The sequence below is a fragment of the Ekhidna sp. ABH4_415 genome (genome assembly GCF_056161305.1).
In genome coordinates, this window is sequence record NZ_JBSWYW010000006.1 from 57672 (window position 1) to 173014 (window position 115343).

At 41.8% G+C, this 115343-nt stretch carries 106 protein-coding genes and 2 tRNA genes (2 of these 108 cut by a window edge); 56 read left to right on the plus strand and 52 right to left on the minus strand.

All coding sequences use genetic code 11. From position 1 onward, the window contains the following. The 6 genes from ACXAH9_RS11415 to ACXAH9_RS11440 all read right to left on the minus strand — a co-directional run. A protein-coding gene (locus ACXAH9_RS11415) for a WG repeat-containing protein (protein ID WP_474894994.1) crosses the window boundary here: on the minus strand, window positions 1-70 show its 5' end (the start). 2492 nt of this gene lie to the left of the window's left edge; only the first 70 of its 2562 coding nucleotides appear in the window; its start codon is at window positions 68-70; its stop codon lies off the left edge, out of view. Between the two features lie 243 nt (window positions 71-313). After that, entirely contained in the window at window positions 314-757 is a 444-nt protein-coding gene (locus ACXAH9_RS11420) for a response regulator (protein WP_474894995.1), read from the minus strand. Continuing rightward, window positions 750-2204, minus strand: coding sequence for a sensor histidine kinase (locus tag ACXAH9_RS11425; RefSeq protein WP_474894996.1), 1455 nt, complete (start codon window positions 2202-2204; stop codon window positions 750-752). The genes ACXAH9_RS11420 and ACXAH9_RS11425 overlap by 8 nt, the downstream gene beginning before the upstream one ends. A gap of 116 nt (window positions 2205-2320) precedes the next feature. Continuing rightward, window positions 2321-3463, minus strand: coding sequence for a hypothetical protein (locus ACXAH9_RS11430; RefSeq protein WP_474894997.1), 1143 nt, complete (start codon window positions 3461-3463; stop codon window positions 2321-2323). 5 nt (window positions 3464-3468) lie between these two features. Continuing rightward, complete coding sequence (locus ACXAH9_RS11435) at window positions 3469-4611, minus strand: hypothetical protein (RefSeq protein WP_474894998.1); 1143 nt, start codon at window positions 4609-4611, stop codon at window positions 3469-3471. A 119-nt stretch (window positions 4612-4730) separates the two neighbouring features. Continuing rightward, window positions 4731-5861 carry a DUF2911 domain-containing protein gene (locus ACXAH9_RS11440; protein ID WP_474894999.1) on the minus strand — a complete coding sequence of 377 codons (1131 nt, stop codon included), beginning with the start codon at window positions 5859-5861 and terminating at the stop codon, window positions 4731-4733. A 123-nt stretch (window positions 5862-5984) separates the two neighbouring features. Between ACXAH9_RS11440 and ACXAH9_RS11445 the strand changes: the two genes are divergently transcribed. The 4 genes from ACXAH9_RS11445 (at window position 5985) to ACXAH9_RS11460 (ending at window position 11045) form a co-directional block, all read left to right on the plus strand. Next, window positions 5985-6734: a TMEM175 family protein gene (locus ACXAH9_RS11445; protein ID WP_474895000.1), complete on the plus strand. Its 750-nt coding sequence runs from the start codon at window positions 5985-5987 to the stop codon at window positions 6732-6734. Window positions 6735-6809: 75 nt separating this feature from the next. Then, window positions 6810-8420, plus strand: coding sequence for an amidohydrolase family protein (locus ACXAH9_RS11450; protein ID WP_474895001.1), 1611 nt, complete (start codon window positions 6810-6812; stop codon window positions 8418-8420). A gap of 384 nt (window positions 8421-8804) precedes the next feature. Beyond that, window positions 8805-9803 (plus strand): CBASS cGAMP-activated phospholipase, encoded by a 999-nt coding sequence (locus ACXAH9_RS11455; protein WP_474895002.1) that lies wholly within the window; start codon window positions 8805-8807, stop codon window positions 9801-9803. A 15-nt stretch (window positions 9804-9818) separates the two neighbouring features. Beyond that, window positions 9819-11045: a hypothetical protein gene (locus ACXAH9_RS11460; protein ID WP_474895003.1), complete on the plus strand. Its 1227-nt coding sequence runs from the start codon at window positions 9819-9821 to the stop codon at window positions 11043-11045. On the opposite strand, the gene ACXAH9_RS11465 is transcribed toward ACXAH9_RS11460, so the two are convergent. Beyond that, window positions 11038-11712, minus strand: coding sequence for an LOG family protein (locus tag ACXAH9_RS11465; RefSeq protein ID WP_474895004.1), 675 nt, complete (start codon window positions 11710-11712; stop codon window positions 11038-11040). The genes ACXAH9_RS11460 and ACXAH9_RS11465 overlap by 8 nt on opposite strands. A gap of 121 nt (window positions 11713-11833) precedes the next feature. On the opposite strand from ACXAH9_RS11465, the gene ACXAH9_RS11470 reads away from it, so the two are divergent. The 6 genes from ACXAH9_RS11470 (at window position 11834) to ACXAH9_RS11495 (ending at window position 19346) form a co-directional block, all read left to right on the plus strand. Next, complete coding sequence (locus tag ACXAH9_RS11470) at window positions 11834-12835, plus strand: pirin family protein (protein WP_474895005.1); 1002 nt, start codon at window positions 11834-11836, stop codon at window positions 12833-12835. A 93-nt stretch (window positions 12836-12928) separates the two neighbouring features. Then, on the plus strand, window positions 12929-14134 hold the full coding sequence (gene dinB, locus ACXAH9_RS11475; protein ID WP_474895006.1) for a DNA polymerase IV: 1206 nt from the start codon (window positions 12929-12931) through the stop codon (window positions 14132-14134). Between the two features lie 69 nt (window positions 14135-14203). Next, window positions 14204-14638: an endonuclease domain-containing protein gene (locus ACXAH9_RS11480; RefSeq protein WP_474895007.1), complete on the plus strand. Its 435-nt coding sequence runs from the start codon at window positions 14204-14206 to the stop codon at window positions 14636-14638. Window positions 14639-14818: 180 nt separating this feature from the next. Continuing rightward, complete coding sequence (locus ACXAH9_RS11485; RefSeq protein ID WP_474895008.1) at window positions 14819-17818, plus strand: DNA polymerase III subunit alpha; 3000 nt, start codon at window positions 14819-14821, stop codon at window positions 17816-17818. Window positions 17819-17837: 19 nt separating this feature from the next. Further along, a complete protein-coding gene (locus ACXAH9_RS11490; RefSeq protein WP_474895009.1) occupies window positions 17838-18941 on the plus strand; it encodes a TRAP transporter substrate-binding protein in 1104 nt (367 codons plus the stop codon). A 3-nt stretch (window positions 18942-18944) separates the two neighbouring features. Beyond that, entirely contained in the window at window positions 18945-19346 is a 402-nt protein-coding gene (locus ACXAH9_RS11495; RefSeq protein ID WP_474895010.1) for a nuclear transport factor 2 family protein, read from the plus strand. A gap of 45 nt (window positions 19347-19391) precedes the next feature. Here ACXAH9_RS11495 and ACXAH9_RS11500 read toward each other — a convergent pair whose 3' ends face one another. The 8 genes from ACXAH9_RS11500 to ACXAH9_RS11535 all read right to left on the minus strand — a co-directional run bounded on the left by ACXAH9_RS11500 (window position 19392) and on the right by ACXAH9_RS11535 (window position 34793). Continuing rightward, a complete protein-coding gene (locus ACXAH9_RS11500; RefSeq protein ID WP_474895011.1) occupies window positions 19392-20930 on the minus strand; it encodes a MopE-related protein in 1539 nt (512 codons plus the stop codon). 98 nt (window positions 20931-21028) lie between these two features. Next, complete coding sequence (locus ACXAH9_RS11505) at window positions 21029-25759, minus strand: Ig-like domain-containing protein (RefSeq protein WP_474895012.1); 4731 nt, start codon at window positions 25757-25759, stop codon at window positions 21029-21031. A 134-nt stretch (window positions 25760-25893) separates the two neighbouring features. After that, a complete protein-coding gene (locus ACXAH9_RS11510; RefSeq protein WP_474895013.1) occupies window positions 25894-27288 on the minus strand; it encodes a LuxR C-terminal-related transcriptional regulator in 1395 nt (464 codons plus the stop codon). 25 nt (window positions 27289-27313) lie between these two features. Further along, window positions 27314-30007 (minus strand): ligand-binding sensor domain-containing protein, encoded by a 2694-nt coding sequence (locus tag ACXAH9_RS11515; protein ID WP_474895014.1) that lies wholly within the window; start codon window positions 30005-30007, stop codon window positions 27314-27316. Window positions 30008-30018: 11 nt separating this feature from the next. Next, window positions 30019-31662 (minus strand): LuxR C-terminal-related transcriptional regulator, encoded by a 1644-nt coding sequence (locus ACXAH9_RS11520; protein ID WP_474895015.1) that lies wholly within the window; start codon window positions 31660-31662, stop codon window positions 30019-30021. Continuing rightward, window positions 31659-32963, minus strand: a complete 1305-nt coding sequence (locus tag ACXAH9_RS11525) for a TRAP transporter large permease (RefSeq protein ID WP_474895016.1) — start codon at window positions 32961-32963, stop codon at window positions 31659-31661. Before ACXAH9_RS11525 ends, ACXAH9_RS11520 begins: the two co-directional genes overlap by 4 nt. After that, window positions 32960-34267 carry a hypothetical protein gene (locus tag ACXAH9_RS11530; RefSeq protein ID WP_474895017.1) on the minus strand — a complete coding sequence of 436 codons (1308 nt, stop codon included), beginning with the start codon at window positions 34265-34267 and terminating at the stop codon, window positions 32960-32962. Before ACXAH9_RS11530 ends, ACXAH9_RS11525 begins: the two co-directional genes overlap by 4 nt. Then, window positions 34245-34793, minus strand: a complete 549-nt coding sequence (locus ACXAH9_RS11535) for a TRAP transporter small permease subunit (RefSeq protein ID WP_474895018.1) — start codon at window positions 34791-34793, stop codon at window positions 34245-34247. Before ACXAH9_RS11535 ends, ACXAH9_RS11530 begins: the two co-directional genes overlap by 23 nt. A 1-nt stretch (window position 34794) precedes the next feature. Here ACXAH9_RS11535 and rlmN point away from each other — a divergent pair, with 1 nt between their 5' ends. Together rlmN and ACXAH9_RS11545 are read left to right on the plus strand one after the other, a co-directional pair. Further along, window positions 34795-35835, plus strand: a complete 1041-nt coding sequence (gene rlmN / locus ACXAH9_RS11540; protein WP_474895019.1) for a dual-specificity RNA methyltransferase RlmN — start codon at window positions 34795-34797, stop codon at window positions 35833-35835. A gap of 72 nt (window positions 35836-35907) precedes the next feature. After that, window positions 35908-36750, plus strand: coding sequence for a hypothetical protein (locus ACXAH9_RS11545; RefSeq protein WP_474895020.1), 843 nt, complete (start codon window positions 35908-35910; stop codon window positions 36748-36750). Window positions 36751-36753: 3 nt separating this feature from the next. On the opposite strand, the gene ACXAH9_RS11550 is transcribed toward ACXAH9_RS11545, so the two are convergent. From ACXAH9_RS11550 to ACXAH9_RS11570, 5 genes are read right to left on the minus strand one after another with little or no spacing between them, the layout of a single operon-like run. Beyond that, on the minus strand, window positions 36754-37125 hold the full coding sequence (locus ACXAH9_RS11550; RefSeq protein ID WP_474895021.1) for a hypothetical protein: 372 nt from the start codon (window positions 37123-37125) through the stop codon (window positions 36754-36756). 40 nt (window positions 37126-37165) lie between these two features. Further along, the gene (locus ACXAH9_RS11555) at window positions 37166-38080 is read right to left on the minus strand and encodes a rhomboid family intramembrane serine protease (protein WP_474895022.1); all 915 of its coding nucleotides are present in this window, start codon (window positions 38078-38080) and stop codon (window positions 37166-37168) included. A gap of 3 nt (window positions 38081-38083) precedes the next feature. Beyond that, complete coding sequence (locus ACXAH9_RS11560; protein WP_474895023.1) at window positions 38084-38872, minus strand: rhomboid family intramembrane serine protease; 789 nt, start codon at window positions 38870-38872, stop codon at window positions 38084-38086. Window positions 38873-38879: 7 nt separating this feature from the next. Next, window positions 38880-40703 carry a DNA mismatch repair endonuclease MutL gene (gene mutL, locus ACXAH9_RS11565; RefSeq protein WP_474895024.1) on the minus strand — a complete coding sequence of 608 codons (1824 nt, stop codon included), beginning with the start codon at window positions 40701-40703 and terminating at the stop codon, window positions 38880-38882. After that, complete coding sequence (locus ACXAH9_RS11570) at window positions 40700-41044, minus strand: hypothetical protein (protein WP_474895025.1); 345 nt, start codon at window positions 41042-41044, stop codon at window positions 40700-40702. The genes mutL and ACXAH9_RS11570 overlap by 4 nt, the downstream gene beginning before the upstream one ends. 85 nt (window positions 41045-41129) lie before the next feature. Between ACXAH9_RS11570 and ACXAH9_RS11575 the strand changes: the two genes are divergently transcribed. The 3 genes from ACXAH9_RS11575 to ACXAH9_RS11585 are packed head-to-tail and all read left to right on the plus strand — an operon-like array spanning window position 41130 to window position 45235. Beyond that, window positions 41130-43376: a serine hydrolase domain-containing protein gene (locus ACXAH9_RS11575; protein ID WP_474895026.1), complete on the plus strand. Its 2247-nt coding sequence runs from the start codon at window positions 41130-41132 to the stop codon at window positions 43374-43376. 49 nt (window positions 43377-43425) lie between these two features. After that, window positions 43426-44571 carry an N-acetyl-alpha-D-glucosaminyl L-malate synthase BshA gene (gene bshA / locus ACXAH9_RS11580; protein ID WP_474895027.1) on the plus strand — a complete coding sequence of 382 codons (1146 nt, stop codon included), beginning with the start codon at window positions 43426-43428 and terminating at the stop codon, window positions 44569-44571. Between the two features lie 49 nt (window positions 44572-44620). Further along, a complete protein-coding gene (locus tag ACXAH9_RS11585) occupies window positions 44621-45235 on the plus strand; it encodes a sterol desaturase family protein (RefSeq protein ID WP_474895028.1) in 615 nt (204 codons plus the stop codon). Here ACXAH9_RS11585 and ACXAH9_RS11590 read toward each other — a convergent pair whose 3' ends face one another. Continuing rightward, window positions 45236-45394, minus strand: coding sequence for a hypothetical protein (locus ACXAH9_RS11590; RefSeq protein WP_474895029.1), 159 nt, complete (start codon window positions 45392-45394; stop codon window positions 45236-45238). A 95-nt stretch (window positions 45395-45489) separates the two neighbouring features. Here ACXAH9_RS11590 and ACXAH9_RS11595 point away from each other — a divergent pair, with 95 nt between their 5' ends. The 7 genes from ACXAH9_RS11595 to ACXAH9_RS11625 all read left to right on the plus strand — a co-directional run bounded on the left by ACXAH9_RS11595 (window position 45490) and on the right by ACXAH9_RS11625 (window position 52727). After that, window positions 45490-46587: a vWA domain-containing protein gene (locus ACXAH9_RS11595; protein ID WP_474895030.1), complete on the plus strand. Its 1098-nt coding sequence runs from the start codon at window positions 45490-45492 to the stop codon at window positions 46585-46587. Between the two features lie 27 nt (window positions 46588-46614). Continuing rightward, on the plus strand, window positions 46615-48120 hold the full coding sequence (locus ACXAH9_RS11600) for a P-loop NTPase family protein (protein ID WP_474895031.1): 1506 nt from the start codon (window positions 46615-46617) through the stop codon (window positions 48118-48120). After that, window positions 48113-48760 (plus strand): AlbA family DNA-binding domain-containing protein, encoded by a 648-nt coding sequence (locus tag ACXAH9_RS11605; protein WP_474895032.1) that lies wholly within the window; start codon window positions 48113-48115, stop codon window positions 48758-48760. Before ACXAH9_RS11600 ends, ACXAH9_RS11605 begins: the two co-directional genes overlap by 8 nt. Before the next feature lie 97 nt (window positions 48761-48857). Beyond that, complete coding sequence (locus ACXAH9_RS11610) at window positions 48858-50195, plus strand: PhoH family protein (protein ID WP_474895033.1); 1338 nt, start codon at window positions 48858-48860, stop codon at window positions 50193-50195. Continuing rightward, window positions 50195-50755 carry a carboxymuconolactone decarboxylase family protein gene (locus tag ACXAH9_RS11615; protein WP_474895034.1) on the plus strand — a complete coding sequence of 187 codons (561 nt, stop codon included), beginning with the start codon at window positions 50195-50197 and terminating at the stop codon, window positions 50753-50755. The genes ACXAH9_RS11610 and ACXAH9_RS11615 overlap by 1 nt, the downstream gene beginning before the upstream one ends. Before the next feature lie 53 nt (window positions 50756-50808). Continuing rightward, window positions 50809-51471, plus strand: a complete 663-nt coding sequence (locus tag ACXAH9_RS11620; protein ID WP_474895035.1) for an ABC transporter ATP-binding protein — start codon at window positions 50809-50811, stop codon at window positions 51469-51471. 89 nt (window positions 51472-51560) lie between these two features. Beyond that, the gene (locus ACXAH9_RS11625) at window positions 51561-52727 is read left to right on the plus strand and encodes a mechanosensitive ion channel (protein ID WP_474895036.1); all 1167 of its coding nucleotides are present in this window, start codon (window positions 51561-51563) and stop codon (window positions 52725-52727) included. 50 nt (window positions 52728-52777) lie between these two features. Here ACXAH9_RS11625 and ACXAH9_RS11630 read toward each other — a convergent pair whose 3' ends face one another. Continuing rightward, window positions 52778-52957 carry a hypothetical protein gene (locus ACXAH9_RS11630; protein ID WP_474895037.1) on the minus strand — a complete coding sequence of 60 codons (180 nt, stop codon included), beginning with the start codon at window positions 52955-52957 and terminating at the stop codon, window positions 52778-52780. 152 nt (window positions 52958-53109) lie between these two features. Between ACXAH9_RS11630 and ACXAH9_RS11635 the strand changes: the two genes are divergently transcribed. From ACXAH9_RS11635 to ACXAH9_RS11660, 6 genes are all read left to right on the plus strand, one after another. Further along, entirely contained in the window at window positions 53110-54561 is a 1452-nt protein-coding gene (locus ACXAH9_RS11635; RefSeq protein WP_474895038.1) for a BatD family protein, read from the plus strand. A gap of 4 nt (window positions 54562-54565) precedes the next feature. Then, complete coding sequence (gene aroC / locus ACXAH9_RS11640; protein ID WP_474895039.1) at window positions 54566-55648, plus strand: chorismate synthase; 1083 nt, start codon at window positions 54566-54568, stop codon at window positions 55646-55648. Between the two features lie 41 nt (window positions 55649-55689). After that, window positions 55690-57102 carry a dicarboxylate/amino acid:cation symporter gene (locus ACXAH9_RS11645; RefSeq protein WP_474895040.1) on the plus strand — a complete coding sequence of 471 codons (1413 nt, stop codon included), beginning with the start codon at window positions 55690-55692 and terminating at the stop codon, window positions 57100-57102. 205 nt (window positions 57103-57307) lie between these two features. Continuing rightward, on the plus strand, window positions 57308-57895 hold the full coding sequence (locus ACXAH9_RS11650; RefSeq protein ID WP_474895041.1) for a NifU family protein: 588 nt from the start codon (window positions 57308-57310) through the stop codon (window positions 57893-57895). Window positions 57896-57927: 32 nt separating this feature from the next. Continuing rightward, complete coding sequence (locus ACXAH9_RS11655) at window positions 57928-58344, plus strand: YciI family protein (protein WP_474895042.1); 417 nt, start codon at window positions 57928-57930, stop codon at window positions 58342-58344. A gap of 59 nt (window positions 58345-58403) precedes the next feature. Then, window positions 58404-58673: an acylphosphatase gene (locus ACXAH9_RS11660; RefSeq protein ID WP_474895043.1), complete on the plus strand. Its 270-nt coding sequence runs from the start codon at window positions 58404-58406 to the stop codon at window positions 58671-58673. A gap of 1 nt (window position 58674) precedes the next feature. Here ACXAH9_RS11660 and ACXAH9_RS11665 read toward each other — a convergent pair whose 3' ends face one another. The 9 genes from ACXAH9_RS11665 to ACXAH9_RS11705 form a co-directional block, all read right to left on the minus strand. Next, a complete protein-coding gene (locus ACXAH9_RS11665) occupies window positions 58675-59640 on the minus strand; it encodes an endonuclease/exonuclease/phosphatase family protein (protein WP_474895044.1) in 966 nt (321 codons plus the stop codon). 63 nt (window positions 59641-59703) lie between these two features. Then, window positions 59704-60465, minus strand: a complete 762-nt coding sequence (locus ACXAH9_RS11670) for a hypothetical protein (RefSeq protein WP_474895045.1) — start codon at window positions 60463-60465, stop codon at window positions 59704-59706. A gap of 114 nt (window positions 60466-60579) precedes the next feature. Further along, window positions 60580-63573, minus strand: a complete 2994-nt coding sequence (secDF, locus tag ACXAH9_RS11675; RefSeq protein WP_474895046.1) for a protein translocase subunit SecDF — start codon at window positions 63571-63573, stop codon at window positions 60580-60582. Window positions 63574-63663: 90 nt separating this feature from the next. Further along, complete coding sequence (locus ACXAH9_RS11680; protein ID WP_474895047.1) at window positions 63664-64011, minus strand: hypothetical protein; 348 nt, start codon at window positions 64009-64011, stop codon at window positions 63664-63666. A 24-nt stretch (window positions 64012-64035) separates the two neighbouring features. Then, on the minus strand, window positions 64036-64644 hold the full coding sequence (gene udk / locus ACXAH9_RS11685; protein ID WP_474895048.1) for a uridine kinase: 609 nt from the start codon (window positions 64642-64644) through the stop codon (window positions 64036-64038). Continuing rightward, window positions 64637-65221, minus strand: coding sequence for an RdgB/HAM1 family non-canonical purine NTP pyrophosphatase (gene rdgB / locus ACXAH9_RS11690; protein ID WP_474895049.1), 585 nt, complete (start codon window positions 65219-65221; stop codon window positions 64637-64639). The genes udk and rdgB overlap by 8 nt, the downstream gene beginning before the upstream one ends. Before the next feature lies 1 nt (window position 65222). Further along, entirely contained in the window at window positions 65223-65849 is a 627-nt protein-coding gene (locus ACXAH9_RS11695) for an FKBP-type peptidyl-prolyl cis-trans isomerase (RefSeq protein ID WP_474895050.1), read from the minus strand. Between the two features lie 4 nt (window positions 65850-65853). Beyond that, window positions 65854-66753: an FKBP-type peptidyl-prolyl cis-trans isomerase gene (locus tag ACXAH9_RS11700; RefSeq protein WP_474895051.1), complete on the minus strand. Its 900-nt coding sequence runs from the start codon at window positions 66751-66753 to the stop codon at window positions 65854-65856. Continuing rightward, window positions 66750-67760, minus strand: coding sequence for a DHH family phosphoesterase (locus tag ACXAH9_RS11705; RefSeq protein ID WP_474895052.1), 1011 nt, complete (start codon window positions 67758-67760; stop codon window positions 66750-66752). Before ACXAH9_RS11705 ends, ACXAH9_RS11700 begins: the two co-directional genes overlap by 4 nt. A 132-nt stretch (window positions 67761-67892) precedes the next feature. On the opposite strand from ACXAH9_RS11705, the gene ACXAH9_RS11710 reads away from it, so the two are divergent. Then, window positions 67893-68312, plus strand: a complete 420-nt coding sequence (locus tag ACXAH9_RS11710) for a nucleoside-diphosphate kinase (protein ID WP_474895053.1) — start codon at window positions 67893-67895, stop codon at window positions 68310-68312. A 53-nt stretch (window positions 68313-68365) separates the two neighbouring features. Here ACXAH9_RS11710 and ACXAH9_RS11715 read toward each other — a convergent pair whose 3' ends face one another. After that, complete coding sequence (locus tag ACXAH9_RS11715; protein WP_474895054.1) at window positions 68366-69136, minus strand: segregation and condensation protein A; 771 nt, start codon at window positions 69134-69136, stop codon at window positions 68366-68368. Window positions 69137-69283: 147 nt separating this feature from the next. On the opposite strand from ACXAH9_RS11715, the gene dxs reads away from it, so the two are divergent. From dxs to ACXAH9_RS11730, 3 genes are all read left to right on the plus strand, one after another. After that, the gene (gene dxs, locus ACXAH9_RS11720) at window positions 69284-71200 is read left to right on the plus strand and encodes a 1-deoxy-D-xylulose-5-phosphate synthase (RefSeq protein WP_474895055.1); all 1917 of its coding nucleotides are present in this window, start codon (window positions 69284-69286) and stop codon (window positions 71198-71200) included. A 66-nt stretch (window positions 71201-71266) separates the two neighbouring features. Then, a complete protein-coding gene (locus ACXAH9_RS11725) occupies window positions 71267-72748 on the plus strand; it encodes an MltF family protein (protein ID WP_474895056.1) in 1482 nt (493 codons plus the stop codon). A 91-nt stretch (window positions 72749-72839) separates the two neighbouring features. After that, a complete protein-coding gene (locus ACXAH9_RS11730) occupies window positions 72840-73286 on the plus strand; it encodes a hypothetical protein (protein ID WP_474895057.1) in 447 nt (148 codons plus the stop codon). Here ACXAH9_RS11730 and ACXAH9_RS11735 read toward each other — a convergent pair. The 3 genes from ACXAH9_RS11735 to ACXAH9_RS11745 are packed head-to-tail and all read right to left on the minus strand — an operon-like array spanning window position 73261 to window position 76378. Beyond that, window positions 73261-74592, minus strand: a complete 1332-nt coding sequence (locus ACXAH9_RS11735) for an FAD-dependent oxidoreductase (protein ID WP_474895058.1) — start codon at window positions 74590-74592, stop codon at window positions 73261-73263. The two genes, ACXAH9_RS11730 and ACXAH9_RS11735, sit on opposite strands and share 26 nt — an antisense overlap. Then, window positions 74564-75838 carry a kynureninase gene (gene kynU, locus ACXAH9_RS11740; RefSeq protein WP_474895059.1) on the minus strand — a complete coding sequence of 425 codons (1275 nt, stop codon included), beginning with the start codon at window positions 75836-75838 and terminating at the stop codon, window positions 74564-74566. The genes ACXAH9_RS11735 and kynU overlap by 29 nt, the downstream gene beginning before the upstream one ends. A gap of 9 nt (window positions 75839-75847) precedes the next feature. Continuing rightward, window positions 75848-76378: a 3-hydroxyanthranilate 3,4-dioxygenase gene (locus tag ACXAH9_RS11745; RefSeq protein WP_349563928.1), complete on the minus strand. Its 531-nt coding sequence runs from the start codon at window positions 76376-76378 to the stop codon at window positions 75848-75850. Between the two features lie 41 nt (window positions 76379-76419). Between ACXAH9_RS11745 and ACXAH9_RS11750 the strand changes: the two genes are divergently transcribed. Continuing rightward, the gene (locus tag ACXAH9_RS11750; RefSeq protein WP_474895060.1) at window positions 76420-77196 is read left to right on the plus strand and encodes an SDR family oxidoreductase; all 777 of its coding nucleotides are present in this window, start codon (window positions 76420-76422) and stop codon (window positions 77194-77196) included. Window positions 77197-77198: 2 nt separating this feature from the next. After that, window positions 77199-78626 carry an aldehyde dehydrogenase gene (locus ACXAH9_RS11755; protein ID WP_474895061.1) on the plus strand — a complete coding sequence of 476 codons (1428 nt, stop codon included), beginning with the start codon at window positions 77199-77201 and terminating at the stop codon, window positions 78624-78626. Window positions 78627-78686: 60 nt separating this feature from the next. On the opposite strand, the gene ACXAH9_RS11760 is transcribed toward ACXAH9_RS11755, so the two are convergent. Beyond that, window positions 78687-79421 (minus strand): hypothetical protein, encoded by a 735-nt coding sequence (locus ACXAH9_RS11760; protein ID WP_349563922.1) that lies wholly within the window; start codon window positions 79419-79421, stop codon window positions 78687-78689. 214 nt (window positions 79422-79635) lie between these two features. Between ACXAH9_RS11760 and ACXAH9_RS11765 the strand changes: the two genes are divergently transcribed. Beyond that, window positions 79636-80904 (plus strand): dipeptidase, encoded by a 1269-nt coding sequence (locus ACXAH9_RS11765; protein ID WP_474895062.1) that lies wholly within the window; start codon window positions 79636-79638, stop codon window positions 80902-80904. A 6-nt stretch (window positions 80905-80910) separates the two neighbouring features. On the opposite strand, the gene ACXAH9_RS11770 is transcribed toward ACXAH9_RS11765, so the two are convergent. After that, the gene (locus ACXAH9_RS11770; protein WP_474895063.1) at window positions 80911-81453 is read right to left on the minus strand and encodes a carboxypeptidase-like regulatory domain-containing protein; all 543 of its coding nucleotides are present in this window, start codon (window positions 81451-81453) and stop codon (window positions 80911-80913) included. A 145-nt stretch (window positions 81454-81598) separates the two neighbouring features. Between ACXAH9_RS11770 and ACXAH9_RS11775 the strand changes: the two genes are divergently transcribed. The 6 genes from ACXAH9_RS11775 (at window position 81599) to ACXAH9_RS11800 (ending at window position 87196) form a co-directional block, all read left to right on the plus strand. Further along, on the plus strand, window positions 81599-81982 hold the full coding sequence (locus ACXAH9_RS11775; protein ID WP_349563916.1) for an ArsR/SmtB family transcription factor: 384 nt from the start codon (window positions 81599-81601) through the stop codon (window positions 81980-81982). After that, window positions 81979-82665: a YjjG family noncanonical pyrimidine nucleotidase gene (locus ACXAH9_RS11780; RefSeq protein WP_474895064.1), complete on the plus strand. Its 687-nt coding sequence runs from the start codon at window positions 81979-81981 to the stop codon at window positions 82663-82665. The genes ACXAH9_RS11775 and ACXAH9_RS11780 overlap by 4 nt, the downstream gene beginning before the upstream one ends. Before the next feature lie 84 nt (window positions 82666-82749). After that, a complete protein-coding gene (gene pruA / locus ACXAH9_RS11785; RefSeq protein WP_474895065.1) occupies window positions 82750-84375 on the plus strand; it encodes an L-glutamate gamma-semialdehyde dehydrogenase in 1626 nt (541 codons plus the stop codon). Next, window positions 84375-84791 (plus strand): VOC family protein, encoded by a 417-nt coding sequence (locus ACXAH9_RS11790; RefSeq protein ID WP_474895066.1) that lies wholly within the window; start codon window positions 84375-84377, stop codon window positions 84789-84791. Before pruA ends, ACXAH9_RS11790 begins: the two co-directional genes overlap by 1 nt. A gap of 60 nt (window positions 84792-84851) precedes the next feature. After that, the gene (locus ACXAH9_RS11795) at window positions 84852-85640 is read left to right on the plus strand and encodes a hypothetical protein (RefSeq protein WP_474895067.1); all 789 of its coding nucleotides are present in this window, start codon (window positions 84852-84854) and stop codon (window positions 85638-85640) included. Window positions 85641-85669: 29 nt separating this feature from the next. After that, the gene (locus ACXAH9_RS11800; protein WP_474895068.1) at window positions 85670-87196 is read left to right on the plus strand and encodes a sensor histidine kinase; all 1527 of its coding nucleotides are present in this window, start codon (window positions 85670-85672) and stop codon (window positions 87194-87196) included. On the opposite strand, the gene ACXAH9_RS11805 is transcribed toward ACXAH9_RS11800, so the two are convergent. Together ACXAH9_RS11805 and ACXAH9_RS11810 are read right to left on the minus strand one after the other, a co-directional pair. Further along, complete coding sequence (locus ACXAH9_RS11805; protein ID WP_474895069.1) at window positions 87193-87594, minus strand: response regulator; 402 nt, start codon at window positions 87592-87594, stop codon at window positions 87193-87195. The genes ACXAH9_RS11800 and ACXAH9_RS11805 overlap by 4 nt on opposite strands. 250 nt (window positions 87595-87844) lie before the next feature. Beyond that, window positions 87845-87918, minus strand: a tRNA-Asn gene (locus ACXAH9_RS11810). A gap of 241 nt (window positions 87919-88159) precedes the next feature. On the opposite strand from ACXAH9_RS11810, the gene ACXAH9_RS11815 reads away from it, so the two are divergent. The 3 genes from ACXAH9_RS11815 (at window position 88160) to ACXAH9_RS11825 (ending at window position 91389) form a co-directional block, all read left to right on the plus strand. Next, complete coding sequence (locus tag ACXAH9_RS11815) at window positions 88160-88588, plus strand: Hsp20/alpha crystallin family protein (protein WP_474895070.1); 429 nt, start codon at window positions 88160-88162, stop codon at window positions 88586-88588. A 154-nt stretch (window positions 88589-88742) separates the two neighbouring features. Continuing rightward, window positions 88743-90206: a Do family serine endopeptidase gene (locus tag ACXAH9_RS11820; protein WP_474895071.1), complete on the plus strand. Its 1464-nt coding sequence runs from the start codon at window positions 88743-88745 to the stop codon at window positions 90204-90206. Window positions 90207-90273: 67 nt separating this feature from the next. Next, window positions 90274-91389 (plus strand): NAD(P)/FAD-dependent oxidoreductase, encoded by a 1116-nt coding sequence (locus tag ACXAH9_RS11825; RefSeq protein ID WP_474895072.1) that lies wholly within the window; start codon window positions 90274-90276, stop codon window positions 91387-91389. On the opposite strand, the gene ACXAH9_RS11830 is transcribed toward ACXAH9_RS11825, so the two are convergent. Further along, window positions 91382-92242, minus strand: a complete 861-nt coding sequence (locus tag ACXAH9_RS11830) for a UbiA family prenyltransferase (protein WP_474895073.1) — start codon at window positions 92240-92242, stop codon at window positions 91382-91384. The genes ACXAH9_RS11825 and ACXAH9_RS11830 overlap by 8 nt on opposite strands. 53 nt (window positions 92243-92295) lie before the next feature. Between ACXAH9_RS11830 and ACXAH9_RS11835 the strand changes: the two genes are divergently transcribed. After that, window positions 92296-93390 carry a type III polyketide synthase gene (locus tag ACXAH9_RS11835; RefSeq protein ID WP_474895074.1) on the plus strand — a complete coding sequence of 365 codons (1095 nt, stop codon included), beginning with the start codon at window positions 92296-92298 and terminating at the stop codon, window positions 93388-93390. Then, window positions 93383-94069 (plus strand): methyltransferase domain-containing protein, encoded by a 687-nt coding sequence (locus ACXAH9_RS11840; protein WP_474895075.1) that lies wholly within the window; start codon window positions 93383-93385, stop codon window positions 94067-94069. Before ACXAH9_RS11835 ends, ACXAH9_RS11840 begins: the two co-directional genes overlap by 8 nt. On the opposite strand, the gene ACXAH9_RS11845 is transcribed toward ACXAH9_RS11840, so the two are convergent. Next, the gene (locus ACXAH9_RS11845; protein WP_474895076.1) at window positions 94070-94663 is read right to left on the minus strand and encodes an EF-hand domain-containing protein; all 594 of its coding nucleotides are present in this window, start codon (window positions 94661-94663) and stop codon (window positions 94070-94072) included. Window positions 94664-94746: 83 nt separating this feature from the next. On the opposite strand from ACXAH9_RS11845, the gene amaB reads away from it, so the two are divergent. The 3 genes from amaB to ACXAH9_RS11860 all read left to right on the plus strand — a co-directional run bounded on the left by amaB (window position 94747) and on the right by ACXAH9_RS11860 (window position 98324). Then, window positions 94747-96285 (plus strand): L-piperidine-6-carboxylate dehydrogenase, encoded by a 1539-nt coding sequence (amaB, locus tag ACXAH9_RS11850; RefSeq protein ID WP_474895077.1) that lies wholly within the window; start codon window positions 94747-94749, stop codon window positions 96283-96285. Window positions 96286-96506: 221 nt separating this feature from the next. Further along, window positions 96507-97037: a YceI family protein gene (locus tag ACXAH9_RS11855; protein WP_474895078.1), complete on the plus strand. Its 531-nt coding sequence runs from the start codon at window positions 96507-96509 to the stop codon at window positions 97035-97037. Between the two features lie 24 nt (window positions 97038-97061). Continuing rightward, window positions 97062-98324, plus strand: a complete 1263-nt coding sequence (locus tag ACXAH9_RS11860) for a hypothetical protein (protein WP_474895079.1) — start codon at window positions 97062-97064, stop codon at window positions 98322-98324. A gap of 51 nt (window positions 98325-98375) precedes the next feature. Here the strand turns inward: ACXAH9_RS11860 and ACXAH9_RS11865 are convergent, their stop codons facing one another. From ACXAH9_RS11865 to ACXAH9_RS11885, 5 genes are all read right to left on the minus strand, one after another. Next, the gene (locus ACXAH9_RS11865; protein WP_474895080.1) at window positions 98376-98993 is read right to left on the minus strand and encodes a hypothetical protein; all 618 of its coding nucleotides are present in this window, start codon (window positions 98991-98993) and stop codon (window positions 98376-98378) included. 55 nt (window positions 98994-99048) lie between these two features. Continuing rightward, complete coding sequence (locus ACXAH9_RS11870) at window positions 99049-100728, minus strand: formate--tetrahydrofolate ligase (protein WP_474895081.1); 1680 nt, start codon at window positions 100726-100728, stop codon at window positions 99049-99051. A gap of 100 nt (window positions 100729-100828) precedes the next feature. Then, a complete protein-coding gene (locus tag ACXAH9_RS11875; RefSeq protein WP_474895082.1) occupies window positions 100829-101380 on the minus strand; it encodes a DinB family protein in 552 nt (183 codons plus the stop codon). A 67-nt stretch (window positions 101381-101447) separates the two neighbouring features. Next, window positions 101448-102032 (minus strand): Crp/Fnr family transcriptional regulator, encoded by a 585-nt coding sequence (locus tag ACXAH9_RS11880; RefSeq protein ID WP_474895083.1) that lies wholly within the window; start codon window positions 102030-102032, stop codon window positions 101448-101450. An 11-nt stretch (window positions 102033-102043) separates the two neighbouring features. Further along, window positions 102044-103225, minus strand: a complete 1182-nt coding sequence (locus tag ACXAH9_RS11885) for a S41 family peptidase (protein WP_474895084.1) — start codon at window positions 103223-103225, stop codon at window positions 102044-102046. Between the two features lie 81 nt (window positions 103226-103306). On the opposite strand from ACXAH9_RS11885, the gene ACXAH9_RS11890 reads away from it, so the two are divergent. Then, the gene (locus ACXAH9_RS11890) at window positions 103307-103690 is read left to right on the plus strand and encodes an acyl-CoA thioesterase (RefSeq protein ID WP_474895085.1); all 384 of its coding nucleotides are present in this window, start codon (window positions 103307-103309) and stop codon (window positions 103688-103690) included. Here ACXAH9_RS11890 and ACXAH9_RS11895 read toward each other — a convergent pair. From ACXAH9_RS11895 to ACXAH9_RS11910, 4 genes are all read right to left on the minus strand, one after another. After that, a tRNA-Ala gene (locus ACXAH9_RS11895) sits at window positions 103691-103764 on the minus strand. 25 nt (window positions 103765-103789) lie between these two features. Next, the gene (locus ACXAH9_RS11900) at window positions 103790-104275 is read right to left on the minus strand and encodes a C40 family peptidase (protein ID WP_474895086.1); all 486 of its coding nucleotides are present in this window, start codon (window positions 104273-104275) and stop codon (window positions 103790-103792) included. Next, the gene (locus tag ACXAH9_RS11905; RefSeq protein ID WP_474895087.1) at window positions 104272-104712 is read right to left on the minus strand and encodes a Dps family protein; all 441 of its coding nucleotides are present in this window, start codon (window positions 104710-104712) and stop codon (window positions 104272-104274) included. The genes ACXAH9_RS11900 and ACXAH9_RS11905 overlap by 4 nt, the downstream gene beginning before the upstream one ends. Before the next feature lie 27 nt (window positions 104713-104739). Continuing rightward, window positions 104740-105510, minus strand: a complete 771-nt coding sequence (locus ACXAH9_RS11910; RefSeq protein WP_474895088.1) for a class I SAM-dependent methyltransferase — start codon at window positions 105508-105510, stop codon at window positions 104740-104742. Window positions 105511-105586: 76 nt separating this feature from the next. On the opposite strand from ACXAH9_RS11910, the gene ACXAH9_RS11915 reads away from it, so the two are divergent. Continuing rightward, window positions 105587-106732, plus strand: coding sequence for a GWxTD domain-containing protein (locus ACXAH9_RS11915; RefSeq protein WP_474895089.1), 1146 nt, complete (start codon window positions 105587-105589; stop codon window positions 106730-106732). After that, entirely contained in the window at window positions 106729-107469 is a 741-nt protein-coding gene (gene rlmB, locus ACXAH9_RS11920) for a 23S rRNA (guanosine(2251)-2'-O)-methyltransferase RlmB (protein ID WP_474895090.1), read from the plus strand. The genes ACXAH9_RS11915 and rlmB overlap by 4 nt, the downstream gene beginning before the upstream one ends. Here rlmB and ACXAH9_RS11925 read toward each other — a convergent pair. Then, window positions 107466-108542 (minus strand): mannose-1-phosphate guanylyltransferase, encoded by a 1077-nt coding sequence (locus tag ACXAH9_RS11925; protein WP_474895091.1) that lies wholly within the window; start codon window positions 108540-108542, stop codon window positions 107466-107468. The genes rlmB and ACXAH9_RS11925 overlap by 4 nt on opposite strands. Window positions 108543-108687: 145 nt before the next feature. On the opposite strand from ACXAH9_RS11925, the gene recQ reads away from it, so the two are divergent. The 4 genes from recQ to ACXAH9_RS11945 all read left to right on the plus strand — a co-directional run bounded on the left by recQ (window position 108688) and on the right by ACXAH9_RS11945 (window position 113893). Beyond that, window positions 108688-110877 carry a DNA helicase RecQ gene (gene recQ / locus ACXAH9_RS11930; protein WP_474895092.1) on the plus strand — a complete coding sequence of 730 codons (2190 nt, stop codon included), beginning with the start codon at window positions 108688-108690 and terminating at the stop codon, window positions 110875-110877. A 65-nt stretch (window positions 110878-110942) separates the two neighbouring features. Then, the gene (gene purD / locus ACXAH9_RS11935; RefSeq protein WP_474895093.1) at window positions 110943-112226 is read left to right on the plus strand and encodes a phosphoribosylamine--glycine ligase; all 1284 of its coding nucleotides are present in this window, start codon (window positions 110943-110945) and stop codon (window positions 112224-112226) included. 55 nt (window positions 112227-112281) lie between these two features. After that, entirely contained in the window at window positions 112282-113427 is a 1146-nt protein-coding gene (locus tag ACXAH9_RS11940) for a PSP1 domain-containing protein (protein ID WP_474895094.1), read from the plus strand. Between the two features lies 1 nt (window position 113428). Beyond that, on the plus strand, window positions 113429-113893 hold the full coding sequence (locus tag ACXAH9_RS11945) for a gliding motility lipoprotein GldH (RefSeq protein ID WP_474895095.1): 465 nt from the start codon (window positions 113429-113431) through the stop codon (window positions 113891-113893). 53 nt (window positions 113894-113946) lie between these two features. On the opposite strand, the gene ACXAH9_RS11950 is transcribed toward ACXAH9_RS11945, so the two are convergent. Further along, on the minus strand, window positions 113947-115343 hold the 3' portion of the coding sequence (locus tag ACXAH9_RS11950) for an AAA domain-containing protein (protein ID WP_474895096.1). 2599 nt of this gene lie beyond the right edge of the window; the window shows 1397 of its 3996 coding nt (coding positions 2600-3996); its start codon lies beyond the right edge, outside the window — the gene reads right to left on this strand; the stop codon is at window positions 113947-113949.

Consider the following 115343-nt stretch of genomic DNA (forward strand, 5'->3'; position numbering starts at 1 on the left):
GAATACGATTGACTGTCCCAAATACGATTAGCTGTGGGAAAAGAATAATGCAGAGTAAGGATTTTACCATCTCACGGCAAATTAACGCAACAGAACGAATCTCTGTTGGATGCTGGGGCAACAAACTATCTGAAAAAGAAAATCAGATATTCACTAAGAATAATTCCTGATAATTATTATATTAGCTATCTACATTTACAGGCGAGTAAATTAGGCGGTGATTAGATTCGACAACTCGTCGGATCGAAGTTCGATCCAACCAGCACATTGGGATCGGCTATGGGAGTACGAAGGTGCTCCCTTTTTTTATGCTTCAACTCTGACTTTTTGGGGTTCTATTAATGATGCTCCAATACAGGCCAATTTCTTTAACCATTTTTGTAAAATCTTCAAATTCGATTGGCTTCACTACGTAGCTATTAGCTCCGTATTGGTAGCACTCTTTTAGATCCTTATCATGACTTGAGGAGGTCATTACTACAAAGGGCACGTCTTTTAACTGATCTTTATCCTTAATAGCCTTTAGGACTTCTAACCCGCTTACCTTGGGCATTTTTAAATCCATTAGTACTAATTGAGGTTTGGGAGGGTGGCTGTTTTCAGCATATTTTCCAGTGCTGTTGAAGTAATCAATCGCCTCTTCGCCATCTTTGAGCCAGACAATTTCATTAGAAATGTTTGAGTTTTTTAACGTACGAATCGTAAGCTCTGCATCATCTTCATTGTCCTCCACTAATACTATTCTGATGTCACTCATTTGATGATTTTTTTAGTTTAACATAAAAAGATGCGCCCTTATCCACTTGACCTTCACCCCATATTTCCCCATCCATTTTTTCCACTATCCGCTTACTTAAAGCCAGGCCTATGCCATTGCCTTCAAACTCATGTATGTGATGAAGGCGTTCAAATACCTGAAAAAGCTTTTCAGAAAACTTCATATCAAATCCTGCTCCATTATCCTCAACTTTTGTTACTACATAGTCACCCTCAGGATAGGAGGAGATTTCTACTTTTTGGTTTTCTACCTTGGCGCTATATTTTAGTGCATTTGAAATTAAATTTACAAATACTTGTTTGATTAAAGACGAATCACCCAGAACATGTGGAATGCCTGAAACTTTTATTATTGATTTTTCATCTGGAAATAACTCTTCAATGATTTGCTTGACCAGCATCTCGATGTTCACAGCTTGGCGAACGGGCTCGATCTTGCCTAATCGACTGAATTCAAGCAAGTCATCAATGAGCTGACCCATTTTATCACTGTTCACAATAATCCGATCGATATAATGTGAATTTTTTTCAACGGCATTTTCTCCACTCAAATCTTCCTTCAATATTTTCGAAAAATTATTAATGGCTCTGATTGGTGCCCGCAGATCATGGGCTACAGAGTATGTAAATCCTTCCAGTTCATTGTTAATCGCAATCAACTCATCATTTAGGTTTATGATTCTTTCTTCATTTTTTTTGAACTCGGTAATATTTTGGAAGACGATAATAAATTCATTTTTAGCCGGGGAGGCACAATGGATATCAAACCACATATCCAACGATTCAGAATGCTCGACAAAATTATTTGCCTTGCCTTTTACTGCAACCTCCGAAAACCGCGTCAGCCACTGTGCGTTATCTTCCACCGTTTCCGGAAATACTTCGCTATATCTTTTTCCGATCACCTGGTCTTTCCGCTCTAATCCAAAACCCAGCAGAAATGACTTGTTTACGTTTAGATACACCCAATCTTTAGGTTGGTTGTTTTCACTCATAATGAGCTCGCAATGAGCAAATGATAGGGGTAAGTTATATAGTGCATTTATCTCAATTTCGGATCTGTCCAGCCTGCGTTCCACATATCCGATTTTTCCTATTCCCATGTCCACGAAGAAGGCCATGAACACCAATGATGCTGAAGCCATTATCCGATTGGTTTGAGGGATGTACATTTCAATGCCAACGTCAGGTGACAGTGCATACCCAATCCATGTAAGTAAAAGACATAGCGTTGCAACGATCCATAAGTGTTTTCTTTTCTTTGAATAGTAGCAAAGTGCCACAGGAACGACGTAAGGGATACCGCCTGCAACCCCTAGCGGAAGCTTAATTTCAATGGAATAAATGAAAATAGCTAAGGAAATGCCGATCAGAAGCCAAATATTTGGTTTGATTAGGTGACTCAATGAAACGCCAGCTAGCCGCATTGGTATGATTCGTTACCAGAAATAGGAAGTTGTTGTCATTCTTATCTCTGTTATAATCCATTCTAAATCTATGAATTATTATCCATAATCAAATAGTAAAACCTAGGAGAACCTTTTTAATTCAGTTTAAATTCAAGTTTTAACTCTTCTCTTGAAGGGGTTCGCTCGGTACCCTCCAGGTCAAATGCATAGTGTGGAGTGTTGCCACAGACATCCTCCAGACGCGGATCTATGAGCATTTCCAATGTTTCAGAATCATCCAATTGCCATAGAAGGCGGAATTTTTCCGGGCTGTCGAACTCCACTCGGGATGGTAATATTTGACCGCTTTCACCCCTAATGAAAAGCATACGCTTAGCTAATGGTTGATCCAATGGGTGGTCGGTGACAACATGTAAAACACCAACGTTTTTACGCTCAGCTCTCAGTGCCCAGCTATTGATGTTCATGGCACGCTCCAGGGGATTGGTGGCATTGATGGTTTGAGTGAATGCCGATTTTAAAGGCTCTCCACTGGCTCCTTTCCATTCCTTACTGATTTTGAGTGTATAGCTATTGCCCGCTTTTAATACATCACCTAAAGCCGTATTTGGGCCAACACCTTGCTTCACTCTCCCTGGATGAAGTAGCAGCGTGAGGCGTGTGTGGTTAATGTTCCATAGCCCTTCAGGAATAATTACAAATGGGTCTACCAGTTCATTTCCGTTTTTGTCTACGATCGTGATATAATCATACGGGTTTTGCAGGCTCATGGGCGATGAAAAATATACATAGAATCGAAGCAGGTTTGCCGGAACTTCTTCCAGTCTCGGAATAAAAGAGATGACTTCCGGTTGAGAAGTTTCAGGAGGCTCAAATGAAGCAATATCTGTAAATTCTGCTTCCTCTGTAATATTTTCTTCAAGCAGGGCATTTAGTTTAGGGTACGAGAAAGTGACCAAATACTGAACCTTAGGATCTGGTAAAAATTTGGGTTTAAAAGAGAGGTGATTGTCAGCAATGCTGTAAGTGCCTAAGACGGCCGGGGCGCCCTGACCTGTCTGTACATAAAAGAATGATGACCATTCGCTGAAGCTAAAGTTTTCTTTTTCAATCAACCTTACTATTTCCTCAGGAACCAGTCGTGTAGTTATCTTTCCATAGTCAGGTGTATTAGGTAACGTTTTAGCAGTAAAAAAACTTTGACCAAGTGCAGTGCTTGATTGCAGGAAAAAATAAAGGAGACACAGTGGGCCTCCCTTTTTGATTATTCTTTTCATATTAATCACGGATAAAGCCATTCTTTAGATAGTGAAGTTAATGCAAGCTTTCCGTTTGGTAGCCGCTGAGTTGATAGAATGTACTTAGTGTTGAAATCTGCAAGTTGCTGTACGCCATTACCGGAACGTGGAGTATAATTTACCCCGGCAAGGTATCCTTGCACCTCTTCAGTGATTTCACCTTTAAAATCTGCCACATCCTGCGGGTCAAATAGTAATAAAGGAAGCGCGCTATTAGACATCAGGATATAGTCCTTTCCGTTGTTTTGGTACAGCACCATATCTATCGGGAAGTTGCCCGAACCAAATTCAGCAACTGTCCTTCCCTTTACATGCTCCCCATCTTTTAGCTTACTCGCTTCGATGGTGACAAGGGGCGTACACAGGTATGCGGCCAACAGATGCTTTTGATTATTTATTTCATAAGGGAGAAAAGCCCTGACTGGTGATGCGGTTTCCCATTTTCCATGAGCCCCATGAAAAATTTCAAGTGTGTTGGCTTTCACATCTTTAGTGAATGGGTAACTGGCAGTCCACATGGCAGAACGAAATTCCTCATTGGATAATCCTGCCACATATACCTTATCTCCATCAAATGCAATGTCTGTAATAGCATCACTTCGTAGTGTTGCTCCTTTTTTCCATCTGTGCTCAATGTCTGGTGAAACCGGATTCGGAATCTCGACTTTAGAATAATTGACGTCCTCCAAACTTGCCTCAGACATATCACCAGAGGGAGTGATTTTGATAAGAATAATTGCATCTACCAAATCATTCGGTGTTTCCCATCGGGAGGTCCACTTGGCACGACCTCTTGACACACTCAGGTATACGTTTTGAGAAATGGAATTAACAGCCATATCATGCACCATGATGTTGTCTGCTGTAGTACCTAGCAATCCAGCAAGCTTATCTTCCAGATCGGGGATATTTAGCTGTTCTTCGTTATTGCTCTTTTGATTGTCTCCCAGGTCTACGGCATAGATGGCACCTCCTTTAGAATCGCCGATAAAAAGAATACCATCCTGGTTAAACGCTAGTACCGACATGGAAACAATGTCAGGTGTACCTTTTTTCATTCCCGGGTCAATGGCCATTGAGGTCAAAGCCATTAAACCGATGGTGAGGCTTAAAAATGTTTTTTGCATGATTAAATCATTTAAAGTGAGATAGTTATCAACGGATAAAATGATCGAGTGTTTTTGGATAAAAAAGAAAGCCCATCAACTATAAAGTTGATAGGCCTTCCGGTCATGTTGGTGATGAATCAGTTAATGTCCTCACCTTTTTTGAGTTTTTCAATGTTCTGATCAATGATCGGAGGGTTTAATGTATCCCCTGCCGGTACATTAGCTTTCGCTAATTGCATGTACTTCAATGCCTGCTTGTAATTTCCCAATGAGGAGTAGCCTCTCGCAAGCCCATAATTAGTAGGCCATGAACCATCGTTTGTTTTGTGATTGTATTTAAAGACTTCAAGCGCTTTGTCTTTTTGTCCTGCCGCTATTAATTGACGAGCATACCCATGAATGGCAAAAGCGGTAGCTCCGGGGAGTTTGATTGCCTCATCCATTACAACTTGTGCTTCTTCAGTTTTTCCGGCTGCAATTAACACAGCGCCTTTGGCAGACATGGTGGCCCAGTTTTTCTGACCGAAGAAAGGTGCATTGATGGCTTGGTCAGCCCATGCGATTGCCTGCTCATGCGCTCCCACACTGGATGCATATCTGGCTGCTGCGCTGTAGTTTGTTGCAGTGAATCCGGCCTGATTATTAAGCTCTGCCGTGAGCTGCTTTATGTGTGCACCTACCGGATCTGCAAGCTCGATGTTGATTGGAAGCTTCTTATCACCCCAGATCAAAGCAACGGTTGCTGAGGTAGGCTGTCGGTCAATGAATTCATAGGTGAGCCATTCATGGAAGCCTGCATCTTCAGCTTCTACTTCTACGCTGAGTGCATCATTTTCAGGCTTGTAGAAAAAGCTACCCCAATGATTGTTGTCTTTAGAGAAAATCACGGTCCATGCACCTTCTTCAGCCGGAGCTACGAAGAAACCATATTTTCCTGCAGGAAGATCTTTTCCTTCAATTTTTACATCGTGCGAAAAGGTGAATGTCGTATTTTGATCTGCACCTGCTCGCCATGGTGATGGATTATCTGCGGTGCTCAATCCAAAGCCCAGATTATTGAATCCGTAGGGTACCACACCGCCATAGATGGTTCTGCCTCGGGCTCCAGGACTGCTGTATTCAATAGCTACATAGCCAACACCTCCAATGTGCTGTTTCACAAAGGAACGTTGACTCCCTCCACCAGGAGGAGTGCTCAATTGTGCTAACCCCATAAAGCTGAGAAGCGATAGCATTAGCATACCAAAAAATCTTTTGCTTTTGTTCATAGTGCTTGAGAGTTGGTTTTTCAATAATTGAAAACGCCTGATGATCTGATGGCCTTTTTATTTTCTATCAGGGGATTATTTTGTAGATGAATGGTTATCATTGAGTAGTCAACTAATCGGTTTATGAGGGATTTAAAAGATCAGCTAGTCGGACTAGACCCCAATTTCAGGTATCGGGGACTTAACCAAACACGTATTGAAACATTCAGTGATGCGGTGTTTGCGGTTGCATTCACTTTGGTGGTGTTGTCTTCAGCCGTACCGGAAACTTTCACTGAGCTTAGAGCAGCTATTTATGACATCATTCCTTCTTTTATATGTATTGTATTGATCGTAGTGATCTGGTATCAGCATTATGTATACTTTCTGAGATACGGATTGCAAAACACAAAAACAGTCTCGATCAATACCTTCTTACTATTTCTCTTGCTGATCTATGTGTATCCTTTAAAGTTTTTAGCCCGTTTTCTGGTGGAGCTATATGGTGGTTTAATATTTGGGAGGCCGGATAATTTCATGAACGATTTTGGAGGCCAGATGAATAGCGATAATATGACACTTCTGATGACAGCCTATGGAGCTGGAGCCACGATGATATTCGTTGCAATGACCTGGCTCTACCGCGAGGCATACAAGAAAAGAGAAGAACTGGATCTGAATGAATATGAGACGTTTACCACGAAGGTAAGCCTGTGGCAAAATTTACTAATGAGTGCCATTCCGTTTCTTTCAACCATTATTGCTTTCTTTCATCCGTTTGGTCATGGAGCCATGAATTTCGGAATTGCAGGGTTTACATACATGTTATACCCCCCAGTCATGATCACTTTTGGTTACCGTGTGAAGAAGAAATCTCAAAAACTATTCGGGTAGCTCATTTACCATTTTTCGGGTATTGGCTTTCAGACCTAGAATAGAGAACTTTAATTCTCACCTACTCACTATGCTATGAAAAGAAAATATGCAGACCTGCATTGCCATCCTCATTCGCGTGCTTTTCATTGGATGAGGCATACCAAAAATGAAAAGAATCCAGGTAAATACAACCCGTGGAACGTTGTGCTGAGCAACTTTAAAAAACAGGAAAAGGGAAAACGAGCCTTTAGCTATTCTCAGTGTGACCCGGTGAAGCTTTGGAATGGTGAAACAAAACTGGTTTTTGCCTCCCTCTATCCTTTTGAAAAAGGATTTTATAAAGGCGGGCAAATCGATCAAAACAAACTGATCCGTATTCTGGATGTTTTATCCACCTCCGGATTAGGATTTCTAAATCCTGTTAAATGGTTTCAGGCCATTTTCGCTTTCATTACTGGGGCACCTACCATTCTGAAGATTGCACGTGCATTTCTCCAATCACTTTTGATGCGCATGCCCATCAGGCGAATCAAATTTTTCATATCCAAAGATTACGATTACTATGAAGAGCTCATTCGCGAGCGTGACTTTCTACTCAGCAAGAGTGGAGAAAGAATGCGTAACTGGATTTACATTCCCGGCATCCGAAGACTGTGGAAACGGACAAGCAAGCTGCGAAAGAACTATCCAGAGTCCCTGGATGCGACTGGAAAATATGTGGTATGTGAGGACTACAATCAGGTCAAATCCACATTAGATAACGATGAGATAGCTATGGTGCTAACCATCGAAGGGATGCATGCACTGGGCACAGACACCCATCTGGATAAATTAACCGATCGAATCATGGAATTGAAACTGTGGCCCAAACCGATCTTTTTTGTCACGTTTGCCCATCATTTCAATAACTATCTGGGCGGTCATGCGCATAGCATGCCAGACGCATTGAGGATACTATCAGATCAAACAGATGGGATGAATGAAGGGATGCAACCAGAGGGGGAAGAGGCAGTCAGGCTTCTATTGGGATTAAATGAACAGCTGGATCGTGACCAGGCCTTAGGGCGCAGAATTTTAATTGACCTAAAGCATACCGCCGCAAAGTCACGAAAATGGTTTTATGAAAACATCGTTGCTAAATGCATTTCCAAAGGAGATACCATTCCGGTCATCCTGAGTCATGTAGGCTACAGTGGCTGGGACACCCTGGATCAGACCATCGAATATGCAAGTAGGGAAAATGACTTTGATGAAAAGGATGGATTTTACCCTTGGAACATCAATGCCTGCGGAGAGGATGTGGTCTGGGCAGCTAAAACAGGAGGACTGATTGGGATCTGCTTTGACCAGCGCATCCTGGGTGACAAGAAGGATAAGGTCAACAGTATTGACCTGATCTGGAAGAACCTGAAAGCGATGGTAGATACAATACTAAACACGGATCAACTGTCAGCCGATCAAAAAGCGAAGTGCTGGAGCTACTTTACACTAGGTACTGATTTTGAGGGATACATAGATCCAACACAGGATTATGGTAACTCACTTTTATTTGATGATTTCGAAAAAGACCTGAAGGAAAAGCTAAAGACCTTGCACGAAATTGATGGTGCCAACTATCATCTTCCAAACGAGCAAGCGGTGGAGCAAGCTGCAAGAGGGATTTGCTTTGAAAATGCACATCAATTCCTTAAACATCATTTCTAGCATTCGATGGATGAGCGATTTGGTTCGGTGAATTCCAGTGGTTTTTGATAGATTACCCTTTTTAGGGTATTGATTTTCAGGCACATAGCAAGCGATCTTTGATATATCATTTCTAAACACACATTGCTATGAAAAAGATTACACGAATTGTATTTGTTGCTATTGCTCTCATTTTGGCTTTATTCGGATACAAAAAAGTAAAGGTCAATAAAAGCTAAATCACATTATCATTTGATAATTTTTAGTTAGCGGAATTACGTTTATTTGAAATATCCACTTAAGTTCTTCTAATAGTACCATTATTTCAGCAGAATACCCCTAACTAGGTATTGTTTTTAGTCAACGGGTTGGTGACCTTTATCTACACAACTAACCAACTCACTCATGCCTCCGATAAAGAAAATATTATCTATCGACGGAGGGGGGATACGAGGGATTATTCCAGGGCAAGTCCTGGTGGAGATAGAAAAAGCATTTGGTGTTCAGGTTGCAAGCGAATTTGACCTGGTAGCTGGAACCAGCACAGGTGGGATTTTGGCTTGCGCCTTTCTGCTGCCCGATGCTTCTGAACCGACCAAACCGAAATTCTCAGCCGAGGAGGTCGTGGGCCTCTACTTTGAGCGTGGAGACAAAATCTTCGATGTTCCCTTTTTTCATAAGATCCGATCAGTGGCCGGCATTCTGGATGAAAAGTATCCGGCCAAAGGAATTGAGAATGCCCTAAACGATTATTTTGCTGCAGCCTGGCTGAAAGACTTGCTCAAACCCTGCGTCATTACCACGTACGATATTGAAAACCGAAAGGGTCACTTCTTTGGTCAGCACAAAGCGAAAGGCGATCCGGACTACAACTTTCGTGTGAAAGATGTGGCTCGTGCCACCTCTGCAGCACCTACCTATTTTGAATGCGAGCGTGTGACCTCTGAGGCAGGCAACTCCTTTGCCTTGATTGATGGTGGAGTGTTTGTAAATAATCCTTCGCTTGTGGCATACGCAGAGGGTAGAACCATCTTCAAAGACAATGGCGATGAAGCCACCGCAAAGGACATGAAAATCCTATCCATTGGTACAGGACATAATCGTAAATCCTACAAATATTCCAAAGCGAAAAACTGGGGTATGGCAGAATGGGTGCAGCCCGTGATCGACATTATGATGTCCGGATCTGCGGATGTTGCTCACTACCAGTTGGACAAGATCTATGGCACAATTGACAACCCCAAGCAATACCTCAGAATAGATAATGACCTGGATCCGGACGCCACCGGCATAGACCCGGACATGGACTGTGCTACACAGGAAAACATGGCCAAGCTCAAGGAGTTTGGACAGCAGCTTTTTGAAGAGAATAAAGGGAAGATTGAGGAGTGGTTGGGGATATGAAAAGAAAGTTTTAAGATGAAAAATTGTCCAAAATGTCGAAATAAAATAGAATTAAAAAGTAACTATTGTTCTAGCTGTGGCCATTCATTCAATTTAGATTATGATGAGTTTGAAATGGGCAAAATATATGCTTTAAATTCAATAAAATCTGATTTTTTAAAATGGATAGGTGGAATCTCCATAATATTGACGGTGTTAGGTTTTTTTGGAATTAATGAATTGATAGACTCAAAAGTTACTGAAGTTGTGGAGCAAAAGTTGAATCTTGAACTGAATAGATTAAAAAGTGATATAGATGCGAATAAAGCCTCTTTAACAAACTCTACGATTGAGCTGTATAAGACTTTAGCTCAGACCAAGATCAACTCCGAGGAGTTACAAATGCTAATCAATAAGAATAAGGTTAAATCTCACACGCTTGAAAATTCTGCTAAAGAGTTAGAAATGATTTTGCAATCTTCGTTTTCAGAATCCAATCAGCTTAGACAAATCATTAATGAAAATGAGTCAAAAACTAAGCAACTAGAAGAAAGCTTGGTATCTACTATAAAAACAAAAGAAGCTTTAGATAATGTTCTGTTTTCAGAAAATACATTAACAATTTTCAGTAAGCTTCAATATGATTTTTTTACTATCAAATCGTTTAAAGTAAAAATTGTTGTTAGAGTTTCTAATCTCTATAAAGACTCTCTTTACTTACACCTGTTAAATCCGAGAGTTGACATAGAGAATCCTTCTGACACAACTAACTGGTCAGGATTAGAGCTCTCTTACTTGGATAACTCCGCCACATCAATTTCTGATGAATATTATACTGATTATAATTTGAAGATGGAGTTATTTAGGCCGTTCGAAGAAAAATATATTGGAAGTCAGATGGATTTACTTAATGGTATCAAAGAGATAAAAATTTCTTTCAGAGAACCTATTAATCCTAATGAATTTGAGGGTGAGCAAGAATTTGAAAGCTATAAATCCATGGTTATTGACTTTGTCAATACGCAAATATCATATATTCATGAAATTCGGGCTGAGATATCTCTTAATGATTACCCGATGTGGACTTATTTAATTCCTAATAGTGAACTAGTGTTGGATTCTACTACTGAACTATTTGAACCATTTCAGGGAGACTCAGAAATCATGACTTACTCAAGAAGCATAAATACTGGAGAAGACTTTTCTAATGTTAGAGATAAGTATAAGAATAAGATAGAAATACTATTACCAGATTTTAATTAAGAGCTTTTATAAGTAGTTCAACCAACTTCCCCACATCCTCCTCAACAATCGCCTGGTCATGCAGGGATTGGTACAGAAATCCCTGCTCCTCCATGTGATCAAAGAAGGCAATGAAGTGATCGTAATAGCCATTGGTGTTGAGGAATGCGCATGGTTTGTTGTGATAGCCGATCTGTGCCCAGGTCATCACCTCGGTCATTTCTTCCAATGTGCCTACGCCTCCGGGTAAAGCAATAAACCCATCAGAAAGATCGGCCATCAAAGCTTTGCGTTCGTGCATGTCTTTTACCCGGTACAGTTTAGTTATGCCCGTATGGGCCACTTCCATTTCATAAAGCTTATCCGGGATCACACCGGTGATGGTGCCATTGTTTTCCAGTACGGTCTCAGCTACCACACCCATTAGTCCCACATCTCCACCGCCATACACAATCTCGATTCCTTTTTCCACCAATGCTTCAGTCAGCTCCCGGGCGGCTTGCTCATAGGCCGGGTCATTGCCCATTTTGGATCCACAGAAAATGGCGATACGTTTCATGGAGTAAAAATAGTGATTGGTTATTATAGACCTCAGGCTAAGTGGAACCTGTTTTCGCTCTGTTGTCATTCTGGAAGAATCTCTGGAGATCGAAGCACAGAAGTTCATAGATCCTTTGCAGGATGACATTGAGACGAGCTTAGCCTGAGGTCCATTGCTTAACGGAATGCTGGCTGTAGAGAGTTGTTGATCTTGCTTTTCTGAACCTGATTGGCGTATTACCAGTTAATGATTAAAATATAAAATCGGTATGTCAGCAATCAAACAAATCAAGCCGCTAGGCTTTCCATGGGAGACACAGGATCCCTTTCTTTTTTGTGTGTACCATCGAGATCTTTTTCCAAAAGGAAATGACGAGATGGGTCCTGATCCGGAGCATCTGAAGGGAAGAATGATCGGGCAGGATTTTACCATCAAAGATGGCTGGCGCATGTATCATGGTCAGCGTGTGCCGGGTTTTCCTCAACACCCACACCGGGGCTTTGAGACGATCACTGTGGTGCCGGAAGGATTAGTGGATCACTCAGACTCCATGGGAGCGACCGGACGATTTGGACAGGGAGATGTGCAGTGGATGACCGCCGGGAAAGGCGTGCTGCATTCCGAGATGTTTCCGTTGGTGAATGCTGATAAAGACAATCCACTTTTGCTTTTCCAGATCTGGCTTAATCTGCCACGACGAAGCAAGTTTGTGGAGCCTCATTACAAAACGTTATGGGCAGAAGACATTCCGATTCATAAAACCGATGATGCGGAAGTAACGATTATCGCCGGTGATTTTAATGAAACCAAATCGCTGGACACTACTCCAGATTCCTGGGCAGCTGATCCCGAAAATGGTGTAGCGGTCTGGCTAATTAAGATCAAATCAAATGGTCAACTGGAATTACCGATAGCAGACAAGGAAGTCAATCGATCCATCTATTTCTATAAAGGCGACACACTGGATATAGATGGTCAAACCTTGACTGAGCAGCAGGGAGCTGACCTGCATGCCGATCAAAAAGTGGTACTGAAAAATGGAAGCGAAGAAGCACATTTGCTTTTACTCCAGGGAAAACCGATTGGAGAACCAGTCGTGCAGCAGGGACCGTTTGTGATGAACAGCCAGGAAGAAATCTATGATACTATTCGCGAGTATCAGCGCACTCAGTTTGGCGGCTGGCCCTGGCCAAAAGATGAGTTTGTGCACCCTAGAGACAAAGGTCGCTTCGCACTCCATGCCGATGGAAGGGAAGAGGTAAAAAGCTGATTCCATTTTATCCGATAAAAATCCACCAGAGAAATACTGCCAACAATTACTAATAATTTTAGTATTACTAAAATAAGTAGCTAAATTTACGGTATGGAGCGGTCAATTCTTCACATGGATTTGGACACGTTTTTCGTGTCTGTAGAGCGGTTGAGAGACAGTCGGCTGGAGAAAAAACCCATTCTGATCGGGGGATCCAGCGACCGAGGGGTGGTGGCAGCCTGCAGCTACGAGGCGCGCAAGTTTGGCATCCATTCGGCCATGCCGATGAAGCTGGCCATGCAGCTGTGTCCGGAGGCAATTGTGATCAAAGGAAGTCATGCGGATTACACCAAATTTTCCAATGACGTTACAGAGATCATCAGCGAGCATGTGCCGGTGTTCGAGAAGACCTCCATCGATGAGTTCTATGCGGACCTGTCGGGGATGGATCGGTTTTTTGGATGCTACAAAATGGCCAGTGAGCTTAGGGAAAAGGTGATCAAGGAGACGAGGCTTCCAATTTCGTTTGGTTTATCAATCAACAAGACGGTTTCCAAAGTAGCTACCGGAGAAGCCAAACCAAACAACAAGTTATGGATAGAAACGGGCAGGGAGCGAAATTTTCTAGCTCCTCTTCCTGTCAACAAAATTCCCATGATTGGGGATAAAACCCACCAGACCTTGATTGGTCTGGGAGTGCGGTTGGTACAAACCCTTCAGGAGATGCCGCGTGATTTGCTGGCACAGATCTTTGGCAAAAATGGGATTGCGATGTGGGAGAAAGCAAACGGGATTGATAATTCCCCGGTGATCCCATATTCGGAGCGAAAGTCGATCTCTACTGAGCGCACCTTCGATCAGGATACGACGGATGTGGTGAGGCTTAGGGAAATCATATTGGCTATGACCGAGCACCTGGCGTTTCAGCTTCGATCGGAAAATAAGCTCACCTCATGTGTGGCGGTGAAGATCCGGTATGCCGATTTCAACACCTACACACAGCAGGTCAGAGTGCCATATACATCTGCGGATCATATCCTGATCCCACGGATTTTGGAGCTGTTCGATAAGCTCTACGATCGACGTTTGCGGGTACGGCTGGTAGGTGTGCGGTTTAGCAGCCTGGTGCATGGCAACTATCAAATCAACTTGTTTGAAGACACGGGTGAGATCATCAACCTCTACCAGGCAGTGGATAAGATGCGATTGAAGCATGGAGATCGGTCTGTCGTGCGAGCGAAGACAGTTGGCGTGAAAGCGCTGCGAACGTTCAACCCGTTTAAGGGTGATTTGCGGATTTCGAAGAAAGCAGGCTGAAAATGGACGAAACAGTATCCCCCGCTGGCGGGGGTAGGGGGTGGATTTAATGAACTAATTGAATAAATAATGAAATTATCTAGCCGAAACAACTACGGATACAACAAAGCTTTAAAGCCTAATGCCAAGAGGTTAAGAAAGGAAATGACCAAAGCAGAAGCTTGCCTTTGGAAATATGTTCTTAGAGCAGGAGGTGTCATGGGATTCACTTTCCGACGGCAAAGACCTGTGCTGGATTACATAGCTGATTTTATGTGCAAGGATTTAATGCTCATCATCGAAGTTGATGGAGTTACGCACAGTTATGAAGAGGTTGCTGAGAGAGACCATAAGAAGCAGCAACGATTGGAGCAGGCTGGTTTTAAAGTTCTTCGATTTTCTGATGAAGCAGTTTTAACCCAAGTTAATTGTGTGACTCGAGCGATAGAGGATAAGGTGATGGAAATTATACGTCAGAATGATATTTCCCTACCAAAGCCTAGAAGCAGGAGGTTGAGATCATGATTGTTTTCTCACCAATTAAGATGATTCAAATATGATTTTTGACTTTCAAAAAACTGTCTTTATAAGAGTCCTCCCTCTAGCTCCCTCCAAAGGGAGAGATTTAAGGTGTTTTTTGAAATCCAAAAATCAGGCCATAGTATCCCCCGCTGGCGGGGGTAGGGGGTGGATTAAAGACTAATCATGTACCTCAACACACATTCATATTACAGCTTTAAGTACGGCACGCTCTCCGTGGAGGAACTGCTGGCTCAGGCAAAAGCTTTCGGCATCAATGAGCTGGCATTGACGGATATCAATGTGACTGCCGGATCGCTCAACTTTGTTCGTCTGGCAAAGGAGCAGGAGATCAAGCCTGTCCTCGGAATTGATTTCCGAAATGGCAATGAGCAGAAATTTGTGGGGATTGCAAAAAACAACGAGGGGTTTCGGGAGCTGAATGAATACCTCTCCGAGCATCTTCATGAGGGAAATTATTTCCCGGATCGAGCACCTGAGTTTGAGCATGCATTTGTTATTTATCCGTTTCGATTTGATTTTGACTGGTCACTTAAATCCCATGAATTTTTAGGTGTGCGTCCTCGTGACATGGTCAGGTTCTCCATGACCGGATGGAGTAAAAAGCTGGATAAACTGGTGGTGCTGCAGACTGTTTCTTTCCGTGAGGACAAAGTGAGCTTCAATATGCATCGCCTACTTCGGGCGATGGATCAAAATACGCTGTTGAGTAAACTTTCAAAATCTGATGAAGGACACCCGGATGATGTGATGTATCCGTTGGGAAAGTTGCTGGAATGCTATCGTGATTATCCCGAGATTATCGTAAATACCAAGCGGCTATTTGACCGGTGTGCAATCGATTTTGAGTTTGGAAATTTTGAGCGGCACCAAAACATCAAAACGTATACCGGATCGGATGAGGAGGACTGGGAGCTATTGGTACAGCTTTGTGAGAAGGGACTCCCGTATAGATACGGGGATCACCCGAAACCGGAAATTCATGAACGGCTTAAAAAAGAACTCGATCTGATAAAGACGAAGGGGTTTATTTCCTACTTTCTGGTGAACTGGGACATCCTAAAGTATGCCCGAAGCAAGGGGTATTATTATGTTGGGCGTGGCAGTGGTGCTAACAGTATCGTGGCATACCTGCTTAGAATCACGGATGTAGATCCGGTTGATCTGGATCTTTACTTTGAGCGTTTCATCAACCTGTTTCGCCAGAACCCACCGGACTTTGATATTGACTTTTCGTGGAAGGATCGGGATGATATCACCCGCTACATTTTTGAACGGTTCGGGCAGTCTGAAAAGGGTCTGAAAGTGGCTTTACTTGCTACCTACAGCACCTTTCAGCATCGGGCAGTGATGCGGGAGTTGGGAAAAGTATTTGGTCTGCCTGGCTATGAAATCGAAAAAATCGCTGCGGAGAGTGATCAGTCCAAACTGGATCACATCGGTCGTTTGATTCACCGGTACAGTGAGCGACTGAAGGATTTTCCAAGCCACCTGAGCATCCATGCAGGAGGCATCCTCATTTCGGATAAGCCCATTCATTATTTCACCGCCACCAGCCTTCCACCAAAGGGATATCCGCTCACCCATTTTGATATGATCATTGCAGAAGATGTGGGGCTTTACAAGTTTGACATCCTGAGTCAGCGGGGGTTGGGTAAGATCAAGGATACACTGGAAGTGATTGCTAAAAACTGCCCGGATGTCCCACCGATCGATATCCATGATTTCAAGCGATTCAAAAATGATCCCGTCATCCGGGAGCGATTAATGCAAGCAGATGCTATCGGGTGTTTTTACATTGAGTCTCCTGCCATGCGAATGCTGTTGAAAAAGCTGCAGGTGCAGGAGTACATGGGACTGGTGGCCGCCAGCTCGATCATCCGTCCGGGGGTGGCCAAGTCCGGGATGATGCGGGAGTACATTCTTCGCTATCGCTACCCAGAGCGAAGGAAGGAAGCACATCCGGTGCTGTGGGACATTATGCCCGACACCTACGGGGTGATGGTGTACCAGGAGGATGTGATCAAGGTGGCACACTATTTTGCTAAGCTGACGCTGGGTGAGGCGGATGTATTACGTCGGGGAATGTCCGGGAAGTACCGATCCAGGGATGAATTTCAGAAAGCGCGGGACCGGTATTTTGAAAACTGTAAAGATTTGGGCCACCCGTATGAGCTGGCGGCTGATGTGTGGCGACAGATCGAAAGCTTTGCCGGTTATGCGTTTGCCAAGGGGCACTCAGCATCTTATGCGGTGGAGAGCTACCAGGCACTATTTCTCAAAACTTACTTTCCGTTGGAGTACATGGTGGCGGTGATCAACAATGGAGGAGGCTTTTACCGGGTGGAGTTTTATGTGCATGAGGCACGCATGCAAGGGGCAGAAATTGAGGCGCCCTGTGTGAATCATAGCGAAGGATTGACGGTCATTTTAGGCAAGACCATTTACCTTGGGATGGGCATGGTGAAAGGTCTGAATACGGAGGTGATTGAAAAAATACTGAAGGAACGGGCGGTTAATGGGCAGTACCTGGATCTGGACGATTTCATTGAGCGGGTGGATATTTCGCTGGAGCAAATCAAGCTGCTGGTGAGAGTGGGAGCGTTACGTTTTTGTGGATTGACCAAAAAAGAAATCTTGTGGCAAGTACATTTCATTTTAGGTTCCGGAGTGGATCGGGATAAAAACCAGTTATTTCAGGCACCCATAAAGTCCTGGAAGCTGCCAAACCTAGATGAAGATCCTAGAGAGCATGCCTTTGATGAAATGGATCTGCTGGGCTTCCCGCTGTGCAATCCTTTCGATCTGTTGGAGACGGATGAGCGAGGCATCCTTTCTCGTCAACTGCCTGACTTTCTGGGGAAAAATGTGACGATGCTGGGCTACCTGGTAGCAGTTAAGCATACAGGTACATCGAACGGTAAGCGGATGAATTTCGGAACGTTTGTAGACCGGGAAGGCCGGTTTATTGATACGGTACATTTTCCTCCTTCAGCTGCTGCCTGGCCGTTTCGAGGACAGGGTGTGTATCGTTTACAGGGCAAGGTCGTGGAGGAGTTTGACTTCTTTAGTTTGGAAGTAAGTAAGATGGAAAAGTTACAATATGTGAATATGGAGCAGGAGTTGTTGTCCCAGGGAGTGAATTTTCAATCCATAAGAAAGTAGTACTAACTTTAGCGGCACTATGAAACGTCGCAACTTCCTAACCAAATCTGCTCTGGCTGCAGCAGGTGCTACCACGCTGGCTTCCTGTGTGAAATCCGAAGAAAAAAGCCACGGACCCTATATCAATTTCAACAATACCTATCGGTGGAAGATGACCACCACCTGGCCGCCCAATTTTCCCGTGGTAGGTGAAGGCTGTAAGCTTCTTGCAGAGTGGGTAAAGAAAATGTCTGGGGGCCGAATGGAGATTACCGTATACGGTGGAGGAGAGCTGATCCCGGCACTAGAAGGCTTTGATGCAGTAAGTAATGGGGCCGTGGAAATGAATCATGGAGCCGCCTATTATTGGGCTGGAAAAGTACCGGCCGCACAGTTTTTCGCAGCGGTTCCATTCGGTATGAATGCACAGCAGATGGGTTCATGGATCATTTCCGGCGGAGGTGCAGAGCTCTGGGAGGAGCTTTATGCACCATTCAATATTCAACCGATACTGTGTGGAAATACCGGCGTGCAGATGGCCGGCTGGTTTAAGAATGAGATCAAAACAATTGAAGATTTACAGGGCTTGAAAATGCGGATTCCGGGATTAGGGGCGAAAGTGCTGGAAAAAGCAGGAGGTACCCCGGTACTTGTCTCGGGCGGAGAAATTTATACCAACCTGGAACGAGGTGTTATCGATGCGACGGAATGGATTGGGCCTTTCCATGATTACCTGATGGGATTTTATAATGTGGCCAAGTACTATTACTACCCGGGCTGGCATGAGCCGGGACCGGCATTGGAGATGATGATCAACAAACCCAAGTTTGATGCATTGCCTTCTGATCTGCAGGAAATCATCCGAACTGCGTGCTACCGGACCAACCGATGGATGGGTGCAGAGTTTGATGCGAAGAACGGACAGTACTTGCAGAAAATTATCAACGAAACAGATGTGACCGTCGCGCCGTTTCCTGAGGAGGTTTTAAAAGCTCTCAAGGGTTACACCAAAGAGGCGTTGGCTGAATTATGTGAAAAAGATGCCCCGAGCAAAAAGGTGTATGAGGCGTTTGATAAATTCCGAAAAGATGTGAGCACCTGGATGAATGTGAGTGAGCGTGTATTTTACGAACAAATCATGTAAAAAATGAAAATATCTGTTTTATCAATTTTTGCTTGCTTAAGTACCAATTTTATTTTTTCTCAAACACCTGAGGAGCTTGCCAATGCCCAACTGGAAGCATACAATAATCGTGATATTGATGCCTTTGTCGAGCCATATTCGGATTCGGTGAAAGTTTACAATGATAAAAGAGAGTTGCTTTATCAGGGCAAAGAAACGATGCGGGCGCAGTACGGAAACATGTTTGCCCTAACGCCTGATCTGAATTGCAATTTGCTCAATCGCATTGCGGTGAATAATACCGTGATCGAACACGAAGAAGTTACGTTTGGAGAAGGTAGAAAAATCTACGCGATCGTGATGTATAAGGTAGCTGAAGGCAAAATTCAGGAGGTGCATTTTATAGATCGGGAGGAAGGAAAATAAAAAAGGCAGCCCAGGCTGCCTTTAAAACTTTCAACGAAACCTTTTTTAAGGAATGATGTCTATAAATCCATCACAGTCATCATCAATTCCATTTCCAATAATTTCATTGGCACCTGGGTTAACGAAAAAATTGTTGTCATCACAATCAAATGGAAAGTTAAACCCGTCCCCGTCTACATCTGTGAGATCCATGCCATCACAGTTTTGATCGATTCCATCGTAAGGAATTTCAGGAGCTCCTGGTCGAATAGTAGGATTGGTGTCATCACAGTCAGCTGGAAAAGAAACTCCATCACCATCCACATCTGTAAGGTCAGATCCATCACAGTTTTGATCTATACCGTCATAGGGAATTTCAGGAGCTCCTGGCCTAATGGATGGATTGGTGTCGTCACAATCAGTCGGAAAAGGCACTCCATCACCATCTACATCTGTAAGGTCAGATCCATCACAGTTTTGATCAATCCCATCATAAGGTATTTCTGTAGCTCCGGGATAAATAGATGAATCATTATCATTACAGTCTCCATCTCCGATAGAAACTCCATCACCATCCACATCGTCAACCAAATCTGACCCATCGCAATCCTGATCTACACCGTCGTTAGGTATTTCTGTAGCTCCCGGATAGACAGAAGAGTCATTATCATCACAATCTCCGTCTGATATTGAGAATCCATCTCCATCAGCATCTTCTACCAAGTCAAACCCATCACAATCCTGATCTAATCCATCATTGGCAATTTCTGCAGCGCCGGGATAAATAGAAGGATCCGTATCATCACAGTCTCCATCCCCAACTGTGAAACCATCCCCATCCACATCAAGGTTTGTATTTCCAATATTGATCACCTCATCATTCGTTGAATCATCCAGCGTGATATTGATAGTAGCACGACCATTTTGGAATATTGCATCTACTACAATTGTATAGTGTGTTTTTGGCTGGGGATCAGGTATAGAACCAGTGAATTCCAGTTCATTCACATCGCCATCCACTTCAACGTAGGTGAGCTGTGCAGTAATGCTTAGGGGATCGACAGCAAAATACCCTGCACGTGTCTCAGACTCGTTAAATATGAGTTGGTCACCTGTGCTGTTGGATACGGTTGTTTGGTATGCCTGAAAGTCGGACGTGATATTTTCTGAGTATTCAACAGAAACTTTCACATTGGCTAACTCACATACCAAAGAGACAGAGCTCGTTTCGCCTAAAAGAACCGTAAACGCTTCCTCTCCATAGTAATATGGATTTTCAAATTCGGCTGCAGCCTCATTATTGGAGTGAGCTACCACTGTATAGTTGCCGATTGGCAATTCAATCTCTGGCGGGACAACTGAGTAAGTTTCATATGACTCGATCAGTACGGCGCTCTCATCGTATATTTCAACGATAAAATCTTCTACAGGAACAATCGCGTTTGCTCTTCCTTTTGTCTCAATTATGGAAATAGATTTTTCGAGCGAAAGGGAAAGAATTCCAAACTCATCTTCTACTTCAGGTGGATCTTCCTGACAAGAGACAAAAACCAGAAGACATGACAAGCACGCAGATAGCGTGACTATTGAAATTAATTTTTTCATGGTGATTAAGTGATTAGTGTGATGCAATATATTGAAAATCAATAAAAAAGGCCGACTCCTGGAGCCGGCCATCGCAATAGCCATTAGCTAATGCTGCCTTAGTTTGCCTTTATGATGCGTTTTATCGTTGTGGTCTTACCCCTACTAATCCGCAGGAAGTACGTTCCTGATCTCAGGCTTCTAACATCCATTTGGACAATCCTTCCTTTTGACGATTGAATCGATCGTCCATTCAAATCGTTCAAATGAACCATTGTGTCTTCACTGGATTCGATAAAGACGAAATCGGTAGTGGGATTTGGATAAACCTTTACGGTCAGTTCATCTTCAAACCCAAGCGGAGCTTCGGTTATAGTGAAGGTGAATTCATCAGATACAGACCCTCCGTTCCCGTCAGCTGCGGTCACTGTGATCGTTGCAGTCCCAATGCCAACCTCAGTGATTGTTAGTGTAGTTTCAGAAATCGCAACAGTTGCTACAGAAGAGTTACTGCTCGTAGCATTGTAGGTCAGTACATCACCGTCTTGATCAGCGAAAACATTGGTTAAGTTTACTATTGTAGATTCAAAGCCTTCCTCTAAGCTTTCATCAGCAATAGGATTAGCTACACTAGGAGCATTATTGGGAGCTTCAGTAATGGTAAAAGTAAATTCGTCAGTAACGGATCCGCCAAACCCATCAGATGCTGTTACAGTGATTGCACTAGTTCCTACTCCAACTTCCGTTATTTGGATGTTATTATTGGCTGCAACCGCTACTGTCACTACATCAGTATCACTGCTTTCAACGGAGATGTTTAAGGCATGACCATCTGCATCTGCAAAGGCACCTGCGTAGCTTACCTGTACCGATCCAAATCCTTCCTCTTCGGATAAATCCTGAAATGCGGTCTCAAGCGTAGGAGCGGTATTTTCACCTACAATCACAGAGATATTCCACTCTTGTGCAGATCCATCCTCTGCCGTTACAGTATAAACCACTGTATTAGTAAAATCCTGTGCTCCTGTTGGAGAATACGTTGCGCCCTTAGACACTGTGATTACAGGAGTAAGAGCTGTAACATCTGTTCCAATCTCAACCTCTGTACCTACGGTATGATTGATAGGGTCAATTACAGCATCGCTGGTTTGCTCCTCAAGTGAGAATGTTAGTATATCATTTTGAGGGCATAATTCATACACTTCGACGGTGATGAATGAACAGGTGGTTGAGCTTGAACATGCTCCTTCTCCCCGTACATAGTAGGTAGTTGTTGCAGAAGGACTAACATCAATAGATGAACCAGATCCAATAGGTGTACCTCCACAACTTTCCGAATACCATTCCCATGTCAAAGCGTCGTTCAACTCGGCATCTCCTATCGAAAGGGTAACAGTAGTGCCATCACAGGTTTGATTTTCACTAGCCTCAATCGTTGGTAGATCTGGATTATTACATAGACCAAAGATGTAAGCCGCTCCGGAGTTGGTCATGGGGTTTGCTCCATCAGAATCCAGATTTGCATAGATATCTGATGCTATGATATCGTCACCATCTAATGATATATAATTGCCAAAATCGGAGTTGTTGTCGTAAAAAGCGGGAGTAATTATATCGCTTTGAATCCACTCATTACCTGATTTAGAGAATATGTAGACCCCACTTCCATCAGCAGTTGGATCAACGTAGTAAGCACCAACGGCAATGTTATTACCACTAATTGATACACTTCTTCCAAATTCTCCATCCTCAATAAGTACATCTGCAGTCAGCTTTCCTGTCTCACTCCAAATTCCAGCTTCTGATCTTTCAAAAACATAAACTTGTCCAGCCCAGGACACCCCTTCAACATACTTTTCATTATTACCAATAATGAGCGTTTCCCCATCTATATCAATGTTGTAACCGAGGTACTCATACTCTAGTCGATCACTAGCGACTAGTTTAGCTACCTCTGTCCACTCTCCGCTTTCATTTTCTTCATACATGTAGACAGCACCGGTTTGTTCAAGCAACGTTAGACCATCTTCTGCAAGGCTATTTGCTTCGGGTGCACCAATTGCAATGTATCCATTTGTAATAGCCACGCTTTCACCATAATAGGACCCATAAGTAGTTCGATCACTTGCAACAATCTTTTGTACTTCCTCCCAAACTCCAGAGGCGTTTCTTTTGAAAATGTAGGCGGCTCCAGCGTCACTGTGGTAGTTTTCTCCATTTTCGTCGTATGCGTCATATAGAGCCGAGGCAACAAGATAGTCACCGGCCAGGTCCACATCATATCCAAATTCGATTCCATCATCATTCGATCCAGAAGGAGTCAATTCTTGCCTGTATTCCCATGTGCCAGATTCATTTTTTTCGTACATCAAAATGATCCCATCACTAAATCCGGTACTTGTACCTTCTTCATATGGCATGGCAATGGCAGCATAATCACCATCAATCGCTAATATCTTTCCAAAATTGTCATAGCTGGATCTATTAGATGGTCTTACAAGTTTTTGTGTCTGGCTCCAACTACCCACTTCATCTTTTTCGAAAACAAAAGCGGCACCTGCATCTCTTACCCAATTCTCCTCGTTTTCATCGTAATCATGAGCGTGAGCGCCAACAAATGCATAGCCATTGGAAATAGCAATATCCTCTCCAAAATAGGAGTAGCTATACCGGGCATCAGGAGTGATTTTGTATTCAGAGCTTGCAGCACTTCCCTGCGGGCCGTCATTTACTTCTTTGATATTTATGATAAAAGATTGATCTAATGAAGCGCCACCATTATCAGTCGTTCTGATAAGCACAGAGTAGGATGAACCATCTAAAAAGTCAAAACTGGTTGCTGTTACAAGCTTATCATCCACAATATCAAAGAGTGCATTACCTTCATCACCTGTCCCTGAAACCAGTGTGTATACATGATCATCTACCACATCAATATCCTGAGTCGATAACATGCCCACTACTGTTCCGATTGGAGCTCCTTCAACCACCATATCATTATCAAGGTAAATAGCAGTTGGTGCTTCATCAGGAAGATCATTGATGGTAATCGTGAATACTTTTTCAAATGTTCCTCCGTATGAAACATTGTCATCAGTCATTACTCGTATAGAGTAGCTGTTTTTGGATTCATAATCCAAAGAAGTATTTAATTCGAGAGCATTTCCATTGATTAAAAAAGCACTATTATCAATGTCTCCCGCTCCAGCAACGAGGCTGTAAGTATGTGAATCTGCATCAACATCTTCTGTAGAGAACGTTCCCGCAACTGTTCCTATGCTACTATTCTCATCAATATCAGTTGAAGAGAGCAATATGTCCGTGGGAGTATCATTTTGATGTACGATGGTAGCGGTCCAAACCTCCGTGGTAGTGCCATCCTCAGCAGTGACAGTGTAGTCCTGGGGGGTGGTGAAGTCTCTAGCGATACCATTTGGGTCAATGGATGCACCTACATATACACCAATTGAAGGGTTGAGAGAAGTCAGGTCTGTTCCATTGGTCACTTCAAGCAAGACAGTAGAGTTGGTATTAATAATAACTGCATCTTCATATTTGTTTGCATGAGTAAAAACCGTAATGTCCGCGATACGATTAGATGCTTCAAATGCCCCTTTGCTTGGAACCTGGCTATTTCTCAGGTTTCCATTGTGGTCCGTAGTGATTGTCGTATTAGCAATGGCACGGAATTCTGGATTAGTCTCAGAGGATGCAGATAAAGTGAGATCGCCAATTGAAGGATTGACAAAAGATGGCTCTGAAAATGTTAGCGAAGGGGAATAAGCCGATGCTTCTTGGATTGTTGTATAGCTATTGATGTATCTCGTTTCACTTATTCCATCGTCGTAAATGTACACATTGTTGTAGCCCAGACTGACCAATGATTTGTCTGCATTAATTGCCTGCTTGCTAGAGGCAGAGCTACCAGAGCTGTTTATACTTATAATGTTGTTTAGAACCTTCCCTCCTGCAGTTGTGGAACTTAGGCTAATTGCGGAGATGTATGCATCATTTGATGTGCTTCCTCCACGGACAGAAATAGAATTATGGATGATTTCATTATTGCCATCATAGCTAGCAGAAATTCCATTGAATCGATTTTCATATGCCGTAAATTCATGGCTTAAGGAATTGTTGTAAGCTTTAAGTCCGGTGTTTACGAAAATACATGTAATGAGTCCTACCTGGTTGGTTCTATTTAAACCATAGAATTTGTTGTTCTCCACTACAATATTATTTGGAAAACCGGATTGAGGACCTGAGGTGGTGTAAGAGTACACTGCATAAACGTGATCATTTAAATCAATAGGCGACTCTGCAAAGAATTCACAATCCGAAATGGTAATATCGTCCCAATATTGTGCGCCTGAAACAGCTCCTGCATTCGAACCATAGATGCCGTATCGGCCTTGAATATTAATTTTTAAATTTTTGAAAGTGGAATTACGGACATGGGTATACATTCTGATCTCTCCATTGATTTGAACGACTTTATCTCCAGTAATTGGATTAGAGCCATCAAAAATGATATTATCAGACCCGTTTATGCGGAAGTCGTGGTTGATTTGGAGGTCTGTGACATCTGAAGCTGGCCTGATCGTCGTAAAATAGGTTAGACTGCCAGCTACATAACCAAGCGTAGCAAGATCGGTAGTGGCATAGTCAGATTGGAGTTCTAGTATAACATCTCCATTAATTCCACCAGCAGATTGCAGTCCTGAGAATGCAGCTGTTAATGTTTCATAATCAGCTCCTGGTCCTATGGTGAAGGTTCCGGATACCTGTGCCTTCACTGATAATAATCCTATCAGTAAAGCACCGATAGTTGTTAAGTTTTTAATTTTTGTCATGGCATTGCGATTTAGTTTGAATCCAAACTTCCCGCTATCCATTTAAAAATCACCTGACCTTATGGGCTAGTTTTGTCCTACCCTGGCGGGTAGTTTTTTTTAAATCATTGAATAGGAGCTATAATGACTATTTTTTATGATGGTCCAACAATCAAATGCAAGGCTTCTTTGCGGTTGTTAACACCTAGTTTGTCGTAAATATTTTTGAGATGATACTTTACTGTGTTCACAGAAACAAAAACCTCTTCAGCGATTTCCTTATTGGTTTTGTCAGAAACAGTAAGATTTAATATTTCAAATTCCCTTTCCGTTAAGGGTTGGTGAAGCTTTTGGTTGAGCTCATCCAAACTGAGCTTTATCGCATTGCTGTCACCCAGCAAAGAGTTGATTTTTAGTCTAAGGTTTTCGATTTCTTCACCCAATAATTTTTGCTTTAAACTGGCTTTTTGTCTGAGGTAAAATATGATGAAGCCACCCACAATGACAATTACCACAAGGACACCAATCAATAGGTATTTTTCGAGACGCTGCTGTGCCAGCTGCAGTGTGGCTATTGCCAGCTCCTGCTCTTTCTTCTCCGTTTGATATTTGGTTTCGAGTTCAGCAATCTGCCTGGATTTTTCGCTGGTAAAAATCTCTGCTTCCAACTCATTTTTGTTTTCAAGGTACTGCAGGGCTGATTGGTAATCTCCCTGCTCCACAGCTATCTGACTCAGAAGATCATAGGTATACACTTCATCCTGTGCAAACCTGTAGTCCTTTGCAATATTGAGTGCTTCAAGTGCCATCGCTTTTGCTTCCTCATTTCGTCCCATAAACATAAGGTTCTCTGCTTTGCTTTGAAGTGTGTTTTGAATACCGGAGTTCATTTTGATATCCCTGAATACGATCAACGCCTCATCGTAGAGTTCGTTAGCTTTTGCGTATTGTTCCAGGTAGAGTGAATAAGTAGTGCCGGAATTAAGTAGCGTGTTGGCGTATCCTTCCTGCTCTCCAATGGCGAGAAATAGCGATGCTGCTTGATCATAATAATCAAGTTCTTTTTGAATGTTCTCGGCATAACCAGCCATCATACCTAGGTTGTTTAGTGCATGACCCCAGCGTAGCGTATCTCCAAACTGTCGGGATAGTGCTTCTACTTGCTGAAAGTACTCGATCGCTTTTTGATCCTCTTCCTGCATTAGGTGGTCAATACCAATATTGTTAAAAGCATCAATGAGCGTGAGGGTGTCTTGGTATCTCTCAGCAATTTCAATGGCTTTAAATGCGTTTGTTGTTGATTTTTCGTAATCTGCGAGATAGCTGTAGCTAGTGGATAATGCCACATATACCTGTCCTTTCAGTTTTTCATTAAACGAACCACTTAGCTTAAGCGCTCTATTGCACAAGATCAGCGCTGTGTCTGGTTTTGTTTCAGCATACTCTTTGGCCAGCTTCGTAAGAGTGATCAAATAGGTGGAATCCGAAACTTTCTGGGCCTGAAGTTCTCTTTCCAGGCTTTCTATGGTAGTCTGAGCTGCTACATTCAAGCAAAATAAGGTGAGAGTAAAACACTTAAGGCGTTTTAACAACATAGTCTAAGGCTTCTTTGCGATTATTCACTCCTAATTTACCATAGGTGTTGCGCAAATGGAATTTTACAGTACTTGTAGAGATAAATAATTCTTTTCCAATCTCACTGTTTGTCTTGCCATCAAGACTATGTTTAAGCACCTCAAACTCCCGCTCGCTGAGGGGAGTGTTTAGCTTATCATTGACCTCTTCGATGGTAAGGGAAATTTCAGGAGGAGTGGCATTTAATTCATTTAGTCTTTTCTGTAGCGCATCTAATCTAAGCTCCTGGGCCTCCATATCTGCACGTTGCTGTAAAACACGTACTCTGATTTTATACAATGTGAAAATGAATCCTACGATTAGCAGGATACACCCAGTGTAAAACCACCAGCTCTCCCAATACGGGGTAGCAACTATAATCGATACGGACTTTATTTTACCCCAGCCCCCTTCACGTGTTTTCGCTTTCACTTTAAACGTATAGGTGCCACCGTCCAGATTCGTGTATATTGCAAATCTTCGATCCTTTGTATAAACCCAATCCTGATCCTGACCGCTCAATTGATAAGCATAGGTGAGCTTGGTTTGAGCATTATAGTTTGGAGAGGTGAATGCAAACGAAAAATTATTTTCCCAATATTCCAGGCTGATTTCTTCGGTGAAGTCAATGTGCGTTTCCATCGGAAAATCATGATTGGCGACCTGAAAATCTGTAAGATAGACCTCTGGAAGCTCTTCACTTTGACGTTTTAGTTGGTTGGTCAGAACGTAGTATCCTCCATAAGTACCATAAAAAATTTCACCATTAATTTCTTTTAAGTATCCACTTGAGGCCAGACCATCAGATTGGTCATAATTGAAGAAAATCATGGAGGAGGTGTTGATCTTGCTAACTCCTTTTTGAGTCGTGATCCACATATAATCATCACCATCAAATTCAATATCTATGATTATGTTTCCAGGGAGATCCGAATTCAATACATTGTAAATGGTTTCCTGCTCTCCTTCCAATTTAACCAGTCCCCTTGTAGTTCCCAGCCATATTACACCATCTCTATCCATGGCAATGGAGTGTATGTGTTTCTCGTTTTTGCTTTCAATGATTTCCAGTTTGTGTTTTCGGACTGTGTTTTCTTCATCATTATAAATGCTAATGCCGCGGTTGCTGCATATCCATAGCTCACCATTGGGGTGAACCATCATGTCCTGTTGCCACTCATCCAAGTCGCCAAGCATTTCAATTCTGGAAACTTCATGAGTCTCGAGATTAAATTTCCATGTGCCTCCAAAACGAGTGAGAATAATGGCCATTTTATCGGTCCAGATTTCCAAGGCACCAATATCCAGTTCATTATTTTTTAGTGCTTTGATTTCTAACCGCTTAAACTGCTTAGTTTTCTTATTGAACAGTAGAAACTCATTTTTGGAATTTACAATGTAGATTCCATCATTTACCTCGAGTAAGGCTCTGATACCAATGATATTCTCGTCCATTGGAATGGTATTTACCTCACCAGTTATCTTATCTATTTCCAGCAGCTTATAGAGCTTCAACCCGGTCATATAAATCTTATCATACTTTCCTGATATGTAGGTAATGGTGCCTAATTCAGGATCTGAAAATTCAATTGGGTTGAAATCAAAAAGCGGATCATCAAAATTCGAGTAAGCAACACCATGTTTATTGCCAACCCACAACTGACCCGAGGGATTGTACACAGTATAAGTAAAGCCCGGAAAGGGTGTTTGCTGATGGTTAATATCAGCGTTTATAAACTGCAGCTTGTTATTTTCAATACTGTAAACAGCAAGTCCTTGTTTTCTGGCAGCTATCCAATATTCATTTCCTGATTTCCTGGTAAGACCGAAAATTCTAAGCTGATTTTTCGGATCTGAATAAACACCCTTCCATTTGTTTTCTGATATACTGTAAATATCAATTCCAGCATGGAATAACCCGGCAATCAACCGATCTCTGTCTATTTGTTCAAGAGCAAACAGGCCATGCCGATTGATGCTTGTTAGTGGGTGTTCAATGACCGAAAATATTTCCTTTTCGATATCGAATTTGATAAGTCCACTGGTTGTACCCAGCCATAAGGTATTCGGGCGGTATCGGTCCAGGAGCATTCCTCGTATGGCCTTTACACCCGGGATTTGAATAGATTTAAATGGGTCATAGTTGATAGATTTTCTAGTGTGTTTATTGAACTTACTGAGGCCACCACCATTATCAAATGCCACCCAAATGATGCCGTCTGTGCCTTCAACCAGTTTTCTCACCCGATCGCCGGCAATAGTTGTAGGATCATCCGGGTTGTGTTTAAAGGAAGTGAATTGTTCGGTCTGAGGATTAAATCTGTTTAATCCTCCGCCATTGGTCCCCACCCAGATGATTCCATCTGCATCCTGAATGAGGCTGTTGATATTATCATCAGAGATATCATAGCCCATGTCCTGGGTATACGGCTTTACTTCATATCCATCATATCTGCAAAGGCCTGAAGTTGTTCCGATCCACATAAAACCCCTGTTATCCTTCAGGAAGCAGTAGGCATTATTGCCAGGAAGGCCATCGGCCTGAGTGAGTCTGGTAAATGTCTGAGATAGAGTGGAAAGGGGTATGAATAGAACGAGCGTGATCAGAACTAGCTTCCTGATATAAAAGTATCTGAATGAATAATTGAACTTCACAGAGTCAGGATTTAGGAACTCTTTACTACATAATCCAACGCTTCCTTACGGTTGTTTACTCCAAGCTTACTGTAAGTATTTCGCAAATGAAATTTTACCGTACTGGTGGATATAAATAATTCATCGGATATCTCCTGATTAGATTTTCCTTCCAAACTTAATCGCAGCACTTCAAACTCTCTCTCTGAAAGCGGTGTGTGAATCTTGTCATTCAATTCTTCAACAGCATCTGTTGTTAATTTTTGAGGTGTTACGTTGAGATCTATCAGTCGTTTTTCCAGGGCTTCAATCTGGAGCTCCTGAGCCTCACGCTGGGCGTGCAATTTTTTATGGCGCTGATTAAAGTAAACTGCTAAAATCAGGATTGTCATTAATGCACCTATCCCAATAGCTATTTGTGCATTTCTGATTTTAGCTAGCGTGGCAGATTGCAAGTCATTCAAGAGAGAAAGCCGCTCTATTTCAGCTTCTTTTTGAGCAGTTTGATATTCCTGATCCAGCATCAAAATCGCTTGTTGTTTTTGCCTTTGAAGCAAGGTATCATTCAACGCCTGATACATCTTCAAGTCATTATTGGCTAACTGAAAAAGTTTTTGTTGCTCATAAATACTGGATCTTTTCATCAATGTGGCCATCGAATGTTCGATTAGCCCAAGCTCCTCAGATATTTTTAATGATGCATCCAGTACAGATTTGGCTTTGTCATAATTGTACAAGCCCAGATAAGCGTCGGCAAGCACTTCAGCAGCGTCGACTTGATTGCTGCTGGGTGCTGAACCAAAATACTTATAAGCCATTGAGGCTAAATCCAGGGCCTTAAGGTAAGCGCCTTTTGCAGCGTATATTTTGGATTTAATGATCCACAGTTTGGCAAGACTCAAACTATCATTTAGTGAGGAGGCTTCATTGGTAGCCCAATCAGTATAGAATAAAGCACTATCCAGCTCATTGGCCATCAGGAATGCCTGGCTGAGCTTCGAGGCTCGACTAATATGGATGGTATGGTCACCTGCAATTGTTTTTTTTACTTTCAACCCCTTCTTATAATAAGCAATTGCTTTAGCTGCATCATTCATACTCAAATGAAGCGAACCTAGATTAACCAGGTCATAAGCTAATGCGACAGAATCTTCTAAAGCAAAGTCTATCTCATATGCTATTTGAAAGTATTCGAATGATTGATCATAATCCCCTAGGCTGCTGTATATCGTCCCCAGACTTGATGCTTGATTTGCGATTTCTATTGAGTCTTTCTCATTCACTGTAAAATCAAATGCATACTTGTAATAGGGAATTGCAGCCACGTACTGTCCTAAATACCGGTAACAAAATCCAGCGTGACTATAGCATTCCATTTTGTTGTACGGATGTAGTGGAAAGGAACCTTCTTCACTTAATTGAATAGCCTTCAGGTAGTGTGTAAGCGAAGATTCAATGTCATTAAGAAAATAATAAGCATCTGCCTTGATTTGATTAACCCGGGCAAAGTTTTTAGTATGACTGTTCTTAATTAGTGAATCTGCAGCGTTTATTACTTCAGCATATTGTTCATCGGCATACAAACGCTCAAGCCATGCCACACGCTCATCGTATTCTTGACTAAAGCCCAGAAGGAAAGAAGAAAAAATGAGGGTCAATAAACTAAGGCGTCTCACCCCACCAATTTAACCAACCCAGGGAAAATTATTAGTATAGTTAAAAATATTAATTGAATAATCACAAACGGAATGATCCCCTGATAGATGTGCTTCGTTTTTACTTCGGGAGGAGCTACCCCCTTCAAGTAGAAAAGTGCAAAACCAAAAGGAGGTGTTAGGAAAGAGGTTTGAAGGTTGACTGCCAGCAAGATTCCAATCCAGATCAAGTCCACTCCAAGGGTTACAAAGATGGGAGCTACCACCGGCACGAAGATGAAAACGATCTCAATGAAGTCGATGAAGAAGCCCGAAATGAAGACTATGATCATGACAATGATCAGGAATGACGTGGCGTCCAGGTTGGCACTCTCAATAATGTTAAGCAGAAACTTGTCACCTTCAAGCCCCCTGAAAACCAATGAAAAGGCGGTCGCACCCACCAGGATCATGAACACCATGGACGTCAGCATGGTGGTTTCTTTCATTACACCCTTCAGCATTTTCAGATTAAATTTTTTGCTGATTATGGCCAAAACCATCGCGCCGAAGGCGCCCACTCCAGCGGCTTCCGTAGGTGAGGCCACTCCGGCGAAAATGGAACCCAGCACAATGAGGATTAGGATGAATGGAAACAGAAAGGACTTGACCACCTCGGCAGAGAATCCTTCAGATTTAAACGCCTGGACCTGCTCTTTTGATACCTTGGGAACCCGACCAGGAAAGACCTGACCATAGATGATGATGTATAGGAGATAGACAACCACCAGACAAATGCCTGGCACTACCGCAGCTAAAAACAAATCTCCAACGGATACATTGAGTACGCTACCCAGAAGAACAAGAACCACGGAAGGAGGGATGATTTGTCCCAAAGTCCCTGAGGAGGCAATGACTCCCGTGCTGATTCGTGGACCATAACCATTTTTCAGCATGGTAGGTAGGCTGATCAACCCCATGGTTACTACGGTTGCACCTACGATCCCAGTGGATGCTGCAAGCATGGCGCCTACTACTACTACCGCTATAGCCAAACCACCACGGATCTGGCCAAAGAGCATACTCATGGTGTAAAGTAGTCGCTCTGCGATACCGGACTTTTCCAACATCATGCCCATAAAAATAAAGAGTGGTACAGCCAGTAACACAAAATTTTGCATGGTGCCATATACCCGCAGGGAAAGGAGGTAGAAAAAGTCCATGTCAAAGACAATTAGTCCCACAATTACAGACAATCCGCCCAGAGTAAAAGCAACCGGATAGCCTACTAATATTAAAAGAAATATGGCTCCAAAGAGTATCAGTGGGAGGTACTCCATCATGGCTTATCGTAGATAAAATAGATGTTACTGATGGTTTGCAATGAGTAATTATCTTTCTCTACCACCTTTTTTTGCACGTCCTTCATGGCGGTAGTATCAATTCCGATCTTTAAAAAATGAGCGCCTTTTTCAAAGTCACTGATGTCTACAAATGAGGTGAAGCCAAACTCAGAGGTGATAGGATGTTGGGTCTTAAACCAATTAATGTTTTTGATAGGTGTATCGTCAATGTTGACCGACAGCCTTTTATTGAAATAGATACTGATCGAGTCTGAGGACAGCTCATCCCATTTGGTTTTGTTTAGTGTTTTTCCTTCCAATACGTATACGCCACCAAAAGCACTGATGTCTTTAAGAAATATTTTCAACGTGTTGTCTTGAATAATGTCTGACTGAATAGTGGTTACCAGATAACTATCTGGGTTTCGGGTATTTTCATAGTTAGCACTATTATAATCACCCGATGCGCCGTTGATATAGTAACGATCTCTTTCATTGTCTTTGATCGTGCCTTTTATCCAAACAAACCCTGCGACAACTCCAAGCACTATAAATGGTATCAGGTACGATTTCCAACCTCGTGTGTTTGAAATAAGCACCAGTAGTGATCTTCTGTAAAGGAATGAAAGAGTAACGATGCGAAAGAAGAATGCAACATAATAAAACCAGTCAGCAGACCAGTTTTTTCTCCTGAAGTATCCATTAGTTAAGAAGTCAATAAATACGAGCAAGGTGAGCAGAAAATAAAACAGAATGAATATGCCCACCACACCAGCGAAATAGGTGTTTTTATTCATAAATGGGCTGAGCCACTCAATAAAGTAGATGAACGAGAAAATGAAAGAAGCAAATCCGATTAGCGTTCCAAAAAATATAAATGAGATACCATAAATAATGGATGAGAGCTCTTCTAACCTCAATACCATTTTTACCAGGGAGCCTGACTTGCTCAGTTCTTTATTAAACTTTCCTTTAAACTTTAAAGAGGTGGTGTCAATCCCCTTTGGAAAAACATAGCTAAGGCCTACGGATGCCACCCAAACCCCTCTCACCAGGATATGCAGGATGTAGCCAAAACTTAAAAGCCGAACAGCAGTTTCAACCATCCTAAAGAGCTTATGAAGCTCACTTCCACGCTCAAATGATTTCAACGCCCATTGGTTTAGAAAATCAGGAATTTGAAAAAGGGCGTAGAGCACCAACGCAGATATCAGCAATTCAGCTTCCCAGCTATTTAATTGGATGGTTTTTAGCCAGCGAGGAGTTTTTTCTTCCAGCGGCTTATTGGTTTGTTTTTCTTCCATGGGAGATTGTAGCAATGGATTTAGTGATTAGTGAAACTCCTTGCAGCCCTAATAAGAAAAAACCTGCCGGAATGGTCGATTTGATAATCCACCGTGCAGGCAATCCACCAGGTTGGGGGCTTGTTTCGTTTAATAAGAATGAACTTTTAACAAAGGAGAGTGACTCCCAAAAGGCGACCGCACAAAATGGCAGAAGCAGTAATGCTGTTCCAATCAGGTTTACCCACGCCTGAGATTTTTCAGAAAATCGATGATAAAATACATCCACTCGTACGTGCTTGTCTTCCTGTAGCGTAAAGGCAGCACCCAATAGAAAAATTGCCGCAAACAAATGCCACTCCAATTCGAACGATGCAGCAGACGTCATGCTAAAGGTATAACGAAGAATCACGTCTACCACAATTACCAACACCAGAAGAGTGGTGAGCCATGAAACGGCTTTTCCTATCGCTTTATTTAGGTTGTCAATGAGGGTCACTTCAACGAAAATAGTAAAAGAACCGAAACCTTCTTCATACCTTTGCAATATGAAGGATATCCGGAAAGAGTCGTTGGAAAGTTTAACCACCTGGTTTGAGGAGAGCGGAGAAAAGAAATTCCGAGCAAAACAGGTGTGGGAGTGGTTGTGGACAAAATCTGCCAGGAGCTTTGATGAGATGTCCAATCTTTCTAAAGACCTCAGAGATCGGTTAAAGAAAGAATTTGTCATCAACCACATCACGATTGACAATTCACAGCTCTCCAACGATGGCACCATTAAGTCGGCCTTCAGACTTCATGATAAGCACTTAATTGAGGGCGTGCTAATTCCAGCTGATGACCGGATGACGGCCTGTGTGTCTTCACAGGTTGGGTGCTCACTAAGCTGTAAATTTTGCGCGACCGGATACATGAAGCGAGAGCGAAATTTGGATGGTGGAGAAATTTACGACCAGGTAGTGGCCATCCGCGATCAGGCGGAAGAGCATTATCAGAAGCCACTGTCCAATATTGTGTTTATGGGCATGGGTGAACCACTTTTGAATTATAAGGGGATGATGGAAGGCATTGACCGGATCACAGCGGAAGACGGACTGAATATGTCTCCGAAACGAATCACGGTTTCTACAGCTGGGATTGCCAAGATGATCACGAAACTGGCAGATGATGAAGTCAAATTCAACCTGGCCCTTTCCCTGCATGCAGCGGATGACAAGAAGCGTGATTCCATCATGCCGATCAATGAGACAAACACATTGGAAGCATTGCTTAAGGCTTTGAATTACTTCTACGAAAAGACAGGTAACCGAATTACATTCGAGTACATACTGTTTTATGACTTTAATGACTCAATAGAGGATGCTGACAAGCTTTTGAAATATGCCCGTAAAGTGCCGGGTGTTCGAGTGAATATTATTGAGTATAACCCTATATCAGAAGCCTCATTCACCAAAGCTGATCCGGAAACCATTGATCGCTTCGCTAATCATTTGATCAAAGGAGGTATTCACACCAGCGTCCGCAGAAGCAGAGGGAAGGACATTGATGCAGCCTGCGGTCAACTGGCCAATAAGTCGAAAGTAGCATGACACATGTCTAGTATTAAAATTTTCATCGTCTCATTTTTATCTATATTTAGCTCACCTTTTTAACCGAGTGAGATGAAATTTTTTAGTTGCCTACTTGCCATATTATTGGCAACACCTGGTTCCATACAATTTTTCCATAAACAAAAAGTCATTGCAACCATTACGGATAATCGATTGATAGAGGCCTCCGGACTGGAGGAATCACACCTGAATCATGGATATTTCTGGACGCACAATGATAGCGGTGGTGATCCCGCCCTTTACCTGGTAGACCAGTCAGGAGCAATCAAGATGGAGGTAATGTTGGAAGGAATTGAGAATAGAGACTGGGAAGAGATTATCACGGTAAAGGAAGGAGATAGCTCATACATTTATGTAGCTGAGATAGGTGATAATAAGGCTGTTCATGATTATGTAAGTCTTATCAAGCTAAATGAGCCTAAGCTTGGAAACGAAAGGATATGTGTCAACAAAGAGGAGTTGACAATCATGAAATTCCAGTTTAAGGAAGGCGCTAGAGATTCTGAAGCAGTATTTTTTGATTATGCATCGGATGAATTTGTACTGATCACTAAAAGAGAAAAGAACCCACTCATTTACTCATTTAAGTTCGAAGAATCGAGTAAGCCGTTGACAATAGAGGCAAAAGGAACACTTCCAGCAGCGATGTATACAGCCGCTGATATGAATGAGAATGGAGAAATTCTATTAAAACATTATGCAGCTATCTACTATTGGGAAGCATCAGATATACCTGCTGTGGATCGAATATTGAAATGGGCTCCTGTTTCTATTGAATACTCACCAGAACCTCAAGGTGAGGCAATTTGCTGGTATCAGGGCGATTTTTATACGATTAGCGAGAAAAATACAGGAAAGCCGCAGGAGATGCTGTTTTTCCAGCGGTTGAAATAAAACTCAGCTTTCAATTGATTGGCAGTTGCCTGAAACACAAGTCATTTCAGGAGCGGTGACTACTGAACAATCTGATCCCAGATTATTCATTTCGTTATACTTAGCATTCAGCTCATTGTATTCCTCTATAAGTGCATCCAGCCTGGTTTGGTCTGTTGCATCAGAGTGTACAATGAATCGAGTAGGCCCACCACAAGGCTTAACACCAATAGGAGTGGCTAAACATTGATTGGAAGCCTCACATGAGGTATGAATGAGATTTTCTATTTCAGCATCGATGCTGCTCATCTGTTTAAGCAGGTCACCTGACGTTGGTGCGTCTTCCTTGCAGCTCAATACCAGCAACAAAGGGAAAACCAATAAGTATTTGCTCATAGCTTTGAATTTATATACCTAACAGCTAGCAAATCTCGTGCTACTTCTTACTCGCATTGAAAAGCTTCTGCTTTTCGTCCTTGGTCAGACTTTCATATCCGGATTCGGAGATCTTATCCAGGATGGCATCAATTTCTGATTGTGGCGTTTGGTCGGCCCCTTTTGAAGTGCCAGATTTCTTTTTAGACCCTGATGGTCTCCGGTTTCCTGACCGATGGGTTACCTTGATTTTGGGTTGAGGTTTGAACAGGCTTTTTACAAAGTGGATAAAGTTGATCACCCATCCACCCATATCTGAGCCTTTGTTGAGCTGAGAAATATACAGCCACCCTACCAATGCACCACCCAGATGTGCAATCTCTCCTCCGGCATTCGCACCGGTCGTTCCAATGAAAGACATGAACACATAAAAGATGGCGATGTACTTGATTTTCACTGGTCCGATGAAAATCAAAAAGAACGTATAGTTGGGCATAAAAACCGCAGCTCCAACCACAATGGCATATACTCCAGCGGAGGCCCCTAGCATCATCGAGTCAGTCACGCGATCAGCGTAGAAAGGGAGAAAGTTGTAAATGAAAATGTAAAGCAACCCCCCGGCGAGCCCGCCGAGTACATACAATGAAATCACTCGCTTGCTATTCAAAAACTCCTGGATGATTCGTCCAAACCAGAAGAGGAAAAGCATATTGAAAAGGATATGGAAGAAATCGAAGTGTGTAAAGAAATATGTCACCAGGCTCCAAGGCTGCAGTAGCAAGCTACCCACATCTGCAGGAAGCTGCAGCTTTCTGAATACCCAAAAGAATGTGTCTGTTGCACCGCTTAAGTCAAAGAAAACTTTGAAAACACGGGCCGCTACAAACACAATCAGGTTGATCAGAATGATCTGAACTACTGCATTGTTCGGTTTGCTCCAGGCGTTGCTAAATTCCTCTTTAATTCCTCCGTTCATCGTCTAATAAAATCTTCGGGTGTCGTTTTTCCAGAGTTTCAACAAAATAAATGCAATTAGCATTCCACTCAAATGAGCTAGGTGAGCCACATTGTCTCCGGGCATCCGATTGAACTCAGCGTATAGCTCATACATCCCATAGAAAAACACCAGATATTTGGCCTTTATGGGGATCGGTGGGAAGAGCAAAAAGAGCTCAGTATTGGGGAAAAGGAAAGCAAACGCAAACAATATCCCGAATACGGCACCTGAAGCACCCACCATGGTTCCCCGTGTGATCACACCTGTGTAAATACTTTTTACAGCCGCTACTGTCTCCGATTCATAGGCTGGATTTTCATAGTAGAGGTCCAGCAACTCACCACCTCTTGCAACATTGATGAATGATTTATTCTCGATGATAAATTTCTCAAATGCCTCAGGACTTGGATTTTCAATATAAGCCTCAGCAGAATTTTTTAATGGTAGTTTTTCAACTGCATCGGCTACCCCATACAGCACCCCTGCACCAATACCACAGACCAGGTAAAAGATCAAAAAACGTTTAGATCCCCACACCATCTCGAGCATCGGAGCAAATACCAAAACAGCGATCATGTTTCCAAACAAGTGCCACATGCCACCATGGAGCCACATGTAAGTGAGAAACTGGTAAGGGGCAAACTCAGATGAATAGATCACTCGCAATCCAAACCACTCATTCAATGGGAGGTTTAGGAAGGAGGATAGTAGCAGGATTGCTACGTTGATGATCAAAATATTTTTTGCGACAGGAGTAAGTCTTCTAAACACGTTCTATTTAGCTTCTTTTAAACCATTCATTTATTTGCTCTAAGCTAACCAAAACATACGTGGGATTTCCATCCGGTGTATAATTTGGCTGCTCACAAGCGAAGAGTCTGTCCATCAGGTGATCCATCTCTTCTTCTTTCAATTTGTTGCATCGATTACCTGCTGTCCGCTTGGCCAATGCTCTTGCCAGGCTTTCATTTTTCGGCAGGTTCAGCTTTTCAGCATTGAACTTGTACTGCTCTATCAGACCTTCAAACACTTCTTTCTCGTTGCAGGGTGCCAGCTCTGAAGGGATCCCCTGAATCACAACAATGCTTTCACCCATCTGTTCAAATTCAAAACCAAGCTGATTAATTTCGTTTTTGAGCTCCATGGTCAGTGCGAAATCCGATGGATTTAAATTCACCTGCTGTGGAAACATGCACGACTGTGAGGTACCTGATCCACTTTTCATCGATTTCTGGTACTGCTCGAAAAGAATTCGCTCCAAAGCAGAAACCTTGTCCAGCACCACCATTCCACTCTTCACCTGCCGAAGCAAATAACGTCCGTGAAGGTGATAAGTTGGCTTTTTTTCTTCCTGCTCCGCAGGTTGATTCATGGAACTACTGAAAGTGGTCTGCACCACGCGCTCTTTCTCCGCTTCTTCAATGGTGGCAATTTCCTCCTGGGAAGCAGAGGCATAGAGCTCATTGAGTTTGTTCAGCCTTTCCTGATTGCTTTCCAGTGATTTGAAGGAGCCATAGTCACGATCCTTTTTATTAGAAACCGCCTGATTTTCCCGTTGAATATTTAGATGCTCAAAGCTGACATCTGCTGAAAAATCCAGGGATGGTGTGACATTGAAAGAGGCCAAAGCCTGACGAACGGCTGAGTTTATTACACCGTACAACATCCGATCGTCATCAAATTTCACCTCGGTTTTTGTAGGGTGCACATTGATGTCCACATGCACAGGGTCAATTTCAATGAACAATACATAGAAAGGAAAGTAATCTTCTTTTAGTAATCCTTCGTAGGCTCGTGTCACCGCATGATTCAAATAGGCATTTTTGATGAAGCGGTTGTTGATAAAAAAGAATTGCTCACCCCTGGTTTTCTTGGCATTTTCCGGCTTTCCAACATATCCGGTCACTCTTACCAAATCTGTCTCCTCACTGCACGGTACCAGCTGTTGCTGATAGTTTTTACCGAAAAGTTGAACGATGCGCTTGCTTAGCTTGCCGGCATCCAGCTTATACGTTTCCAGGTCGTTTTGTACCATGGTAAAGGCAATCTCCGGATTAGCCAGTGCCACTCTTTGAAATTCATCATTTATGTGACGAAGCTCCACCGGGTTTGATTTCAGGAAATTCCTACGAGCAGGGACGTTGTAAAACAGATTTTTTACACAAATGGACGTTCCCTGATTGTAAGCGATAGGTTCCTGGCTTTTCACCTCAGATGACTCAATAATGAGCTGTGTACCTAGTTCGTCATCCGTTTGACGTGTTTTTAATTCTACCTGCGCCACCGCTGCAATGGAGGCCATTGCTTCTCCACGAAAACCCAATGTCTTGATTTTGAAAAGGTCGTCTGAAGTGCGGATTTTGGAAGTAGCATGTCGCTCAAAACTCATGCGAGCATCTGTGCCGCTCATTCCACATCCATTGTCCACTACCTGGATAAGTGATTTTCCAGCATCTTTGACGATGAGTTTGATAGATGTAGCCCCTGCATCCACACTATTTTCCAGCATTTCTTTCACAACAGAAGCAGGACGTTGCACAACCTCACCAGCGGCTATCTGGTTGGCAATGCTATCGGGCAATAAGTGAATTACATCACTCATTTACGTTTCCTTAAAGTTTTCAATCTGTAGAGCAGATAAATCGGTACAGCAACCCACAGCAAGTAATAGAAGACTTCATTTCCAAACTGGAGCCAGCCCAAAACCATGACTCCAAGTAGCGCCGCAATCCCCAATTGAAGCATGGATGTGAAGGGTGCTGATTTCGTTTTCCTTTTGAAGTTGATTTTGGAAGCACGATAATCACTGGTTTCTTTTCCTTCCATTTCTTCCTTAATTCGCTCAGTACGTTCCTTTATTTCTTCTTTCACCGGATCGTAATACCTGGGTTGTATTCGAAATTGTTGGTGTTTTGGTAGACGAAAAAGGGATGGAAATCGCATTGGGTATAATTATTGGTCGAATGTTCGTGTTAATGAACACGACTTGTTTGAAAAATTGTTCAAATTTAATGTCATATTACCGTTTATGAGAGGTTATCTCTTAATAGTATTTGTCTTTATTGGCACATCTGCCTTTGCGTCTGATAATGAGGTGAAAGAGGAGGTGTGGATAGACGGTGATTCCTTTTATAAATCCATCCGACACACAAAAAAATCTACCATCTATTTTAAAGAGTGGTCTGGATACGTTGACCAGTTTTTGAAAGATGAGAGTTACTACGTTGCATTACAGTTGGATGATCAATTTGATCCACTACCAAAAGATGCGATCGAACTTCCTTCATTGGCTACCATAGCTGCTATCGGCGATGATGAGTTAAAAAAAGACTATTTCCGGTTTCTGGAAAGATTTGGGAGAACGCATGGTGTAAACCACATGGTGCTACCGGACACCAGCGAATATTCAGGAATTGAAAGGGAGGTAATCAAGCAAGCAAACGTGCAATCCCCCTTTTATTTTCTTCATAGATCATCGCTATCAAGGAGTATCCCTGACTCCAGAAAAGAGTTTGAAGATGAGGCTATATCCAAACCTACCATTTGGCTTGCGGATCAGGGGATGAACACGAGTAAGCTGAATCGGTGGAGCAATAAGTTGGAGAATGGTCATCGAGCTTCTTTTTATGAGCAGCTTAGAGAGGCAAAGCAAACATCCTTTTTCCCGGCCTATGAACTACCTCAGTCACTAAAAAGAGATGTTTTCATGGCCAGCACAGTGGCAGTCGATTCCAAAAGTACCTTTCCTCTACGGGCTGAAACAATCACATACCTGGGGCTGGATATCCAATTAAAGAATCGTTTAAAGCAGTATGTAAAGTTGCTTGATTACAGAATGCCAGGAGTTCCGTGTTTGGTTGACTTAAGAAATCATGAGGGACAGATTGAGGAGGATGACATCATTCTTCAGGTAGGCATGAAAAGGCCCAATCACGCCTCTTTGACATTACCGGAAGTATCAGTAGCTGAGCAGGATGTCCTTATCGCAAAGATGCTGTTTGGTGCACATGAAATTGTCGGGAGAAGTTTGCACCCCTTCACTCGAAGGATAGAAAACCCTCGGTTTATTGGCTATTCCGATCTGGAGCACGCTGGCCTGGATCGCAATCATTTTCAGTGGGTTGATTCGATTGCTGCTGAAGCGATTCAAAAGTTTGCTACTCCCGGGATGCAATTGGCGGTAGTTAAAGATGGTGACATTGTTTTTGAGAGGGCTTATGGACACTATACCTACGACAGCCTGAGAGAGGTCTCAACCGAGACGGTTTATGATATTGCTTCAGTCACCAAAGTGGCTGGTACACTCCCTGCCATCGCTTTACTCATTGATCAGGGGAAAATCAGTCTGGATGATTCGGTGAGCACGCATCTTTCCATATTTGAAAAGTCTAATAAATCCAGTGTTACAATACGCCAATTGCTGGCTCATAACGCTGGCCTGCGATCCTACGTGCCATTTTGGAGCATGATGATGGATGGCGATCGTTTGGATGCCTTTTACTATAAAACGGCGGAAGATGAAGCAAAAGACATCAGAACCTATGGATTGGAACCACACCCAGGTATGTTGGATTCCCTGAAAAGTTTCATTGTAAAATCTAAACTGATAAAGGATCCCAAAGCATACAATTACAGCGACCTGGGGTTTATGATCCTTCATTTGATAATTGAGGAAATTTCAGGACAACCATTCGATGTGTTTTTAAATGAAAATTTTTATCAGCCAATGGGGTTGAGAAGCACTACCTTCAACCCGATTAGAAACGGTATTTCACCCAAAAACATCGCACCAACGGAATACGATCAGCGATACCGAAACTATCAGGTGTGGGGTGAGGTTCATGATCGGAATGCACTGGTTTTTGGTGGAGTGGCAGGGCACGCCGGACTGTTTTCTACTGCGGGCGATTTGTCCAGAATGATGTCCATGTTTCTCAATGGAGGCTTCTATGGCGGTCGTCAGTACATTTCTACGGAGACGTTAGACTTACTTAATATTAGATATTTCGAAAATAATCGAAGGGGCCTTGGCTGGGACAAAAAGGATGGTGAAAAGGACTCAGCTTCATCGCTGGCCAGTGACGAAAGTTTTGGCCATACAGGCTTTACCGGCACCATGGTATGGGCAGATCCTAAACACAAGCTTATCTATGTTTTCCTATCAAATCGTATTTATCCTGATGCAGATAACTGGAGACTTGGCACGTTGAATACACGCACACACATTCACGATGTAATTTATCAATCACTCGAAAGTTCAAAATTGCGAAACTAAAAGTTTACTATCTCGGTTTAAATCCCTTGAAGAAAAAGCCTAACAAAAAATGAAGGTAGGAATAGTATGTTATCCAACGTATGGTGGTAGTGGAGTAGTGGCCACAGAGCTAGGTAAAGCGTTAGCCAAGGAAGGTCACGAAATACACTTCATCACCTATTCTCAGCCTACCCGGCTAGACTTTTTCAATCCCAACCTATACTATCATGAGGTAAGTGTTAAGTCTTACCCGCTTTTTCAATACGCCCCGTATGAGCTGGCTCTGGCAAGTAAAATGGTAGATGTGGTTTTGAATGAGAAGCTTGATCTGCTTCATGTGCACTATGCCGTACCCCACGCATCTGCTGCCTACATGGCACAGCAAATACTTAAAACAAAAGGTTATGAAATACCTTTTATAACCACCCTTCACGGAACGGATATTACAATCGTAGGAAAAGATGCTACAAACGAGCCAGTCGTGACATTTTCAATCAACGAATCAGATGGGGTGACAGCTGTATCGGAAGATTTGAAAAATGATACGCTAGAGCACTTTGATATTTCTGTGCCTATAGAGGTCATTCCAAACTTCATTGATCTGGAAAGATTCAAAAAACAACCAAAAGATCATTTTAAGAAAGCCATTTGTCCTAATGGGGAGAAGTTGGTGGTGCACACCTCCAATTTCAGAAAAGTGAAAAGGGTGGATGATGTGCTGAAAGTATTTTGTGAGCTTAGAAAAGTAGTTCCATCAAAACTACTTCTTATCGGCGATGGACCGGAACGGAAAAAGATGGAGGATACGGCAAGGGAAATATGTTCAGAGGATATCCGATTCCTTGGCAAGCTGGAGGCAGTGGAGGAGGTTCTCTCAGTCAGTGATCTTTTCTTAATGACTTCAGAGAAAGAGAGCTTTGGCTTGGCTGCCTTGGAAGCCATGGCGTGCGAAGTGCCGGTGATCTCCTCAAATGCAGGAGGACTGCCCGAATTGAATAAAGAAGGGGTTTCGGGTTACGTTTGTGATGTTGGTGATATAGATACGATGGTCAAGCGAGCCATTCATATTTTGGACAATAAAAATCTGGATACTTTCAAGCGAGGAGCCCTGAATCGAGCCATGGAATTTGATATTAAAAATATTTTACCAAAATACGAGGCTTATTATCACGCCGTTTTAGAGAAACATCAAAAGTCTTTATCAGAGAGTTTGTGAAAAATTAGGGTTTCTTTTCCCTAATTTTGCCCTTGAAGAAAACGAAGCAATGGAATTAAAGAATAAACCACACGCAAAAGGAACGAAGGCACTTTTTAAGAATAAATTTCTTGAAAAGCTAACTCGAACGCACATCGCTATTCCTTTGGTTGTGTTCTCGATCATTTCAACAGGTCTCATGATCTACGGATTTCAGGAGTCTTATCTCACTGGAATGAGCGCAGTGCTTTTATTTGTTGGAGGCTTTATGTCTTTCACTTTGGTAGAGTACCTGATGCATAGATTTGTTTTTCACCTGACACCCACAACAGAGAAAAGAGAAAAATTCGCTTATACTGTTCATGGTGTGCATCATGATTACCCGAAAGATAAAGACAGACTGGCTATGCCGATCCCATTAAGTCTGGCATTAGCTACGGGCTTTTTCTTTTTGTTTGAGCTCTTCATGGGAGTAAATGTCTACGGCTTTTTGCCGGGTTTCCTGATCGGGTATGCTGCCTACCTATGGGTGCACTATATGGTACATGCATTTCAGCCACCTAAAAATTTCTGGAAAGTGCTCTGGGTACATCATGGCATTCACCATTACAAAGATCCGGGAAATGCCTTTGGTGTGTCCTCACCGTTCTGGGACCTGGTTTTCAGAACTATGCCGAAGAAATAATTACTTTTCCTTCTTCTTTTTCTTAGCAGCTTTTTTGGCAGCCTTGGCTTTACGCTTTTCAGGGGAGGCAGGCTCAAGTGTGGCTCTAAACAAAAAATCCCTCGTTCCCCAAAACAAATTGGAGACTAATGAAGCGAATATGGGTCTTCTGCCAGGCATAATAAGGTGATTCTATAACGTTAATTTAACGCAAAAAATTCTCATTTCATCATCTGATGAAATCATTCTTGGGGGATTTTAGTTAAGTTAATGCTATGATCGGATACCGATTTACTGAATTCATTCCCGAAAAAAATCCTGAGCAAAATACGTTCGATAATTTGCTTAATATTTTTCTGCAACTACTTGTAATCACCTCCGGTGATGTAAACGAGGCTCTAAGCTGGCTTACCAACCTGGATCGCGAACATGGTATCTCAAATGCAGAGTACGGTATTGGTGATTTTATAGATGATCTAAGAAATAAAGGATATATCGATGATCGTAACGAGAAAGGAGAATTCAGGATCACCGCCAAGAGCGAACAGGAAATTCGAAAAAGTGCACTAGAGGAAATCTTCGGAAAACTGAAAAAATCAGGAAAGGGAAATCATCGCACGGATCATACTGGCATTGGGGATGAGATCACTTCAGATTATCGGGAGTTTCAGTTTGGCGACTCGCTTGAGCAAATAGAGATGACAGAAAGTTTGCGAAACGCCCAAATCAATCACGGGCTAAATGATCTGACGCTCACAGAAAATGATCTGGAGATTCGTGAGCGTGAGTACAAAACGCAAACATCCACCGTGCTAATGATTGATATTAGCCACTCGATGATTTTATATGGGGAAGATCGAATTACCCCAGCCAAGAAAGTGGCAATGGCGTTGGCAGAATTGATCAAAAGGAAGTACCCGAAGGATACTTTGGATGTGATTGTTTTTGGTAATGATGCCTGGCAGATTGAAGTAAAAGATCTGCCATATTTAAATGTGGGCCCATATCACACCAATACTGTAGCAGGCTTGGAGTTGGCTATGGATTTATTGAGGAGAAGAAAAAACAAAAACAAGCAAATCTTCATGATTACGGACGGAAAGCCCACCTGCCTGAAAGAAGGAATCAAATACTATAAAAATAGCTTTGGGCTTGACCCGAAGATCTTAAATAAAACCTTGAATCTCGCTGCACAGTGCCGAAGAATCAATATACCTATCACTACCTTTATGATTGCCTCGGATCCATACTTGCAAGAGTTTGTCAGGGAGTTTACCGAAGTGAACAATGGAAATGCATACTACAGTAGTTTGCAGGGGCTGGGCAATCTCATTTTTGAAGACTACAGAAGGAACAGAAGAAAAAACCTTTAGGCTTTACCACCTTAATTTATACCATTAATGAACTATAGAGACTTATCTACGGATCAGAAGCTGAAGATTTCCACACTGGGAGAATTGAAAGATTCAGGGTATGAGCCCATATCGATCAAAGAGGAATTGAGAACGAACCTGATCAAAGCAAAAAAACAGAATAAGAATGTTTTTGAGGGAATCTGGGGCTATGAAGATACGGTAATCCCGGATGTGGAGCGAGCGATTCTTTCCCGTCATAATATCAATTTTCTTGGATTACGAGGACAGGCAAAAACACGAATGGCTCGAATGATGACAGGCTTGTTGGATGAGTACATTCCTGTAGTGGAAGGAGCCCCCTTGAATGATGATCCTTTAAATCCCATCTCAAAGTTTGCCAAGGATAAAGTCGCGGAGTTAGGTGATAAAACACCTGTTGGGTGGATGCACCGAAATGAACGTTATACCGAAAAGTTGGCGACTCCCGATGTGACCATTGCGGATTTGATTGGTGATGTGGACCCTATTAAAGCAGCAAGTTTGAAGTTACCCTATTCGGATGAACGGGTAATTCATTTTGGACTGGTTCCAAGATCGCATCGTGGAATTTTTGTGATCAATGAATTACCAGATCTTCAGGCGAGAATTCAGGTTGCGCTTTTTAATATTCTGCAGGAAGGCGATATTCAGATCAGAGGGTTCAAACTGCGAATGCCATTGGATATCCAATTTGTGTTCACGGCCAATCCTGAGGATTATACAAACAGAGGCTCGATTGTTACTCCATTGAAAGACCGTATCGATAGCCAGATTATCACCCACTACCCTTCATCCATCGATATTGGGAAGAAGATCACCCATCAGGAGGCTATGCTTTCTGATGAACAGGAGGCAACCATCGAGGTATATGACTTGGCAAAAGACCTGATTGAGCAAATAGCTATGGAAGCCAGAGATAGTGAGTATGTGGATGCGAAGAGTGGGGTTTCGGCTCGTCTTACCATCTCAGCGTATGAAAACCTGGTAAGTGCCTGTGAGCGACGCATGCTGACGAGTGGTGAGGAAAAAACGAGTGTTCGCGTCACAGATTTCATTGGAGTAATTCCAGCAATAACAGGTAAGGTGGAGCTGGTTTATGAGGGTGAGCAGGAAGGACCGGGTATTGTAGCCAACAACCTGGTAGGGAAAGCCATCCGTTCGCAATTCATCAGCTATTTTCCGGATCCGGAAAAAGAAAGAAAGAAAGAGAAAGGTAACCCTTATGAGCCCATCAAAGAATGGTTTGAAAAAGGGAATATGGTTGACCTGATTTTCAATGCGAAAGAGAAAGAATATCAGAAAGAGCTAAAAAACATTACGGGTTTGGAGAAGCTGGTTGAGAAATATCAGAAAACTTCCCACGAAGGGTTTAAGTACTTTTTGATGGAATTTGCGTTATTTGGATTAGCAGAGTATAGTATGCTCAGCAAGCATCAACTGGAGCAAGGAATGCAGTTCAAAGATTTATTTACCAGCATGTTCAACATGCCTGAGATGGGGGACGATGAATGAGCAAGTCAAAGAGGCACTTAAATTAATTCGTGGAGGAGAAGGGCAGTTTGTAGAGTTCAAGAAAAAGGCCAATCATCCTGAAAAAATCATTCGCGAGGTGGTAGCGTTTGCCAATAGCACCGGTGGCCACCTTTTTATTGGTGTAGATGATAATGGCACCCTGGCTGGCCTTAAATATCCCGAAGACGAAGAGTACGTTTTAACAAAAGCGATCAACGAATTGTGCCGTCCTGCCATTCTGTTTTCAGTAGAAGTTTTGCAGGTCAGGGAAGATGTTGAAATTCTTCATTACCGCATTCCAGAGAGCGTGCACAAGCCACATTTTGCTTTTTTGGAGAAAAAGCATCGCTATGGCAAAGCATTTGTGCGTTCGGATGACCAATCGATCCAGGCCAGTTATGAGGTAAGGCAAATATTGAAAAGAAGTAAGCGGGCTCACCAGCCCATAGAATTTGAAGAAAAGACACGGCAATTATTCAAATATTTCGAAAATCATCCCGGAATCACGCTTGCAGAATACACCCAGTTAAGTGGCCTTAATAAGAAGCTTGCTTCTAATAAGTTAATTCATCTGGCTTTATCCGGTGCTTTAAAAATAGAGCCGAAGAATGGCGGAGACATCTTCATGCCTGCCGAATAATTTTTCGTCAAATTCCTTTCGTTTCACTTCTTTTTTTCAGGCGAAACTCCAATATTACAGATGATCCTTTTCGGAGAAATGATAAACCCACCGACGCATGGCTAAAAGCACCAAGCAGAAGAAAATATTTGTATTAGACACTTCAGTAATTCTTTATTCACACGACTCCATTTTGAACTTCGCAGAGCATGATGTGGGCATTCCCATCACGGTTTTGGAGGAGCTGGATCAGTTTAAAAAAGGGAATGACACGAAAAACTTTGAAGCTCGTGAGTTCATTCGTTTGTTGGATCGTCTGGCCAAAGATCACAGCTTACAGGACTGGATTCCACTGAATGGAAAAACCAAAGGGTGCTTCAAGGTGATAATGGACTCTGACAGCACACTGGATGCTACACAGATTTTCAATGACGGCAAGAATGATCACCGGATTCTAAACGCAGCTCTGACGATCAAAGAGCAGGAACCAAAGCGAAAAGTCACTTTGGTTTCGAAAGACATCAACCTTCGTCTAAAAGCAAAATCTTTACAGCTTCCGGCCGAAGATTATGAAACGGGTAAAATCAAGAATGTCAATACCCTTACAACAGGCAAGACAGAGCTTGATGACATCAATTCTGAGCACATCGATGAGCTCTTTAAAAACAACGTGATTGACAGGAAGAAGGCTTTGAAGCGCAAAAAATTTCCAGCAAATAATTATTTCATTCTCAAGAGTGAGAAGAATTCTGTGCTTGGGTATTATAATCCAATCGAAGATACGATCGAGAAAGTGGACAAGCAGACGGTTTACGGTATTAAGCCAAAGAACGCAGAGCAAACCTTTGCGATGCATGCTATGCTGAATCCGGAGATTAAGCTGGTGAGTATAAATGGAGTGGCAGGTACAGGAAAGACACTTTTGGCTCTTGCTTCCGCACTGGAACAACGGCGAAATTTCAAACAGATATACCTGGCACGACCGATTGTTCCTTTGAGTAATAAAGACATTGGCTATCTGCCCGGCGACATTAAATCCAAGTTGAATCCGTACATGGAGCCGCTATGGGACAACCTGAAGTATATCCAACATCAGTTTAAGGAAAATGACAAAGAGTTTACCCGAATTACCGACATGGTAAATCAGGAAAAACTGATGATCACACCCTTAGCTTACATTCGTGGAAGGAGTTTGTCCAATATTTTCTTCATTGTGGATGAAGCGCAAAATCTGACCCCACATGAAATAAAGACAATTATTACCAGGGCAGGTGAGAATACGAAGATCATTTTTACGGGCGATATCTATCAGATCGATACGCCATACCTTGATTCACAGTCGAATGGTCTTTCATACCTCATCGACCGAATCAAGGATCACCCGATGTTTGCACACATCACTCTTGAGAAGGGAGAAAGATCAGAACTTGCCAACCTGGCTAATGAGCTATTGTAATGCCTTATATTGAAGTAATTCAACCGGAAGAAGCAGAAGGAAAGCTTAAGGAGATTTACGACGGGCTGGTAAAAAGCCGAGGGAAAATTGCTGAGGTACACAAAATTCAATCGCTCAACCCTGAGTCGATTATGAATCACATGGATCTTTATATGACGATCATGTTTGGGAAGTCTCCACTAAAAAGGGTGCATCGGGAGATGATGGCGGTGATTGTTTCTATTTCCAATCAATGTGAGTATTGCCAAATACATCACCTGGAGGCAGTGAAGAACTTTTGGAGAGATGAGGAAAAGCTAGCTGCCTTTCAGGAAAATTTCGAAAGTGTCCCTTTGGATGAAAAAGAAAGGGCCCTTTGTAGGTACGCTAAAGAATTAACTGAAAACCCAGAGAAATCTAAAGATGCCGGATTGATTAACCCTCTGAAAAATAAAGGGTTGACCGACAGAGAAGTATTAGACGCAACATTAGTCATTTCCTATTTTAATTTCGTGAATAGAATTGTTTTAGCATTAGGTGTTGACCTGGAAGAAAATCCAGGTGGCTATAAGTATGAATAGGCATCTAAATTCATCGGATTTCGTTAGGTTTAGCTGGTCAAAAATTCTAGTAAATGATAAAACTACAAGACGTTAGCAAATTCATTGAGTCCAAATATCAGCGGACATTCATTCTGAAAGGAATTGATCTGGAGATAAATGAAGGTGAATTTGTGAGTATAATGGGGCCATCCGGTTCCGGTAAATCAACCCTTCTGAATATTGTAGGCATGCTGGACAAGCCATCCGAAGGTGAATATTATTTCATGGATGAACCCGTACACAAGCTACGAGAGAAACGAATTTCGAGAATTCATAAGGAGCATATCGGATTTATTTTCCAGGCCTATCACCTGATCGATGAACTAACAGTTTACGAAAACATTGAGACACCCCTGATTTACCGAGGGATCAAAGGAAAAGAGCGGGCTAGCATGATTGCAGAGATGCTTGATCGTTTCAACATGGTAGCTAAAAAGGATCTGTTTCCAGAGCAGTTATCGGGAGGCCAGCAGCAACTTGTCGGGGTAGTAAGAGCGATCATTGGTAAACCAAAACTACTTCTGGCTGATGAGCCAACGGGCAACCTACATTCATCTCAAGGTGAAGAGGTAATGAATATACTAAAACAGCTCCATGATGATGGAATGACCATTATTCAGGTAACTCATAACGAAAAGTTTGCCGAGTACGGTTCACGCATTATCCAACTGGAGGATGGTCGAATAGTTGACTAGCTCATCTTTTAGGTTAGATGGGTTACTAAAATCCTTATATTTGGATTAAGAGAAGATTATTTTTAACAAAACCTATCTAACCTATGAATATGCCCGAATATTTAGAAACCCTAGTGAACTCCGTCAATGATTCTTTGCCGGGTGTGCTTGGTGCTGTTATAGTCTTTATCGTTGGCTGGCTTTTAGCCTTGCTGGTGAGAAGGATTGTACATGGCCTAATGAAAAAAACAGAATGGGATGAGCGCCTATTGGGGAATACCATTGTAGACACCAATAAATTCATTGCCAACTTTGTATACTACATCCTGATGTTCATCATCTTGTTGGTGGTGCTCGAAATACTTGGCGTGAGCTACATTCTGGATCCAATCAAAGGGATGTACCATGGCTTTATTGAGTTCATTCCAAAAATCATTGTCAGTATCATCACATTCTTCGTTGGGTATATCGTTGCTAAGTTCCTTTCGAACATTGTGAAAATGGCAGGTAGTGTCATCGATAGGCTGGCCAACAAGATCGGATTCAAAGAGACAGACAAGCTGGTTTATTTCATTCAGCAGGTCATTTTCATTATCGTACTGATCCCATTCATCATTCAGGGATTGAATGCATTAGAGCTCGATGCGATTACGACACCTGCTAATAATGTCCTTCACGAAATGCTGGACTCTGTCCCGAATATCATCGGAGCAATCCTCATCATTTCCATTTTTGTAGTTGGGGGAAGGTTCATCACTTCTTTTGTGAAAGATCTCTTGGCGAATGTTGGTTTGGATAATCTGATTGAAAGGTTGCAGCTAAAGTCAGTCCTGGGGGATCAAAAACTCTCAGGTATTGTAGCTAATATCATCTTCTTTTTCATGGTATTCTTTGGTGTGATATCAGGTGTAGAAATGCTTGGGCTTGATCGTTTGGCAGAGGTATTACATACCATTCTGAATCTTTCCGGCAATGTGCTATTTGGGTTGATCATACTTGTCATGGGTAACTTCTTAGGCTCCATCATTTACAAATCAATGAACAACTCAGGGGAGAACGCATTTGTGGCGGGAATTGCCAGGGTAGCGATCATTGGATTGTTTTTGGCTATCGCATTGCGAACAATGGGTATTGCCAATAGCATCGTTGAGTTAGCTTTCGGTCTGACGCTAGGGGCGATTGCAGTAGCCGTGGCGCTTTCTTATGGTCTTGGAGGACGTGAGGCTGCAGGCAAGCACATGGAAGAAATTCTCAAGCGCTTTAGAGGAAAAAAATAATATTTCAACTAAAAGAAAAGCCCCTCGATAGAATCATCGAGGGGCTTTTTTTATGTGAAGCAAGCTACTAATATCGGTTGATACTGCCTGCCAAACTTGCGATAGCACCAGTCTTTGAGCATCACTACTTCCTCCGGAACTAACGCCTTAATGGCCTTTTTTAGCTCCTTTTCAAATAGCCGCTTATCAAAGCTAACTTTCGATAAAATAGTTTTAAAGTACTCTAACATGTGAATAATTGTTAATGATCAAACCCCTTCCGTAAATTTGGCGTTTTGGGTTTGGTGAATGTTTAACTTTAACATTTCGTTTGAGTAAATAAATCAGCAGTCGAGTTCTCATCAGTTGAGAACTTTGCGTATCGCTTTGAACAACAATACACATGAGATTAACGAACAAGTTCTTGATTGGTTGTGCAATAATCTTAGTATTTGCCACTAATCTTTTTTCTCAAGATGTGTCCATTAAGATAGGCAATAATGAGATAGGAATCAATCAGTATTTCACGATTACCATTCAGGTAGAGAATGACAGATTAAAACAATACAGTGACTTCCCTGAAATAGAAGGTTTTATAAAAAGAGGTACCTCATCTTCCACCACTACCAATTATGTGAACGGGAGGATGTCCTCTACTCAGGCACTCACTCAAAACTATCAGGCCACAGAAAAAGGAACCTTTTTACTGGAGCCATTTTTCATGACCATCAATGGTAAAGAAGTGAAGTCAGAGGGCATGCAAATTGTAGTTGGAGATGCGGTCCAAAGACAAGCACGACAAAGTCCTTTTAGTAGAGATCCATTCGAAGAGTTTTTTGGAAACAGATCTGCACCTGAAGAATTTGTAGATATAGAGGCAGATGCCTTTGTAGCATTAACAGTGGATAAGGATGAGGTTTATGTGGGAGAGGGCTTTACAGCAACATTGGCATTTTATGTGGCAGAGGCAAACAGGGCAGAAATGCGATTCTATGACCTGGCGAATCAAATCACTGAGATTGTGAAGACCGTCAAACCACCGAATTGCTGGGAGGAAAACTTTAGCATCGATCAGATTTCGGGAGAGCCGGTAAGTATCAACAGCAGAAACTATACACGTTATAAAATTTATCAGACAGCCTATTATCCTTTGACATTGCAGGATATCGAGTTTCCATCCATTGGGCTTAAAATGATCAAGTACAAGGTGGCTAAGAATCCTTCTTTCTTTGGAAGAAACAGGCAGGAAGATTATGAAACCTTTTACTCAAAACCGAAAACTGTAAAGGTCGTTGACCTACCACCACATCCACTCAAGGAACAAGTAGCTGTTGGTAATTATACCCTGGAAGAAAACATAAGCACTAATGAGCTGGCTACAGGCCAGAGCTTTAATTACCAATTTGATATTGTTGGGGAAGGGAATATCAGTTCCATAGAGGCCCCAGCACCTCAGGAAAATGATGTTTTTGATTTTTATGCGCCCAATGTAACTCAGCGTGTCAATCGTGCAGGAGGCAAAGTGCGAGGAGTGAAAAGCTATGATTTCTATGCGATCCCCAATGAACCTGGAGATTATAAACTTGCAGATTATTTTTCATGGGTGTTCTTCAACCCAAGCACAGATTCGTATGACACACTCACATCAAATTATTCGATTCGAGTGACAGGTGAGAGCAGAAAAAATCTTTCCATCGCATCAAATGACCCGGGTGATTTTTATGATGAGATTTCAAATGCAGATAATACGCTCTCATCCATCGATGGTAATAGTTGGGTTACCATCATAGTTAATATCTTTATCGCGATAATCTTAGGCTTTACCGCTTACCTGCTGTTCAGAAAAACAGCATAATTGCATGGGAAATACACTTGGAAACATTTTTAAGATTACCTCATTTGGGGAGTCACATGGGGCAGGAGTTGGTGTGGTCATTGATGGCTGCCCTGCAGGTATTGATCTGGATGTGAACTATATCCAATCTGAACTGGATCGAAGAAAACCCGGTCAATCACGGATCACGACCCAGCGAAAAGAAGCAGATGGGTTTGAATTTTTTTCCGGGGTTTTTGAAGGCAAATCCACAGGATCACCAATCACAATCCTGATCAAAAATCAGGATCAGAAAAGCAAGGATTACGATCATATCAAGGATATCTACAGACCTTCTCATGCTGATTTCACCTATCAGGAGAAGTATGGAATTCGTGATTACAGAGGCGGGGGAAGAAGTTCTGCACGTATTACTGCAGGATGGGTGGCAGCAGGAGCCATTGCCAAACTGGTGATTGATCAATTGGGTATAAAATGCCAGGCCTATGTATCCCAGGTAGGAGATTTGAAGCTGGAAAAGGATTATCAGGATTTGGATTTATCTAACACAGACTCCAACGATGTAAGATGTCCGGATGATCAGGTGGCAAAGCAAATGTTTGAGCTGATTGACTCAGTGAGAAAAGATCAGGACACTATTGGCGGAGTAGTGACAGGGGTTGTGTCTAATGTTCCTGTAGGTCTGGGAGAACCACTTTTTGACAAGCTGAATGCTGCATTGGGCCATGCCATGCTTTCGATTAATGCGGTTAAAGGTTTTGAGCTTGGAAGTGGTTTTGAAGGAGTGAAGATGAGAGGCTCTGCCCACAATGACATCATAGAAAATAAGGGTAACAAAGCACAAACAAAGACAAACCATTCAGGAGGTATTCAGGGTGGGATCACCAATGGAGAAGACATCTACTTTAATGTGGCTTTTAAACCTGTAGCTACCATCATGCAAGATCAGGATTCCATAGATAAAGAAGGAAAAGAGGCGACAGTTAAAGGAAAAGGCCGACATGACCCATGTGTGGTGCCCAGGGCTGTACCAATTGTAGAAGCTATGTCTGCTCTGGTAATGGCTGATTTCTGTTTATTGGCACAAACCAATAAATTGCGAGGCTAAGTCTAAGAGAAAACATTTAATTCAACAGCGATTCAACATATATGAAAAATTTACCTCTTCATGTAAAAATCATCATTGGCCTGGTGGCCGGAGTAGTGTATGCATTTGTCTCCAGTGCCCTGGGTTGGAATGAGTTTACCATCAACTGGATCGATCCCTTTGGCACTATTTTCATTCGTTTGTTGAAGTTCATAGCCGTACCGTTGGTATTGTTTTCCATCATCAGTGGCATCAGTGGACTAAGTGATATATCAAAGCTTGGTCGGATGGGAGCCAAAACAATGGGCTTTTATCTTCTTACTACTGTTATAGCCGTGGGCTTAGGACTGCTTTTAGTAAACACGGTGAAGCCAGGCACACACCTGGATGACGAACAGCGAGTAAAGAATCGTATTTCTTATGAGTTATGGGCAGAGTCTGAGGGAGTGGAAATGAAAGACCGAAAAGATTTTCTGACAAACCCGAAGTATGCGGATTATGTAGAGGAAGTTTCAGGGCAGCCACAGGACTTGAGTGAAAAAGTAGCAGAAGTAAAAAGCAGTGCTGAATCAAGTAAAGAAGCACCACCGCTTCAGTTTTTGGTGGATATTGTACCGGAAAACCTGGTGTTTGCCATTTCCAATAATCGCCTGATGCTGCAGGTCATTTTCTTTGCCATTTTCTTCGGCATCTCCATAGCAATGATTCCAAGAGAGAAAGCACAGCCAGTCATTGATTTTATCAATAGCGTTAATGATGTGTTTTTGAAGATGGTGGAAGTGGTGATGAAAGCTGCACCATATTTTGTTTTTGCCCTATTGGCAGGCGTGATTGCAAAAATGGCTAATACACCGGCAGAAGTGCTTGAGATTTTCAAAGGACTTGGATCCTACACATTGACCCTTTTCTTCGGACTGGCATTCATGATATTCGTTTTTTATCCGGCCATTGTAGTGCTTTTTGTTAAGAAGATGTCCTACAAAGAATTTTTCAGAAGGATAAGCCCTGCTCAGTTGATGGCCTTTTCTACCAGCTCAAGTGCAGCAACCCTTCCTGTTACTATGGAATGCGTTGAAGATAATCTGGGTGTTTCCAGAAACGTTTCCAGTTTCGTGCTGCCTATTGGAGCAACAGTAAATATGGACGGAACAAGCTTGCTACAGTCGGTCGCAGTAGTATTTATGGCACAGTTGCATATGGTAGACTTAAATCTCGGTCAGCAGCTGACCATTGTATTGACTGCAACTTTGGCCTCCATCGGAGCTGCAGCAGTGCCAAGCGCTGGATTAGTAATGATGATCATTGTATTACAATCGGTTGGCTTAAACCCTGCCTGGATTGCGATCATCTTCCCCGTAGACCGTATTCTGGATATGTGCCGTACGGTAGTGAATGTAACCGGAGATGCGACAGTCGCCACCCTGGTAGCCGGTTCCGAAAATGAGCTTAATCCCAGAGACCTAGGCGAGCATTAAAAAGGAAACATACACAGAGAGACCTAGAGCTAACATGATGATTGTTGCTACGATAGATGCTTGAATTTTTTTAGTTACCATGACTTTTGTGATTTAGGATGAAAAAATAGGATTATAGAAGTATGGTAACTATATAACGTTCTTCCCTCAGCTTCTTTCGAACTTTTCTACGAACTTTGCGATTGTAACGCTAAACGCTAAAACTATGCAGATGACTGAGGAACCAAGAGTGGTGAATATATACACGGAATCAAACCCCAACCCTAATTCATTGAAGTTCGTGGTGAACTTTATGTTGATGCCGGAAGGCATTAGTAGGGACTTTCCATCTTTAGAGAGCACCAAAGAAGCTCCTTTGGCAAAAGCTCTTTTTGAAGCGTTTGATTTTGTGACTGGAGTATTTTACATGAGCAACTTCATCACAGTAACGAAGAAGGAAGAAACGGAGTGGTTTGAAGTCAAATCAAAGGTTCAGCAGTTCATCAAAGATTTTCTGATGGAAGGAAAGGAAATCCTGACTGAAGAGATCAAAGATAATATTGATGAAGAGCTTACCGGAGATGATGCAGAAGCCAAAATCAAGGGAGTGTTGGAAGAATACATTAAACCCGCTGTTGAGATGGATGGAGGAGCCATAAAGCTTGCATCTTATAAGGATGGAATCGTCACAGTGACACTTCAGGGTTCGTGCAGTGGATGCCCTTCTTCTACCATCACACTTAAGAATGGTATAGAAAACCTGCTAAAGCGCATGGTGCCAGAAGTGAAAGAAGTGGTTGCAGAAGAGGTCTGATTTTCTGATCTTAGGAGAAAACTCAATTCTCCATGAAATATATCTTTTTTTTATCATTAGCTGTCTTTTTGCTATCCGCATGTGAAAAGTCAACTGAATCTAATGGTGGGGCTGCTGTTGATATGACTGAATATGACTCACTGTTAGCAATGGAGACGGGTGCTGATGCATATGGCATGCGCAGATATGTGATGGCACTTCTTAAAGCCGGCCCGAATAGAGAACAAGATTCTACCGAGTCAGCTGAGCTTCAACAAGCCCATTTAGACTATATCAATCGAATGGCAGAGGATGGCAAGCTGGTTGTTGCCGGTCCTTTCTTTGATGATTGGGAGGTCAAGGGCATCTTCATTTTTGCAGTTGAAACAGTGGAGGAGGCTGAGGAGCTAACTAAGACTGACCCAGCTATTCAGGCCGGAAGGCTAGAGATGGAACTACACCCGTGGTAAGGAAGTGCTGCGCTAATGAAAATGGGAGAGATGCATGTAAAATTAGCAAAGGAGTCTATATGATTGCGATTCGTATCAAAGTCACAGGGAGAGTGCAAGGAGTATTTTTTCGAGCTTCCACCAAAGAAAAGGCTGATGGGCTGGGCATCAGAGGTTGGGTTAAGAATGAGCCGGATGGTTCAGTTCTGATAGAGGCTGAGGGAAATGAAGACAAATTGAATGAATTCAAGCAATGGTGCACCATTGGGCCATCTGCGGCAGTGGTAGAAGGAACAACTGTAGAAGAAATACCCGTTAGTAAACACGCCGATTTTGAAATAGCTTACTAGATCATTTTTCGTCCAGTACAAATGAAATAGGAAGGTGGTCGCTAAATCCATCAAAGTCTGGCTTCTCCTGACCAAACCTTACAGGCGTGTCATACCTTCCAGAGACCATTCCATCAAAGATTTCGAGTTTCACCTTTTTCTCGTCTAGGCTAAACTTACCCGACTTTTTGGCGATCCCTTTCGAAACCATAAACTGATCGATCATCATTGGGACTCCACCGTAAACGTAGCTGGCTTTCCGCTGGCCGAGCAAAGGCCACATCATATTATATAGATATGGATTTCTTCCATATACCACTTTATCCCTATCCATCACACTGAGAGCATAGTCTGTCAATGAGCGATTATAAGGATCATCATTAAAGTCACCCATCACAACTATTGCAGCATCATCTCCTTTTATTTCCTGGATACGCTCAATAAAGTAACTCAGAGTTTCTCCTGTAATAATCCGGTATGGTTCAGATTCATATTGCCCTGCAGATCTGGATGGCCAGTGGTTTCCGATGAGAACAATTTCATTACCCGAACTTTTATTCACTATGGTAGCCTGAACAATTTCCCTGGTTGGATACCTTTTTACAACTGTATGGTGGAAAAATTCATCAGTATTGAAGTCGAATTTATCCTTGTCATATATGAAGGCCACATCAATGCCCCGTTTGTCACCCATGTCATGATGGATCAACCCATAATTACGATTGGTGTTCAGCGCATCAAGAAGGAGCTGTAGCACATGGGCGTTTTCCACCTCGCACACCCCCATGATATCGGGACCGGTACTTGCATTCATCTGAGAGATCACCCAGGCTAGCTTTTCGATTTTTTTTGCCAAAACATCAGAAGTCCAGTTTTTTAAGTCAGCCTTAATCTTTCTGGCTAGGTCATCAGGTCTTCGAGAAGTGGGGGCATCTTTTACATCAAATAGATTTTCAAGATTCCACCAGGAAATGTAATGAGAGGTCATAGCGAATTCTTTTTATAAAATTCGCTAATAACCCTTTGATAGGCAATACCCAGAAAGGGGTAATTATTTACTAAAATTCCTTATGTCTGATTCGGTAAGATTGTCAGCATCCAGGATATCAGGGTCGGTCCCAATTTCTATGGCATTGGCTTTCCAGCTAAAGCTGGATGGTTCGATAGATTTGAGAGGCAGCCCACTGGAGAGGAGCATATAGGCAACAATTTGAATGTCTTCAACTGCCACATTCGCTCCGTAATACATCACATTACTTCCGAGTCCTTCTGTCTCAGTTGCTTCTTTTTCATGTATGTAATATCCCAATTCTTTGAGAGAATAAACTTTATCACCATCCTGATCGTGACGATAATACCTGATCACTACATCTTCACGTAGCTGACCAGGTGGTAGATTGGCAATTTTAGGAGCCAGGTAAATATTTTTCAATTCATCTAAGCCACTGTATGATCGAGTAGTAGTGGTTTCATTTGCAAAATCACTCTCAGAATCAGAAGGTTGCGAGTCGAAGGAACTGTCACCCTGATCAAAACCTGCTTGTTCAGTAGCCTCATCTGCTTGTTCTATTGTCCCGAAATCACTCTCTAATGAGTCGCCTTCTGTCCGACCCAAAACAGGTGGAGCGGTTTCCTTACCTTCCTGTGATGAATTAAATGCAGCGTCTTTTTTAGCTGGCTTGAAGATATCTTTTGAGAAACTTGCCTTTTTATTTTTTGTGTATTGCTCCGCATCGAAAGCTGTAATCTGCAAGAGTTTGATTACACCGATGAAAACAAGAGCAACAATGGCATATACTGGATATTTACCCATTAGTTTTTTAGTGATTTGGTAGCCTGAATTTAACTAAAATACTTATTGGGCACAAAAAAGCCCTCATCTGCATGTTGAGCAAATAAGGGCTTTGATTATCATGCTAATCGAGTCTTAAGTTTTTGCCTCTTTCTTGTTAAGGTCAATCACTATTGGCGTAGCAATGAAAATGGATGAGTACGTACCAACGATGATTCCCACAAGTAAAGCGAATGAAAATCCTTGGAGTACTGCTCCCCCGAACAAGAATAGAACAATTACAACAATCAATGTTGTGATCGAGGTAATGAACGTTCTACTCACCGTGTTATTCAGTGATTCATTGAAAACAGGGATTAGCTCAGATCCGGATTTGATACCCATGTTCTCTCTGATTCGGTCGAATACAACCACCGTATCGTTGATGGAGTATCCAATTATTGTAAGAACCGCGGCAACAAAGACCTGATCAGCTTCAAATGATATTCCAGCAAGATTTGCGATCGCAAAAGCGGAAAGCACGAAAAGTGTATCATGGAACAAAGCAATGATCGCTCCGAGTCCAAACTGCCACTTTCTGAATCGGAATACGATGTAAATGAAAATACAGATTAGTGCAATGATTCCTGACTTATAAGATGAATTCTTAATGTCATCGGCAATGGTTGGACTCACTTTGGATGAACTGGAAATGGTGAAATTACCTTCCGCAAGCTGTGCACCGTCTTCTATATAGGTAAGTCCAGTTGTTTCAGCCAACCCATTGATTAGCTCTTCCCTTACCTGCAAATCTGCCTCATCACTCTCATCATCAATTTTATATGATGTCGTGACTTTCAGGATGTTATTCGCACCGAAAGTTTTCACTTCCGTACCAGCATTCTCAAAGTAGTTGCCAAGGGAAGTTTTGATTTCAGTAGGGCTCTTTGGCTCATCAAACGTGATTACATAAGATCGTCCTCCCTTGAAATCCACACCAAGTGTGATTCCTTTCACAACCATTGCTACAATACCGATACCGATGAATATGCTACTGAAAGTATATGCGAACTTACGCTTACTTAAGAAGTTGATATTCAGGTTAGACAATGCATTTTTCGAGAAGGCGTTAGCAAAAGAAATTTTTGCGCTATCTCCCTTTTTAGAGAATGCTTCCACAATCACCCTCGTGATGAATACTGCACTGAAGAATGAGCAAACGATACCAATCATAAGGGTAATTGCAAATCCTTTCACTGGCCCTTGTCCTAACGTAAATAGAATGAATCCCACAATTAGTGTGGTAACATTCGCATCAAAAATGGACCAATATGCTTTCGAATAACCAGATGAGATGGCGGCTTTCAAGCCTGCACCGTTTCTCAGCTCCTCTTTGATTCTTTCAAAGATCAGTACGTTCGCATCGATTGCCATACCGATGGTTAACACGATACCTGCGATACCAGGTAATGTCAAAGATGTGCCAAACTGGGCAAGAATACCCATGATAAAGAATACATTAAAGAAAAGCGCCAGGTTGGCAATCAGTCCACCTTTTGCATAGTACACAACCATGAATACAATCACGATAATCAAACCAACCAGGATCGAATTTAACCCTTGGCTTTGAGCGACTTTACCCAATGTAGGGCCAACTACTACATCTTCTACGATAGTTGTTGGAGCTGGAAGTGAACCTGCCTTCAGGATGTTTGCAAGATCTTTTGCTTCTTCAATCGTTTGGAATCCTCCGGAAATAGATGAGCTTCCGTTTGGTATTTCACCTCTTACGGTTGGTGCAGAGAATACATAGTTGTCAAGTACAATGGCTATTTGCTGACCGATGTTTTCTCTGGTCATTTTCGCCCATGTGCGAGATCCGCTGGCATTCATCTGCATAGTCACTTCCGGTTCAGCACGCTCATTAAGAGAAGCGGTTGCATTTGAGATGGTCTCTCCCGTCAAGGAAGCTTTCCCGTTTCTATTTGTTTTAATCGGGTATAGTTCCAGCAATTCAGGACCAGTCAGGTCATCTCCTCTGTCTTTAGGTTTTACATCCCATAAAAACTTCATGGTTGCAGGGATGATCGCTTGCACATCCTCACGCTCTAAAATACGATTGACCTGAGCCGTATCTTTTACATTATATATTAATCCTCCATATTGTGTATTTACAAGCAAATCAAACAGTGGTGACTGCCTGGTATTGATCAAAGAGTCAAGTGCCTCGTTCTTGGTTGAATCTCCTTCTGCAGTTGCAAGGGAATCAGCCTCACTGCCGTCACCCAAAAGAGCGGTTATATCATCCTTTATTTTTTGATCTTCCTCTGTTTCTTCAGATACAGACGAAGGGTTGTTCTTCATTTCCTGAACGATCAGGGAGTTAATAGAAGTAAGCACCTGCGCAACCTCCTGCTGCTGGTATACTTCCCAAAATTCTAGCTTAGCTACACCTTGTAAAAGTTTTCTTACTCGTTGAGGGTTGTCTACTCCTGGTAGCTCAATCTGGATTCTTCCGGTTCCCTGCAGTCGCTGAATGTTTGGTTGTGAAGTTCCGAAACGGTCAATTCTTGTTCTAAGGATATTGAATGACCGGTCAATCGCACTTTCAACTTCCGTGTCAATGATCTCAAGAATTTCAGCATCTGTACTTTGGAGGCTGATTCTGCCTCTGTTTGCAGCAGTGGCAAAGATTTGAGAAAGCTCCTTACCCGGTGCTCTTTCTTTGAATTCACTGTAAAATTCATCTACAAAGTTGAGTTGAGTGCCTTTGATGTTTTGCTTTGCCTGATCCAGTGCCGCAATGAAATCAGGATCAGTGCTGTTTCCACTTAGACCCTTAATGATATCTATTGGAGATACCTCTAGTGTCACGTGCATCCCTCCCTGAAGGTCTAGTCCGAGGTTTAGCTCAGTTTCTTTTACTTCTTTGTACGTATAGTCTATTCCAAAAAGGTTGTAGACAGGCTCATTCCAGATGGAATCAAGATAACGTTGCTTTTCGGAAACATCTATGCTACCATCATCATTCGCGGTGACAGATGTTGCCTCCTTTTGAATGTTTTGAGAAACATAGGTAAATGATAGATAATAGATACAGAGCAATGAGATCAGTATCGTTAGGAAAACAATAAATCCTTTGTTTTTCATGATAATTTATAGGTTTGATCTGTAATGTTTACAGTCGTTTGGTTTATTAAAAAGTTGTTTTAAAAATTGATCGCCTGAAGTAGGGTTTACTCAGGGTGCATTAGGAGAAATGATTCTCCTGAATAGTATCTTCAATGCCTTCTGTGCAGAAGGGATTATACGTTCTATTGCTGGTGATTCGCCTTCATCTCCATCCTGAAAGAAAACTTCATTCAGAAGATATGATTGATAGTCGAGATTGATTTGTAATGAGGAAGTAGGAACAAGCGCTGTTTTCGAAAACTGCTGCGTCTCTTTCTTTTCATTATCTGCGTCACTTTGCTCTTGCTTATCGAAATTATGCTCCTGCACATAGATTGATTGTGTTAACACAAAAAGTGCAAGCACCAGACCAAATCCAGTTTGGAGAAATTTTTTCGATATGAAACGATTTTTCATCAAAGTGGGGCAAATGTAGTAAAATCACTGATTAAGAAAAGCAGTTATTACTTTAAGTGCATTTTCGAAGTGTTCATGATTGGGTATGATCAAATCTGCATAATGCTTTGAAGGCTCAATATACTTTCTGTATGCAGGGGTTACGTGGTGCTCATACCGATAAAGTACGTCATCTAAATCATACCCTCTTTCTTTAGCGTCACGAATAATCCTTCGTTTCATCATCAGGTAATCAGGCGCTTCGATGTAAAGCTTGAGATCGAGTAATTCACGTACTTTCTCCTGATGAAACACAAAAATTCCTTCAACAAGAATTATTGGACTGCTTTCAACCTTAATTTTTCGTGGGTTCGGATTGTCACGGTCATTGTTGTATGTGTACTCCGTTAGTTCAATCGATTCTCCGCTTATTAATTTTTTTAGGTCTTCAGCAAATTTGTCTAAATCTATGGACTGAGGGGTGTCAAAATTCTCAATGCCGGACTTATCCTTGGGCTGCTTTCCTTTCTCTATGTAATAATTATCCATTGAGTGAAGAGCAGCTTTTGGAACCTGCTGCATTAGCTCATTCATAAAGAGCGTCTTCCCAGATCCGCTACCACCAGTGATGCCTACAACGATCGGTTTACTCATGACTCTTATGAAGATATTCTAAAAATTTTTGTACTGCCTTTGCACGATGCGAAATACGATTTTTCACATCAGAAGAGAGCTGGGCGAATGTTTCGTCAAATCCCTTTGGTTGAAAAATAGGATCATAGCCAAATCCATTATTGCCCCTTTTTTCTTTAATTATTTGCCCTTCTACCTTTCCGGTGAATTCATGGTTTTTACCTGTCTCATCAATGTATGAAATCACTGTGCGAAACTCAGCTGACCGATCTTTTTTTTCAGATAGATTTTTTAGGAGTAGATCCATGTTTTTTTGATCATCTCGTTCCTCACCAGCATACCTGGCCGAGTATACTCCTGGCTCACCATTTAAAGTGTGAACGATCAGGCCACTGTCATCTGCAAAAACAGGGATTTTATGTTTTTTATAGACATAGGATGACTTAATAGCAGCATTTTCCTCCAATGTCGAACCTGTCTCGGAGATATCCTCCGTTATTCCTAACTCATCCAGCCCTATAAGGAAAATACCATCAGGCATGATCTCGCTCATTTCCTTTACCTTGTTTATGTTATGCGAGGCAAAGCAAATCCGCATCCTATTGTTTGGTTAATTCTATTGGCATCAATTCAAATGCGATTGGGGTATTTGGAGCTATCAATGCTCCTGACCCATTCGAACCATAAGCAAGCGCCGAAGGAATCGCTATGATAGCTTTTCCTCCAACATTCATTTTATTAAAAGTTGTAGAGACTCCATCTGTAAAACCACTTATGAATTGGCCTTGTATTGTCCAGCCAGATGCCGAGTACGTTATTTTCAAAGGATCATAGGATTCATCTTCTGAGAAAGTTGCAAGGAAAATTTCGTGAATATCCTTGTCTTCCAAACCGACACTATCTTCCAGAAAATGAGTTCTAATGCTATCACCAATCGACTTTACTGATGTATCGAAAATGGTATCGCTGAGGAGCATCCCGGTGTAATCAAAGGTTACAAAATCACTCTCATCAATGGAAGCGCCTTCACCTTCTTCAATAACGAAGTACCTAACACCTGATGAGGTGGTTAGATAATTTTGGTATCCTTTTTCATTCATGTACTCAGCAATTGCAATACTATCCTTTTCAAGTTGAATATCAGGATCAATTTGTACAACTACATTACCATCTCCACATGCATGCAGAATGAACCCAACAACAATTGCTAAAAATCCTTTTTTCATTTTTTTATTCAGCTACTTCTACCAACTCTACGTCAAATACTAAAATGGAGTTCGGCTTAATAAGTGGACCAGAACCCCTACTGCCATAACCAAGCGTACTAGGGATGTAAATAGTTGCTTTTGATCCTTCATTTAAGAGCATGATTCCCTCGTCCCAACCAGCGATAACTCTGCGCTGTGCAATAGGAAATGAAAGGGGAGTGTAACCACCAGGTCTGTTTTCATTATAAATATTTTGTTCTTTCGCTACTGATTCAATGCTGGTATCAAAATACGTTCCATCAAGAAGTCTGCCCGCATAGTTAACTTTCACGCTCTGTCCGCTATCAGGCTTAGGACCGTTTCCTTCTTCTGTAATAACGTATCTCAAGCCGCTTTCAGTTTGTTGCGCGTCGATATCATTCTCAGCCAGGTAATTATCCAAAATTTCATTGTCGATAACGATCTGCTTAGCTGCTGCTTCCTCTGCTCTTTTGGCCACCATTTCATAATATCCTTCTTCTGTTAGCTGATCAACATATGCAATCTGAAACTGGATTTTGCTATCTGCAGCTATCGAATCCGGTCGAGGAGCTCTGAAAGTTTTCTCAAAAAGTTCAGAAGCTGTTAGTGCGAATTCCACACTATCGCCAGTTGTGAGCTGGGTCAACACATTAAAAAGCTCACCCTGATCCATCTGATTGTTTGGGTCGATCTTGAGTGGCATAGGCTCGTCAGTGTCCATCATCAACTCCCCTTCTTCAGTGGTGTATTTGATTCTAAACATCGATACAAGGCTATCAACAGGCGCCTCACCGTTTCCTTTTTTTAAATAGGTAACCGTAGTTCCAGCTTCGGTTTGAAATGTATTGGACCCACATGCTGTGAATACCAATGCGATAATGATGTATCCTAATTTTTTCATTTGATTCTTGTTTTTAAAATATCTTTTCCGATTAATTCTTTGAATTTCTTTTCTGTTTCTTCTAGGGATAATTCTGACATCCCCCCGGAAGCATTTTTATGTCCACCGCCACTGAAGTATTCTTCCGCGAATTTATTCACTGCAAAGTCCCCTATGCTCCTGAACGAGAGTTTTATTTCATTATCTCTTTCTATGATAATAGCAGCAACCACTATGCCTTTAATGGACAGGGCATAATTGACTAGTCCCTCAGTGTCCCCCTGTTTTAGTCGAAAGTCCTTGAAATCTTCCTCTCCGATAACAAAATAGGCCACTCTGTACGACTCATCTACTTTTAATTTTTCTGCCAACGCATGCCCTAGGAATCTCAATCTGTCTAATGAATTCGTATCATAGATCAATCGACTCACTTTATTTACATCAGCACCTAAGTCAATTAGGTCTGCTACCATTCGATGCACTTTTGATGTCGTGGATGGGTGCTTAAAAGACCCGGTATCGGTCATGATGCCGGCATAGAGACACTCAGCAATGTTTTTATCAATAACCTCACGTCCACTAAAGTCAACAATGAGATCATAAATTAATTCCGCTGTAGCTGCTGATTTATCATTCCAGAAATTGAAATCAGGGACGATTTCAGGATTTAAATGATGATCTACTAGTGCCACTTTAGCAGATACGCTTTCAGCAGCCTCTTTCATGTTTTTTATCCTGCCAAAACCTGAATAGTCGAGACAGAAAAGTAGATCGGCTTCTGAAAGAAGCTTATCTGCAGCCTCCTGCGATTTTTCATAATTAATGACTAAAGGATTCCCTGGCATCCACTCCAAAAAATCAGGATAGCTGTTAGGGACAATGGTATTTACCTCGTGCCCCAGCCTGACAAGGAAGTGGTGTAGACCCAAAGAAGACCCTAATGCATCCGCATCTGGGTTTGCATGAGTGGTTATGACGATCTTTTTTGGGGATTGTAAGAAGTCCTTTAGCGCCTGTGTGTCCTTCATAAAAAATGCCCGAATCGGGCAAAAGTGAACGGCAAAATTAGTAACATTTATAAAACCTAATAATGCTGAGCAAACTCTTTATGATTCCCTTATTTTTGCGGCGATTTTAAGAAGCGTAAACAAAAACGAATAATGGCAGGAAAAAAGACATTTACCATGATCAAGCCGGATGCTTATGCAGCAGGCAACTCAGGTGCAATCATTAAGATAATTGAAGAAGCAGGATTTAGAATAGAGGCTGCTAAGCTGACGAAGCTTTCCGAAGAGCGTGCAGGTCAGTTTTATGAAGTGCATAAAGAGCGACCTTTCTACAATGACCTGGTTGCCTACATGTCATCAGGACCGATCATCGCGATGGTATTGGAGAAGGAGAATGCTGTAGAAGACTTCAGAAAGCTAATTGGAGCAACCAACCCGGAAGAAGCAGCAGAGGGAACAATTAGAAAGCTGTTTGCTAAATCTATAGAAGCAAATGCTATCCACGGATCTGATTCTGATGAAAATGCAGCGATTGAGGCTGGTTTCTTCTTTTCAACAACTGAGAGATTCTAATCAATCGAAACGATTTGAAAAGTTTGAAAGCCTGTGAATGTTCGCAGGCTTTTTTATTTGGCTTCAGCTATTTTGGACTCATCTCTCCGCTCTATCCAAAAATTATTAAATCCTTCTCCGAGTGATATGACGATTTGTTTTAGCTGCAGAAGCTCTAAAATGGATAGGAAATTAAAAATAACCAGAATTTTATCCGGTTTTTCCTGAATCATATCAGCAAAAGAAAGCTTCTTTCCATACACCAGTCTTTCCATCAGCTTGGCCTTCTGCTTTTCTATCGTATATGGATATTGCACTACCTGATGAACAGGCTTTTTTTGCTCAAATTCATATCGCTTCATCACTTTTTGAAAAACCTTCATCATCTTGTACAGGTCAAGATCCTGTAGTTCAGCCTCAACATTGATGGTTTCCGAAAGGTGTCTGATTTCTTTTTTAAGGTTCCCTCTCTTTTCCCTGTCTAATCGATCGGCCTCCATTTTTGAAAGGGTAGAAACCACAGATTTGTATTTTTTGTATTCCAGGAGATGCTTTACCAACTCCTCTCTCGGATCAATTTCATTCCCTTCTTCATCAACTACAGGACGCGGTAGTAGCATTTTTGCTTTAATGCGCATCAAAGTAGCTGCAACCAGAATGAATTCACTGGCGATCTCTACATTCATTTTTTCCAGATGCTCCAGATAGTCCAGAAAATCATCTGTGATTTTGGAAATGGGAATATCATAGATATCCAGCTCATCTCTTTCAATGAAAAAGAGTAATAGATCGAAGGGACCTTCGAAAAGTGGAAGTTTTATTTCAAATTTTTGATCTGTAGTCACGAGCCAAAATTACCGACAATATGGAATTTTACTTCTATTAATTTACCTTTCAGTCTAATGCTTACTTTTGCAGACTGTCTTTTTTATAAGGCTGCCTTTCCAAACAATCATACAGTAAAGAGCGTTTGGAAGAAATATTGATAGAACATGGAGATCAAACCAGGACCACTTTTAGCTAAAATTGACTCACCTGAAGACTTGAAAAAACTAGACGTGAGGCAACTCACACAGGTGTGTCATGAACTTCGTGATTTCATAATCGACAATGTTTCAGTTTATGGAGGGCATTTTGGCGCGAGTCTGGGGGTAGCGGAGCTCACGGTGGCTTTACATTACGTTTTCAATACTCCAAAAGATCAGCTGGTTTGGGACGTAGGGCACCAGGCGTATGGTCATAAGATCTTAACTGGCCGTAAAGAATCTTTTCACACCAATAGAAAATACAAGGGGATTTCCGGGTTCCCTAAAAGAAGCGAAAGTGAATATGATACATTCGGAGTAGGTCACTCATCTACTTCCATTTCTGCTGCTTTGGGTATGGCAGAAGCATCCAGGTTGAAAGAGGAAAAGGACAAGCAGCATATTGCCGTTATAGGAGACGGAGCAATGACCGGGGGAATGGCTTTCGAGGCAATGAACCATGCTGGAGTTAGCAATTCCAATTTGCTGATCGTACTCAATGACAACTGCATGTCCATCGACCCGAATGTTGGTGCTCTAAAGGATTATCTAACTGATATCACCACAAGCCAGACATACAATAAATTTCGCGACGAGGTTTGGAAATTGCTGGGTAAAATCAGCAAGTTCGGGCCTAATGCACAGGAGATAGCAGCCAAGGTTGAAAGTTCAATGAAGAGTTTGTTGCTAAAGCAGAGCAACCTTTTTGAGTCGTTGAATCTACGGTATTTCGGTCCGATTGATGGGCATGATGTGAATCACCTGGTTGACGTGATGGAGGATCTGAAAAAAATTCCCGGGCCTAAAATTTTACATTGCCTTACTGTAAAAGGAAAAGGCTATGAGCTGGCAGAGAAAGATCAAACCCTATGGCATGCACCCGGCACCTTCGATAAGATCACAGGTGCTATCAATAAGAAAAAACACGACACCCCTCAGCCACCCAAATTTCAAGATGTATTTGGTCACACCTTGGTGGAGCTGGCTGAAAAGAATAAAAAAATTGTTGGGATCACTCCTGCTATGCCATCTGGATCTTCAATGAAGATAATGATGGAAGCATTTCCAGATCGGTCATACGATGTTGGAATTGCTGAGCAGCATGCTGTCACGTTCTCAGCAGGGCTGGCGACCCAAGGGATGGTTCCTTTCTGTAATATCTACAGTACGTTCATGCAGCGTGCTTATGATCAGGTTATTCATGATGTCTGCATTCAGAATCTACCTGTCGTTTTCTGTATGGATAGAGCAGGTGTGGCAGGAGCCGACGGGCCTACCCATCATGGAGCTTATGATATCGCGTACATGAGGTGCATCCCTAATATGGTGGTTTCAGCACCTATGAATGAATCAGAGCTTAGGAATTTGATGTTTACGGCTAGTGAGCACAAAGGTCCATTTTCTATTCGATATCCAAGAGGTACAGGCGTAATGCCGGAATGGAGAACCCCACTTGAGAAAGTGGAAATTGGCAAGGGGAGAAGATTGGTACAGGGAGAAGATTTAGCAATTCTTTCCATTGGTCAGGTTGGTAATTATGCGTTGGATGCAGCTGATGAGCTAAGAAAGGAAGGTTTGAATCCTTCCGTATATGATATGCGATTCGTCAAGCCATTGGACGAAGAAATGCTCCATGAAATTTTCAAAAATCACAATTACATTATCACGGTAGAAGACGGATGTTTAATTGGAGGTTTCGGATCTGCAGTGTTGGAATTTGCTGCAGACAATGATTACAATGCTTCCGTTAAACGACTGGGTATTCCTGACCGAATAGTTGAACACGGTGATCAACCACAACTGCATCGTGAGTGTGAGTATGATGCGGAGGCCATTAAAAAAACAGCTTTTCAATTCGTCGCGAATAAGGAGTCGGTAGTCTAAATTAGAACGCACCCATTTTTTGTCAGCTATCTTATTACAGATATTTTGCGTATTTTAAGAAATGATATGCGTTTTCATTTCAAGACCACCGTACTGACTTTCGCCGCTATTTTGTCTGTTGCGTCCTGCAAGCAGTCAACATCCAGCCAGGCTAATAATGACTATCCCGAGCGTGAGGAGTTCATCGTGGATTTGGATTTGCCAAAGATCAAAGAACGTGGTTACATTACTGCGATCATGGACAACAGTTCTACGGGCTTGTTTGTCTACAAGGGCAAAACGATGGGCTATGAATATGAATTGCTGAAATTGTTTTGTGAGGACCAGGGACTGCAACTACGAATTAATATCACCCAGAATATTGGCGAGGGGTTTAATAAGTTGAATACCGGAGAGGGGGACATCCTAGCTTATAATCTAACAGTAACAAAAGAGCGAAAGAAACGCATTGCCTTCACCCATTATCACAATCTTCAACGGCAAGTTTTAATTCAGCGGAAGCCTGAAAATTGGCGACAGATGAAACTTCATGAAATAGAGAAAGAACTCATAAGAAATCCTGTAGAGTTGATCGGCAAAGAGGTAGTTGTACGAACACATTCATCCTATTATGATCGTATGGTAAATCTCTCTGAAGAAATCGGAGGGGATATTTTAATTGTACCCGGGGATACAAATGTGGAGACGGAACAACTGATAAAGCAAGTTGCCGAGGGAAAAATAGATTATACCGTGGCAGAAGAGGACATTGCGTTGGTAAATTCCACTTATTACCCCAACTTAGACATCAAAACACCGGTGAGTTTTTCCACGCAGATTGCTTGGGGAGTTCGTAAAAATGCGGATCAGTTGTTGACTGCTTTGAACGACTGGATTTTGAGAATGCGGAAGACCACTGATTATTACGTTATTTATGACAAATATTTCAGAAGCTCAAAATCCGCTTTAAGAAGGTCCAGGAGTAAATATTCATCAATTAATGACGAGGGTGCCATTTCCCCTTACGATAGTTTAATTCAGAATGCTGCTGCAAAATTAGGCTGGGACTGGTTGTTGCTGGCAGCTCAGGTGTTTAGAGAATCCAAATTTGAGCAAAATGCAGAGTCTTGGGCTGGAGCGGTTGGCTTAATGCAGGTAATGCCAAGGACAGGGAGGGAATATGGTGTTACTGACCTTCATGATCCGGAACAAAATATTTACGCTGGTATGCAACATTTACAATGGCTTCAGCGACAATGGGAAAGAAAAATTGAGGATGAAAATGAAAGACTGAAATTTGTACTCGCCTCTTATAATGTTGGCCTTGGACACTTACAAGATGCTGTTCGACTAACGGAAAAGTATGGAGGAAATACTCAAAGCTGGCAGGATGTGAGTCAGTTCCTTTTGAAAAAATCCAGATCGAAATATTTTAATGATCCAGTAGTAGAATATGGCTATTGCCGTGGGTCAGAGCCTGTCGAATATGTCGATCGAATTTTAGACATTTATCAGAATTATAAAGAAATCTTGCAGCAAGAAAGCCAACTTCAGGCGATTGCACAGTAGCAAGTAGCCGTCATCTGAAAAAATCATTTTATACTTATACTGCGTATCTGTCGAAACAAGCTATCTTTAAGACGTAATAACTCACCCCGTCATGAAAAATCAGCACGAGACATTACTTGAGGAATATCATAAAGTAAGAAAGTCCGAGCTCAGTATTGATCAGTTCACCTACATTTTAAAAATTTACCCATCACTACTTGTATGTATGAGTGATGGAAAGTTAGATAAAGAGGAATGGGATGGTGTCTTGAACATCTCTAAAGGACTTGCACTTCTTTATCTCGATCAGATGCCAAATACAAACGCAGAAAAAGTAGAAAGTCTTTTCAGAACCGAGTTTCGATATCTACTTGAGAACATTGATAAGTGGGAAAAGAAGTTTCTTAATACGTTAAAAAGCTACCTGGAAGAGCATCCGGACGAGCGTGAATTTGTCTATGAGGCGATGTATTTGTTTGCGAATGCAGCTGACGGTATTTCTGCCGATGAACAACGTGCCATCGACTCGTTGACTAGTCGACTTTCTTTAGAGTATTAAAGCGGGCAATTACTTCACTGAAGTCGATCTCCTCGCTCTGATTCAAAAATTCATCCATGACCTTTTTCTGGATTTTACCCAGTCTCAATGCCTCTGAATATGGTAAATCAGAGAACGTAACCATACTATAGAGGGGAATCCATTCCTGGGGATATTGCTCCTGAATTTGCGCTTCAAGCTTTTTTCTTCTCAGAAAATCAGGATCACCTACATGATCCCTCATTTCAATAAAATTATGAAGGGCAAGCTCTGAAATCGCATCAGCATCTTTTTTTCTGGCTGAAGAATAGTGTGGGAGTATCTTCTCCCAGTCCCAATTCATTGCTTCAGCCATCTCAACGAAGAGCCTAACATCCTCAAAGCCGGAGTTCATACCCTGACCATAAAAAGGAACAATCGCATGAGCTGCATCACCCAGAAGGATTGTGTTGTTTTTATGCCACGGTTCGCATTTGGTAGTGACTAAAGAAGAGGTGGGGTTGGTAAAAAATTGATCAGCTAAATCTGGAATTAAATCCTTTGCATCCCTAAAGTATTTGTCAAAGAAAGCATTGACTTCTTCTTTAGTACTCAACTCCGCAAATGAGGGACTTCCTTCAAAAGGAAAGAAGAGGGTGCACGTGAAGGTCCCATCATTATTAGGAAGAGCAATGAGCATAAAATTCCCCCTGGGCCAGATATGGAGGTAATTTTCCTCCATCTGAAATTTCCCATCTACAGGCTCTATACACAGCTCCTTATATCCATGTTCGATGTAGTGTTGAGAGAAATTGAACCGATCTGTGAATTGTAATTTTTTTCGGATAGCAGAAAATGCTCCATCTGTCCCAACAATCAAGTCCGACTGAACAGACTTACCATTCTGAAAATGAAGCACACTACTTTCAAAATCTACATCTGTGCATTTATGATCAAAATGAACTTCCACCCCAGCTTTTTCTGCATTTTCGATCAATAGCTCATTTAGCTGAGCTCGAGAAACAGAGTTGATAAATTGACCCTCTTTCCCGTAAGGTTGAAAAGTAAGTTCGCCAGCTTCATCATGCATCATCCGCCCCTTCATAGGGATCAAATACGGCTCGATGGTGTCGTAGACCCCCGCCTTTTTTAGTGGAAGAATCCCTCTCCGACTCAAAGCAAGGTTGATTGAGCGACCTTCAGCCACTTCTGATTTTCGTGGATCTTTTCGCTTTTCGAAGACCTGAACATTAAACCCTTTTTGCTTTAAGATTACTGCTAACAGTGAGCCCACCAGTCCGGCCCCTACAATGCTGATTTTATCCTTCATTAGAAATAGCTTCTTCAAGAATTTTGACAAAGTTCACTGTATCAGTGAATGAATTGTAAAGCGGCACTGGAGCCACGCGAATGACGTTAGGCTCTCGCCAGTCCAGAATTACCCCTCGTTCAATCAGATACTCAAACACACTTTTCCCGTGATTGGTTAGATATATCGAAAGCTGAGCTCCACGTTCTTCCTGATTGGAAGGAGTTAGAATCTTTATTTGATTGTTGAGCACTTCAGAATTTAAAATCAATTCCTCCATAAAGTCCGTCAACCTCAGGCTTTTGGCTCTCAGATTTTCCATGCCTGCCTCTTCAAATACCGAAAGGGATGCAAGGTGAGATGCGTGAGAAAGGATATTTACATTACTCAGCTGCCATCCATCCACAGTAGGAATTGGATTGATCTGATTAGCCATTTTAAACCGAGCTTCTGCATCGTGCCCCCACCAGCCGGACAAACGCGGCATTTCTGTATTCCTTCCATGCTTTTCGTGAATAAACAAACCCCCAACACCACCGGGTCCGGAATTCAAATACTTATAGGTACACCATACTGCAAAGTCAGCTTGATCTTTGTGGAGGCTTAGCAGCACATTTCCTGCAGCATGAGCAAGGTCAAATCCTGCGAATGCACCCACTTTATGAGCAACCTCTGTGATTTTTTTGATGTTAAAGAGCTGACCAGTGTAATATTGAATGCCGGGAAACATGACCAATGCCAACTCATCACCAAGTTCTTCAATGGTCTTAATGATTTCTTCAGTGCTTAAATAATCGGATCCATCCGAGGGCTCAAGCTCTATAAGATTTACCTCAGGGTCATATCCACTTACCTTAATCCGGGAATGAACAGCATAAAAATCGGATGGAAAAGCTCCTTTTTCAATTAAGATTTTTGATCGCTTTCCATGGGGTTGGTAAAAGGAAGCTAGCGCGAGGTGGAGATTTGTGGTCAGGTTATTCATGGCCACTATCTCATGTTCATGGGCACCTACAATTTTTGAGAGGTATGGCTTAGCGTTTTGATGATAGCTCACCCACGGTTTATCCCCCGTAAAATGTCCTTCTACACCCCATTTTTGCCACTTTTGAAGCTCTTCATTCACAATTTCAGAAGTTCTTTTTGGCTGCAGGCCTAAGGAATTTCCACACAGATAGATACAGTCTTTTCCATCTTTTTGTGGAAAATGAAACTCTGATCGAAATTTGGCTAGCTGATCCTGCTCGTCTAGTTGCCTGGCTTTTTGTAATGCTTCTTCCTTCAAAACGTCCTCTTAGTCAGTAAATCGTGGATCCGTTTCCATGATTTCACCGCAATTATCGCAAGTTCTTAACTCTTCAGAATTGAAAAACTCTCGAAATCTTGGAAGAAAGTCTTTTTCAATATTCGTGAGATGGAAATAAGTATCATGCAGCTTGTTGTTGCAATTGTCGCAGTACCAAAGCAACCCATCCTGATGTGTTGGCTCCCTTTTTCGCTCGATTACAAGCCCGACCGTATTAGCAGGCCTGGCTGGAGAATGGGGCACTTTTGCTGGATGTAGATACATTTCACCTTCTTTTATCGGAATTTTCACAGCCTTTCCATCTTCTTGAATGGTTACCTCAATATCACCTTCCAGCTGATAGAACAATTCTTCTGTTTCATTATAGTGATAGTCTTTACGGGCGTTAGGACCACCCACAATCATCACAATGTAGTCACCAGCGTCAGCATAGAGGTTTTTATTGCCTACCGGAGGCTTAAGCAGGTCACGATTATCTTCAATCCACTTTTGAAGGTTAAAGGGTCTTTTTATCGCCATGTCAGAGATGTTTATTTTTGAAGAAAAGTTAGAAAAAATTTATGGATTTAGACCTGAAAGGAAGAAGAGCTTTGGTTTGTGGTAGCTCCCAGGGAATGGGACTGGCAATAGCAAAGGAGCTGAGTGAGATGGGAGCGAACGTGACATTGTTCGCTCGAAATGAGAATTCTCTTAAGCATGCGGTGAATCAGCTGGCACCCGGTGACCATGATTACCTGGTTGCTGATTTCGACGATTTGGAAGCGGTCAAAAATGCAATCGATGTGGGGTTGGCAAAAGCGCCTTATCAAATCCTAATAAATAATTCCGGCGGTCCAGCACCGGGACCATTGGCAGATGCCAGTCTTTCTGACTTTGATGTTGCAATGAAAAGACACCTTCATGTGAGTCACACTTTAGTTCAGAAACTACTGGAAGGCATGAAAGAAGCAGGATACGGGCGAATTGTCAATATTATCTCAACCTCGGTGAAAGTGCCAATAGCCGGCCTGGGTGTCAGCAATACTGTTAGGGGTGCCATGGCATCCTGGGCGAAAACGTTGGCCAATGAGTTAGGTGGGTATGGAATCACCGTGAATAATATTTTACCCGGATTTATCAACACGGCTCGTATTGAAAGTCTGGTAGCAGGAAAGTCTAAAAAACTTGGTAAATCTGAAGAGGAAGTAGAAGAGGATATGAAAAAAACGATTCCTGCCGGTCGCTTCGGTGAACCTGAAGAAATCGCAGCATATGCTGGCTTACTCTGTAGCAATAGCGGAGCTTATATCAATGGAACTAGTTTACGAATAGATGGTGGCCGCACAGGCTCAATTTGATCATGCAAAAAATCCAAAATTTCATCAATGGCGAATACGTAGACCCATCTAAAGGTCAATATATAGACAATGTAGAGCCAGGTACAGGAAAAGTATTTGCTCAAATTCCAAACTCAACTCAGGAAGATTTAGATCAGGCTGTAGAAGCTGCTAAGGAAGCGTTTCCCGTTTGGAGCACCATGTCAGTGGATAAGCGTAGTAAGATTATGCACAAACTCGCTGATCTCATTGAAAAAAATCTGGATGACTATGCGCTGATGGAAAGCCGCGACAATGGAAAACCATTGTGGCTTGCCAAAGCTGTAGATATTCCCCGAGCGAGCACCAACTTTCGCTTTTATGCGTCTGCAATAGTCAATTTTTCTTCTGAGGCACAGGTCTCAGAAGGTTTCATGGTAAACTATACCCGAAGAGCACCAATAGGCATTGTGGGATGTATTTCACCCTGGAATCTACCACTTTACCTCTTTTCATGGAAAATAGCCCCGGCCCTTGCCATGGGCAACTGTGTGATTGCCAAGCCTTCAGAGCTCACTCCAATGACGGCCTTTTTGCTTGGGAAACTTGCTAATGAAGCCGGAATGCCACCGGGTGTTTTAAATATTCTCCATGGCGAAGGAAAAGGGATAGGACAGGCAATCGTAGAACATGAGGCCACAAAAGCCATTTCCTTTACCGGAGGAACAACTACTGGTAAGATTGTAGGAGCTACTGCGGCTCAGCAGTTCAAGAAAGTTTCGTTAGAGTTGGGAGGGAAAAACCCGAATATCATTTTTGCCGATTGTGATTTGGATGAGGCAGTCAAGACGAGCGTAAAAAGTTCATTTACAAATCAGGGGGAAATCTGTCTGTGTGGCTCACGGATTTTGATTGAAGAATCGATTTATGATGAATTTAAAATACGATTTCTGGAGGAATGTCAAAAACTAGTTGTAGGTGACCCAATGGATGCTAAATCCATAATGGGAGCGCTTGTATCGTCTGATCATCTTGATAAAGTTGACTCGTACGTCAAGCTTGCTCAGGAAGAAGGAGGAACCATCCTGCACGGAGGTAAGCGAATTGACAAAGAAGGTTTTTACTATGAACCGACGGTCATTGAAGGCCTGGATGCAAATTGCCGAACAAATCAGGAAGAAATTTTTGGCCCGGTTGTAACATTGAATCCATTCAAGACAGAAAAGGATGCGATAAACATTGCTAATTCTACCCGATACGGACTATCATGCACCATCTGGACTACTGACTTGAAGCGGGCTCACCGTGTTTCACATGCGGTGCAATCCGGGATCATATGGGTTAATTGCTGGCTCGTTCGTGATCTTCGAACTCCATTTGGGGGAATGAAAGATTCCGGAATAGGAAGAGAGGGAGGTAATGATGCCCTTCGATTTTTCTCAGAACCTCAGAATGTATGTATTAAACTCTAAGAATAAAAAAACCCCTGGTTTATCACCAGGGGCATATTCTCTATTCGGTTATTGAATATCTTATGCAGTCTCGCCAGCTTTAAGCTTAGCGATTTTGAAAGATTTTCTTTCCTTGTGTCCACAGTACCCACAAGCATAATATTTCATTAGCTCGCCTTCTTCGGTTTCTGAAGCAGTTTGGATTACTTCTTCCCTTTCCACTTTCAATGTCTGGTAGTTACAGTTGTTGCACTGTAGCGCATGCAGTCTACCATTGTATTTTTCAATTTTTGTAAACCCTGATTCCTCATCAATCCACACATCATAATCAACAGAGAATGCATCTTCCTCTGCCTGCATACCTTCATCCAGGTATACATCTTCCTCTTCCTCACTCAAAAGCTTCATTTTTCTGCCATCAGGAGAAGTTCTCGGTGTATATCTCAGTTTCTTCAGACGCTTCTCAATGAAAAACGGATAGTAGAACTTCAATACGTTTTGAATAATCACTCCAAGGATTACTGCAAACATTGAGCTCATAAAGAGCCTTACAAAGAACCACAACCAGGTAGACTCTGTAAACATCGTGTTGAAATAAAGCGTGCCTCCGATGATGATAAGCAAAGCTCCATTCCACAACATGTTTATTTCATGCATGTTTATGTAATCGTACCTTGTTTTGTAATCGCCTGTAGCTAGAAGCTTAAGGTAATGTCCCAACAAAATCAACACTCCAACTCCAGCCACAGCCATGGCCAGATATCCTCCGTAAGTGTTCCAATTAGTCAGTAGTTCAGGTGAAATAGGGTCAGTCATAGCGTCTGTTTATTAAATAGGAAAATCCTTCCTATACAAAAATGTTACATTTTTTTAAAAACCAACGAATCAAATTAAAATAAGAAGTACTTAATTCCGTCAAATTTTCCTGTAAAATATCAAAAAAATGTAATACCGGCAATCATATTTTGTCCAAGGATTGTTGTTATTGCATTTGGTATTTTTGTCGAAATCAAAAAATTTCAAACACAATATGGATTTTTCACTAAGAAAATTAAGCTCATTATTTCTTCTTTCTGCTTTAATAATCGGCTGTACAGTGGCTGAGAAGGAAAAAGTACACTATACTGCCATGTCAGATGAAGAGCTGGATACAGTAGCTGATTCTTTGGCTCACGCATACATTATCGTTGATGGTCATGTGGATTTACCTTATCGAATGAATGTCAAAGGATTCATGATTACTAAAACGGTAGAAGATGTTTCTGTGGAAACGACCGGAAACTTCGACTACCCCAAAGCAAAAAGAGGAGGACTAGATGCCCCGTTCATGTCAATTTATGTTCCATCACGATACCAGGAGACAGGCGGAGCTAAGGCTTTCGCAGATTCACTAATTGATATGGTTTCTCGCCTTCCGGAGACTTTTCCATCAAAATTCGCTTTAGCTGATTCTCCTTCTGATATAGAGGTTGCTTTTGAACAAGGCTTGATTGCACTACCAATGGGGATGGAAAATGGCGCGCCAATCGAAGATGATATCAACAATGTAAAATATTTCTATGATCGGGGAATCAGATATATTACCCTGACTCACTCAAAAGACAATCAAATCTGTGATTCGTCTTATGATACCACCTACACATGGAATGGGGTTAGTCCATTTGGCGAGCAGGTAATTGCTGAAATGAACAAATGGGGAATTATGGTGGACATTTCACATGTGACCGACAGTGCGGCATTTGATGCGTTACGTTTAACAAAAGCACCGGTGATTGCTTCTCACTCTTCGTGCAGAAAATTTACTCCGGGATGGGAAAGAAATATGCCTGATACACTTATCAAGGCAATGGCTGAAAATGGCGGTGTGATTCATATCAATTTTGGCTCCAGCTTTCTCTCTAAGGAGTCGCAAGACAAATTTGAAAAAATGAGGGAAGATCTCACTAACTACAGAGCAGAGAATAATCTATCCCCAGAAGATTCGATCTATAAAGCATATGCTAAGCAATACGCGCTTGATAACGATGTTTATGAAGATGTACAGAAAGTAGCTGATCATATCGACCATGTGGTGAGCCTGGTTGGTGTGGATTATGTTGGATTAGGATCTGATTACGACGGAGTAGGTGATAGCCTTCCTAAAGGACTGAAGGATGTTTCTACCTATCCAAACCTGATCAAAGAACTACTTAAGAGAGGATATTCTCCTGAGGATATTGAAAAGATTTGCTACAAAAATACTTTCCGTGTTTGGGAAAGCGTGCAGGAAGTAGCTCAAGGACTACAATCGAACAACTAGATAATACTAATTCTTTCGCTTGAGTGAATTGATAAAATTTGCCCAGGCGAAAGGATTTAACAATTGATTCTGCGGCGGTGAATAGCGGTTGATATACGCCTGGCGCTGCATTTGCATATAGTATTGATGATTGGCATTTGGTGAGGCGGGGATGTCAAGGTATGCCTCTGACATGTATTGTGCATTCAGCCATTGATAAATATTTGCATATTCCTTTTGATCCGGAAGCTCCATGGTAATTAGGGCCTCCTTAAACATGCTTTCAGTCGGGTAGGGACGGATCTCCACCTCTTCCAAAAATTTAATATCATCCTGTAATGCAATAATTACACGCAAGCTGGACTCCTTGTCATGCTTTGGTACAATGAAGTAAGCCCTTTTAAATCCAACGGCACTAAAAATTACGCTATCGCCTTCAAGTACTGGCAAAGAGAAAAACCCATAAGGGTTGGTAGTCGTGCCTCTTCCAGATTTTGGAATGTATACGTGCGTGCCGGGTACTACTGATGTACTGTCAGCTCCGAAAACCACACCAGTAAATTGGATCACTTTTTTACTTTGATCTTGTGCTGACGTTTCCGATAGTGAAAAAACAAAAAATATGAATATCAGTATATATCTCAAATCAAGTTCCTTTGTCTAATAAAAGAGTTTTAGCCAATAAAAGTTTAACTTCGGTAAAAGTAGTGAAAAAATGAGGCTCAAGAATTTCAATTTGACTTTTGGCACCCAGATTTTCAAGTCGTTTTCCGATGAGTCTCGCACGCGCATCCTACACTTACTTTATAGGCAGGAAGAGCTTTGTATCTCCGACCTGGAAGCTATTTTAGATTTTACACAAACCAAAACCTCTCGTCATATAACGTACTTAAAAAACGCTGGTTTGGTCACATTCCGAAAATATGATCAATGGGTTTTTTACAGTATAAAGGAGGAGGGTTATGATATGGTCAGTCAGATATTTGAGTTTCTAAGCAAAGACCCCATCTTGCGGAAAGATCTGGAAGTTTACAAAACAATGAATGCAAACCTGGCGTTAGCCAAAAATAAGATAGAGGCGAAAAAATATAATCGGTGAAGGGAATCAGACACATTTTCTTCGATCTGGACCACACATTATGGGATTATGATCGAAGCGCTCAGGAAACATTATTGGAAATATTCGTGAATCTGGAATTGGCCAAGTCCGGGATCACCGAAAAGAAATTTGTCAACACATTCTATGAAGTCAATGACAAACTCTGGATGAAGTACAATGATGGTCTGGTAGATCGTGAATACATTAAAAATGAGCGATTTAATGAAGTTTTTCTTACCTCTGGCATTGATATGGCTAAATCCAAGATGGCCTCAGCCTATTTTTTGAGCAACTGTTCACTGAAGCCATATCTCATGACTGATGCAATTACAGCGCTTAACTACCTTGATAAAAGGTACGAGCTTCATATTATCACTAATGGATTTTTGGATGCTCAAAACCGCAAGCTGAGCAGTTCCGGCATTGCGAAATATTTCAACGTAATGGTTACTTCTGAGTGTGCCAATTCACGCAAGCCCAGCCCGGAGATTTTCGAATATTCCCTCAGTGAGGCCGGAGCAAGTAAGGATGATAGCATCATGATCGGAGACAATCCACGAACCGATATCCATGGTGCAAAATCATTTGGAATGAAGACCATTTTTTATAATCCCTCAGGCAGAAAGAAATCATTGGCAGATTTCACCATCCAATCACATATGGAGCTACTAAAACTGTTGTAGTATACAGGGTCAGCGTGCGCATTTCGCTATCACTTTTGAACTATTCGCCTTACTTTTGCGCTCCATTCATAAACAACAACAGAGATGCCAAAAGGAAATTTTTTCGTACCAGACCCAATTAATGAACCTGTATTGAGCTATGCGCCTGGCACAGCCGAGAGAGAAGAGCTGCTAGCGAAGTACAAAGAGATGTACAGCCAAAAGATCGATGCACCTATGTACATCGGTGATAAAGAGGTTCATACTGATACCAAAATTCCTATGACCTGCCCGCACGACCATCAACATGTGCTGGGGCATTTTTCGGAGGGTGATTCAAAACATGTGACTGAGGCAATAAACGCCGCGCTAGCTGCAAAGGAGCAGTGGGAGAACATGAGTTGGGAAAACCGCGCGAGCATCTTCTTAAAGGCAGCAGACTTACTAGCTGGCCCTTACCGCGCTAAGATCAATGCTGCGACTATGTTGGGGCAAGGAAAAAATGTACATCAGGCAGAGATAGATGCTGCATGTGAGTTTATTGACTTTTTGCGTTTCAATGCATCTTTTATGCAGGAGCTGTATATGGAGCAGCCGATCTCATCCGATGGTGTTTGGAATAGAATGGAATATCGTCCGCTAGAGGGATTTATTTTTGCTATCACTCCTTTCAATTTCACTGCTATCTCTGGCAACTTACCTGCAGCTCCGGCGATGTTAGGAAACACAGTAGTTTGGAAGCCTAGCTACACCCAGGTGTATTCCGCACAGGTAATTATGGAAGTATTCAAAAAAGCCGGTTTACCTAATGGCGTAATTAATCTTATATATGTAGATGGACCTGTGGCAGGTGATGTGGTTTTCAATCACCCTGATTTTGCTGGACTTCACTTTACCGGAAGTACCGGTGTTTTCAAGACACTTTGGAAAACGATAGGAGCAAATCTGGATACATATAGGACCTATCCTCGAATTGTAGGGGAGACAGGAGGAAAAGATTTTGTTGTGGCTCATAAATCAGCAGATGCTACAGAAGTAGCCACCGGGCTGGTTAGAGGAGCGTTCGAATTCCAGGGTCAGAAATGTAGTGCAGCATCTAGGGCATACATCCCATCAAACCTTTGGCCAGATGTTAAAAAGTTCATGATTGAGGACCTCAAGTCCATTAAAATGGGAACACCTGAAGACCCTTCCAATTTTGTGAATGCGGTGATCGATGAGCGCGCATTTAAGAAAATCACTGGCTATATCGACGAGGCAAAATCTGCTAAGGACGTTGAATTGATCGCAGGAGGAAATTACGACGGATCAAAGGGTTGGTTTGTAGAGCCGACCGTTTTTGAAGCGAAAGATCCAAAATACAAGACCATGTGTGAGGAGATTTTCGGCCCGGTACTTACCATACATGTGTATGAAGAGAACAAGTTTGAAGAAATTCTAGACGTAGTGGATGGTACTTCACCATATGCATTAACGGGTGCTATTTTCAGTAAAGACCGTTATGCAGTCGATTTGGCCACTTACAAACTAAGAAATGCTGCTGGAAACTTCTATATCAACGATAAGCCAACAGGTGCCGTAGTAGGTCAGCAGCCATTTGGTGGAGCCAGAGGTTCTGGAACAAACGATAAGGCCGGAGCAATGATGAATCTGATGAGATGGGTGAGTGCGCGAACCATCAAGGAAACATTCGTATCTCCGACTGACTACAGATATCCATTCCTGGGCTAATGGGGTTACGACCTTTCCATCTCGCTGTACCTGTAAAGGATCTGGACGAAACCCGGTCATTTTATCGAGATATAATGGGCTTTGAGGAAGGTCGGTCATCCGATCGCTGGGTTGATTTTAATTTCTTCGGCCACCAGTTTGTCATTCATATGGTGGATAAAAAGGAAGAGCTTGAAGTCAACCCCGTGGATGGTCATGCAGTACCAGTCCCTCATTTCGGAGTGGTGCTTGACTGGAACGACTGGGAGTCACTCTCAACACGCTTAAAGAAAGCCAATACCAAGTTTATTATTGAGCCTTACATTCGGTTTGAAGGAGAGGTTGGTGAGCAGGCCACCATGTTTTTCATGGATCCATCTGGAAATGCGCTGGAGTTCAAGGCGTTCAAAAACGATTCACAAATTTTTGCTAAATAAGAATGTAAATTCTTTTTTTAACGAATTCTTCCCTACATTCAAGGCCTATTTTTCCGCAGTATGGGCACTTCTAAAGAGCAGAGTTTGGAGTCGATCATGAGGCTCTCTAAGTCAGAGTTGTTACAGGGAGGTAAGTTCAAGGACTTTCTGAGCGAACTTATACCCATTGCATGCCACTCTTTAAGTGCATATAAGACCTCTTTTTGGCTTTACCGTTCAGAAAAAGATGAATTTGAATGCATCCAGAGTTTTGATCAGGAGATAAACAATTCCTCAACGGATAAAGCCCCTGTTGCTTCCGAGTTTCCCTCCTTTTATAAAAAATTGAAAAATGAGCTATTTATTCATGTAAGCAGTGCTGATGACTCAGAAGAATTGGAGGATTTTGTTGTGGATTATTTGCTGAAAAAAAGATTGAGATCGTGGACAGGCATTCAGGTTTGGAATGACAGCCGGCTTTTTGGCATTCTCGCTGTGGAGTGGAAAGCCAACAAAGATTTCGTAGGGCAGGATCAGCTGGTAATGTTGGCATCAGCTTCAATGATCAGCCAGTGCTATGATGCCTTGCTGAGACTGAAAGAAGACTTTCTTCATAGAAATGAGGTAAATACGCTCAAAATAGAGGAAAAAGAAAAGGAAAAGCTGGCGAAAAAACTTTCTGATCACGCATTTTACACTTCACACAGCATTCGTCATCCATTGTCCACCATCCTTGCACTGATTGATTTGATTAAACTAAACTGGGAAAGCCGTGAGACGTACGAAGAACTTTTACAGCAACTGAAAATAGAAACCATGAACCTGGATGATGCGATTCGTGTGATGACCGCAAAAATTGAATTAGATTAGTTGCTTTATCTGCACCAAGTATATTTTAAATGACCAGACCACCTAACCGAGTAAAAGAAGTAATTCTTCGCCGAAGTTCTTTCATCATTTTTTTGATTTTGATTTTGGGAGCATTTGGGTTGCTGAGGATAGTCACTACGCACAAAGACATAGATGATGTGGCTAACATCGATCTCCCAATAATAGAGTTGCTTACTGAAATTGAGACCAATCAACTTGAACAGGCAATAAATTTTGAGCGTGCTATTCGATATGCTGAAGAGCTGGATAAAGGAAGTGACGCTGCTTTGCAAGGCTTTGCAATCGCTGACAGCACATTCAGATACCTGGCGCAATTAGTAGATATTTTATTGCTGGACGCTGAACATGAAGTTTCAGAGGCGCTCAAACGAACCAATCAGGAGGCGCAAAGAATTAAGCTTAAAGGGCTTTTGCTCTCAATAAAGAAGCTGGAAAGTGATCATACAAGCTATGAAAATCACGCCCTTGAGGTCATGGATCTTTTGGAAGAAGGAAGACTTGAAGAGGCTGTTTTTGCGTCTGAAAGAGTTGAGGGAGAAGAAGATCAATTCAATAAGCAGGTTGAAGGGGTATTGATGAGACACGAAATGTTCACAGAAGCACTTGTAAAGATTGTTGAGCAGGAGGAAGTGCTGTCTATGAAGTGGATTGTGACTCTGACACTTTTGTTTATCATTCTTTCTCTATTAGCTGTGTATACATTTAGCTATAAAATCTGGAGACCGCTTGAAGATATCAGAACAGGGGCGGAACGTATAGGAGGAGGCAACCTGGATGCCAGAATTAAGCTTAGTTCCAATAGTATCACTAGCGATATTGTTGATTCATTTAATGAGATGGCCGATAAGCTGCAGTATTCTCAAAAAGAAATTGATCAGTTCGTTCATTTTTCATATAGTACAGCCGATGATTTGAAAGCACCGATCACAAACCTAGGCTCACTTTTAGATATGCTTGGGAAGGATAATATGAACGCTTCCAACTTCAAAGCAATATTGAATAATGCGCGTAAAACAAATCGACAGTTGGAGAAAACGGTTGATTCACTCGTGGAAGTAAACAAGGTACGTGAGGAGCTTGGTAAAGAACCCGAAGAATTAGATATCGATGAAGTGTTAAAAGAAGTGGTGGCAAGCTCAGTGGCGAAAATTAAAAGCGCAAACGCCACCATAAAAAAAGATTTCTCAGAATGCCCGATGATGAGTTATCCCAAATTTCAGCTAAAAGTCATTTTTAAGCATCTGCTTTTGAATGCTCTTTCTTATCGGGATCCGGAGAAACCACTTCAGATCAGGATCAAATCAAAAAAAGTGAATGGGCATACCACCATTATCTTTAAAGACAATGGACTGGGGTTTGATTCCATTAAATTCAAGGAAGAGATTTTTAGACCCTATATCCGACTACACTCACACGTAGATGGTGCTGGATTAGGACTCTACATTATAAAAATGATTATAGACTACCACAGAGGAGGGATAAGAGTTGAGAGCGAACTTAGAAAAGGTGCGACATTTGCATTAAGGTTAGACTAGTTCGTTTGCAAATAACTTTCATAGATAGTCTGAAGTAGCTCAGGAGAGAGGGGCTTGGATATGAAGGCGGTGATCTGCTTTGACGAGGAGGCTCTTTCTTCATCTTTGGCTGAAATTGAAGAAGTCAACATGACCACCTTGGTGGAGCCATTCATTCCTAACTTTTCGTATTCTTCCATAAAATCCCAACCATCTTTATCTGGCATATTTAGATCCAGAAAGATTACATCAGGCCGATCATCCGAATCTTTGGCTTTGCTTAAAAAGTCAATCGCATGTGTCACATTATTAATGGATTCGACCTCATCAGCAAACTTGGCATGTTTGATAATTACTGAATTTATTGAGTTGACGATATCATCATCATCTACCAGTAAGACTTTTCTGAATTTTTCCAAGGTTAGTGATGGTTTGCATTAAAATTATAAAAGGCGAAAGGATTTGCAGCGTTGACGCATACTTTTTTATAGAAAATTCGATTGAATAATGATTACAGCTAATAAATGAGAGACAATCGATGTACTCACGTTTTGCTCTCCCTCTTGGGCTCGATCGGAGTGGCGTTCCACCCAAGGACCCTTCATTGGTTAGATTAATAGTGTTGTTTGTCTGTAAACGAAAAAAGCCCGGCGATTTGCCAGGCTTTTGCTCTCCCTCTTGGGCTCGAACCAAGGACCCTCTGATTAACAGTCAGATGCTCTAACCAGCTGAGCTAAGGGAGAAGATTTCCTAAAAAGGAGTGCAAATGTAAGCATCCATTAAACAATTCTCAATGGCACCTGTCAAAAAAATTTTCATTCACGAAATTTTTATAAAACAAGACATAATGGCATTATAATTCGTTTACAAAATACAAAACCAGACATAATGACATTAAAATGAATGCATTTTGGTGTTGGTATGGATTTCGATCATGTGTCAAGCGAAAATATTGGAATTGTAAAACTTAAAAACTTAAGAAAAATGGGACTTATAAAGTACAACACAAACGATTACAGACCGACAAGCTTTAGAAGCTTCGTAGACAGGTTTTTTAATGATGAATTTGTTGGGGGATCAATGCCAACATTTTCACCGAAAGTGGATATAGCTGAAACAGACAATGAATACGAAATTCAGCTCCATGTTCCAGGTATGAAAAAAAGTGATTTCAACATCGACTTAAACGACGATCAAATCACTATTAGTGGCGAACGAAAGTTTGAGAATGAGAAGAAGGAGAAAAACTTCCATAGTGTAGAGAGCTACTATGGAACATTCAGCAGGACCTTCTATCTGCCAGATGTAGTAAACAGAGATAAGGTCGATGCTTCTTATCAGGATGGAATCTTAATGATTACCCTTCCGAAGGATGAGAAGAAAGTAACCAAGAAGCAAATAGCAGTTAAGTAAGTGTTTTGAGTAGGTGATTGGGGTGTCCCGCTAAGGCGGGATGCCCTTTTTTATTTGTTAAGAATGGTTAAGGTTGGGTGGTATTCAACAGCTAAACCAAAACCAATTGGTCACTTTTGCGGTATAAGAGTTATCATAAAAAGGATTTAACGATATGAGCAAGAGAAGTTTAATTTTAGCGATGGCCTTTTCCTCCCTTTTTGGAGGTATAGTAGCCGTCGTGGGTTATTCTTATTTAAACCCTAAAGAACAGATTATTCAGCAAACAGCTGCTGTTAATCCGGTGAGCCTGACCAACTACGTATTCGACTCTGCAGATTTTGTGGTCCCAGAAGGACTGAATTTTGTCTTTGCTGCGAAAAACGCCACTCCATCAGTGGTTCATATAAGGACGTCCTATCGTGACGGGATGCGAGCAAACAGTCCGTTCAATGAATTTTTCAAAGACTATTTTGGTGAGAGATACGAAAGACACGGAGGCCCGGCCAGAGGAGCAGGTTCCGGCGTGGTGATCTCATCAGATGGATATATAGTAACGAACAATCACGTTATTGAAAATGCCGATGAAATAGAGGTGGTGCTTAACGATAACAGAAGCTACCAGGCCAAAGTAGTTGGGGTTGACGAAAATACGGACTTGGCCGTATTGAGTATTGATGAAGAAAATCTGGCTGCTATCAACTACGGCGATTCGGAAAAAATAAATATTGGTGAGTGGGTGCTTGCCATTGGGAACCCCTATGAGTTTAGGTCTACAGTTACAGCAGGTATAGTAAGTGCTAAAGGAAGAAACATTAATATCCTAAATGGCAGTTACAGGATTGAATCATTTATCCAAACAGATGCAGCTGTGAACCCTGGAAATAGCGGTGGAGCACTGGTAAATTTGAATGGTGAACTGGTGGGAATTAATACCGCCATTGCTTCTCCTTCGGGAGCTTTTGCAGGCTACTCGTTTGCAGTGCCAGTATCATTGGTAAAAAAGGTGACGAGTGACTTGATTGAATATGGAGCTGTACAGCGAGCGCTATTGGGTATCCAGATTGGGAATGTTGATGCGCGATTGGCTGAAGAGTATGATCTTGATGTGCTGAGGGGTGTTTATGTAAGTGGAGTTGTGAATGGTGGTGCTGCTGATAAAGCAGGAATTGAAGACGGTGATGTGATCATCGCTCTGGATGAGAAGCCAGTTAACAATGTAGCACAGCTTCAAGAACAAGTTGCTATTAAACATCCAGGTGATGAGGTGAATGTTACCTTCATGCGTGATGGCAAGAAACGAATGGTAAAAGCTAAGCTACGAAATGAAGAAGGCACTATGGACATTGTGGAGTTGGCGTCAGATTTTAGAATCGAAGGGGCAACATTCGTCGATGTTTCTGATGAATTGAAAGATCGATTAGATATTGATGGTGGTGTGCAGATAAAAGAGCTTGGAGAAGGTAAATGGCGAGATGTTAGGATGAAAGAAGGCTTTATCATCACGGGAATTGATAATGAAGACATCCGCAATATCCGAGATCTGGAAAATTACTTTAAGCGTCCAAGGAGGGATGGTATTCTGATTGAGGGTGTTTATCCGGACGGTAGCAAAGCACATTATGGTTTAGGACTGTAAATAGCAAAAATTCATATTTTAAGGCTCGCTTTACTGCGAGCCTTTTTTTATTTGATATTTTCGATCAGTGAAAGATGTAATCATCATTGGGGGAGGACTGGCTGGTCTTACAAATGCTATTTTGCTAAATCGTGCAGGTTTGTCTGTACAGTTGTTTGAAGAGAAGAAATATCCCTTCCATCGTGTGTGCGGTGAATACATCTCCAATGAAGTAATTCCATTTCTTAAACAACACGATTTATTTCCGGAAGAACTGAAACCTTCCACCATTTCTCAGTTTCATCTGTCGTCAGTATCAGGGAAAAGCCTGAAAATGTCCCTTGATCTAGGTGGGTTTGGGGTAAGCCGATATGCATTTGATCAATGGTTGCTAAAGAAAGCTACTGCGGAAGGAGTTCAATTTGTGAATGATCGAATCACGAATGTGAAGTTCAATAACGACGACTTTGTACTAACAGACAAAAAAGAAAACCATCATGAATCAAAAGTTGTGATTGGCGCTTTTGGTAAAAGAAGCCTGATCGATAAAGAACTGCAACGAGATTTTTTGAAACGCCGCTCTCCATATATCGGCGTAAAGTATCATTTAAGAACCGATGAAGTCAGCAATCAAGCCATTGAGCTTCATAATTTCAAAAACGGATATTGCGGGATCAGTCGGATAGAAAATGGGGTTTTCAATATGTGCTACCTCTCCCATAGATCGAATCTGAAAGCATCGGGATCAGTGCAGGAAATGGAAGAACAAATACTCATGAAAAACCCTCATTTAAAGCGCATCATTTCCAATAGTGAAGTGCTTTTTGAGCGGCCTGAAGTCATCAATGAAATTACGTTTGAGAAGAAAGAACCCGTTCATAATCATGTACTGATGTCAGGAGATTCAGCTGGTATGATCACACCTCTTTGTGGCAATGGAATGGCCATGGCCATTCATTCGGCTAAAATACTAAGCGAGATACTCGTGGAGAGTTTCAGGAGAGGCTTTGATCGAATGGAAATTGAAAAAGATTACATCAATGAGTGGAATGGGATTTTTGCCAGACGATTATGGGCCGGAAGAAAAATTCAGAAGCTTTTTGGCTCACCCATTATTTCAGAAGCAGCTGTTTCATTAGGAAAATGGATACCCCCCTTTTCATCCTATCTTATGAAACAAACCCATGGAGAGCCCTTTAACTGATGGCCAGATAGATAAAAAAGCCATTGAGCATGAGTGATGAGATAAAGTTGAGTCGCATGGTCGATTCAAAATCAGCTGCATTTCTATCCTTTCTGACTCTTAAATACCAGAGGGAGAAATATAGTAAAACCGGTCCCATTGCAGCTAAGAAGATGAGTCCGTCCATTATGGAAAATTCCTTACTAAAAAAGTAGAAGAAGCCAGTACTAGATATCAAAAAAGAAATGGAGGTAAAGTGGAAAGTACCCAAAATACCCAGCTCTTGGCTGATAGTGATATCGCCGCGCTTCGCATCCTCTCTATGTTGATAAATCTGTGTCATGGGGTAGGAGCCCAATAGTAATAGGGTACTAAGCACTGCAGGAAATTGAATTTGCCATTTTAGTGTGTCAATAATAGAAAGATCGTTAATGGCAATGTAACTCAGCAAGAAAGTAAAATACCCCTGAAAAATACCAGCCGCCAACCAACCTGTGATAGGGAATTTCTTTAGTCGGATAGTAGGATGACTGTAGGCCTTGGATATCAAGCCATAAATCAGAATCATCACCGTAAACTCCAGGGAAATAAACCAGCCAATGATAAGTCCGATCAAATCCAGAATGATTGAAACATAGTAAAGTTCTTTACTGACAGTTGGAGGATTTTTCAAACCACCAATACTCTCCTCATCTTTGTCGAAATAGGAATTATACCCATTGCTGGCCGGGTAAATCAAAAAATGCAGTACAAAAAATGATAACAAAGCATTTTGTGTGTTAATGCTTTCAGAAACTGCCAATGCCAGCAAATAGACTGGTAAAAGGAAGAGGGAGAATGGGATACGTAGATGTAAAAGCGTAGATTTTTTCAAGTGGAATTAATCTTCTCGGCCAAAGTTTGGTTAATATTAATGAACTACTCGCAATGCCCACATATATAAACACGATAGAAACTGCGCTACCCGCAAATTTGGCTGATCAAAATCAGATTGCTGATTTCATGGTGGATCACCTGGGACTGGATGAAAGGGAAGAAAAAAAATTGCGTGTTTTGTATCGCGCAAGTGGGATTAAACAACGCTACTCAGTCTTACGGGATTTTGCTGAAAACCTGAATGGACAAAGCTTTTTCAAAGAAGATGCCTTCCCTTCTGCTAAGCCTCGTATGCTAATCTATCAAAAACATGCGATAAATCTGGCAAAGCAAGCCAGTGAAAAGGCCATTGGCGTCAGTGACATTGAAAAAGATCAGATCACCCACCTGATTGCTGTGAGTTGTACTGGGATGTATGCACCAGGGCTGGATATTGAATTAATCGAGCATTTGGGATTGTCGACATCCACACAGCGAACTTCAATCAATTTTATGGGATGTTATGCCGCATTTAATGCAATGAAAGTGGCTAACAATATCATCTCGTCAAACCCGGATGCTAAAGTGTTGATCGTCTGCGTAGAGCTTTGCAGCATTCATCTGCAAGAAAAAAAGGACGATGAAAACCTGTTAGCCAATGCCATATTTGGCGATGGAGCTGCAGCGATGATTTTAACGTCAAGTTCTTCGTCGAAATCATTAGAAATGAGGAATTTCTTTAGTGATCTGGCTCTTGATGCACGTGATGAAATGGGGTGGTATATTGGTGATCATGGATTTGAAATGCACCTCAGCAGCAAAGTACCGGATGTAATCAAAGACGGAATTGGCGAGCTGACTAACCGCTTACTGGAGAAGATTCAGCTTGAGGTCGCTGATATTGATTTCTTTGCAATCCATCCCGGAGGGAAGCGCATTTTAGATGTTATTGAAGCCAAACTTAGTATCTCCAAGGAGCAAAATGCAGCTGCACGGGAAATTTTAAGAACACACGGAAATATGTCCTCACCAACGGTTCTTTTTGTCATCAAAAAAATACTTGAAGGAATGACTCCCGATGATAACCAGAAGCACCTCTTAAGTTTTGCCTTTGGTCCGGGATTGACGATGGAGAGTGCTGTGCTAAAAACACATATTGATGCTTAAGCACCGGTCGGATGAGGTAGAGATCATGGATGATCTTTCCATTTCCGGAGAGGTGGTTAATCAAACGTTGAGAGAACTAAACACAATCAACAGAAGATTGGGTGGTAATCAAATAAGTGTTTCCGCCTTTAAAAAACTGACAAAGGGAAAGAAGAAAGTATCCCTTGCTGACTTGGGCTGTGGAGGTGGAGATATCATGGTGCAAATGGCTAAGTGGACTAGAAAGGAAGAAATTGACGCTACTTATGTTGGGATAGATGCTAATAAAAACATTGTCGAGTATGCCACAGCACATACGAATGCATACCCTGAAATAACCTATCAAACCATCAATATCTTTAGCGATGAGTTTAAATCTCAATCATTCGATATCATTCATTGCTGTTTATTTGTTCATCATTTCACAAGTCAGCAGTTAGCAAGCTTATTTCTACAGTTTAGGAAACAAGCGAAGGTTGGAGTGATCATTAATGACCTGCACAGGCATCCACTTGCATATTGGAGTATCACATTACTCACATCTTTATTTTCAAAATCTCTGATGGTGAGAAATGATGCAGCTATTTCTGTGGCTCGTGGATTTAAGAAACGAGAGTTGAAAGAGATATTAGAGCAAGCAGGAATTACGGAGTATTCCTTGAGTTGGAAATGGGCCTTTCGATGGAAGCTGGTTTTTTGATTATCGCCATTCACCGAAGATCAGGTTGCCTTTCGCCTCAGCGTCACCGGACTTAAAGAAATTGTTGAGCCCCTCGACCATCTCATCAGCAGAAATAAATTTATCATCGTTGGTGTCCAGTTCTTCAAAGCCCTGGATGGCCATTTTTTGTGGGATGTTGTAAATAGTGAGCATATTGGCATATTCCTCCTGTGAAATCAGCTTATCCTTATTCATATCGAAAAGGTCAAAAATATGCCTTGATGTCCGCTGGATGTAGTGATCCAAAATGCCCTCATCTTCGGATTCTATCTGGTCTCTGAAAAAAGCGATCCAATCCCAAAGTGTAAGACTGAGCTCAGGATTGTGTAAGTCTGTCAGTAGTTGCACAAATAAACGGTGTGATCTGAGTAAAATCATCCGGGCACTTCGTGACTCTTCACTCAGACCCAATTGCGTAACAATCTTTTTCCCAACGTTTACAAAATCGTTTGGCTGAAGCTGCCCATTCCGATCGATATCTAACACATTAAAAAGGTGATGAACCTTTCTTTTTTGTGTCTCAGAAAACACGAACCGGGGGCTATTAGGTGTTGTGGTGGTAGCACTCCCCATTTTATCCTTTACAATTTACAAAAATATTTCCACCCTTCAGCTCATTTCTTAGCTTTGCGATCCAATTTTAACAACAACACAACATGTCCCAGGATATTCAGAGTATTTTAAAAAAGCTCCAGGTAGAAACAGATAACAAAGGAGCAGCCATTGGAAATAAGTGGCTGAGCACTTCCGGTAAAAAGCTGGCCTCTTACTCTCCGGTAGACGGAAAAGTGATTGCCAATGTTGATCTGGCAGATGAAAAAGCATACGATCAGGTCATCACAGAAGCACAGGAAGCATTCAAAGATTGGCGTCTACTTCCCGCCCCGCAACGAGGAGAAATCGTGCGTCAGCTTGGCAATGAGCTTCGTGAGTACAAGCAGGAGCTTGGATCCTTAGTTTCGTACGAAATGGGTAAATCCCTTCAGGAGGGACTTGGAGAAGTTCAGGAAATGATTGATATCTGTGACTTTGCCGTGGGGCTATCCAGACAGCTATACGGACTGACCATGCACTCTGAGCGACCTTCTCATCGAATGTATGAACAGTGGCATCCGCTAGGAGTTGTAGGCATCATTTCTGCCTTCAATTTCCCTGTGGCAGTGTGGTCCTGGAATGCGGCGATTGCCTGGGTGTGCGGAGATGTATGCGTATGGAAGCCATCTGAGAAGGCTCCTATCTCAGCTATTGCTTGCCAGAAAATTGCGCAAAGAGTATTTGAAAAGAACAACATTCACCCAGGCGTATGTGGCCTGGTGATTGGAGATGCCGAGATTGGTAAAAAGCTTGCGGCAGATGCAAGAGTGCCTTTGATTTCTGCTACAGGTTCTACCCGAATGGGTAAGGCAGTAGGTGAGGTGGTAGGAGCCCGATTGGGTAAACACATCCTTGAGCTAGGAGGAAACAACGCCATCATTATCTCAGAGCATGCAGATCTGAATCTGGTTATACCGGGAGCCGTATTTGGCGCTGTAGGTACGGCGGGACAAAGATGTACTTCTACCCGAAGACTAATCATTCATGAAAGTGTATACGAAGAGGTAAAGGAGAAACTAAAAAACGCTTATGCTCAATTGAGAATTGGAGATCCATTGGATGAAAACAACCATGTAGGACCGTTGATTGATACCGATGCTGTGAAGATGTACCAATCAGCGATTGAGAAAGTGAAAGCTGAAGGTGGCAAAACAGTAATCGATGGAGAAGTGCTTTCAGGGCCTGGATATGAGTCTGGCTGCTATGTGAAGCCAGCTATTTTTGAAGTGAAGAATGATTTTGAGATTGTTTGCAACGAAACATTCGCACCGATCCTTTATTTGATCAAGTATTCCACAATCGAGGAGGCAATTGAAATGCAAAACGCAGTGCCTCAGGGATTGTCTTCGGCTATTATGACTACCAATATCAGAGAGTCTGAGCTCTTCCTTTCACACGCAGGATCTGATTGTGGCATAGCCAATGTAAATATTGGAACGTCCGGAGCAGAAATTGGTGGAGCGTTCGGTGGAGAAAAAGAGACTGGAGGAGGACGAGAGTCCGGATCGGATGCATGGAAAGCATACATGAGACGTCAAACAAACACAATCAACTACTCTACCGAGTTGCCGTTGGCTCAGGGCATTAAGTTTGAATTATAGAGAAAACAAAAACACGTTTTAATAATTGAAAGGTCTGCATTTTGCAGACCTTTTTTTATTAGTCTTATTTGATCCCCGTCGCAGAACTGATTTTTATCACTTTTCTGCTCAAAATATGTCACGTTAAGGGTTGCGAAAGGTCATAAGTATCTGTGAGATTGGTCATAATTGCCCCCCTTTTCTGCTTCTAATTTAGCACCAGAAATCATTACTGAGTAGTTATGAAATACTTATTTATACTGGTTGCTATTGCGGGATTTTTCAGTTTTGGGCAAATTAATCTGAATGCTGAAAAAAGTTCAATGATTATAGCTGGCACATCTTCCTTACATGACTGGAAAATGTCTGTGGAGGATTTTGATGTAACCGGATTGATCAATGATAATGAAGTCCAAAACCTCAAGGTGACTGTGGTTGCCAAATCAATGAGAAGTGGGAAATCTATCATGGATGGCAAGGCCTATGAAGCTGTAAAAGCAGATGACTATCCAACTATTTTATTCTCTGCCAAAACATTGAACATTCAAGGTGACAAGGTTACCGGAAATGGAACGCTTGAGATCGGCGGAGAGTCACGTGCTATTGATTTTGATGCTAAAATTCTAAGGAATCAAGATTCTGAGATGCAATTGACAGGATTGGTTGCACTGAAGATGACAGACTTTAATATCTCACCTCCCACAGCCATGTTCGGCACGCTGAAAACAGGAGATGAAATCACAATAAACTATGACATTTTAATAACTAAATAATTTATCTATTAAACAACCTGAATTATGAAAAAATCAATTTTTAAACTAATACTGGCAGGTGTGATGCTATTTGGAACAATAGCTGTTTATGCTCAGTTGCCTTCTATCCAATACTATAGGTATAATGATAAGAGGGGCTTGAATGTCTTCGAGACAAGTAAGGAAGACACAGTAAAATTCGAAGGAATGAAACTCCGAGTAGGTGGTGATTTTGCCATGCATTTTCAAGGCTTGTCACAAAGTAACGATTTAGTAGGGGACACGCTGGTAGAGTTGGCAAATAACTTCTCTCTTCCTACTGCGAACTTAAACTTTGATGTGCAATTTGCAGATGGTGTGCGTATGCACTTGAGAACGTATCTGTCTTCCAGGCACCATCCGGAAGCGTGGGTTAAAGGAGGCTACCTCCAAATGGATAATCTTGACTTCATCAGTGAGGGATTTCTGGGAGGTTTTATGGAAATGGCTACAATTAAAGTGGGGATGGATGAGATCAATTATGGCGATGCTCACTTTAGAAGATCAGATAATGCACGTGCGATATACAATCCATTTGTAGGCAATTACATCATGGATGCTTTTACAACAGAGCCTCATCTGGAAGTAACCGTTCAAAATAATGGAATTATAGGTGTGATTGGTATGTCTAATGGAAGGCTAAACCAAAGTCCTGTAGCAGGTGACGATGGACGAGTGATTTATGGAAAGCTAGGCTATGACAAGCAAATGAACGATGACCTCCGTTTACGTTTGACAGGCTCTTTTTATAGTAGTTCTGAAAAGAGCACACGAGATTATTTATACAACGGAGACAGGGCTGGAGCCAGGTATTATAGCATTTTAGAAGGAGAAAATGACTCTAGAGTGAGTGACTTTTTGCCTCGATTCAATCCGAGATTTGCGTATCAAACGGCCTTCCAGATCAACCCATTTGTTAAGTATAGCGGTGTAGAGCTATTTGGAATTTGGGAAATTACTGACAATGGTGATAGTGATGTTGGAGGTAGTTTTAAACAAGTGGCAGGTGAGTTGATCTATCGATTTGGATCTACTGAGCAACTATGGATAGGCGGCCGTTATAACGTAGTACGAGGTAAGACTTCAGATGTAACAAACATGCAAAAAATCACTAGAACTAACCTTGGGTTCGGTTGGTACATGACAAGAAACATTGCGCTTAAAACAGAATATGTGACAAGTAAATACGATGAAGAAGGCTGGGACGGAACTAAGTACCAGGGAGCAGAATTCAACGGGATTAATATAGAAGCTACTATAGGGTTCTAGGATTAATGGATCTATTGTGGATGATAGCCGCTCTTTTTAGGGCGGCTTTTTTTATAATGAAGAAACTCGCATACTGATTTCAAATGCAATGGAGATATCATTTGTTACTTTAATCATTCCAAACATCCTCGTAGGTGGTTCAATATAAAAATCAGTCATTAACAAGTCTTTGTCTCCTATCAGCGTCATATGAGCGGATGAATGATTGATCACTTTTCCTCCTTCAATATTGATTTTTTTTCTCACACCAGCCAGCAACACCTCAACTTCAGCATCCACATCCAGTTCTTCGAAAGCATCATTGTGAGGGTGAAGGGTAATGGATTTTAACTCCAGGTATAAGTATGGTTCTTCTTCAGCCTTTAAGAGTTCCTGAAAGTCACTATTCATTGCGGAAATACCGCATTGAAATTGATCCACCCGATATTTCAAAATAAGACCTTCGAATTCCAGGGTTTTGTTTAGCCAGATATTTTTTACAACAATGGAATCATTGAGGGCTGGTTGATCCATGCTGCAGTTAAACTTGTTGATATTGGTCTGACCGTGAATGGTAATTGAACTGGCCGTAATAGAAACCTGATGATAATTGGCAGAGCCATTTTGAGCAGCCACCATAAGCGACGCTAAGATCAATGTAGCTACTGTGAACCCTTTACTAGAAATCATATATAATGTTATACAATACTAAAGCATTAGGCAATCATCTTGCCAAAAGGGGAGCTTAGAACAATCCTGAAATGTTTCCTTTCTCATCGATATCGATATTTTCAGCTGCAGGAATAGCGGGTAGTCCCGGCATCCTCAACATTTTACCTGTTATTGGGATGATGAAGCCGGCGCCAGCCGCAATTTCAACTTCTCTTACATTCAAAGTGAAATTGGTGGGTCGTCCGTATGAAGTAGCATCATCGGAGAATGAGTTTTGTGTTTTGGCCATACATATAGGAAAGTGGGAGAACCCTAATGTTTCGGCGCGTTTGAGTATGGCATTTGCGCTAGCAGAATAGGAAATTTTGTTTGCCCCGTATATTCGTTCAGCGATAGATTTAATTTTATCCTTGAAAGAGTCCTCTAAGGAATATGTGGGTTTAAAAGCTTCGTTACATGATTCTGCAGCATCAACTACCTTTTCCGCCAATGGCTCCATACCAGCACCACCATTCGCCCATCCATCGGATAGTGCTACCTCTACCGCATGTGCTTTACACCTGTCCACGATTCGTTTCACTTCGCCATCGGTATCTGATGTAAATTTATTGATAGCTACCACCACAGGCACCCCGAAAGATTTGATGTTTTCTATGTGCTTCTCCAAGTTTACAAGTCCCTCTTCTACGGCTTCCACATTGGGATTTTGCAGATTCTCCTTTTTTACACCACCATGATATTTTAGCGCTCTTACAGTGGCTACAAGCACCACAGTCTTAGGGCTGATTCCTCCCGCTCTACATTTGATATTAAAAAACTTCTCTGCCCCCAGGTCAGCACCAAATCCTGCTTCTGTCACAACATACTCGGATAAAGACAAGCCCATTTTTGTTCCAATAAGTGTATTGGTCCCCTGGGCGATATTAGCAAAAGGACCACCATGAATGATAGCAGGGTTTCCCTCTAATGTCTGCACAAGATTAGGTTTGATTGCATCTTTAAGTAAAGCTGCCATTGCACCATGTGCATGCAGATCTTTGGCAAAAATGGCCTCTCCATTAAAGGTATCACCTACATAAATATTACCCATGCGTTCTTTTAGGTCAGAAAAATCTTTTGCCAGGCATAAAATCGCCATGATTTCAGAAGCAGCAGTAATATTGAATCCGGACTCCTGAAGGAAGCCTCCTTGTTTGCCTCCAAGGCCTGTTATAATATGTCTTAATGAACGATCGTTCATATCCATAGCCCATCGCCATTTCACTGTTCGAGGGTCTATCCCCAGGTTTCTTGTACGTCCATAGATATTGTTATTAATCAGGGCGGATAGCAGATTATTTGCTTTTTCAATAGCAGCAAAGTCCCCGTTAAAATGGAGGTTGATGTCTTCCATTGGGATGAGTTGAGAGTATCCGCCTCCTGTGGCCCCACCCTTGATCCCAAAAACGGGTCCCAAAGAAGGTTCACGCAAAACTGCAATTGCGCTTTTTCCAATACGATTTAAACCGTCACATAGGCCCACAGAAACAGTTGTTTTACCCTCTCCTGCTGGAGTAGGAGTAATTGCCGTGACAAGGATCATTTTATTTTTCTTGACCTGGTCTTCCTGAATATACGAGAGAGGAATTTTTGCCTTATAGCGACCGTATTGTTCAACCTCACCATTGGTTAGATTCAGCTTTTTGGCAATTTCTGCTATTGGTCTGAGGGTGGCAGCCTGTGCGATCTTCAGATCAGGACTTTCTGTAGTCATTTTGGATCATTTGATGTTTTGCGTCAGCAAAATAGGACATCAAACTTATAAAGGACATGATGATCGTCATTATGAAGACTGTTAATCGTCCGCTTCATTTTCACTCAATTGCCTCTGCAATTTGGATCATATGGCGTTCTTCATGCACCAACAGAAACTCAAAACACTCTGGAATAAAGAATTTCACTTTTTCACCTAAAGCTGTTGGGATCTTTACATTTTTTAGATTTTTGGTTCTGGCATCTTTGATCAAATCATTGAATATTTCTTTGTTTTGAAGGTAGGTTTCAATGATGCCATGTAATTGTTTCGGGCCAATAGCCGGACGAAAGAAATCAAATGTTTTCATTTTAAATCGACGCTTTTTTCTCTTTGGCTTATTTGTATAAATGGATAACCTGCCTAATAAAGTGCGTCTCATCTGCGGGGTTTCATTTGGCGAAAGATCATCTGCAGCGTCTATTGCTTTTCGAAAATTATCAAGATATACATCGTATACTTTATTTAAGTGTTCTATGACCTCAAGTGCAGACCATTTTTTTTCATTTTCTTTTTTCGTAAGAATGCCTTCATCCAGGTTAGCAATATCTCCCTTGATGTAGTTTTTGATACGATTAGAATCCTGCAGCATTTTTTCGTAGTTGGCTTCCATCTCTCTAATTGTTTTTGACGATTCAAAGCTGCGGCTTTTGGGAAACAAAAAAATTGATATGGATCAATTAATCCCGTAAAGCCCTCAATCGACTAAATGTTTCTGGAGTCATATTCAGATAGCTAGCCAAGTATTTTTGGGGAATGTCAAGTAGTTCGGTCGGGCACCTTTTTACAAATGCATCAAATCGCTTTTTTGCTGAATAAGTAGAAAGCTCAACTTCCCGGGAGATGCGACCCAAAAGAATGTCTTCCATAAAATGAGCACGCCAGCGGTAAAACTCAGGAAAGCGATTAAAAAGTTCATCAAAGTCTGGTTTGGTAATCCCAATCACCTTAGAGGGTGTAAGTGCCTCCAGAAAAAAGTTGGAAGGCTTTTGCCGGATAAATGAATCAAATGCTCCTGATGGCGAGCCTCTAAATGAAAACCCGAAAATTACTTTTTCACCTTTTTCATTTAGTAAGTAAATGGCCTGTACACCGGAAAGCACAAAATAGAAATAGCGCGCATACCCGCCACTTTCTACGATCATTTCCCTGGCAGCATATTCCTTAAGCTTGAATTTTTGAAATAGAAACTCGTTTGCTTCATCGCTGAGAGTGATGTATTTACTAAAAATAGATTGCAAGAGGTGTGCACTGCCAGCGCTCATGTAATGACCAATTAGTTTAACAATTTCAATGCAGTACTCAGATGCAAATCATTTCTCATCCGATTGCTTATATCAAGCTTTATAACATCGTTGTAGTTTGCCTGTGTCTGGTCAATAAAGTAATCGGGGAGTATTCCATTACTTTGCCATGAGACACCTTTAGGACTGTACATGGCGTTTGTGATAAACTTCAAACGATAGTCATTGCTCAAAGTGAAGGTGGTTTCTATCACACCTTTTCCGTAGGTCTTTTTCCCAACCAATACTGCACGGGAATGATCACGCAAGGCGCTGGCTATTATTTCTGCTGCAGAAGCTGTTTGTTCATTGATGAGTACTACAATGTTTATGTCATGGAATTGGTCAATCTCAGCAACATAATTAGTAATACCATTTGATCGTGCCTGGGTTCTAAGCACTATGTCATTTTTCTTCATGAAGAGTTTGGCGATGTTTACACCTTCGTTTAATACCCCTCCGCTATTGTTTCTAAGGTCAAGGATTATATTATTAATCCCTAAAGATTGAAATTCCGATAGTGTCACCTTCAAATCTTGCGACATTCCTAAGGTTATTTTTCTCAATTCTATAAGTGCAGCTTCCTTATTAGGAATTTTAGTTACAATCAGGTTGTTCACCTTTAGGGTGTCCCGTGTTAGTGAGACATCAAATACTTTGATATCCCGAACAATCTTTAGGGTAGAAACCTGGTTCAACTCTCCGTCAATGAGTTGATTCACTTCATCGATGCTTTTCCCTTTCAGGGGTTCATCATCTATGCGTAATACTCGATCATTTACACGTAATTTTTTTTCTGCTTCTGACCCTTTAGTTAAGTCTGTCACAGTGAGGCTGCCATCATTGGAATTGAAAGTGCTGTTAAACCCCAATGAAACTTTCACACCCTTCAGTGAGTTAAGGATTTTTTCATATTCTTCATCGGTCCAAAGCTTGGCTAACTCGGGTGATTCGGGAGGTGAAATGTGTCTCAATATTCCCTCAACAGCAGCCCAATTGAGGTCGTCAATAGTAAGCCCATCAAAATAGTAGTTCTCTAAAATGAGTTGCTGGACTTCTTCTAGCGTTGCTTTTGAGTTGGCAGGCTTATCATAGGAGACATCAAATAGTGGCTTTTGCTGGGCTTGTATTGATAGCCCGGAAGCAAAGAAAAAGAGAAATAAAAGTCTTTTCATTTTAGTCTGAGTGAGTATCAAAATTAATAATATAAGTACGGGAGGGTACTAGATTTTTTCACCGGAGTTAGTTTTGTATACATGCTGGATTTTACAAAGCAAATCACCGTCACCAAAGATCATCTTGATTTCAATGACCATGTGAATAACCTGGTGTACATGCAGTGGGCTCTTGATATCTCACGTGAGCACTGGCTTTCAGAAATCAGTAAGGAGATCAATGAAAAATATTTCTGGATGGTTCGCTCTCATCATGTAGAGTATAAAAAGCAGGCATTCCTTGGGGATGAAGTCACCGTAAAGACATATGTAGAGGGTTACAGAGGGCCCTTTTCAGATCGTATTGTGAAAGTCTTTAAAGGAGATGATCTGCTAGTAATGGTGAAGTCCAACTGGTGTTTGATTGAGCGGGAGACTCAGAAGTTGAAAAGAGTACCTGAGGAGATTCAGGCACTCTTTCAATAGTGGAGCTAGCCGGTCTCGAACCGGCGACCTCTACACTGCCAGTGTAGCGCTCTAGCCAACTGAGCTATAGCCCCAAGAGTGAGCGAAAATAAATAAATCCTATTTAATCACCCTCCTAAAATTCTTTACGTTCTTTTTGTAATACTCACTGAGCAAGTTCGATTCAATAACCCCATGAGAGGAGGAGGCATGCACAAATAAGATTTTCTCTTTTCCCACATACGTAATCATGCCGCTATGGTACCACTTGCTTCCTTTCTTTTTGAATTTGAAATAAACCAGATCACCCTCCCGGATACCGTTCCAACCTCGCTTATTCCCTGTTTTTGATTGTTCTTTTGCGGTTCTTGGCAATGAAACGCCAATAGTTTGGTATGAGTTGTAAATCAGCCCGGAACAATCAATACCTGATAGAGACATGCCACCCCACTTATAAGGAGTGCCAATGTATGATCGCCCGGTTTGAATAACAGACTCAATTTTTCTCAGTTTCTTCTTGTTCTGAGCAGGGGCAGAAATAAAAATACCTGCTATCAAAAAAGCTGACAGCAGGTATTGGAAATATTTAATTTGATTTATTCTCACTTACCTAACCACGAATTGAACATCCATTGGGTTTTCTCTTGTGCGTTCACAAGACCAATCATCATATCTTCCGTCTCATTGTCCTCTGCCTCAACGGCCAGTTCCTTCACTTTATTTTCCTGAGCAACTAATGTTGTAAGATTGCTCACAATCATTTTTACCAGTGCTTCATCACTCGACTCGTCTTTTACAGACTGAATATTGGATTTCTCAAGGTAAGTTTCCAAAGCATGATCAGGTCTTCCACCAATAGTCAAAATACGCTCTGCTATCTCATCAATATTTTCTAAAGCTTCGGTGTATAGCTCTTCAAACTTGGCGTGTAATTCAAAGAATCTGGGACCCTTGATGTTCCAATGTGCACCTCGTGTATTTTGATAATACACATGAAAGTCTGACAATAATTGGTTGAGTTCGTTTATTAATTTATCGTTCATTTTCAGAATAAAATTTTGATTCCACTTCTATTTAGTTATTAAACAGAATAAATCAAGGTTTTGTTCGTTCTGATCTCGTAGGTTGAAATCCTCTACAGTGATGGATTTTACTAGTTCATCACCCGTCTTTTTTAGCTTGTTTCGGTTCATTCGGTTGAGGATGTCATAGGGTATTCGTAACAAACCTGAAGGAAGCCTGTGTTGCAAATCGAAGATATCAAAACGCATGAGACGCTGTATAGATACACGATTCCTCTCATGGTACTCCATCACTTTATCATTACCTGCAATACCCTTCATTTCTACCTTCTCAAAATACTTTTTACACAGTGCTGCTAGTTCATCCCCGGTATACTCTCTTTCATGCCATGGATTTCTTGAAAGTGTCATTTTGATATTGGGAGTAGTGATCAAAGCTCGTCCTCCGGGTTTAAGCACACGGTGAATTTCCTTGATAAAGCCTTCGTCATCTTTCACGTGCTCAATCACCTGAAAGGTTATGATGGTATCAAAGGAATTGTCTTCAAAAGGGAAAGGTGGAAATACACCACTTAGGAATTTATAATCAGGAAACTTTTGTTCCAGATTGTCAATGACGGATTTGATTTTATCTATACCAATGTAGGAATCTGCCAGCGGGGCTAGTAATTCTACCCCACGGCCTTCACCACAGCCCAGTTCCAGCAAATCTCCTTTGATATAGGGTTTGGCCTGATGGTAGGCAGATAATAGTCGCTGATGAATGACATTGTCTGAAGGAATTTTATCCGAGGCGATCTCAGTGGTATATACACTCATTAGAATACGGGTCAGTATATGATTTTTTAATTAAAGAGCACAAAGAAAATCAATTATATGGCTAATTTGGATACCTATGAGAAAGCATGTCCTAATATTCAGCTTAATTGCCTTTTTGGTTGGATTCTCAGCTAGTGCAATCAATTTCTCTCGTGTCAATGTTGCCTGGCAGTATGATGTGAATTTCAACGTAAAAATGGCACATCGTGTGGTGAGTGACGAACGTGAACTGGTTGTATTTTTACGAATTTCAGCGGATTCCATTAACTCCTGGCAATACGAATATTTGATCCAAGATGGATATGAGTCAGAGACCCACCGCTCCATTCAGTCAATTGCCACAGACACCCTATTGGATGTAGCCTCTCAGGTACTGTTGAAAATTCGTCTTCCAAAACCTGACGAAAATCTTTTGGTTATTAAGTTTTCAAAGCCAGAGCAATTTTACTATTACGACATCCCTTTAAGAATTGGTTCACTTTCATTTCCATCTATTTATCCTGTGGATGATCGGGGGCTACCTATACTGGAAAAATACGTCAACCGATCAGGACATAAGTGGATGGGGAATGATACGATACTTATCATGCAATACGCAGAAAATTTTCCTCCGGCCGATCCACCAATGGCCGATATGAAGCCTCTAGCACCTCAGGTGGATATGGATACTGCATTTATGGTCTCCAATTCTCCCATTTTTGAGGAAAATTATTTTTACACGGTTCGAAAGGACTCATTGGCAACTGTAGGTGTAACCATGCTCAGAGTGCCACCATACTATCCAGAGTATCGGCAGCTCCGAGAGCTGATTGAGTCCATGCTCTACTTGACAAGTGAACAGGAAAAAAAGGCGATGCTTAGATCTAAAAATCCCAAACAGTCTTTTGACTCATTCTGGATGAACACGTTTTCCACGAAAAGTAGAGCCAGGAATGCCATTAGGAAATATTACAACTGGATTGAAAACGCGAATAAACTTTTCACAGATTTTAAACCAGGCTGGAAGACAGACAGAGGTATGATGTATACCGTTTTTGGTAAACCAGATGAGGTTTATCGAACAGGAAGCTTAGAAGAATGGTACTATGATGATGGTTCAGCCTTTGAGTTCACGATAATCTCGACTTTTTTTGCGCCCAAAACTTATTCACTGCGAAGGGATATTGAATTTGAAGAGCAGTGGTACAATCAAATAGCGACGATACGTCGTGGCATTAAATGAATAAAAAATCGGACATTATTTACGGGATACGAACAGTTATTGAAGCTGTAAAATCTGGCCAGCACCTGGAACGGGTGTTTATCCAGAAAAACCTGAAAAGTGATCTTTACAAGGAGTTGATGACTGAGCTTCATCAAACACCTACACCCATCTCCAAAGTGCCGGTTGAGCGGATCAACAAGTTCACCAAGAAAAATCATCAGGGGGTGGTAGCATTGATATCGCCTGTGCAGTATCATACCCTTGAGCATCTGGTTCCACAGCTCTATGAGGAGGGTAAGAATCCATTGTTTTTAGTTCTTGATGAAATCACTGACGTAAGAAATTTTGGTGCGATTGCTCGTACAGCCGAATGCCTTGGAGTTCATGGGCTTGTGATTCCTTCTCGCGGAGGCGCGCAGGTTAATGAGGATGCTGTGAAAACTTCCGCTGGAGCGTTTAATTATTTACCCGTATGCAGAGAAAAAAACCTACTCGATGCGGTGAGGTACTTGCATGAGTCCGGCATCAACTTAATTGCCTGCTCTGAAAAAACGGACAAAACCCTGGATCAAATGAACTTTACCCTGCCAACGGCCATCATTATGGGTTCAGAAGATCGAGGCATTTCAACTGAGCTAATTAATCTAGCCAATGAAGTAGCTAAAGTGCCAATGTCAGGTTCTATCGAGTCCCTTAATGTAGGGGTTGCAGCGGGCATGGCGCTTTACGAAGTACAGCGACAAAGAAACGGCTAAACAAACTTATCCCCTTTCTCTGCTTTTACATCGGTGATGAAATCTCTGAAAATAGAGGAGTCTTCCTTTTTACAAACAAGCAAGACATCATCAAAATCAGCGATAAGCATACCTTCACATCCCTGGATGACGGTCACTTTGCCCTTCTTGGATTTGATGTAATTGTCTTTCGAGTCATAGGTCATCACGGATCCATCGATCACATTTTCATTTTCATCTTTGTCCTTGATCTCATGAAGGGCATTCCACGAACCTAAGTCGGACCAGCCAAATTCACCAGGAACGACATAGACGTTACTTGACTTTTCCATGATTGCATAATCAATCGAAATATTCTTACACTGGCTATACGCTTTCTTTATGAAGGCACGTTCATTTTCGGTGAAATACTCATTGAGTCCGTCAGCGAATAAGCTGGCAATTTCCTCTTCATGCATTTCAAATGCTTTGACTATTGAATCAATGGACCAGACAAAAATCCCGGAATTCCACAAAAAGTCTCCGCTTTCTAAAAATTTAGTAGCCAGGTCAGCCTTTGGTTTTTCAGTAAATGTCTTCACTTTTTTAACAGGTACACCAGGGTCGCTTAAGTACTGAATGTAACCATAACCTGTTTCCGGTCTGTTGGGCCGAATGCCAATGGTTATCAATTTTTCATCGCTAGCTGCACTTTCTACAGAAGTGGAAATGACATTCTGAAATTCTTTTTCCTTGAATATTGCGTGATCCGAAGGGCTAACAACAAGAACGGCATTCGGATCTTTTTTCATGATCTTGTAAGCCGCATATGCGATGCAGGGGGCCGTATTTCGTTTCTCAGTTTCTAATAGAATCTGATGTTCCTCAAGTTCTGGAAGCTGATCATGGATCAGCTGATCATATTTTTCATTAGAAACAACCCAGATTTTATCCTCAGTGGTGATTTCTTTAAATCGGTCAAAGGTCATTTGAAGTAGTGATCTTCCTGTACCCAAAACATCCAAAAATTGCTTTGGTCTTGCGTCTCTGCTGTAGGGCCAAAAGCGGGTTCCACTTCCGCCAGCCATAATCACTACATAAATATTTGTACTCATAAGATTTTGGTAAGAAATTCGCGTTAGTATTAACCTTGGCAAATATAGCTTATCATCTTGCGTTTGAAATAGACGCACTCACCCAATCACGATTTGTTTGCAATCAAGGTTTTGATTAACTTTTTACTTTACATCAACTGTAGAAATGGAGACAACTGCCGAAGTGAGTCTTAAGGAAAGCCTCAAGCGTGTTTTTGGTTACGACAAGTTTAGGGGTAAGCAAGAGGATATCATTCATAATATTCTCGAGAGGCAAAATACGTTTGTGATAATGCCTACTGGAGCTGGGAAGTCTTTATGCTACCAACTGCCTGCTATCGTTCAGGATGGGACCGCCATCGTTATCTCTCCCCTAATCGCGTTAATGAAAAATCAGGTGGATCAAATGAACGCTGTAGGAGTTCATGCTCGGTTCTTGAATTCGACCCTCACTAAATCAGAAAGCAATCGAGTAAAAAAGGATACCATCTCAGGAATAGTGAAGCTCCTATATGTAGCTCCGGAATCATTGACTAAAGAGGAGAACGTACAATTCTTGAAGCAGGCCAAGATTTCATTTGTTGCCATTGATGAGGCTCACTGCATTTCGGAATGGGGACACGACTTTCGTCCTGAATACAGGCGTATTAAAGATATTATAGGGCAGCTCGGTGACATTCCAATGATTGCCCTTACTGCTACTGCAACCCCGAAGGTGCAGTTGGATATTCAAAAAAATCTATCGATGGATGGGGCTCAGCTTTTTAAGTCTTCATTTAATCGAACAAACCTTTATTACGAGGTTAGACCAAAGCAAAATGCAAAAAAGCAATTAATTAAGTTCATTAAAGAACATAAAGGAGAAAGTGGCATCATCTACTGCTTGAGTAGAAAGAAGGTGGAAGAAATTGCCGAGTTCCTCCGTGTTAATGATATCAATGCCGCTCCCTACCATGCTGGGATGGAATCTAAAGAACGGATGAAAAATCAGGATGGGTTTCTCAATGAAGATATAGATGTCATTGTTGCTACTATTGCATTCGGAATGGGAATAGATAAACCGGATGTGCGCTTTGTCGTTCATTATGATGCACCCAAATCGATCGAAGGATATTATCAGGAAACGGGAAGAGCAGGCAGAGATGGCATTAATAGCAACTGCCTGATGTTTTATTCCTATAATGACATTCTGAAGCTTGAAAAATTCAATAAGGACAAAGCTGTAACAGAGCGGGAGAACGCACGATTCCTTCTGGAAGAAATGGCATCCTATGCCGACTCAGCCATATGTAGAAGAAAGCAGCTCCTTCATTATTTTGGAGAGGAGTTTGAAAAAGACAATTGCGGGCAGTGTGACAACTGTGTCCATCCAAAAGAACAATTTGAAGGAAAGGAAATTATCGAATTGGTGATTCAGGCCGTGAAGCAAACCAATGAACGATTTGACATCAATCACCTGGCGGCATTGCTGGTAGGTAAATCCACACAGCATGTAAAAAGCTATGATCATGATAAGTTGGATGTGTTTGGTAAAGGAAAAGACACCAATGACGATGAAAATTTTTGGCGCTCTGTGATCAGACAAACGTTGCTACATGAATTCCTGAAAAAGGACATAGAAAATCCAGCAGTATTTAAAGTATCCAAAAAAGGGACAAAGTTCCTGGAAAGCCCATACTCTCATAAGCTGACCAAAGATCATGACTACACTACAGAGGCTGATTCAGAAGAAGAATCCGATAGGGCCCCCGTTAATGTAAGCGCCTACGACAAGACCCTTTTCGGCATGCTGAAAAAGCTGAGAAAAGATATTGCTCACCAGGAAGACATCCCTCCATATGTAATCTTTAGTGATCCATCTATGGAAGAGATGTGTACGGTATATCCTACTACCATGGATGATCTGAAGCAGATCGTGGGTGTGGGAGAGAGCAAGGCGAAGAAATTTGGTGAGCCCTTCTTACAGATGATTGATGAATATGTAGAAGAGAATGATATTGTCACCGCCTCTGATGTATTAGTTAAAACATCAGGTACCAAATCGAAAAACAAAATTTACATCATTCAGCACATCGACCAGAAGATGGATTTTGAAGAGATAGCAGAAGCACGAGGGATGAAATATGAAGAGGTGATCGCGGAGGTAGAGAATATTTGCTATTCTGGCACCAAGCTGAATATCGATTATTACATCGATCAATTGCTCGATGATGACCGACAGGATGATATTTATGATTATTTCCTGAATGCAGAAACGGATGACATTGAAGTGGCCATGGAGGAGTTGGGGGAGTATTATTCAGAAGACGAGGTGCGTTTGATGCGGATAAAGTTCATGAGCGAGTATGCTCATTAACACCTTCACTTTGAAAAAAGAAGGAATACGGTGAACTTAGCCACCTATTTGCAAAATCATACTCAATGAATATTCTAATTCTTGGTTCCGGTGGTAGGGAACATGCGCTAGCCTGGAAAGTAAAACAAAGCCCCAAATGCGGTAAAATCTTTATAGCCCCCGGAAACGGTGGCACTCACAAGGTTGGCACTAACCTGGATCTTGATCCAAAAAATTTCGACTCGGTTGCTGAAGCAATCAAAGAAAATGAGATTGATCTGCTTATCGTCGGTCCGGAAGATCCGCTGGTGAATGGTATCGTTGATCATTTACGTGCTAATAAAGATTTCAAAAAGCTTCGTATCATCGGCCCAAAAGCCAAGGGAGCTATGCTGGAAGGCAGCAAGGAGTACGCGAAGGAATTCATGAAGAAATATAAAATTCCAACCGCAGATGCCCGGACGGTAACCAAGGACAACCTCGAGGAAACAATCAAATACATGGAGCGTCTTGAGCCACCATATGTTTTGAAAGCAGATGGGCTTGCTGGTGGAAAAGGGGTGATCATCACCGAGGAGCTGGAGGAGGCACGAAAATCGTTGAGAAACCTGATTGAGGATAAGAAATTTGGTGCGGCAAGTGAAAAGGTGCTGTTGGAGCAATTCTTGAAAGGCATTGAGGTGTCCTTCTTCGTTATTACCGATGGAAAGGATTATCGTATTCTGCCAGAGGCAAAAGATTATAAGCGTATTGGTGAAAAAGATACTGGACTTAACACCGGTGGCATGGGTGCTGTCTCACCCGTGGTTTTTGCAGATAGGGCATTCAAGGATAAAGTGAATAAGCGAATCATCAAGCCGACTATAGATGGACTTAAAAAGGAGAAGATTGACTACTGTGGATTTATTTTCTTCGGTCTGATCAATGTAGGAGGAGACCCATATGTGATTGAATATAATGTACGAATGGGTGATCCGGAAACGGAAGTGGTGCTCCCTAGAATCAAGACAGATTTTCTTGAGCTATTAGTAGCTGCTGCTGACAAAAACCTGATCGATACGGAGATAGAATATGAGCGATTTACTGCTTCTACAGTCATGTATGTGAGCAGAGGATACCCAGAATTTTACGAAAAAGGACATGAAATCACTGTTGGCGACATTCGAACAGTGCTCCCTTTCCACGCTGGAACAGTCATGAAAGATGGCAAGCTGGTTACTAACGGCGGACGAGTAATAGCGCTAACAGGACTGGGTAAAAATTTAGGAGAGGCTTTAAGCAAGTCATATGCAGGGGGCCAGGAGATCAACTGGGAGGGTAAGCGCTTCCGTGGAGATATAGGCTTTGACTTAAAAGCATTGGGCCAGTGATTTTCATTAAATCCAGAGTTCAAATTCCTGAAGATATCCATTAGATTACGGAAATATGGGATGTGCTAGTTGCGGTACCAGTGGATCGGCCGGATGCAAAAACAACGGTCATTGCAGCACAGGAGGTTGCAATAAACTCAACGTGTTTGATTGGCTATCAAATATGGACGTACCCGCTATGCATCGATTTGATGTGGTAGAGGTTCGATTTAAAAGCGGACGTAAAGAGTTTTACCGAAATTCCAAAAAGCTTGATATTGTGACCGGAGACCCGGTTGTGGTGAATGTTCCAAATGGGCACCATATTGGATATGTCTCATTGCAAGGGGAATTGGTTCGCCTGCAGATGTCGAAGAAAGGCATAAAAGATGACGATGAAGTAAGGGAGATTTATCGCAAGGCGACCTCCCGTGATATGGAGCGATGGGATGAGGCACGGAATCGGGAAGATTCTGTGATGTATCGTACGAAAGAAATTATACAGGATACCAAGCTGGAAATGAAACTGACAGATGTCGAGTTTCAGGCAGATGGAACAAAAGCCACTTTTTTCTACTCGGCTGAGGGGCGGGTAGATTTTCGAGAGTTGATCAAAATATTGGCGAGTGAGTTCAAAATCCGCGTAGAAATGCGACAGATCAGCGTTCGTCAGGAAGCAGGGCGCATTGGAGGTCTGGGTGTTTGCGGAAGAGAGCTATGCTGCTCCACCTGGCTCACAAACTTCAAAAATGTTTCCACTTCTGCAGCCAGGTATCAAAATCTGTCATTGAACCCGAGTAAATTATCAGGGCAGTGTGGGCGACTGAAATGCTGTCTCAACTACGAGTTGGATACCTACATGGAGGCGCTCAAAGATATTCCAGAGGTAGAGGAACCTCTCAAGACCCAAAGAGGTGTCGCAAAGCTTCAAAAAACCGACATCTTTCGTAAGATCATGTGGTTTGGTTACGACGATGATAATAACTGGCATGCAGTAGGCGTGGAACGAGTGAAGGAGATTCAGTCTTTAAATAAAAAAGGCAAAAAGCCGGTCACACTCCAGGAGAATGAATCCGAAGTGGATGTTGATACGTCCTCCATTAACAGTGATCTGGAGGCTATGGATAAAAAATTTAGTGGGAAAGGGAAAAAGAAGAAAAAGAAAAAGAAGCGTAATAAATTTAGAGGCAAAAAGCCACATCAGAAATCTGAAAAATCATAATATGAGGCACCTGTCTGTTATTTTACTTTTTCTATTTATCTCGGCATGTGACTCTAGCAGGGTCTACGAAGATTATAATGACCTGGAAGAAGCTTTTTGGCACCTGGATTCGATTCAGACTTTCCCGTTTCAAATTGAAGATACCACACGAGCATACAACCTGAAGGCTACTTTTAGAAACGCATCCTCTTACCCGTTTTACAACCTTTATTTTCAGTATACACTGAAAGATTCCAGCGGTAATGTGCTACAGCAGCAACTAAAGGAAGTTGATCTTTTTGATCCCAAAACTGGTGAACCGTATGGTAGTGGTTTAGGAGATTTATTTGATCATTCGTTTGTGCTTGAGGAAAACTATAAATTTCAAAGTACAGGAAAGTACGCTCTTTCCTTTGAGCAGTACATGCGAAGAGACACCCTTCCTTTTATCCTTTCAGTTGGAGCGAGAGTCGAATTCGCTGAGTGATTTGGGCCCCTCTTTCATTTTTCGGTTGGTATCAACGATAATGCTTTTTCATTCTAATTCGAATATAAAAACTTCCTCATTTTTTCTTTAGCGGCATCAATGTCCAGCCAAAATTCCCGACTGTGAAACCGCACATGCGGCCAATTTTTCATGATCAGATGGAAGTGTTGGAAGGCGTAAATCTGCTTTGGTGAAAGCGCTTGATAATAGCGTTCATCATCCGTGAGTATCAGTCCGGTATAGGTATCACCTTTCTTTACCGATAGATCAGCAAATGGAAGTTCCTTGGCCAGTTCGAACTCATTATACTCATGGAATGATTGATCCTTGATTCGATTTCTTAAAAACCAATCTACATGGTGTTCCTCATATTCTGGTATATGCGGCGTATACTTCCCTACACTCACATTCCATGCATATTCCAGGTATTTTTTCAGCAGTTTTGGTCCTTCATTTTTGGTGTCATCGGTCTTGAGTAGTTGAGGTAATATGCTACTCACAATAATTACCTTTTCTCTTGCGCGAGTTACTGCAACGTTTAGCCTGTTTTCACCACCCTGTGCATTCAGGCTTCCAAATTGGAGTTTTAACTTTCCTTTTTTATCTGGAGCATAGCCAGTGCTGAAAATGATTATGTCACGTTCATCTCCTTGTACATTTTCAATGTTTTTCACGAATAATGAATCGGGTAGAAGTATGCTCCTGTTGGCCGATTTCTCCTCCAGCAGATCCTGAATGAGGCCTTGTTGACGGTAGTTGAAAGTGACTATTCCGATCTCCTTCTCCGGATATTTTTTCAGTAAGCTGAATGTCTGCTCAATCACCTCATTAGCCTCTACTTCATTCTTTCCATCATCCCAGATTCCTTTGCATTGAACATATTCAATGGAGGGTTCTTTCTTATTCACATAGGAGTAATCCGGGAGCAAACGCAGCTTGCCCTTATAGAAATGTTCATTGGAGAAGTCAATTAACTCCAGCGACTTGCTTCGATAGTGACCTGCCAGACTCACCTCAGGCAAATAATGTTTAGTGAGATCAAGCAACGAGTCAATGGCCAGTTCGGGCGTATCATCTTCTTCATCGTCCCACCGCACTCTGTAAAGATCACTTGGTTGAAGTTGCATGCTGTCACCCGATACCACAATTTGCCTTCCACGATACATAGCCGGAATGCCCCTTTCGGCAAAACACTGAGAAGCCTCATCAAAAATGACCAGGTCAAAGTTTTCTCTCATTGGAAAGATCGCGGACGCACTTTCTGGAGAACACATCCAGCAGGGCAGAAGCGTAAATAACTCTTCTGAAAACTCTGAGATGACTTTTCTGATCGGCCAGATTCTTCGCTTTTTCGTAACTTGATGTTGAAGATCCCGATAGGTTATCCTGTTTTTCAGCCGATTGTATTCAATATTCTCGTAAGTTTTTTCGCGAGATTTCAGCAGTAAAA

Excerpts from the sequence above, each read along its gene's own strand:
- ACXAH9_RS11420 (WP_474894995.1), bottom strand. The coding sequence starts at position 757 with ATGAGTGACATCAGAATAGTATTAGTGGAGGACAATGAAGATGATGCA.
- ACXAH9_RS11425 (WP_474894996.1), bottom strand. The coding sequence starts at position 2,204 with ATGCGGCTAGCTGGCGTTTCATTGAGTCACCTAATCAAACCAAATATT.
- ACXAH9_RS11430 (WP_474894997.1), bottom strand. The coding sequence starts at position 3,463 with ATGAAAAGAATAATCAAAAAGGGAGGCCCACTGTGTCTCCTTTATTTT.
- ACXAH9_RS11435 (WP_474894998.1), bottom strand. The coding sequence starts at position 4,611 with ATGCAAAAAACATTTTTAAGCCTCACCATCGGTTTAATGGCTTTGACC.
- ACXAH9_RS11440 (WP_474894999.1), bottom strand. The coding sequence starts at position 5,861 with ATGAACAAAAGCAAAAGATTTTTTGGTATGCTAATGCTATCGCTTCTC.
- ACXAH9_RS11445 (WP_474895000.1), top strand. The coding sequence starts at position 5,985 with ATGAGGGATTTAAAAGATCAGCTAGTCGGACTAGACCCCAATTTCAGG.
- ACXAH9_RS11450 (WP_474895001.1), top strand. The coding sequence starts at position 6,810 with ATGAAAAGAAAATATGCAGACCTGCATTGCCATCCTCATTCGCGTGCT.
- ACXAH9_RS11455 (WP_474895002.1), top strand. The coding sequence starts at position 8,805 with ATGCCTCCGATAAAGAAAATATTATCTATCGACGGAGGGGGGATACGA.
- ACXAH9_RS11460 (WP_474895003.1), top strand. The coding sequence starts at position 9,819 with ATGAAAAATTGTCCAAAATGTCGAAATAAAATAGAATTAAAAAGTAAC.
- ACXAH9_RS11465 (WP_474895004.1), bottom strand. The coding sequence starts at position 11,712 with ATGTCATCCTGCAAAGGATCTATGAACTTCTGTGCTTCGATCTCCAGA.
- ACXAH9_RS11470 (WP_474895005.1), top strand. The coding sequence starts at position 11,834 with ATGTCAGCAATCAAACAAATCAAGCCGCTAGGCTTTCCATGGGAGACA.
- dinB (WP_474895006.1), top strand. The coding sequence starts at position 12,929 with ATGGAGCGGTCAATTCTTCACATGGATTTGGACACGTTTTTCGTGTCT.
- ACXAH9_RS11480 (WP_474895007.1), top strand. The coding sequence starts at position 14,204 with ATGAAATTATCTAGCCGAAACAACTACGGATACAACAAAGCTTTAAAG.
- ACXAH9_RS11485 (WP_474895008.1), top strand. The coding sequence starts at position 14,819 with ATGTACCTCAACACACATTCATATTACAGCTTTAAGTACGGCACGCTC.
- ACXAH9_RS11490 (WP_474895009.1), top strand. The coding sequence starts at position 17,838 with ATGAAACGTCGCAACTTCCTAACCAAATCTGCTCTGGCTGCAGCAGGT.
- ACXAH9_RS11495 (WP_474895010.1), top strand. The coding sequence starts at position 18,945 with ATGAAAATATCTGTTTTATCAATTTTTGCTTGCTTAAGTACCAATTTT.
- ACXAH9_RS11500 (WP_474895011.1), bottom strand. The coding sequence starts at position 20,930 with ATGAAAAAATTAATTTCAATAGTCACGCTATCTGCGTGCTTGTCATGT.
- ACXAH9_RS11505 (WP_474895012.1), bottom strand. The coding sequence starts at position 25,759 with ATGACAAAAATTAAAAACTTAACAACTATCGGTGCTTTACTGATAGGA.
- ACXAH9_RS11525 (WP_474895016.1), bottom strand. The coding sequence starts at position 32,963 with ATGATGGAGTACCTCCCACTGATACTCTTTGGAGCCATATTTCTTTTA.
- ACXAH9_RS11530 (WP_474895017.1), bottom strand. The coding sequence starts at position 34,267 with ATGGAAGAAAAACAAACCAATAAGCCGCTGGAAGAAAAAACTCCTCGC.
- rlmN (WP_474895019.1), top strand. The coding sequence starts at position 34,795 with ATGAAGGATATCCGGAAAGAGTCGTTGGAAAGTTTAACCACCTGGTTT.
- ACXAH9_RS11545 (WP_474895020.1), top strand. The coding sequence starts at position 35,908 with ATGAAATTTTTTAGTTGCCTACTTGCCATATTATTGGCAACACCTGGT.
- ACXAH9_RS11550 (WP_474895021.1), bottom strand. The coding sequence starts at position 37,125 with ATGAGCAAATACTTATTGGTTTTCCCTTTGTTGCTGGTATTGAGCTGC.
- ACXAH9_RS11555 (WP_474895022.1), bottom strand. The coding sequence starts at position 38,080 with ATGAACGGAGGAATTAAAGAGGAATTTAGCAACGCCTGGAGCAAACCG.
- mutL (WP_474895024.1), bottom strand. The coding sequence starts at position 40,703 with ATGAGTGATGTAATTCACTTATTGCCCGATAGCATTGCCAACCAGATA.
- ACXAH9_RS11570 (WP_474895025.1), bottom strand. The coding sequence starts at position 41,044 with ATGCGATTTCCATCCCTTTTTCGTCTACCAAAACACCAACAATTTCGA.
- ACXAH9_RS11575 (WP_474895026.1), top strand. The coding sequence starts at position 41,130 with ATGAGAGGTTATCTCTTAATAGTATTTGTCTTTATTGGCACATCTGCC.
- bshA (WP_474895027.1), top strand. The coding sequence starts at position 43,426 with ATGAAGGTAGGAATAGTATGTTATCCAACGTATGGTGGTAGTGGAGTA.
- ACXAH9_RS11585 (WP_474895028.1), top strand. The coding sequence starts at position 44,621 with ATGGAATTAAAGAATAAACCACACGCAAAAGGAACGAAGGCACTTTTT.
- ACXAH9_RS11590 (WP_474895029.1), bottom strand. The coding sequence starts at position 45,394 with ATGCCTGGCAGAAGACCCATATTCGCTTCATTAGTCTCCAATTTGTTT.
- ACXAH9_RS11595 (WP_474895030.1), top strand. The coding sequence starts at position 45,490 with ATGATCGGATACCGATTTACTGAATTCATTCCCGAAAAAAATCCTGAG.
- ACXAH9_RS11600 (WP_474895031.1), top strand. The coding sequence starts at position 46,615 with ATGAACTATAGAGACTTATCTACGGATCAGAAGCTGAAGATTTCCACA.
- ACXAH9_RS11605 (WP_474895032.1), top strand. The coding sequence starts at position 48,113 with ATGAATGAGCAAGTCAAAGAGGCACTTAAATTAATTCGTGGAGGAGAA.
- ACXAH9_RS11610 (WP_474895033.1), top strand. The coding sequence starts at position 48,858 with ATGGCTAAAAGCACCAAGCAGAAGAAAATATTTGTATTAGACACTTCA.
- ACXAH9_RS11615 (WP_474895034.1), top strand. The coding sequence starts at position 50,195 with ATGCCTTATATTGAAGTAATTCAACCGGAAGAAGCAGAAGGAAAGCTT.
- ACXAH9_RS11620 (WP_474895035.1), top strand. The coding sequence starts at position 50,809 with ATGATAAAACTACAAGACGTTAGCAAATTCATTGAGTCCAAATATCAG.
- ACXAH9_RS11625 (WP_474895036.1), top strand. The coding sequence starts at position 51,561 with ATGCCCGAATATTTAGAAACCCTAGTGAACTCCGTCAATGATTCTTTG.
- ACXAH9_RS11630 (WP_474895037.1), bottom strand. The coding sequence starts at position 52,957 with ATGTTAGAGTACTTTAAAACTATTTTATCGAAAGTTAGCTTTGATAAG.
- ACXAH9_RS11635 (WP_474895038.1), top strand. The coding sequence starts at position 53,110 with ATGAGATTAACGAACAAGTTCTTGATTGGTTGTGCAATAATCTTAGTA.
- aroC (WP_474895039.1), top strand. The coding sequence starts at position 54,566 with ATGGGAAATACACTTGGAAACATTTTTAAGATTACCTCATTTGGGGAG.
- ACXAH9_RS11645 (WP_474895040.1), top strand. The coding sequence starts at position 55,690 with ATGAAAAATTTACCTCTTCATGTAAAAATCATCATTGGCCTGGTGGCC.
- ACXAH9_RS11650 (WP_474895041.1), top strand. The coding sequence starts at position 57,308 with ATGCAGATGACTGAGGAACCAAGAGTGGTGAATATATACACGGAATCA.
- ACXAH9_RS11655 (WP_474895042.1), top strand. The coding sequence starts at position 57,928 with ATGAAATATATCTTTTTTTTATCATTAGCTGTCTTTTTGCTATCCGCA.
- ACXAH9_RS11660 (WP_474895043.1), top strand. The coding sequence starts at position 58,404 with ATGATTGCGATTCGTATCAAAGTCACAGGGAGAGTGCAAGGAGTATTT.
- ACXAH9_RS11665 (WP_474895044.1), bottom strand. The coding sequence starts at position 59,640 with ATGACCTCTCATTACATTTCCTGGTGGAATCTTGAAAATCTATTTGAT.
- ACXAH9_RS11670 (WP_474895045.1), bottom strand. The coding sequence starts at position 60,465 with ATGGGTAAATATCCAGTATATGCCATTGTTGCTCTTGTTTTCATCGGT.
- secDF (WP_474895046.1), bottom strand. The coding sequence starts at position 63,573 with ATGAAAAACAAAGGATTTATTGTTTTCCTAACGATACTGATCTCATTG.
- ACXAH9_RS11680 (WP_474895047.1), bottom strand. The coding sequence starts at position 64,011 with ATGAAAAATCGTTTCATATCGAAAAAATTTCTCCAAACTGGATTTGGT.
- udk (WP_474895048.1), bottom strand. The coding sequence starts at position 64,644 with ATGAGTAAACCGATCGTTGTAGGCATCACTGGTGGTAGCGGATCTGGG.
- rdgB (WP_474895049.1), bottom strand. The coding sequence starts at position 65,221 with ATGCGGATTTGCTTTGCCTCGCATAACATAAACAAGGTAAAGGAAATG.
- ACXAH9_RS11695 (WP_474895050.1), bottom strand. The coding sequence starts at position 65,849 with ATGAAAAAAGGATTTTTAGCAATTGTTGTTGGGTTCATTCTGCATGCA.
- ACXAH9_RS11700 (WP_474895051.1), bottom strand. The coding sequence starts at position 66,753 with ATGAAAAAATTAGGATACATCATTATCGCATTGGTATTCACAGCATGT.
- ACXAH9_RS11705 (WP_474895052.1), bottom strand. The coding sequence starts at position 67,760 with ATGAAGGACACACAGGCGCTAAAGGACTTCTTACAATCCCCAAAAAAG.
- ACXAH9_RS11710 (WP_474895053.1), top strand. The coding sequence starts at position 67,893 with ATGGCAGGAAAAAAGACATTTACCATGATCAAGCCGGATGCTTATGCA.
- dxs (WP_474895055.1), top strand. The coding sequence starts at position 69,284 with ATGGAGATCAAACCAGGACCACTTTTAGCTAAAATTGACTCACCTGAA.
- ACXAH9_RS11725 (WP_474895056.1), top strand. The coding sequence starts at position 71,267 with ATGCGTTTTCATTTCAAGACCACCGTACTGACTTTCGCCGCTATTTTG.
- ACXAH9_RS11730 (WP_474895057.1), top strand. The coding sequence starts at position 72,840 with ATGAAAAATCAGCACGAGACATTACTTGAGGAATATCATAAAGTAAGA.
- ACXAH9_RS11745 (WP_349563928.1), bottom strand. The coding sequence starts at position 76,378 with ATGGCGATAAAAAGACCCTTTAACCTTCAAAAGTGGATTGAAGATAAT.
- ACXAH9_RS11750 (WP_474895060.1), top strand. The coding sequence starts at position 76,420 with ATGGATTTAGACCTGAAAGGAAGAAGAGCTTTGGTTTGTGGTAGCTCC.
- ACXAH9_RS11755 (WP_474895061.1), top strand. The coding sequence starts at position 77,199 with ATGCAAAAAATCCAAAATTTCATCAATGGCGAATACGTAGACCCATCT.
- ACXAH9_RS11760 (WP_349563922.1), bottom strand. The coding sequence starts at position 79,421 with ATGACTGACCCTATTTCACCTGAACTACTGACTAATTGGAACACTTAC.
- ACXAH9_RS11765 (WP_474895062.1), top strand. The coding sequence starts at position 79,636 with ATGGATTTTTCACTAAGAAAATTAAGCTCATTATTTCTTCTTTCTGCT.
- ACXAH9_RS11775 (WP_349563916.1), top strand. The coding sequence starts at position 81,599 with ATGAGGCTCAAGAATTTCAATTTGACTTTTGGCACCCAGATTTTCAAG.
- pruA (WP_474895065.1), top strand. The coding sequence starts at position 82,750 with ATGCCAAAAGGAAATTTTTTCGTACCAGACCCAATTAATGAACCTGTA.
- ACXAH9_RS11790 (WP_474895066.1), top strand. The coding sequence starts at position 84,375 with ATGGGGTTACGACCTTTCCATCTCGCTGTACCTGTAAAGGATCTGGAC.
- ACXAH9_RS11795 (WP_474895067.1), top strand. The coding sequence starts at position 84,852 with ATGGGCACTTCTAAAGAGCAGAGTTTGGAGTCGATCATGAGGCTCTCT.
- ACXAH9_RS11800 (WP_474895068.1), top strand. The coding sequence starts at position 85,670 with ATGACCAGACCACCTAACCGAGTAAAAGAAGTAATTCTTCGCCGAAGT.
- ACXAH9_RS11815 (WP_474895070.1), top strand. The coding sequence starts at position 88,160 with ATGGGACTTATAAAGTACAACACAAACGATTACAGACCGACAAGCTTT.
- ACXAH9_RS11820 (WP_474895071.1), top strand. The coding sequence starts at position 88,743 with ATGAGCAAGAGAAGTTTAATTTTAGCGATGGCCTTTTCCTCCCTTTTT.
- ACXAH9_RS11835 (WP_474895074.1), top strand. The coding sequence starts at position 92,296 with ATGCCCACATATATAAACACGATAGAAACTGCGCTACCCGCAAATTTG.
- ACXAH9_RS11840 (WP_474895075.1), top strand. The coding sequence starts at position 93,383 with ATGCTTAAGCACCGGTCGGATGAGGTAGAGATCATGGATGATCTTTCC.
- ACXAH9_RS11845 (WP_474895076.1), bottom strand. The coding sequence starts at position 94,663 with ATGGGGAGTGCTACCACCACAACACCTAATAGCCCCCGGTTCGTGTTT.
- amaB (WP_474895077.1), top strand. The coding sequence starts at position 94,747 with ATGTCCCAGGATATTCAGAGTATTTTAAAAAAGCTCCAGGTAGAAACA.
- ACXAH9_RS11855 (WP_474895078.1), top strand. The coding sequence starts at position 96,507 with ATGAAATACTTATTTATACTGGTTGCTATTGCGGGATTTTTCAGTTTT.
- ACXAH9_RS11860 (WP_474895079.1), top strand. The coding sequence starts at position 97,062 with ATGAAAAAATCAATTTTTAAACTAATACTGGCAGGTGTGATGCTATTT.
- ACXAH9_RS11865 (WP_474895080.1), bottom strand. The coding sequence starts at position 98,993 with ATGATTTCTAGTAAAGGGTTCACAGTAGCTACATTGATCTTAGCGTCG.
- ACXAH9_RS11870 (WP_474895081.1), bottom strand. The coding sequence starts at position 100,728 with ATGACTACAGAAAGTCCTGATCTGAAGATCGCACAGGCTGCCACCCTC.
- ACXAH9_RS11875 (WP_474895082.1), bottom strand. The coding sequence starts at position 101,380 with ATGGAAGCCAACTACGAAAAAATGCTGCAGGATTCTAATCGTATCAAA.
- ACXAH9_RS11880 (WP_474895083.1), bottom strand. The coding sequence starts at position 102,032 with ATGAGCGCTGGCAGTGCACACCTCTTGCAATCTATTTTTAGTAAATAC.
- ACXAH9_RS11885 (WP_474895084.1), bottom strand. The coding sequence starts at position 103,225 with ATGAAAAGACTTTTATTTCTCTTTTTCTTTGCTTCCGGGCTATCAATA.
- ACXAH9_RS11890 (WP_474895085.1), top strand. The coding sequence starts at position 103,307 with ATGCTGGATTTTACAAAGCAAATCACCGTCACCAAAGATCATCTTGAT.
- ACXAH9_RS11905 (WP_474895087.1), bottom strand. The coding sequence starts at position 104,712 with ATGAACGATAAATTAATAAACGAACTCAACCAATTATTGTCAGACTTT.
- ACXAH9_RS11910 (WP_474895088.1), bottom strand. The coding sequence starts at position 105,510 with ATGAGTGTATATACCACTGAGATCGCCTCGGATAAAATTCCTTCAGAC.
- ACXAH9_RS11915 (WP_474895089.1), top strand. The coding sequence starts at position 105,587 with ATGAGAAAGCATGTCCTAATATTCAGCTTAATTGCCTTTTTGGTTGGA.
- rlmB (WP_474895090.1), top strand. The coding sequence starts at position 106,729 with ATGAATAAAAAATCGGACATTATTTACGGGATACGAACAGTTATTGAA.
- ACXAH9_RS11925 (WP_474895091.1), bottom strand. The coding sequence starts at position 108,542 with ATGAGTACAAATATTTATGTAGTGATTATGGCTGGCGGAAGTGGAACC.
- recQ (WP_474895092.1), top strand. The coding sequence starts at position 108,688 with ATGGAGACAACTGCCGAAGTGAGTCTTAAGGAAAGCCTCAAGCGTGTT.
- purD (WP_474895093.1), top strand. The coding sequence starts at position 110,943 with ATGAATATTCTAATTCTTGGTTCCGGTGGTAGGGAACATGCGCTAGCC.
- ACXAH9_RS11940 (WP_474895094.1), top strand. The coding sequence starts at position 112,282 with ATGGGATGTGCTAGTTGCGGTACCAGTGGATCGGCCGGATGCAAAAAC.
- ACXAH9_RS11945 (WP_474895095.1), top strand. The coding sequence starts at position 113,429 with ATGAGGCACCTGTCTGTTATTTTACTTTTTCTATTTATCTCGGCATGT.